Source organism: Bradyrhizobium sp. Y36, from assembly GCF_002531575.1.
Lineage (GTDB): Bacteria > Pseudomonadota > Alphaproteobacteria > Rhizobiales > Xanthobacteraceae > Bradyrhizobium.
In genome coordinates, this window is the sequence record NZ_NWTI01000005.1 from 171,518 (window position 1) to 286,589 (window position 115,072).

Sequence of the window (115,072 nt, forward strand, 5' to 3'; positions counted from 1 at the left end):
GCGCCAGCGACCTGCCCGGCCTCGAGATCGCCGGTGAAGTGGTTGCCGTTGGCAGCAACGCCAAGCGGCACAAGATCGGCGACAAGGTGATGTCACTGGTCGCAGGCGGCGGCTATGCGCAGTACTGCATCGCGCAGGACGCCCAGGCCATGAGCGTGCCGCCGGCGCTGTCGATCAAGGAAGCCGGCGCGCTGCCGGAAACCCTGATGACGGTCTGGCACAACGTGTTCGAGCGCGGCGGCCTCAAGGCCGGCGAGACGCTGCTGATCCATGGCGGCTCCTCGGGCATCGGCACCATGGCGATCCAGCTCGCGAAGGCGTTCGGCGCAAAGGTGTTCGTCACCGTGGGATCGCAGGACAAGGTCGACGCCTGCCTCAAGCTGGGGGCCGACCGCGCCATCAACTACAAGACCGAGGACTTCGTCGCCGTGGTCAAGGAAGCGACCAACAAGGAAGGCGTCAACCTGATCCTCGACATGGTCGCCGGCGAGTATGTCGACCGCAACTATGATGCCGCCGCGGTCGACGGCCGCATCGTGCAGATCGCGACGCTGAACGGCCCCAAGGTCAGCGTCAACATCGCCAAGGTGATGGTCAAGCGCCTCACCCACACCGGCTCGACCCTGCGCCCCCGTACTAATGCGGACAAGGCGGCGATGGTGGCCGCAATCGAGGCGAAAGTGATGCCGCTTTTGCGCGAGGGCCGCGTCAAACCGCTGATGGACAGCACTTTCCCGCTGGAAAAGGCGGCGGACGCGCACCGGCGCATGGAGACGAGCGCACATATTGGCAAAATTGTGTTGGAGGTCTAGGCCGCTGACCCACAGGGCGAGGCGGAAACCCTTTGATTTTCCTCGCTTTCGTGGCATCTATCGCGACGCACCGAACCACTTCCGTTCGGTCTGAAATCGTCTTCACCGAAGAGTTTGCGTCGAACGCGGAGAACTGACCTTGCGTCTGATCAGGTGCCTCGCGCCCATCGCGCTGGGCCTCATGATTCTCGTCGCCGCGTATCCCGCGCGCGCGCTCGACGCCGTCAGCGTCCGCAGTGACGCGCCCGCGATCGACCTCACCGGCGTGCTCGAGCATCAGCGCAGCGATGCCGACCGCATCCAGGTCTCCACCGCGCCCGGCACCGACGGCATCGTTCGCCGCATCGAGGTGCGCGCTCGCGAAGGCGGCCAGAACTGGGTGGTGTTTGCGCTCGCCAACAACACCGACGACCAGCTCGACCGCCTGATCGTCGCCCCGCATTACCGCATCGTCTCCTCGGGGCTGTTGTGGCCCGACCTCGGCCTGTCGCGCATCGCCACCATCACGCCCTCGACCGGCGACCGGCCGGAACGGCAGGAAAGCCCGACCGCCGACGTGTTCCGCGTCACGCTCGACCCCGGCGCCGTCATCACCTTCGTCGCGGAGCTGCGCACCGACAAGCTGCCGCAGCTCTACCTGTGGGAGCCGGAAGCCTACAAGGACAAGGTCAACTCGTTCACGCTGTACCAGGGCATCGTGATCGGCATCTCGGGCCTGCTGGCGCTGGTGCTCACGATCCTGTTCGTCGTGAAGGGCAGCATCATGTTCCCGGCCGCCGCGGCGCTGGCCTGGGCGGTGCTGGTCTATATCGGCGTCGATTTCGGCTTCTGGGGCAAGGTGCTCGACATGTCGAACAACGCCGAGCGCATCTGGCGCGCGGCGGGCGAAGCGATCCTGGCGGCGACGCTGCTGGTGTTCCTGTTCGCCTATCTCAATCTCAGCCGATGGCACGTGCGCTATTCGCACATCACGGTGGGCTGGCTCGCCTTTCTCGGCTCTCTCGTCGCGCTCGCGCTATTCGATCCGGCTGTCGCCTCAGGCATCGCGCGAATCTCGCTGGTGCTGATCGCCTTCGCCGGTTTTGCGCTGATCGTCTATCTCTCCACCCACGGCTTCGACCGCGCGGTGCTGCTGATCCCGACCTGGTTCCTCCTCGTGGTGTGGGTGGTCGCGGCCGGCATGACGGTTGCGGGTTCCGTCACCAATGACATCGTCGGCCCTGCCCTGCTCGGCGGCCTCGTGCTGATCGTGATGCTGATCGGCTTCACTGTCATGCAGCACGCCTTTGCCGGCGGCGGCGCCACCACCGGCGTCGTCTCCGACATCGAACGGCGCGCCCTGGCGCTGGCCGGCTCCGGCGACCTGATCTGGGATTGGGACGTCTCCGCCGACAAGGTCTTCACCAGCCCCGAGACGGAAGCCCTGCTCGGCCTCAAGCGCGGCACGCTCGAAGGGCCCGCAGCATCGTGGCTCGAGGTGCTGCATCCGCTCGACCAGGACCGTTTCCGCGCCGCGCTCGACAGCGTGCTCGATCAGCGCCGCGGACGTTTGGTGCAGGATTTCCGCCTGCGCACGCCGGACGGCCATTTCATGTGGTTCGCGCTGAAGGCGCGCCCGGTGGTCGGATCCGACGGCGAAGTCTCGCGCGTGGTCGGCACGCTCACCGACGTCACCGAGCTGCGCAACGCCGAGGAACGCCTGCTGCACGATTCCGTGCATGACAACCTCACCGGCCTGCCCAACCGCAAGCTGTTCATGGACCGGCTGGGCGCGGTCGCGCATTTCGCCAAGACCATGCCGACGCTGCGGCCGACGCTGATGGTGATCGATCTCGACCGCTTCAAGCAGGTCAACGATTCCGTCGGGATCGCGGTCGGCGATTCCATCCTGCTGACGCTGGCCCGACGCCTCACCCGCATCCTGAAGCCGCAGGACACGCTGGCGCGGCTGGCCGGCGACCAGTTCGGCCTGATCCTGCTCTCGGAGCAGGACCCGGCCCGCATCACCGCCTTCGCCGAGACCATCCGCAAGACCATCCGCGCACCGATCGCCTTCAACGACCGCGAGATTTTTCTGACGGCCTCGATCGGGCTTGCGCTCTCCGATCCGCAGACGCAGCTGACGGACGAGATCATCAAGGACGCCGAGCTTGCGATGTATCACTCCAAGCGCATCGGCGGCGACCGCATCGACGTCTACAAGCCCGCGATGCGGGCGCGGAAGACCGACCGCCTGACGCTGGAGAGCGAGCTGCGCCGCGCCATCGAGCGCCAGGAACTCACCATCCTGTACCAGCCGATCGTGCGGCTGGAGGATCGCTCCGTCGCCGGATTCGAAGCGCTGGTGCGCTGGGATCATCCGAAGCTTGGGCGCATGGCGCCGTCGGAATTCATCTCCATCGCGGAAGAGACCGGCCTGATCGTCGATCTCGGCATGTTCGTGCTCGACCAGACCGCAAAGCAGCTCTCGGTGTGGCAGCGCGCGATGCGCTCGCGCGAGCCGATCTTCGCCTCGGTCAACGTCTCCTCGCGGCAATTGCTGCGCCACGACCTGATCCACGACATCCGCACCGTGCTGTCGCGCTCCTCGGTGGCGCGCGGCACGCTCAAGCTCGAACTGACGGAATCCCTGGTGATGGAGAATCCGGAGCACGCGGCGCAGATGCTGACGCGGATCCGCGAGCTCGGCACCGGACTCTCGCTCGACGATTTCGGCACCGGCCATTCCTCGCTGGCCTATCTGCAGCGCTTCCCGTTCGACACCATCAAGATCGACCAGTCCTTCGTGCGCACCACCAACCGCGGGACGCGGCCGGTGATCCTGAAATCGATCATCGCGCTCGCGCACGACCTCGGCATGGACGTGGTGGCCGAAGGCGCCGAGACGGATTCGGACGCGGTCGAGCTCTACCAGATGGGCTGCGAATACGCGCAAGGCTTCGCCTTCGGCGAGCCGATGGACGCGGACGCGGCGATGCGGCTGCTCACGGAAGTGCGGCTGGAAGCGGCGAGCTAGCCTCTTACCCTCCCCTGGAGGGGGAGGGTCGATTGCGCGCAGCGCGAGCGGGGTGGGGTGATCTCTCCACTCGGGCACTGCATCGGTTGAGAGACTGTCACCCCACCCCGTCTCACATTTCGCTGCGCTCAATGTGAGCCGACCTCCCCCTTCAGGGGAGGGTGGCAGCGTGCCGCTCCGCTACCGCCGCCCGTCCTTCTTCATCTTCGTGAACCGGACGGTCTGGCCATCGGGCATCCGCGTTGCCTTGAAACCCGCCGCGATGCAGGCTTCGCGCTGCGGCATCTGGATGTCCGGGCTACGCGAGGTGTCCCACCACGAGGCACGGTTGGCCGCACGCGGCAGGGCCGCGCCGATGATCTCCTCGATCTGTTCGAAGCTCAGGACGAATTCGGCCTGCTTCTGGCGCAGCAGATAGTCGCGCAACGCGTCGTAGTCGTTCACGTCAGTCCTCTCGTTCGAAACCGGATCAGCTCCCGCAAGCCCCGGCCAAAACCGGGAGCGGTGTAAACCGATCCTTAACTCATTGCGGCAGCGCCGTCCTTCCTTAAACACTACTCAAGATTTCGGGCGCATCCACTAGGGATCGGAGCAAACGATGCTGTCTGGATGGCGCGACATCACGGCCCGCCGGCCGTGGCGGATTTCGGCGAAGCTGCTGATCATCTCGTCCGTGGTGACGGTGATCGGCTTTTCCGCCATTTGCGTCAACGTGATGCTCGACATGCGCCGGGGCGAGGAGGCGCTCGCCCGCCAGACGCTGGAGAACCTCGCGACGACCATCCAGTCCGACGTCAGCCGCAACGTCGAGATCTACGATTTGTCGCTGAAGGCGGTCGCCAGCAACATGCTGCTGCCCGAGCTCGCGACGGTGTCGAAGCCGATCCGCCATCTGATCCTGTTCGACCATGCGACCACCGCCAAGCATTTCGGCGCCATCCAGGTGTTCGATTCCGAGGGCAAGCTGGCCATCGACGCCTCCACGCTCGATCCCCTGCCGGAAAACCGCAGCGAGGAAGATTACTTCAGGGTTCATCGCGACAATCCGGGCACCGGGCTCTTCATCAGCCGCCCGATGCTGTTCCGCGGCGCCTATTCCATCGTGCTGAGCCGGCGCATCAGCGACACCGACGGCGGCTTCCTCGGCGTCGTCGCCGGATCGATCCGCTTCAGCTATTTCCACGAATTGTTCGAGCGGCTCAACCTCGACCCTGAGGACACCATCACCGTGCTGAAGCGGGACCGCACCATCATGATGCGGCGGCCGTTCGATCTCGACATCATCGGCACGAACCTGAACGACCGCCGGGCCTGGAAGCCCGACAATCTGCCGATCGGCGCCGCCTATTCGGGACAGGGCCCGGTCGATCCGACGCCGCGGCTCTATGTCCGGAGCGGCGACAACGGTCCGCTGTTCGTGGTGGCGGGCAAGCCGCTGGCCGCCGTGTTCGCGCTCTGGCGCAAGGAAGCGATCCGCATCGGCGCCGTGGTGCTGGCGCTCGCGCTGTTCGTGCTGGGATCGACGCTCGTGCTTGCGCGCGAGATCGGCCGGCGCGCCGAAGCCGAGCGCAAGCTCGAGGAGATGGCGACGACCGACGCGCTCACCGGCCTGAAGAACCGCCGCAAGTTCGATTCCGTCATCGACGTCGAATGGCGGCGCGCCATGCGCCAGAAGGTGCCGGTCGCGCTGATCATGATCGATGCCGATCACTTCAAGGCCTACAACGACACGTTCGGCCATCAGGCCGGCGACCAGGTGCTGGTCGGGATCGCCATCTGCATTTCCGATTCGGTGAGCCGGGCCGGCGACTGCGCCGCGCGCTATGGCGGCGAGGAATTCGCCGTGCTGCTGCCGAACATTTCGGCCACCGACGCCTTCAAGGTCGCCGAGGCGATCCGCACCAAGGTGCAGGGCTGGTCCGACGACGAGGTGATCTCGACGGTGTCCTGCGGCGTTGCCAGCCTCGTTCCCAGCGCCGGCATGGACTGGACGGTGCTGGTCGCCGCCGCCGACAAGGCGCTCTACGCGGCGAAAGCGGGCGGCCGCAACCAGTCGGTGGTTGCGAGCCTGCCGAAACTGTCGCTGGTGGCGTGAGCTTGGGATGTCATTCCGGGGCGGCTCGAAGAGCCGAACCCGGAATCTCGAGATCCCGGGTCTGGTCCTTCGGACCATCCCGGGATGACATCGAAAGCATTCGCCCTCGATGTCACTGCCCGAGATATTTCTTCATCTCCGCGATCAGCCCCTCGCGCAACTCCGGGCGCTTCAGGCCGTAGGCGATGTTGGCGCGCAGGAAGCCGGGCTTGGAGCCGCAGTCGTGGCGCTCGCCCTCGAACTCGACGCCGTAGAATTTCTGCGACTTGGCGAGGCCGATCATGGCGTCGGTGAGCTGGATCTCGCCGCCGGCGCCGCGCTCCTGGGTCTCCAGGATCTTGAAGATCTCGGGCTGCAGGATGTAGCGGCCGGTGATCGAGAGGTTGGAGGGCGCGGTGCCCTTGGCCGGCTTCTCGACCATGCCGTCGACCTCGAACATCTTGCCGCTGCGCTTGCCGACGCCGCAGATGCCGTATTGATGGGTGAGATGGTCCGGCACCGCCTCGACCGCGACCAGATTGGATTTCTCGCCGAGTGAGGACGCCATCTCGATCATCTGCTTGAGGCAGCCCGGCGTGTTGAGCACGAGCTCGTCGGGCAGCACGACGGCGAACGGCTCGTTGCCGACGATGTCGCGCGCGCACCAGACGGCGTGACCGAGGCCGAGCGGCGCCTGCTGGCGGGTGAAGCTGACGGCGCCGGCCTCGGGCTGGTTCTGCGCCAGGATCTCCTGCTCGGCCTTCTTGCCGCGCTGGCTAAGCGTCGCATCGAGCTCGTACATCCGGTCGAAATGATCTTCGATGACGTTCTTGTTGCGGCCGGTGACGAAGATGAAGTGCTCGATGCCGGCCTCCCTCGCCTCGTCATAGACGTACTGGATCAGCGGCTTGTCGACGATGGTCAGCATTTCCTTCGGCATCGCCTTGGTGGCGGGCAGGACACGGGTGCCGAGGCCGGCGACGGGGAATACGGCTTTGCGAATTTTCATGGCAGCGATCGAATACCTGAGGAGATACGTGAAGGGAGCAATGGCATCTTGCTAGCCTGTTTGCAGCCGCCAACAAAGGCGGATGTGGGGCCTCATCCGCGCAGAGTTAAGAAAAAGGCCGCCACCAAAATTTCACCTTTGTTAAGCTATTGGCAACCGTAACCAGGCCTCCTGATGGCGGATTTTAGGGCCGACGGGTGGGACATGAGGCAATCGGTGGCAACGCAGGCAAGACGGACGGTATTTGCGGCCGGCACGATGGTGATCGCGGCCGCTCTGCTGCTGCCGGTCGGCGCGCACGCCCAGGCGCAGAACGGCCTGTCCAACCTGTTCGGCGGCATCTTCTCGGGTCCGAATGCTGCGCCTCCGCAAGCCCCGCCCGGACCCGGCGGCGGTCAGACCGGAGCATTGCCCTGGAGCGGTGAGGACGGCGCCTCCGGCCACCCCCTGATGACGGCCGCGGCGATCCGCGAGGCCGCCTCCAACTTCAACAATTGCGTCGCCGGGATGTGGCCCGATGCCGCGCGGCGTGGCGTCACGCAGGAGAACTTCCAGCGCTTCACGGCCGGGCTCTCGCCCGACCTGCGCATCATGGACCTGATGGACTCGCAGCCGGAGTTCACGAAATCGATCTGGGACTATCTCGACATCCTCGTAAACGACAACCGCCTCGCCAAGGGGCGCGAGGTGCTCGCCAAATACAAGGCGCAGTTCGACGCCACCGAGAAAGCCACCGGCGTCGACCGCTACATCATCGCCGCGATCTGGGGCATCGAGTCCAATTACTCGACGCAGATGGGCGACCGCAGCGTGCTGCAATCGACCGCGACGCTCGCCTGCATCGGCCGCCGCCAGGCCTATTTCAAGGACGAGTTCCTCTCGGCGCTGGAGATTCTCAACCGCGGCGATCTCAGGCCGGAGCAGATGCGCGGCTCCTGGGCCGGCGCGTTCGGCCCGACCCAGTTCATGCCGACCGCGTTCAAGCGCTTTGCCGTGGACGGCGACGGCGATGGACGGCGCGACGTCGTCGACAACCCCACCGATCTGATCGCCTCCACCGCCAACAACCTGAAGAAGGACGGCTGGCAGGCCGGCCAGACCTGGGGCTTCGAGGTCGTGGTGCCCCAAGGCTTCAACTACATGCTGGCCGACCGCGCCAAGGCGATGACGATCGCGCAATGGGAGAAGCAGGGGCTGAAGCGGGCGACGGGCCAGCCGTTCCCGCACCCGGCGGAGAAGGCCTACCTGCTGGCGCCGGCGGGCGCGCAAGGGCCGGGATTCCTGATGCTGCAGAACTACCGCGTCATCATGAAGTACAACCCGGCCGAGGCCTATGCGCTCGCGATCGGCCATTTCGCCGACCGCCTGCGCGGCGGACAGCCCTTCGTGCAGCCCTGGCCGCGCCAGGAGCGCGAGCTGTCGCGCAGCGAGCGGCTGGAACTGCAGCAGCTCCTGGCCCAGCGCGGCTTCTACAAGGGCACCCCGGACGGCCAGTTCGGCGGCCAGACCCGGGAGGCGCTGCGCAATTTCCAGGCCTCGATCGGGGTGCCCGCCGACGGCTTTGCCTCCTCCGACGTGCTGGACCGGCTGCGGGGGCGGTAAAATCGCCCCGAAAGTAACCCTGAACAGGGATTTTGCCGGCCGACCTTGACGGAGGAGGCTGTTCCCCGGTGTATGGGGTAAGAATCTGCAACGGAATTTGCCTGTTTGGCGCCCGATTTCGTTATTATATTCAGACCACTCCCGATCCCCATTGCGCGTGCCCGAGATCGCATGTCGAAGCCAAAGTCTTTCTTCAAGGCGCTGACCGAGACCGGCCCGTTGATCGCGCTGGGGACGGCGCTTGCGATTCTGGTCTCGGTTGCGGGACCCGCTTCGGCGCAGTTCTTCAACTTCCCCGGCTTCGGTGGTCCGCCGCAACGCTCGGCGCCGCCACAACGGGGCGGCGGAGGCGGCGGCTGGTTCGGCGGCGACTTCTTTGCGCCCTTCCAGCAGCAACAGCAGCAGGCGCCGCGCCAGGATTTTTCGCGCGCACCGGCGCCGGCCAAGCGCGACACCATCCCTGAGAAGAACGTGCTGGTGCTCGGCGATGCCATGGCCGACTGGCTCGCCTATGGCCTGGAAGACGCCTATGCCGAGCAGCCCGACATGGGCGTGATCCGCAAGCACAAGACCGTTTCGGGCCTCATCAAGTACCAGCCGAAGGGTGAGCCCTCGGACTGGGCGGCAGCGGCAAGAGGCATCCTCGAGACCGAGAAGCCCGACGTGATCGTCGTCATGCTCGGCCTCAACGACCGCGTCGCGATCCGCGAGCCCGCCGCTGACAAGACGGACAAGGCGGCCACCGACAAGGACAAGAAGAACGACAAGGGCGCGCGCGCCAAACAGCCATCCAAGCCGGCTGACGCCAAGCCCGGTAACGACACCGCCGCCAAGCCCGACGACAAGCCTGCCGATGCGGACCTGCCGCAAGACGACGCCGACAATGCCGACACGCCTGCGGCCGCCCCCGAAAAGACGGCCCGCAATCCGAACGGCCTCTACGAATTCCGCGACGAGCGCTGGGTCGAGCTCTACGGCAAGAAGATCGAGGAGCTCGCAGGCGTCCTCAAGTCCAAGGGCGTGCCGGTGCTCTGGGTCGGTCTGCCCGCGGTGCGCGGACCGAAGGGCACCGCGGACACGTTGTTCCTGGACTCGCTCTATCGCGAAGGCGCGGCCAAGGCCGGCATCACCTATGTCGATGTCTGGGATGGCTTTGTCGACGAAGCGGGCCGCTTCCTGCAGAAGGGCCCGGACTTCGAGGGCCAGATCCGCCAGCTGCGCAGCTCCGACGGCGTCTATTTCACCAAGCCCGGCGCGCGCAAGCTTGCGCACTATGTCGAGCGCGAGATCACGCGCCTCCTGGCCGGCCGCTCCGGTCCGATCGCGCTGCCGAGCGAACCCGCGACGCCCGACACCAGCGCGGAGCCGGGCAAGCCCGCGCCGCGGCCGTTGGCGGGACCGATCGTGCCGCTGATCGCGGCCTCGATCTCGACCGATCAATTGCTGGGCGGCCCGGGCTCGCGGCCCGCCGCCGTCGATGCGCTCGCTGCGCGGACGATGGTGAAGGGTGAGCCGTTGGCGGCTCCGGCCGGCCGCGCCGACGATTATGCCTGGCCGCGCCGCGAAGTCGGCCGCGAGCAGGCCAAGGGCGATACGCCGATGGCCGCGACGACGCCTGACGGCAACGTCGCGTCTCCCGGTGCATCGGGAGCGGCCGCGGCGATCGCGCCGCCGAAGCTCGCGCCGAAGAAGCCGCCGGCGCAGCCGCAGCAGCCCGCACAGGCCTCGCCGTCATTGCGTGATTTCTTCGGCTTCGGCTCTCCGCAGCCACCGCCGCCGCGTCAATTGGCGCCGGCGCCCGGGCCGCGCAACCCAAATCAAAATCCAGGGGCCCCGCGGCCTCCGGGTAACGTCGGACGCTCGGCGGAAGTGATCCGGTAACCGAGGCCTCGCGTCCCGGACGCGCTTGCAGCGTGCAACGCTGCCGCCCCAGGGCCGGGCCCCAGTTCCTCTCACGGTCTTCAAAAAAGAATGGGCCCCGGCTCGGCAGCGCACCACTGCGTGATGCGCTGCGTCCGGGGCATCCAGAATGCGTGTCTGTCGCTTAGCCCTTAGTAACGCCAACGCGGCGGCGGACGGCGCGCGGGGCGCGACATCAGAAGCGCGAGCGCAAAGCCGACGCCACCGGCGACCAGCAGCGCGCCGAGCGGGTTGTCCTGCACCCTCTTCGACAGCGCCTGGGTGCCATCGCGGAAGGTATCGCCACTGTTGTCATAGGCGTCCTTGGCGTAGCTGGTCGCGGTGTCCGCGGCATCGCGCACCGCATCCTTGGCCTGGCCGTAGAGATTCTGCACCGTGCCTGCGGCTTCGCGCGCCTTGCCTGAGGCCTGCGTCTTGGAATCGCCTGCCATGTCTCCGATCGCGCTTTCCGCTTTACCTGCGTAGTCCTTCGCCGCTCCAACAATCCGGTCCGTGTCCATGATGCTCCTCCTCGGGGGTCAGCCCAAGTAACCGATCAGGAGCGGCACAGTTCCAAGCCATGACGAAAGTGTAGCCCTAGAGAATCAGCCCACCGTCGACGACGAGGGTTTGCCCGATGATGTAGGAGGACAGCGGCGAGGCCAGGAACAGCGCCGCGCCCGCCATGTCGGCCGGCGTGCCCAATCGTCGCAGCGGGATGCGGGCGAGCGCGCCCTCGAGCCGCTTGGGATTGTCGGTCGTCACCTTCGTCATCTTGGTGTCGACGAGCCCCGGCGCGATGCCGTTGACCCGGATGCCGTCCTCGGCCCAGGCCTCGCCCAGCGTCCGGGTCAATCCGACCGCACCGGTCTTCGAGGCGTTGTAGGCAGGATTGCCCATGGTCGAATGATAGGCCGCGGTCGAGGAGACCATGATCAGCGCGCCGCTGGAATCCCGCAACATGGAATGAAACCGCGTGGCGCAGGCCATCAGGCTCATCAGATTGACTTCGACCACCTTGCGGAAGCCAGCCATCTCGAATTCGCCGCGGCGATAGAGCACCGCGCCTTGCGCCAGCACGAGAATGTCGAGCCTGTCGAAGCCCGGCTTGAACGCCTCGATCGCGCCGGGGCTGCTGACGTCGAGCTGCGCATAAGAGAGGCCGGTAAGATCGGAGCCTTCCTCCGCGGAATATTCCGCTGCGCGAGCGCGCGTGCCGCACACCGCGACCTGCGCACCTCTGGTGCGAAACGCCTGCGCGATGCCGTTACCGATCCCGCTCGAACCGCCGACGACCAGCACCTGCTTGCCTGAGAAATCGAGCTCGTTCGCCATCGCGGCCTCCCCTTTTGTCTTGCTTTGTTTGACCTGTCTGCGGATCGATGCCAGCCTTGTCAATCATAACGAGAACAAGCAGCTTCCCGAGGAAACAGCATGTCCGAGTTCAAAGAGCTCAGCCGGTCCGTCAAGGGCCTGACCGTTCTCGTCACCGGCGCAGCGAGCGGCATGGGGCGAGCGACCGCGCGCGTGTTCGCAAACGAGGGCGCGAACGTTGCCGTCACCGATTACGACGAGCAGGGCGCCCATGCGGTTGCGAAGGAGATCGCGGCGAGCGGCGGAGCGGCGAAGGCATGGAAGCTTGATGTTGCCGACGGCGGCGAGATCAAGCGTGTCGTGGCTGACGTTGCCGCGCATTTCGGCGGCCTCGACATCGTCGTCAACAATGCCGGCATCTCCGTGCGTGTCGCGATCGACGACGAGGCTTACGAGGACGCCTGGGCCAGGGGCATTGCCGTGATGCTGACGGCGCATCCGCGCATCATCCGCGCCGCGCTGCCGCATCTGCGCAAGTCGAAGTCCCCGCGCATCGTCAATATCGCCTCGACCGAGGCGCTCGGCGCCACCGCGTTGCACAGCCCCTATTCGGCGGCGAAGGGTGGCGTTGCCAGCCTCACCCGCTCGCTCGCCGTGGAGCTCGGACGCGAGGGCATTACGGTCAACTGCATCTGCCCCGGTCCGATCCGCACGGCGATCACCGACCGCATCTCGGAGGAGCACAAGACGATCTACGCCAAGCGCCGCACCGCACTCGGCCGCTACGGCGACCCCGAAGAGGTCGCACATATGACACTGAGCCTGTGCCTGCCGGCCGCGTCCTTCCTCACCGGCGCAGTCATCCCGGTCGACGGCGGACTGATGGCGCGGAACGCGTGAGAGGCATGCGCTCGAAGCGTTGACAAGCACGAGCGCGGGAGTAGCTTTTTCGCCGACAGAGCGGGACCAACCGCCCGCGACCTGTGGGAGAAACGCCATGACGATCGCCATCCGGCAGCTTCAGAAACATTTTGTCGGCGAGGTCTCCGGCCTCGACTTGCGAAAGCCCCTCACCGAGGCCGAGGCACGCGAGGTCGAGGCCGCCATGGACAAATATGCGGTGCTGGTCTTCCACGACCAGGACATCACCGACGAGCAGCAGATGGCCTTCGCGCTGAACTTCGGTCAGCGCGAGGACGCGCGCGGTGGCAACATCACCAAGGCAGATGAATACCGCCTCACTTCGGGCCTGAACGACGTCTCCAACCTCGGCAAGGACGGCAAGCCGCTGCCGAAGGACAGCCGCGCCAATCTGTTCAACCTCGGCAATTGCCTGTGGCATTCCGACAGCTCGTTCCGCCCGATCCCCGCGAAATTCTCGCTGCTGTCGGCGCGGGTGGTGAACCCGAAGGGCGGCAACACCGAATTCGCCGACATGCGCGCCGCCTATGATGCGCTCGACGAGGAGACCAAGGCGGAGATCGAGGACCTCGTCTGCGAGCACTCGCTGATGTATTCGCGCGGGTCGCTCGGCTTCACCGAATACACCGACGAGGAGAAGGCGATGTTCAAGCCGGTGCTGCAACGGCTGGTGCGGACGCACCCCGTGCATCGCCGCAAGTCGCTGTATCTCTCATCCCACGCCGGCAAGATCGTCGGCATGAGCATGCCCGAAGGCCGGCTGCTGCTGCGCGACCTGAACGAGCACGCGACCCAGCCGGAGTTCGTCTACGTCCACAAATGGAAGCTGCATGACCTCGTGATGTGGGACAATCGCCAGACCATGCACCGCGTCCGCCGCTACGACCAGTCCCAGCCCCGCGACATGCGCAGGGCGACGGTGGCGGGCACGGAGCCGACGGTGCAGCAGCAGGCGGCGGAGTAGGACGACTGGGTGCAGCCCCACTCAGCAAACGGTGTCATCGCCCGGCTTGACCGGGCGATCCAGTATTCCAGAGACGGTTGTGATCGAACCGAGAGGCTGCGGCGTACTGGATGCCCCGGTCAAGCCGGGGCATGACAGCGGTGGGTGGCGTAACACCGGCGCATGTGTCGACCGACAGACGCGCCAGCTACGCGTGGCCGGCCTCGTTGGAGAGCATGCCGGGATCGATGCCGATCTTCTGCAGGGCGCGGTTGTATTTGTCGTCGACGTCGTCGCCGAAGATCAGATCCGCGTCCGCGTCGCAATGCAGCCAGCCGTTGCCCTGGATCTCGGTCTCGAGCTGGCCCGGCGCCCAGCCGGCATAGCCGAGCGCGAGGATGGCGTGCTTGGGGCCGGAGCCGTTGGCGATGGCGCGCAGGATATCGACGGTCGCCGTGAGGCAGACGCCGTCATCGATCCGCAGCGTCGCGTTCTCGATGTAGAAGTCGCTGGAATGCAGCACGAAACCGCGGCCGGTGTCGACCGGGCCGCCGCGCAGCACCTTCATGCTTTCGGCATTCTCCGGCAGCTTGATGTGCTCGCCCTTCTTGATGATGCCGAGCTGCTGCAACAGCTCGGGGAAATCGATACTGCCGGCCGGATGGTTCACGATGATACCCATCGCACCCTCCGCCGAATGGGCACAGAGATAGATCACCGAACGCTCAAAGCGGGAATCGCCCATCACAGGCATGGCGATCAGCAGCCGGCCGTCGAGATAGCCGGCCGAATTGGGGAGCGCGGGGCCCGCTCTGCGGGTGCTTTCGCCCGTTCTCTTTCCTGTGGGAGCCATCGGTGAAGCACTCCGGTTTCAATTCCTATCCTGATGTCGGACCTAGCCGCTGTCAAATCAAGGCTTGCAGAGACTCCCTTGAAGTGCATCCTTCACAAGCAATTCAATGGTTTGCCTGGGCTCGACCCTGTAAAGACGTGCCATGCTGACAAGAGTTCCCCTGCGTGCGGCGATTGGCGTCGCGACAACCCTGCTTGCGTCGTGTCTGGCCATCGCAGCCCACGCCGATGACGCCTCGCCATGGCAGCGCGACGGACATTCCGCCGTGCGGCTGTTGGCGGGATCGCGCAGCGGCGCCGTGCTGCTCGGCGGTATCGCCTTCCAGCTCCAGCAGGGGTGGAAGACCTACTGGCGCATCCCCGGCGACTCCGGCGTTCCGCCGCGGTTCGACTTCTCGAAGTCGGACAATGTCGAGGCGGTGACGGTGATGTGGCCTGCGCCGTTGAAATTCGACGACGGCGCGGGCGGCCATTCGATCGGCTATCACGACCAGATCGTGCTGCCGTTGCGCATCGTTGCCAAGGCGGCCGACAAGCCCGTGACCTTGCGCGCCGAGATCAATTACGCGGTGTGCGAGAAGCTCTGCATTCCGGTCGAGGTCAAGGCCGAGCTCGGCTTCAACAGCGTCGCCTCGACCGAGGATGCGAACCTGCGTGCGGCGCTCGACACCGTGCCCAAGCCCGCCAATATCGGAGATCCCAATCCGCTCACCATCCGCGACGTCAAGCGCGACGGAGCCAAGAGCGTGGTGGTCGACGTGGTCACGCCCGACAGCCGCAACGTCAATCTGTACGTGGAAGGGCCAACGCCCGATTGGGCGCTGCCGATTCCGGAGCCGGTCAAGGACAGCCCGGCCGGCGTGAAGCGCTTCTCGTTCGAGCTCGACGGATTGCCGCCGGGCGCCAAGCCCGATGGCGCAGCGCTGAAATTCACGCTGGTCGGGCCGGAGAAGTCGTACGAGTTCAATACCAACCTGGAATAGGTCGTCGCGGACGGAGTCACCGAGCCGATCAGGATACGGGGCAGGCCTTCGAGGCCTGCTTTTCCTGCAGTTTCTTCGTGCAATATGTGCTGCATCGCTGGCCGCCGACCTTGGCGCAGTAGGCCAGGCACTTCTCGTATGAGCATCCCCACGCGTCCGCCCGCGCAGGTGTCGGGGAAGATAGCTCGATACAGGTGATCGCGGCGAGAGCGGTCAGACACGCCAGACATCGATACATAATCCCTCCTCTTGAAAGCCATGATCAACAAACGTCGACCCGAGAATCGAAGGCTGCCAAGAATTGGAGATACCCACTCGAAAAGTCCGACACCTGGGCAAAATCTCGGCGCGCGCTCGGTCGCGCAAATTCCAACTGAAACCAATATGCGGATATCCTAGCAGCACAGCTCCACCCCGCAAGGAGGCAGATGTGCTGCTGCGCGCCAGCTCTCGCCCTGGCGGCTGAGCGACGATCCAACCGAATCTTAACGAATGGTTGCTAAGCCCCAGGGCTGCTGGGCAAAGCTGCTGGGGCAAGCCTGCCGCAGCATGCGGGATGCCTTGGGGGCTCGTCGTGGCCGTGATGGATGCACAACCCACAACGACCGGACCGGCCGGGCTGATAGCGCGCGTGCGCGCCAAGCTCAGCGGCGGATCGAGCGAGGCATCGCTGACGCGGCGGCTCGCCGGCACCATCTTCATCATCCGCGTGATCAGCGCAGGCATGGCCTATGTCTCGCAGGTGCTGCTGGCGCGCTGGATGGGCACGTCCGACTACGGCATCTATGTCTATGTCTGGACTTGGGTGCTGCTGCTCGGCAGCATGATGGATTTCGGCATCTCGGCCTCCGCGCAGAAGATCATTCCGGAATATCGGGCCAGCGGCGAGCAGGCGCTGCTGCGCGGCTTCCTCTCCGGCAGCCGCTGGCTAACCTTGGCCGTGTCCACGCTGGTCTCGCTCGCTCTTGCCGGCATCGTCAGGCTGCTGTCGCCCTGGATCGATCCAGCCGAGGTGCTGCCGCTCTATATCGGCTGCATGACACTGCCCGCCTTCGTCGTCGCCAACACCCAGGACGGCATCGCGCGCTCGCATGACTGGATGCAACTCGGCCTGATGCCGCAATTCATCATCCGCCAGGCGCTGATCATCGGCATCACGGGCGCCGCCTTCCTGCTCGGCTATCATCTCGGCGCGGTCGCCGCGATGGCCGCGAGCGCGGGCGCGGTGTGGATCGCGATGACGGGGCAGATGGCGGTGCTCAACCGCAAGCTCGCCGATCATATTCCGTCCGGCCCCAAGACGTACGACATCCGCGGCTGGCTCGCGGTCTCACTGCCGATCCTGCTGGTCGAGAGTTTCTACCTGCTGTTGTCCTACACCGACGTGCTGGTGCTGCAGCAGTTCCGCCCCTCCGACGAGGTTGGCGTCTATTTCGCTGTCGTGAAGACGCTGGCGCTGGTCTCGTTCATCCACTACGCGATGTCGGCGACGACTGCGCATCGCTTCGCCGAATACAACGCCAGCGGCGACAAGGCGCGGCTGTCGGCCTATGTCGCGCACGCCATCAGCTGGACGTTCTGGCCGTCGCTGGCGGCGACGATCGTGCTGCTCGCACTCGGCAAGCCGCTGCTCTGGCTGTTCGGGCCGCAATTCACCGTCGGCTACGACATCATGTTCGTCGCCGCGATCGGGCTCGTGGTGCGTGCCGCGATCGGGCCGGTCGAGCGGCTGCTCAACATGCTCGGTCAGCAGAAGATCTGCGCGCTGGCCTATGCACTGGCCTTCGTGATGAACGTCGTGCTCTGCATCGCGCTGGTGCCGCGCTACGGCGGCCACGGCGCCGCAGCCGCGACCTCGATCTCCCTCACCTTCGAGACGGTGCTATTGTTCTGGATCGTGCGGCAACGTCTCGGCCTGCACGTGCTGGCATTTGGCAAATAGGCCCCGCGCCCCTCGATGCTTGCTGCCGTTGGGGGAACGGCTCTGTCAGCGCAGCCACGGGAACGAGGCAAAACGCCTCCGCTTCTTCTGCCCACGGCAAAATTTTTCTTATTCTGCCCAAGTGGTTGCGCGTTAGGGGAACTTTATTCTACGTCGTATTGCCTAACCGACGAGATCAACCTAAGATTCTCCTGACATGTTTGATCCACTCTACGTCGCCTCCGGATTTGGCGTCGGCCTGCTTGTCGGAATGACCGGCGTGGGCGGCGGTTCGCTGATGACGCCGCTCTTGATCCTGCTGTTCGGCGTGCACCCCTCGACCGCGGTCGGAACCGACCTGCTCTATGCCGCCGCCACCAAGACCGGCGGCAGCCTGGTGCATGGCTGGTCGCGCAGCGTGCACTGGCCGGCGGTGCTGCGGCTGGCCTGCGGCAGCATTCCCGCGAGCGCAGTGACTCTGCTGGTGCTGTGGAAGCTCGACCTCAAGAGCGATTCCGAGCGCAGCCTGGTCAATCTGGTGCTGTGCTTCGCGCTGCTGCTGACCGCGACCTCGCTGATCTTCCGCAAGTCGATCATGGAGCGTTACCGCGGCAGGCTGGAGCGTGTCGACGATCGCACCACCGCGATTGCAACCGTGATCACCGGGATCGTGCTCGGCGTACTGGTGTCGATCTCGTCGGTCGGCGCCGGTGCGGTCGGCGTCACCGTGCTGCTGCTGCTCTATCCGCGTCTGCCGATGGTGAGCATCGTCGGCTCCGATATCGCCCACGCGGTGCCATTGACGCTGGGCGCCGGCATCGGGCACTGGGCGCTCGGTGACGTGGACTGGGCGCTGATGGGCGTGCTGCTGATGGGCTCACTCCCCGGCATCATCGTCGGCAGCTATAGCGCGACCCGCGTCCCCGAAACGGTGCTGCGGCTGACGCTTGCCAGCGTGCTGTTCGTGGTCGCCGGCAAGATCATGTTTGCAGAGCTCAATCTGTCGTCGGCGTTCGTGACGGCGCTGGCCTGGACGCATTGAGCGGGAAGCGGATGCCCAGTCTCGTAGGGTGGGCAAAGCGAAGCGTGCCCACGTTCTTTCTCGATCGCCGAGAATGGTGGGCACGGCGCTGACGCGCCTTTGCCCACCCTACGGCAGCGCGGACTTACGCCGCGGTCCAGCCGCCGTCGATCGACAGATTGGTGCCGGTGATCTGCGCAGCGTCATCGCTGCACAGGAACAGAGCCAGCGCTGCGACCTGCTCGGAGGTGACGAACTCCTTGGTCGGCTGCGCATCGAGCAGCACGTCATTGATGACCTGCTCGCGCGTCAGGTTGCGCGCCTTCATCGTGTCGGGGATCTGCTTCTCCACCAGCGGCGTCCAGACATAGCCCGGGCTGATGCAATTGCAGGTGATCTTGTGGGTCGCAACTTCGAGCGCCACGGTCTTGGTGAGGCCGGCGATGCCGTGCTTGGCCGAGACATAGGCCGACTTGAAGGGCGAGGCGACCAGCGAGTGCGCGGACGCCGTGTTGATGATGCGGCCCCAGCCCTTCTTCTTCATGCCGGGCACGGCGGCGCGGATGCCATGGAAGGCCGAGGAGAGGTTGATCGCGATGATCTGGTCCCACTTCTCGATCGGGAACTCCTCGACCGGCGAGACGAACTGAATGCCAGCATTGTTGACGAGGATGTCGACCGAGCCGAACGTCGTCTCGCCGAGCGCGATCATGCCGGCGATCTCCGCGGGCTTGGTCATGTCGGCCGGCGAATAGATCGCCTTCACGCCGAACTCGGACTCGATCTTGGCGCGCTCCTTCTCGATGTCCTCCGGCGAGCCGAAGCCATTGATGACGACGTTGGCACCGGCGCCGGCGAACGCACGCGCATAGGCGAGCCCGATGCCGCTGGTGGACCCGGTCACGACGGCGTTCTTGCCTGACAGACTACCCATTCTATTCGCTCCTTTTTGCCGGGGGCGCGGAGACGTCCCCCGTGAGATCGTAAGTCACCATGGTCTCGCCGGACTGCGGCCGCTCGAGCCAGTCCTTGTGGCGCATCGACAGATGCACGTCGTTGACGCCGGCCTCCCAATGCTCGACCATGGCGACGTGCGAGAAATCGTAATCCTTCGACGAGGATTCGTAGTTCTTGCTGCGGTAGATCAGATGCACCACGGTGACGGTGCTTTCACGCGATACCTTCGCGAGGAATTCGACGGAAGGGTCGTTCTTCAGATAATCGGGCAGTTTGGAAATCAAGTCGCGCACCGCCCTGCGGGCGTTGTGCAGCTGCTTGTTCTTGTCGGTGTTCATCCGCGTGCGGCTGGAGAAGCGAATGTCCTTCTCCCGCTCGGCGGCCTCCAGCAGCGAGGTCGGCAAATCGCCGCGGGCGGAAAACAGGTCGACCTGGAAGATCAGCATGTCGCGATCGACCTCGGCATCGAGCACATAGTCGAGCGGCGTGTTGGAGGCGATGCCGCCGTCCCAATATTGCTCGCCGTCGATCGTCACCGAGGGAAAGCCGGGCGGCAGCGCGCCGGAGGCCATGATGTGCTCGGGGCCGATTTTCTTGCCGAGCTTCTTGAACTCGTAATTGTCGAAATACTTGAAGTTGCCGGAGGTGACGCCGACTGCGCCGACCGACAGGCGGGTCTTCAGGTCGTTGATGCGGTCGAAATCGACCAGACGCTCCAGCGTCTTCTTCAAGGGCGCGGTGTCGTAATAGCTCTCGGCCTGCGGGCTGCCGGGCGGCCAGAGCGGCGCCGGCGGGACGCGCGGGACGAAGAAGCCGGGCACGCCGAAGGTGGCGATCAGCGCGGCACTCGTCGAGTTGAACAGCTCGCGGCTGTGGTCGCTCTTGCCGATCGGTTTCCACGGCACCGGCGCCGACACCATCTCCCAGAATTCCTTGAGCCGCTTGACGCGGGTCTGTCCCTCGTTGCCGGCGATGATGGCGGCGTTGACGGCGCCGATCGAGATGCCGGCGACCCATTCCGGCTCGAAGCCGTGGCCGCACAGCGCCTGATAGGCACCGGCCTGGTAGGAGCCGAGCGCACCGCCGCCCTGCAGGACCAGGACGCGTTGCGCATTCGCGGGGATGCTGGCGGATTCCGGGTTACGATCGGTCATGGGGGAACAATAGCAATGGCGCGCCACCGTGGCGACACTCCGCCGCGGCGTCAATGTATGCCGGGATCAAGTCTGGCTTATCGCTCGGTCGAGGCCAGGATCATGGTCCAGAACACCTTGTATTTGGTGCCGGGAGCATAGCTCGCCGCGATGCCCAATTTTGTGACACCGCTCTTGAGCATGTTGGCGCGGTGCGGGGGCGAGTCGCGCCAGCCGGAAAACGCTTCCGCCAGCGTATGATAGCCGGCCGAGATGTTCTCGACCGCCACGGTCGCCGGATAGCCGCCGGCGGCAAGGCGCTTGGCCAGGGGCGCGCGGACGTCATGGTCCATCTTGTTGGCCGCCGCCATGGCATTGGACTGGGATTCGGCGAGCCGCATCAGATCGGGGTCGACCACGACGGTGCCGAGCATGTTGTTCTGGCGGTATTGCGAGATCATGATCGCGGCCGCCTGCGCATCGAGCTTGGATCCCGGGGCGGCCATGTCGGTATACATCGACGGCTGCTGGACCGGCGCTTCGTTGCCGGCGCAGCCGGCAAGCAGCAAAGTGACGAGAATTGCGGCCGCAGCGCGCATGTTTGGAGGCCCCCGAATGAGGGGCCGTTGTTGCATACCAACAATGGCTGAAAGGTGAATTTTGAAGAAAATCGACGCAAGTCGTTGCGGGGCAGCGCGGAGCGCTGAACCCGGAATCTCGCTCAATAACCTCGGGATTCCGGGTTCGCGCTGACGCGCGCCCCGGAATGACGGGACCTACCCCGCAAATATCCGGTAACGGCGCGGCTGGAGGCCGATCGTGTCGCCGACGCGCAGTTCCTTGTCGCGGGGAGCGTCGATCTCGATGGTCTTGCCGCCTGACAGGGCGATCTCGGCCCGCTGCACGGGACCGAAATTGCGGACGTGCTGCACGGCGCCCTCGAAGGCGCCGCTGCCGGGCGGGCCGACCAGCATGTCATGTCGCCGCACGAACAGCTTTGACGCGCCAGGCGCGGCCCCGCCTGCCGCAAGCGCGAGCGGCCGGTCGCCGAGCCTGACCACGCCCCCCTCGACCTGAACCGGCAATTCGACGGATTCGCCGATGAAGCCGTGAACGAACGCGCTTGCCGGGGTCTCGTAGACGTCGTCGGGCGAGCCGATCTGCTCGATCCGTCCCTTGTCCATGACGACGACGCGGTTGGCGACCTCGAGCGCCTCCTCCTGGTCGTGGGTGACGAAGATCGAGGTGACGTTGATCTCGTGATGCAGCGAGCGCAGCCAGCGGCGCAGCTCTTTCCTCACCTTGGCATCGAGCGCGCCGAACGGTTCGTCGAGCAGCAGGATGCGCGGCTCGATCGCGAGCGCGCGGGCCAGCGCGATGCGCTGGCGCTGGCCGCCGGAGAGCTGGCTCGGATAGCGGTCGGAAAGCCAGTCGAGCTGCACGAGGTCGAGCAGCTCCTTGACGCGCGCGCGGATCGTGGCTTCGTCCTTGCGGACGGCGCGCGGCTGCACGCGCAGGCCGAAGGCCACGTTCTCGAACACGCTCATGTGGCGGAACAGCGCGTAATGCTGGAACACGAAGCCGACATGCCGCTCGCGCGCGCCCTGCGCCAGCGCATCCTCACCGTTGATGAGCACGTCGCCGCCGTCGGGCCAGTCGAGGCCGGCGATGATCCGCAGCAGCGTGGTCTTTCCCGACCCGGAAGGTCCGAGCAGTGCCACGAGCTCGCCACTATCGACCTTGAGGTCGACGCCGTCGAGGGCTTTGAAGCTGCCGAACGTCTTGACGAGATTTTTGACTTCAATGGTCACGTGCGTCTTGTCCCTCGTCCAGATGATGTTCCAGAACGGTCTTGGCGATCAGCGTGATCAACGCCAGCATCGCCAGCAGCGAGGCGATCGCGAAGGCGGCAACGAACTGGTATTCGTTGTAGAGGATCTCGACCAGCAGCGGCATCGTGTTGGTCTCGCCGCGGATGTGGCCGGAGACGACGGAGACCGCGCCGAACTCGCCCATCGCCCGCGCGTTGCAGAGCAGCACGCCGTAGAGCACGCCCCATTTGATGTTGGGCAGCGTGACGCGGAAGAAGGTCTGCAGACCCGAGGCGCCGAGCGAGATCGCGGCCTCCTCCTCCTGCGTGCCCTGCTCCAGCATCAAGGGGATCAGCGCGCGCGCCACGAAGGGGAAGGTCACGAAGGTGGTGGCGAGCGCGATGCCGGGCACCGCGAACAGGATCTGGATGTCGTGGTCGCGCAGCCAGCTGCCGAAATAGCCCTGCGCGCCGAACAGCAGCACGAAGACGAGGCCGGAGATCACCGGGCTGACCGAGAACGGCAGGTCGATCAGCGTGATCAGGAAGGTCTTGCCCGGGAAATCGAATTTCGCGATTGCCCATGCGGCGACGAGACCAAACACGAGATTGAGGCCGACCGAGATCGCCGCAACCAGCAGCGTCAGCCTGATCGCAGCCATCGCCTCGGGCTCCGCGAGCGCGGCGAGATAGGCGGCGATCCCCTTCGAGAACGCGTGGGCGAACACCACGACCAGTGGCAGCACGACGAAGACGGTGAGAAACGCGATCGCGATCGTGATGACGGCAATGCGCACGGCCTTCGGCTCGGTGCGGAGATTGTCCCGCGCGAGGGCATCACGTGCACGGGTCTTCTCGTCGGACGAGGTGACCGGGCCTGAATGGACAATCTGCATCGTCATGGTCCGCCCCTCAGCGCGCCGGGATCCGGCTCTGCGCCCAGCGCTGGAGCCGGTTGACGGCGAAGATGATGACGAAGGAGACGACGAGCATGACCACCGCGATCGCGGTCGCGTCGGCGTAGCGGAACTCGGAGAGGCGGATCACGATCAGAAGCGGAGCGATCTCGGAGACGTTGGGCAGATTGCCGGCGATGAAGATCACCGAGCCGTATTCACCGACCGCACGGGCGAAGGCGAGCGCGAGCCCGGTAAGCAGCGCCGGCGCCAGCGAGGGCAGGATCACGCGAGTAATGGTCTGCCAGCGGCTGGCACCCAAACTGCCCGCGGCCTCCTCGATTTCAGGGTCGAGATCCTGCAACACGGGCTGCACCGTGCGCACCACGAAGGGAATGCCGATGAAGATCATGGCGACGAAGATGCCGACCGGCGTGAACGCCACCTTGACGCCGAGTGCTGCGAGCGGCGCGCCCAGCCAGCCCTTCTCGGCGAACAGCGCGGTGAGCGCGACGCCCGCAACTGCCGTCGGCAGCGCGAAGGGCACGTCGACGATGGCGTCGAACAGCCGGCGGCCGGGAAACCGGTAGCGCACCAGCGCCCAGACGATGACGCTGCCCATGACGAGATTGACACAGGCCGCAGCAAAGGCGAGGCCGAAGGAGACGCGCAGCGCATTCAGGGTGCGGCGACTGGTGAGAATATTCCAGAACTGCTCGGGGCTGAGCTCGAGCGACTTCAGGAACAGCCCCGCGAGCGGAATGAGGATGATGACGGACAGCCAGGACAGCGTCAGTCCCATCGTGAGACCGAAGCCCGGCAATGTCCGGCGTCGTGCTGCGAGTACGCTCACCAGGTCCCCTGCTAAAGCCTCTTAAGACTGCGCCCGGTCAGTTCTTGTAGATCTGATCGAAGACGCCGCCATCTGCAAAATGTTCTTTCTGCGCCTTGGTCCAACCGCCGAAAACGTCGTCGATCGTGAATAGTTCGACCTTGGCGAAGGCGTTTTCATGTCTCTTGGCGATCTCGGGATCGCGCGGGCGGTAGAAATTGCGCGCGGCGATCTCCTGACCTTCCTTCGTGTACCAATATTGCAGATACGCGTCGGCGGCGTTACGGGTCCCCTTTCTGTCGGCCACCTTGTCGACGATCGCGACCGGCGGCTCTGCGAGGATCGACTGCGGCGGCGCCACGATCTCGAACTTGCTCGCGCCGAACTCCTTCAGCGCGAGGAACGCCTCGTTCTCCCAGGCGAGCAGCACGTCGCCGACGCCGCGCTCGACGAAGGTCACGGTCGCGCCGCGTGCACCGGTATCCAGAACCGGCACCTGCTGGTAGAGCTTTCCGATGAAATCCTTGGCCTTCTCCGCCGAGCCGTATTTCTTCTGCGCAAAGCCCCAGGCCGCAAGGTAATTCCAGCGTGCACCGCCTGAGGTCTTCGGGTTCGGCGTGATCACCGCGACGCCCGGCTTGACCAGGTCATCCCAGTCCTTGATCGCCTTGGGATTGCCCTTGCGCACCAGGAAAACGATGGTGGAGGTGTAGGGTGATGAATTCTGCGGCAGCCGCTTCTGCCAGTCCGTCGTGGTGAGACCTTTGCCGGCGATCGCATCGATATCGTAGGCGAGCGCAAGCGTCACCACATCGGCCTGCAACCCATCGATCACGGCGCGCGCCTGCGAACCGCTGCCGCCATGCGACTGCTTGATCTCGACGCTCTTGCCGGTCTCCTTCTGATAGGCATTCGCAAATGCCTTGTTGAACTCGACATAGAGCTCGCGCGTCGGATCGTACGACACGTTCAAGAGGTTGATGTCAGCGGCGAGACCCGAGCTTGCCCAGAGCAATCCTGCAGCGAGCGGAACGATACGGCGCATCATGTCCATCTCCATTCACTTCGCTGACGTCGGTGTCAGCGAAGACATGCAGGCGAAACTCGCGGCGAAACGCGCTCAAGTCAACGAAACCGGATTTTCTTGTTCGCTGGCTCGCAGCGCGGCTGTGCTACGAAGTCTTCATCGCATGGATGCCGCATTCTGTCTTGGCTTGGCCGCGCCAGCGACCGTCGCGCTCATCCTCGCCTTCGGCCGTTCTGCTCGTGCAAGGCATACACCCAACCGACCGGAAACCGGAGGCGACCAAGGGGTGACGCGGCAATTTGGCGCGGACGAAGATGGCCTCGAGTTCCTCTCGCGAGACGTTGGCGAAGGGATTGAACTTCAACCGCGCACCGTCATCCTCGACGACGGCAATGTCGGCACGCGCGTTGCCCTGAAAGCGCTTGCGGCCGTTGAGCCAGGCCGAGAACGGTTTGAGCGCGCGCGCCAGCGGTTCCACCTTGCGGATGCGGCAGCAGGCGTCGGGATCGGAGAACCAGAGCTCACGATCGGGATCTTCGCGCGACAAAGCTTCCTCGGCGGGCTTGATCGAACGAACGTCCTTCAGGCCCAGCGTCGCGATCAGTGTGTCGCGATAGGCGAGCGTCTCCTCGAACAGCCAGCCGGTATCGAGGAAGATCACCGGGATCGCGGGGTCGACGTCCGCCATGACCTTGAGCAGCGTTGCCGATTCCGTGCCGAAGGACGACACCAGCGCCAGCTTCTCGCGCCCGACCGTCTTCAGCGCCGCAGCGATGATCTCAGCGGGCGAGGCATCGCGCAGGCTCCGATCGAGCTCCTTCGCCGAAGGCAGCGCAGAAACGGATACCGGAGCGAGCTGGGACGCAACGACGTTCACGTGCCGACACCCTCGGAATGACGCAGCTGCATGCGCCGGTGCAGGGCCGTGATGCGGCCATCGCCGGTCGGCTGGTAGAACACCGAATAGCGCTTCGCGGTCTGCATGAAGGCTTCCGCGTCGGCCTGCTTCTTGACCTCGAAGGAATCGAAGCCGGCGCGCAGCATGAACACGAACTGGTCGCGCAGCACCTGTCCGGTGGCGCGCAATTCGCCGCGGTAATTGTAACGCTCGCGCAGCAGGCGGGCCTGGCTGTAGGCGCGCCCGTCGCGGAACGTCGGGAACACCAGCGCGACGGCGGCGATCTTGCCGAGATAGGGCGCGATTTCGGCGATGTCGCGATTGTTCGGCCAGATCACGCCGATCTTGACCGAACGCTTGAGCAGCGCATCGGCTTCGCCGATGAAACGCTCGGCCGGCACCAGGATGTCGCCGCCCTCTGGCAGCGGTGTGTCGACGGCCAGCTTGACGAAGCTGTCGTCGGCGATCTTTCCGCCGTTAACGAGTGGCATAGACGCGCTCCTTGAAGGGTTCGACGCCGAGGCGCTTCACCGTGTCCATGAACAATTCTTCGGGCCGCTTGCGCAGCGCCAGATAGGCTTCCACGACGTCCTCGATGACGTCGGCAACCTCGTCGAACTTCACGCCGGGCCCGATCAGGGTGCCGAGCGCAGCGTTCTCGTCGGCCCGGCCGCCGATGGTGATCTGGTAGACCTCCTCGCCGTTCTTCTCGACGCCGAGAATGCCGATATGGCCGACATGGTGATGACCGCAGGCATTGATGCAGCCGGAGATGTTGATGTGCAGCCGGCCGATCAGATTGGCGAGCTCGTGATTGGCGAAGCGCCGCGTCAGCTCCTGCGCGATCGGAATTGAGCGCGCATTCGCCAGCGAGCAATAGTCGAGCCCCGGGCAGGCGATGATGTCGGTGATCAGGTTGACGTTCGGCGTCGCGAGGCCAAGCTTGTCGAGCGCCTTCCACAGCGCCGGCAGGTCGCGCTTGGCGACATGCGGCAGCGCCAGGTTCTGCTCGTGACCGACGCGGATCTCGCCGAAGGAATATTTGTCGGCGAGGTCGGCCAGCGCATCCATCTGCTCGGCGGTGGCATCGCCCGGAGGCGCCCCGATCGGCTTCAGCGAGATCGTGACGATCGAATAGCCCTGCACCTTGTGCGGGGCCACCGAGTTCTTGCGCCATGCCTCGAACTCGGGATCGGCCGCGGCCTGGCGCAGCTCGTCGGGCATGTGCGGCAGCTTCTCGTAGGCCGGATAGGTGAAGCGCGAGCGGATGTCCTCGATCACCTCGTCGTCGATCTGGAGCGAGGAATTGCGGATGTGCTGCCACTCCTCCTCGACCTCGCGCGAGAACTTCTCGATGCCGAGCTCGTGCACCAGGATCTTGATGCGCGCCTTGTAGATGTTGTCGCGGCGGCCATACTGGTTGTAGACGCGCAGGATCGCCTCGATGTAGCTGAGGATATCGCGGCCATGTACGAAGTGCTTGATGGTCTTGGCGATGAACGGCGTGCGGCCGAGCCCGCCGCCGACCAGGACCTCGAAGCCGGTCTCGCCCTTCTCGTTCTTGATCAGGCGCAGGCCGATGTCGTGGATCTTGATCGCGGCGCGGTCGTGATCCGAAGCGGTGATCGCGATCTTGAACTTGCGCGGCAGGAACGAGAATTCCGGATGCAGCGTGGTATGCTGGCGGATCAGCTCCGACCAGATGCGGGGATCCTCGATCTCGCCCGGCGCGACGCCGGCCCATTGGTCCGAGGTGACGTTGCGCATGTTGTTGCCGGAGGTCTGCATCGCATGGATGCCGACCTTGGCGAGATCTTCCAGCGCGTCCGGCAGCTCGGCGAGCTTGATCCAGTTGAACTGGATGTTCTGACGCGTGGTGAAATGGCCGTAGCCGCGATCGTACTTTCGCGCGACATGGGCGAGGGCCCGCAGCTGGTTCGTCGCCAGCGTGCCGTAGGGGATCGCGACCCGGAACATGTAGGCGTGCAGCTGCAGATAGACGCCGTTCTGCAGTCGCAGGATCTTGAACTCGTCCTCGGTGAGCTCGCCGGAAAGGCGCCGCTTCACCTGGTCGCGGAACTCCGAGACGCGCTCGTTGACGAGCGTGCGGTCGATTTCGTCGTAAGCGTACATAGGTAAAGCGCCTTAAGCCTGGGCCGACTGTCCGATGGTGACACCGGTACGGCGGATCTGTTCGCGCAGATTGCCGGGTTCGATCTTGCCGTCCGCGCCGACCTGCACCGGGGCGATATAGGGTCCGATGGCGCCGACGTCATCGGCGACGGACTCCGCAAGCAACGCCTTGGCCTCGTCGGAGTTGCGTACGATCGCGGCCTCCGACAGGTCCGCAGACCAGCTCTTGGTGGCGGTGCGATAGACCACGATGCCGTCCCAGGTCCGGTTGGCGGTCACGATCGAGGGGCCGGCGATCTTGATCTTCTTCTGTTCGAGCGGAGAGGTCATTCGGCTGCATCCAATAGGTCTGAGATGATTTGGTTGGGTGTCTGGCGGCGAAGCGAACCGGCATGCCGGACCACCTCGCCGATGATGAGAATGGCGGGACCGCCATCGACCCGCCGGGCGAGCTCAGGCAGGTCACCGAGCGTTCCGATCGCGCCTTGCGCATCGGGGCGCGTGACGCGGGCGAACACGCCGACCGGCGTCTCCGGCGAACGGCCCGCGGCGAGCAGGCCCGCGCGCACGGCAGGGGCGGCGGACACGCCCATGTAGACGACGATGGTCATCCTCGTGTCGGTCAGCGTCGACCAGTCCACGGCTTCCGCGTCGCGCGCCTTGTGCGCGGTAAGGAAGGTCATGCGGGTTGCTTCGTGACGGTAGGTGAGCGGCACCTCGAAATCGGCGGCGCCGCCGAGCCCTGCGGTGATGCCGGGAACGATCGAATAGGCGACGCCGGCAGCGCGCAGCGCTTCGACCTCTTCACCGCCGCGGCCGAACACGAAGGGATCGCCGCCCTTCAGCCGGACCACGCGCTGGCCGGCTTGCGCGGCCTCGATCATGCGCTGGTTGATGGCGTCCTGGCCGATGCCGGGCTTACCGATGCGGCGGCCGACGGCAACGCGCGTGGTATCGCGGCGAATGCGGTCGAGAATTTCGTTCGAGACCAGTTCGTCGTGGAAGACGACATCGGCGTCCTGCAACGCGCGCAGCGCCTTGATGGTGAGAAGATCAGGATCGCCGGGACCGGCGCCGACCAGCGCGACCGAGCCTTCCGGCTTGGCAGCGCGCGCAAATTCGGAGGGATCGGAAATGGCCTTGAGGGCCGCGTCAGCTTCGCTCGTGCGTCCCGAGAGCACGGCGGCGCCGATCGGACCGTCGATGACACGCTCCCAGAAGCGGCGACGCAACGGAAACTCGGCGATGCGCTCGTTGATGGACTTGCGGAAGCCGCCGATAAATTCGGCGAGCTCGCCGATGCGAGCAGGCAGCAGCGCCTCGATCTTCTCGCGCACGCGCCGCGCCACCACCGGCGACGTGCCACCGGTGCCGACCGCGACCACGACATCGCCGCGATCGACGATCGCCGGGAAGATGAAGCTGGAATGTTCGAGATCGTCCATGACGTTGACGGGAAGGCCGAGCGACTTGGCGCGCGCCGACATGGCAACGCCGACATCACCCGCGCCCGCGCAGACGATGGCGATGACGCCTGCGAGATCAGCGGTCAGCGGATCACCTGTCGCGATCTCGATACGAGCGGCGTCGTCCGAGCCGGGATTGAACTCATGATTGCCGTCGATCGCGTGCACACGGATGCGCGCACCGGCAGCGGCGAGCACGCGCAGCTTGGCGCGCAAAAGCTCGCCCGTGCCGATGAGAACCACCGGACCGGCCTTGAGATCGAGAAATACCGGCAAGAACCGCATGCGATACTCGCTTCCCCCACATCCGGGGTTGACTGGAATTATTTTCTATATATGTGTCGTTTCGAGTGCGCAAAGAGAAAATTTCTTCTTCTCTTGCGCGTCTCGACTATAGAATTTTCGCCTCCAAACGCAAAGTGGCAGAGATGCATCTTCTCAGGGACGATTCCGCAGCTATCGGAATGAGCAGCAAGGCCCCTCTCGCACGCGCGGACTCGCAAGAATTTTCCGCCGATGTTGCGCCGAGCATGGACCATCTCGACCAGCTCGAGGCGCAGAGCATCTACATCTTTCGCGAGGCCTTCGCCCGCCTGAAGAAGATCGCCCTGCTATGGTCGCTCGGCAAGGACTCCAACGTCATGATCTGGCTGGCGCGGAAAGCGTTCTTCGGCCGCATGCCGTTTCCGGCGCTCCATGTCGACACCGGCAAGAAGTTTCCGGAGATGTACCGCTTTCGAGACCACTACGGGAAAGAGTGGGATCTCGATCTGCGCGTCGAGCCCTGCCCGCCCATCGATGCCGTCGACCCGACGCTGCCGCCCGCCGCCCGCTCCGCCGCGCGCAAGACCGAAGGCCTCAAGATGGCGCTCGCCAAATATGGCTTCGACGGCCTGATCGCCGGCATCCGCCGCGACGAGGAGGCGACGCGCGCCAAGGAGCGCGTGTTCTCGCCGCGCGGCCTGGAGGGCAATTGGGACGTGCGCGACCAGCCGCCGGAATTCTGGGACCATTTCAACGCCTCGCCGCCGCAGGGCGCGCATTTGCGTATCCACCCCATCCTGCATTGGACCGAGGCCGACATCTGGGCCTACACCAAGCGCGAGAACATCCCGATCATCCCGCTTTATCTCTCACAGAACGGCAAGCGCTATCGCTCGCTCGGCGATCAGGACATCACCAATCCCGTGAACTCGACGGCGTCGACCATCGACGAGATCCTGATCGAGCTCGAACAGACCAAGGTGCCGGAGCGCGCCGGTCGCGCGCTCGACCACGAGACGGAGGACGCCTTCGAGCGCCTTCGCGTCGCCGGCTATCTCTGACCTTGGGACGCGAGCGCGACATGAACATGATCGTCACCCCCGCTTCGCCGGCCACGCCGAACGGCACCACCCGTCCGCAGGTCCGCATCGTCATCGTCGGCCATGTCGACCACGGCAAGTCGACGCTGGTCGGCCGCCTCCTGCACGAGACCGGCAGCCTGCCCGACGGCAAGCTGGAAATGCTGAAAGCCGTCAGCGCGCGGCGCGGCATGCCGTTCGAATGGTCGTTCCTGCTCGACGCGCTCCAGACCGAGCGCGACCAGGGCATCACCATCGACACCACGCAGATCCGCTTCCGCACCAATTCGCGCGACATCGTGCTGATCGACGCGCCGGGCCACGCGGAATTCCTGCGCAACATGATCACCGGGGCGTCGCAGGCCGATGGCGCGGTGCTGATCATCGACGCGCTCGAAGGCGTACGTGACCAGACCAGGCGGCACGGTTATCTGCTGCATCTGCTCGGCGTGAAGCAGGTTGCCGTCGTCGTCAACAAGATGGACCGGGTCGATTTCTCCGCTGACCGCTTCAAGGCGATCAGCGACGAGATATCTGCCCATCTCAATGGCCTCGGCGTGACGCCCACGGCGATCATTCCGATTTCGGCGCGCGATGGCGATGGCGTCGCCGAGCACACCGATCGGATCGGCTGGTACAAGGGGCCGACCGTGGTCGAGGCGCTCGACGCCCTCGAACCGGCGCGGCCGCTGGAATCTCTGGCGCTGCGTCTGCCGGTGCAGGCGATCTACAAGTTCGACGACCGCCGTATCGTGGCGGGCCGCATCGAATCCGGCAGCCTCATTGCCGGCGACGAGATCGTGATCATGCCGGCCGGCAAGATCGCCAAGATCAAGACGGTCGAGAGCTGGCCGGTGACGCCGGTCGCAGGACGGCATGGTGCCGGACGCTCGGTCGGCATCACGCTCGACCGCGAATTGTTCATCGAGCGCGGCGACATCGTCGCGCATGCCGCCACCGCCCCGCGCGAGACGCGGCGGCTGCGCGCGCGGATCTTCTGGCTGCACGACAAGCCGCTCGCCAAGGGCGACCAGCTGCTGGTTCGCTGCGGGCCGAAGGAAAGCCGCGCGACCGTCGTCGCCATCGAGAAGGCAGTCGATCCCGGCGAGCTCTCGAGCAGCGAGAACAAGGCGATCGGCCGCAATCATGTCGGCGAGATCGACATCTCGCTGTCGAATCCGATTGCGACCGATCCCTACACCGAGAACCCGCGCACCGGCCGTCTCGTGATCGAAGTGTCCGGGCGTATCGCAGGCGGCGGCCTCGTGCTGTCGGTCGATGCCGGCCAGCGCGCCGTGCCCGTCGACATCGTGCCGGTGGAATCGGCGCTGCGTCCCGACGAACGTTCCGCACGCTATCAGCACAACGGCGCCGTGGTCTGGCTCACCGGCCTGCCCGCTTCCGGCAAGTCGACGCTGGCCAAGGCGCTGGAGCGGCGTCTCTTCACCAATGGCGGCTCGCCGATCCTGCTCGACGGCGACACGTTGCGCGCCGGGCTCAACGGCGATCTCGGCTTCTCCGCCGCCGATCGCAGCGAGAACATCCGCCGTCTCGCCGAAGTCGCGACGCATCTCGCCCGCAACGGCCACATCGCGATCGTCGCCGCGGTCTCGCCTGCGCGCGAAGACCGCGCCACCGCGCGTCGCATCGCCGACACCACCTTCCGCGAGATCCATGTCGCGACGCCGGCCGAGGTGTGCGAGGAGCGCGATCCCAAGGGCCACTACAAGAAGGCCCGAGCCGGTGCGCTGGCTTCGTTCACCGGCATCGGCAACGACTACGAAGCGCCACAGGCAGCCGAGCTCGTGATCGACACCTCGACGCGGACGGTCGCCGAGGCGGCGGATGAGATCGAGCAGATGCTGAAAACGTCGGGCGTGCTGTTCGACGACGTCGTGGACCTCGCGGCGAATATTTGAGGCCGCCCGCCCTCCGCTGTCGTCGCCCGGCTTGACCGGGCGACCCAGTATTCCAGAGACGGCGTTGGGATACCGAGAAGCCGCGGCGTACTGGATTCCCCGCTTTCGCGGGGAATGACGGCTGTATGCTGGGACATCCCCTTTCCTTGACATTTTGACAAACCTTTGGGGGTCTTCTCACCGCCCCGGTTTTGGGGCTAATAGGCCTCCGAAAGTCGCCCTCCATGGGCGCATTTTGCTGCTGTCGGGTCAAAAGCAGCCAAAAACAGCCATTTCCAACAAGAAAGACCATCATGAAACGCGTCGACGCCCACGGATTGAAGATCGCCCCTGTCCTGTTTGACTTCATCGCCAAGGAAGCGGCCCCGAAAACGGGGATCGCGCCGGATGCGTTCTGGGCCGGGGTTGCTGCCATCATCAAGGACCTCGGGCCGAAGAACCGCGCGCTGCTGGCGGAGCGCGACACGCTTCAGGCCAAGATCGACGACTGGCACCGTGCCAACAAGGGCAAGGCGTTCGACCTCAACGCCTATACCGCCTTCCTGAAGGAGATCGGCTATCTCATCCCAGAGCCGGCGACGCAGAAGGTCGAGACCGCCAATGTGGACGAGGAAATCGGCAAGATCTGCGGTCCGCAGCTCGTCGTGCCCCTCACCAATGCGCGCTATGCGCTGAACGCTGCGAATGCGCGCTGGGGTTCGCTCTATGACGCCTTCTACGGCACCGATGCGATCCCGCATGATCCGTCCGAGGGCGGCAAGGGCTACAACAAGGCACGCGGCGACAAGGTGATCGCCAAGGCCAAGGCGTTCCTCGACGCCGCCGCGCCACTCGCGACCGGCAGCCACACCGACGTCACCGCCTATAGCGTCGTCGCCGGCCAGCTCGCGGTGAAGCTGAAGAGCGGCAACGCCACCGCGCTGAAGGACGCCGCGCAGTTCGCCGGCTTCCAGGGCGATGCGGCCGCGCCGTCCGCGGTGCTGCTCGTCAACAACGGTCTGCATGTCGAGGTGAAGATCGACCGCAGCAGCGCGATCGGCAAGGACGATCCGGCCGGCGTCGCCGACATGATCATGGAGTCCGCGGTCTCCACCATCCTCGACATGGAGGACTCGGTCGCCGCGGTCGATGCCGAGGACAAGGTGCTGGTCTACCGCAACACGCTCGGCCTGATGAACGGCACGCTGTCGGCCGACTTCGAGAAGGGCGGCAAGACGCTGACGCGCTCGCTCAATGCCGACCGCAGCTATAAGACTCCCGACGGCAAGGGCGAGCTCAGGCTGCACGGCCGCAGCCTGCTGCTGATGCGCAACTGCGGTCACCACATGTTCACCGACGCCGTGCTGGACGAGAAGGGCGAAGAGGTCCCCGAGGGCCTGCTCGACGCCGCCGTCTCCGGCCTGCTCGCGATCCACGACCTCAAGGGCAACTCCAAGGTCAAGAACAGCCGCACCGGATCGGCCTATATCGTCAAGCCGAAGATGCACGGCCCGGATGAGGTGTCGCTGACCTGCGAGATCTTCGACCGCGTCGAGAAAATGCTGGGCCTGGCGGAGAACACGCTCAAGGTCGGCATCATGGACGAGGAGCGGCGCACCACCGTCAACCTCAAGGCCTGCATCCAGCGCGCCTCCAAGCGCATCATGTTCATCAACACCGGCTTCCTCGACCGCACCGGCGACGAGATCCACACCTCGATGGAAGCGGGCCCGATGATCCGCAAGAACGAGATGAAGGCGCAGGCCTGGATCAAGGCCTATGAGGACTGGAACGTCGACATGGGCCTGACCTGCGGCCTGCCCGGCCACGCCCAGATCGGCAAGGGCATGTGGGCCGCGCCCGACAAGATGGCGGACATGCTCCAGCAGAAGCTTGTTCATCCGCAGGCCGGCGCCACCACGGCCTGGGTGCCCTCGCCGACCGCGGCAACGCTGCACGCGCTGCACTACCATCAGGTCAACGTGACCGCGCGCCAGCAGGAGCTGACCAAGGGCGGACCGCGCGCAAAGCTCTCGGACATCCTCACCATTCCGGTGTCGAAGTCGAACTGGGCCCCTGATGACGTCAAGCAGGAGATCGACAACAACTGCCAGGGCATCCTTGGCTACGTCGTGCGCTGGATCGACCAGGGCGTCGGCTGTTCGAAGGTGCCCGACATCCACGACGTCGGCCTGATGGAAGACCGCGCCACCTTGCGCATCTCCAGCCAGCATCTCGCCAACTGGCTGCATCAGGGCGTCATCACCGAAGCGCAGGTGATGGAATCGCTGAAGCGCATGGCGGTCGTGGTCGACAAGCAGAATGCCGGCGATGCCATCTACAAGCCGATGGCGCCCGCCTTCGACGGCGTTGCCTTCAAGGCCGCCTGCGACCTCATCTTCAAGGGCCGCGAGCAGCCGAACGGCTACACCGAATACATCCTCACCGCCCGCCGCCGCGAGGCCAAGGCGCTCGGCTGAGCTGAGGTCACGGCAATATCAAAAGCCCCGGCGCAAGCCGGGGCTTTTCGTTTGGCTCATCCTGACTGAGGTACAGCCTAGAACACGGCGAGATATTTCAACAACGACACGATGCCGATGATGATGACGATCACGCGCGCGATCTGCTTGGCGCGTCCGTCCATCGGCAGCATGTTGATGAGATAGAGGACGAGAATAACGACGAGAAAAGTAACGAGCACGCCCACCAGCATCTGGAGACCCCTTCAGGCAAATTGCGATCCCTGCTCTAACGCCCGTCACCCGCCCTGGTTCCATTCAGGCAACCCATTGCAACTTCTAGTAATTCCGTATTTCTACAGGCAGCCGGGCGGCTTAAAACTTTACCCTTTTGCTCTCAGATGCAGAAACCATGCGGGTCCTGCCCCCCGAATGGCATGCGATTGCCGGCCTGCCGCGCCCAATGTCTCGATGTTGCCGGGCGTCTTCTGACTTTGGACATGGGACTTGGGGGACTTCGATGCTCAACCGCCTGACCGTATCCGTGCTGCTGAAGGCCGTGATCGCGATCACGTCGGCCTGCGTGGTGATCGCACTCTCGCTCACCGCCTACGAGTCCTGGGATCGGTTGAGGACCGCCACCCGCATCTCCCAGATTACGGATGCGTCCGCGGACCTGTTCAAGGCGATGCACAATCTGCGCACCGATCGTTCGACCACCAACCGGCTCCTCAACTCGACCGAGCCGATGGACGCCGAGATCGAGAAATATCTGCGCGCGATCCGCGACGCCGAGATGCCGGCGATGGCGCACGCGCTGGAGCTGCTGCCGGCGATGGACTTTCCGCAATCCGCCACGCTGGTGCCCGAGTTCGCGCGCCTCTACAAATCGGCGAGCGAACAGCAGAAGCAGTTCTGGGAGGACGTCGCCAAACCGAAGGACCAGCGTCGCGCCGGCCTGCCGAAGGCCTATATGGAGACGACGCAGGGCCTGCTCGACACGCTCGACAAGCTTTCGAACGCCCTCGCCGCCACCGTCAACCACCAGGACGCCACGATCGACCAGTTGCTGTCGATCAAGCAGAATGCCTGGCTGCTCCGCAACACCGGCGGTGAAGCCTCGCTGGTCGTTTCGACCGGGCTCAACGCCGGCCGCATCGCGCCGGAGGCCCGCCTCGCCTACACCCAATTCGTCGGCGGGACGGCCGCGACATGGAAGGCGCTGGAATTGTCGACTTCGGGCATGCAGCTGCCGCAGGCGCTGTCGTCGGCCATGGCCGCGGCCAAGACCGCCTATTTCGATCCGCAATATCTGGCCCTGCGCGATCGCCTGGTGGGCGCGCTCGCCAATGGCGAAAAGGCCGAGATGACCGCGAACCAGTGGACCCCCGTGACGGTGGGCCGCCTGTCGAGCGCGGTTACCGTCGCCGAGACGGCACTCGACGCCGCCAAGAACCATACGCTGGAGCAGCGCGGCGCCGCATTGCGCGCGCTGATCGTGCAGCTCGTGCTGCTTGCGCTTGCCGTCGGACTTGCCTCGGGCGCGATCATGCTGGTCAGCCGCCGCGTGATCCGCCCTCTCAACACGATCCGCGACGCCATGCTCAAGGTCGCGGGCGGCGACCTTGCCGTCGACAGCGGCTATCTCGATCGCCAGGATGAGATCGGCGCGCTTGCCGGCGCGCTGGAAACCTTCAAGCAGCAGGCCTCCGACAAGCTCAGGATCGAACAGCAGGAGCGCGAGCGCAATGCCGGCGCGGTCGCGCGCCAGCGCGCCGTCGAAGCCTATGTCGGCGAGTTCGAGGGCGTCGTGCGCAAGACGCTGGGCGAATTGGGCGAGGCCTCCGGCGAGATGCGCAAGACCTCCGGTGAGCTCTCCGCCGTGTCGCGCCAGACCAACGACCGCGTGCAGGTCGCCGGGAAGGCGTCCAACGACGCCTCGATGAGCGTCGACAGCGTGGCCGCAGCCGCCGAGGAGCTCTCGGCCTCGATCAACGACATCAGCCAGCAGGCGGCCCATGCCGCGGGCATCGCGGGCCGCGCCGTCAACCAGGCGCGCGAGACCGACGGCACCGTGCAGGGGCTGGCGAAGTCGGCGGGCCGCATCGGCGAGGTCGTCGGCCTTATCAATACCATCGCGGCACAGACCAACCTGCTCGCGCTCAACGCCACCATCGAGGCCGCGCGCGCCGGCGAAGCCGGCCGCGGCTTTGCCGTGGTCGCCTCCGAGGTGAAATCGCTGGCAAGCCAGACGGCGAAGGCGACCGAGGAGATCTCCGAGCAGATCGCCGACATCCAGAAGGTCGCCGGCGATGCCATCAACGCAATCCAGACCATCGGCGGCATCATCGGCGAAGTGAACGAGGTGGCCACCGCAATTGCCGCCGCCGTGCAGGAGCAGGGCGCGGCGACCCAGGAGATCACCCGCAGCACCCAATATGCGGCTCAGGGCACCAAGAACGTGTCGGACAATATTACCGGCGTCAAAGCCGACGCGGATGCCGCCGCAGCAGCAGCCGAGAATGTGAGGCAGGCTTCCGAAATGCTGGAAACCCAGAGCCGCCAACTCGGCCACGAGGTCAGCGACTTCCTCGGCAAGATCCGCGCAGCGTAAGGAGGCAGGTTAGGTCGGAAGCCGCCTCTCCACCTCCGGTGTCATCCCCGCGAACGCGGGGATCCATAACCACAGGGAGTGGTGCGAGGCGAACTGGTAACTCCGAGCCTTCGCCAAACATCTCCCTGTGGCCATGGATCCCGGATCTGCGCGCGCTTGCGGCGCGCTTGTCCGGGACGACAGCAGCGATTGAGGCATCGGCGTTGACTCTGCCACGACTGCGCAATCCCCCGTAATTTTACGGCGGGAACACTGCCTAAGTCTTTACTCTTTTCGGGCCAAATGCGTCTCACGCGCGCGCCACAGGCGGGCGTGTCTGCTGCGTGCATCCCCTGGTCTTTCGAAGTTCGTGGGCTGCCGTTCAGGGCCACGAACTCGAACTGCGTAATCTTGGGGTCTCCGATGCTCAACCGCCTGACCGTATCCACGCTGCTGAAGGCGGTGATCCTCTCCACCGCACTCGTCGTCGTCATCGGCTTCTCGATCAACGCATGGAGTTCATGGGGCAGGCTTCAGCAGGCCAACCGGATCGTCGCGGTTTTAGCCGCCTCCACTGAAGTGTTCAAGGCAATGGCCAACATCCGGGCCGACCGCTCGACCAGCAATCGCCAGCTCACCTCCGACGTCGCGATGGACAAGGACATCGAGAAGTACATCCGCGAGATTCGCGGCGCCTTGATGCCGGCGCTGGCCAATACGCTCGAGATCCTGCCCACGACCGATATCGCCCAGCGCGAGGCGTTCATCGCTGAACTTGGCACGCTGAACAAGACGCTGCTGGCCGCACAGGCCGAGTTCTGGACCGAGGTCGTCAAGCCCAGGGCCGATCGCCGCGCAGGCCTCGCCAAGGAATATGTCGCGACCGAAGACGCGCTGATGGCGCAGCTCGAAAAGCTCTCGGGCGGGCTCGCCGCCAGCGTCAACCACCAGGACGCGACCATCGACCAGCTCCTGACCATCAAGCAGATGGCCTGGCTGCTTCGCAACACCGCCGGTGAGTCCTCGCAGATCGTCGGCAACGCCATCAACGCCGGCAAGATCGCGCCCGAGGTGCAGCTCGCCTATACCAAATTCGTCGGCGGCACCGACGCCGCCTGGACCTCGATCGAACTGGCCGCCTCCGGCATGCAATTGCCGCCGGCACTGGCGGCGGCGATGACCGAGACCAAGTCGACCTATTTCGATCCGCAATACGCCGCCACGCGCGACGGCGTCATCACGACGGTCGCCAAGGGCGAGAAGCCTTCGATGACCGCCAACCAGTGGAGCCCCTACTCGGTGCCCCGCATGATGACCGCGGTGAGGCTGGCCGACGCCGCCCTGCAGGCCGCCAAGGACCACTCCGCCGCGCAGCGGGCGGCCGCCGTGCAATCGTTGATCGTCAATACCGCTTTGCTCATCGCCGCGATCGTCCTGACCGGCGCCGCCATGCTGGCGGTCAGCCGCCGCGTGATCACGCCGCTGCACCGGATTCGCGACGCCATGCTCAAGGTTGCCGGCGGCGACCTTGCCGTCGACAGCGGTTATCTCAACCGTCACGACGAGATCGGCTCGCTCGCCGGCGCGCTCGAAACCTTCAAGCAGCAGGCCATCGACAAGCTCAAGATCGAAGAGCAGGAGCGCCAGCGCAATGCCGGCGCGGCCGCGCGCCAGCGCGCGATGGAAGCCTATGTCGGCGAGTTCGAAGGCGTGGTGCGCAAGTCGCTCGGCGAGCTGAGCGAGGCCTCCGGCGAAATGCGCAAGACCTCGGGCGATCTGTCCGCCGTGTCGCGCCAGACCAATGAACGTGTCGAGATCGCCGGCAGGGCGTCGCACGAGGCTTCGACGAGCGTCGACAGCGTCGCGGCTGCCGCCGAGGAGCTCTCGGCCTCGATCAACGACATCAGCCAGCAGGCTGCCCACGCCGCAGGCATCGCCAGCCGCGCCGTCAATCAGGCGCGCGAGACCGACGGCACCGTGCAGGGGCTTGCGCAGTCGGCGGGACGCATCGGCGAAGTCGTCGGGCTGATCAACACCATCGCGGCACAGACCAACCTGTTGGCCTTGAACGCCACGATCGAGGCCGCACGCGCCGGCGAGGCCGGACGCGGCTTTGCCGTCGTCGCCTCCGAGGTGAAGTCATTGGCGAGCCAGACCGCCAAGGCGACCGAGGAGATCTCCGAGCAGATCGCCGACATCCAGAAAGTCGCCGGCGATGCCATCAACGCCATCCAGGCGATCGGCGGCATCATCGGCGAGGTCAACGAGGTCGCCACCGCGATTGCCGCCGCCGTGCAGGAACAGGGCGCGGCGACCCAGGAGATCACCCGCAGCACGCAATATGCGGCCCAGGGTACCAAGAACGTCTCGGACAACATCACCGGCGTAAAGGCCGACGCCGACACCGCCGCAGGTGCTGCGGAGAACGTCAAGCAGGCGTCCGAGACGCTGGAAACCCAGAGCCGCCAGCTCGGCCATCAGGTCAGCGACTTCCTGGGCAAGATCCGCGCGGCGTAAGGCTGCGGTTAGGTGCCAAATCGCGCCGCAATCTCCCATGTCATCCCCGCGAACGCGGGGATCCATAACCACAGGGAGTGGTTTGGCGCGAGCCGGTCACTTCGAGTCTTCGCCAAATACCAGCCTGTGGTGATGGGTCCCGGATCTACGCGCGCTTTGGCGCGCTTGTCCGGGACGGCGAGATTGAGGCAAGAGCATCTCCTCACACGAGATGCCGTCTTGGCTTCCCCGGGACGACAGCGGATGAGGGACGAAAGCTCTCCGCCCTACTCCTTCGCCACCACCGGCACCTGGCGGAATTTGGCGCGCACCGAGTCCGGCAGCGGCGAGAAATTCATCGCGACACCGCGGCGGTCGTTGGCATTGCGGTTGGCGACGACGAGGCCGTCGGCGCTGGCGACGATGTCACCCCTGCGCAGGGTGGGATCGTCCTCGACCTTGACCTGAGCAAGCCCGACCGGATCCTTGCCGTTGCAGGTGCACCCCGCGACAATCTCATTACGATAGCGATACGCGTTGGGCAATTCGGAATAGGATTTTCCCTTGTCCGAGGTGGCGTCGTCGATGTTGCCGCCATAGACCAGCGAGGTCTCCGAGGTCGGGCAGAAGCTCTTGCAGGATTGCGCCTTGCTTTCCGCATCATTGCCTTGCGCCGGGAAGTAGCGGCCATCGCAGCCGCGCACGCAATAGGCGGTGCCGCCGCCATAGGAGGCCCGCTGGCGCGGCGCGTCGTATCGCGGCATGTCGTCATTGGGGAACGGCACCCGGATCTCCGGCGGCGGCCGCATCCGGAAACCGCCGAACAGCGCCGAGAAGAAATCCTCCGCATGCGCCGACGGTGCCAGCGCCAGACCGGAGACGGTCACGCCGAGCATTGCCGCCGTACCCAATGCCAGTTTACCGATCGAGCGTTTCCTCATGTGACCTCACAGAACTCTAGTTCACGGCCGACGGCGCCGAGATATTCAGCGCCTGCCGGCCCGAGGGCAGCGTCGTCACGACCGGACGCTTGCGCGCGGGGTCGCCGCCCTTGGCCATCAGCGGCGCATTCTTCGGCAGCACCACGACCTTGGCACCGACATTGACGCGGCCGAACAGGTCGGTGACGTCCTCATTGGTCATGCGGATGCATCCCGAAGAGACGAACTTTCCGATCGTGGAGGGATCATTGGTGCCGTGGATGCGGTATTCGCTGGAGCCGAGATACATCGCACGTGCGCCGAGCGGGTTGCCCGGGCCGCCGGCGACGAAGCGCGGCAGATAGGGCTGGCGCGCGATCATTTCTGCCGGCGGATGCCAGTCCGGCCATTCCGCCTTGCGGCTGACGCTCTGCACGCCGGACCAGGTGAAGCCTTCGCGACCGACGCCGACGCCGTAGCGAATGGCGCGGCCGTTGCCGAGCACGTAATAGAGATAGGTGTTGTTGGTGTCGATCACGATGGTGCCGGCCGGCTCGCTGCGATCGAAGCCGACGATCTGCTTGCGCAGACGATCGGGCAGCTGCGCGTCCTCATCGGCCGCCTGCGGCGCTTCGTTGACCGTGCCTTGCGAATACGACTGGTCCTGCGAATACGACTGGACCTGCGGATAGCCCTGCGGCTGCATCGGCGCGTAGCCGAAGGTCTGCGCGCTGGCACCGCCGAACGGCACTGCGAGCAGAGCGGTCGCAAAAGCGAATGCGGTGACGGCGCGCGGCGAGAAGCTGCGACGGACTGCAGAGAACTTTGTCATGTGCTGCCCCGTGAGATGCGTGCATCAGGGTGATGCGCTGCCCAGTGAACGCCGCAAGGGCGACCCAAGTTCCGGCGCAGCGCGCGGCAACCTGGTCACAGTCAAGCGAGCAGTTGTTCACGAAGCCGCGATGGAACCGACAGGCGGCTCGCGCATTATATCCGTGGTCAACGGGCGCGGCGCGAGGCTTCCGTGCGGGAGAGAAATTGTGCGCGTCCTTCCCAGTGATCGTCCGATGCCCGGCCGCAACGACGGCGACCCGCTTCCCGACAGCCATGCCGAGCTGCCGCCGGTGATCCGCCGGACTGAATTCGTCGCCTTCGCCCTGGCCGGCCTCTTGCTGATCGCCATCGCCACCGTGCTCTATGTCGGCAAGGCGTTCTTCCTGCCGGTGGTGATGGCTTTCGTCACCGGCACCATGCTGGCGCCCGCCGCGAGCTTCTTCGAGCGGCGGAAGGTCCCTCGCAGCCTCGCCGCCAGCCTGATCGTGATCGCGGTGACCGCGGTGGTCGCCTTCGTCGTCGCGCTGATCGCCGCGCCGGTGATGGAATGGAGCACGCGCCTGCCGGAACTCGGCGCGCAATTGAAGGACAAGCTGCACGTCTTGGACCGGCCGCTTTCGCTGTGGCGGGAGCTGCAATCCATGCTCGGCGGTTCGGAAGGGTTGCCGAACTTCCAGATGCCCAAGGTCGAGTGGGTGCAGCCGACCTTGGAATTCCTGTCACCGACCTTTACCGAATTCCTGCTGTTCTTCGTCACCCTCATCCTGTTCATCGCCAGCTGGCGTGACCTGCGGCGCGCCATGATCATGACCTTCAGCGATCATGATGCGCGGCTTCGCACGCTCCGGATTCTCAACGAGATCGAGGTGCATCTCGGCAACTATCTCCTGACTGTGACGCTCATCAATATCGGCGTTGGTGTCGGCACCGGTCTGATCTGCGCGCTCACCGGCATGCCCAATCCGGCCGGGCTCGGCGCCCTCGCAGCGACGCTCAACTTCATTCCGATCATCGGGCCCGTCGCGATGTTCGTGGTGCTCGTCGTGGTCGGCCTGGTGGCCTTTCCGACCATCAGCGGCGGCCTGATGGCGGCACTCGCTTTCGGCGGCCTCACCTTTCTGGAAGGACACTTCATCACCCCGACCATCATCGGCAGGCGGCTGGCGTTGAATGCACTCGCGGTCCTGCTCGCGCTGGCGTTCTGGACCTGGATGTGGGGCCCGATGGGCGCGTTTCTGTCGTCGCCGCTCCTGATCGTGGCTCTCATTCTCAAGGAGCATTTGCTGCCGGCGGATTCGCCGCAGCTTCCGCAGGGCTGACCGGTTTCCGCAAACGGAACTTCCCCGGTGACGAAACGTTTTCCGGTTATCTCAGCCGTCCACAGTTCGGAGCTCCCGATGTCCACGACCAGTGCCGAAGCCGGGATGAAGGACTGGACTGACAAAGCCACCAGAGAACGCCTCGAGAAGGATGTAGCAGCCGTGAAAAGCGATATCGCCGCCCTCACCGACCAGATCACCGACGCGATCAACACTTTTGCCAACTCGACCAGCAAGCAGGCCCGCCGCGGCTACCGCCAGGCGCGCGAGAACATGGATACCGCGATCGACGACGTGTCGGAGCGGGGCAGCGCGATGATGGATGCGGCCCAAGAGGCTTACGGATCGATCGAGGAGACGCTCGAAGACGCGATCACGCAGCGGCCGCTCGCGACCGTCGGCCTCGCGCTCGGGATCGGATTCCTGATCGGTGCCGCCTGGCGCCGTTAGGACGCGCGAATTGAGATTGACGCGGCGGCGCTGCTGCGCCGCCGATGCCGGCTGGTCACGATACGGCTTGTGGGGATCTGAGGAGCAAGGCCATGTTTCAGCGCATCATCGACGGGATCAGTGCATCCACCGGCACGACTGTGCGCCTGACCTCCCTGGCAGCGGGCGCGGCGTTCGCCCTGTTTATCACCACGAGCTTCCTTTGCGCGGCGGCATTCATCTCCGTGCTCAACACGTACGGTCCGGTACAGGCCTGCCTCGCCGGCGCCGCTGTGTTCTTTCTCCTGACCCTGACCGCAGCGGTGAGCTACTGGGCCTACAAGCGGGAGTTGCGCAAGCAAGCCCAGATCGCGGCCGAGCGTGCGGCGAAGTCGGCGGCCCCGAGCATGCTCGCGGACCCCATGCTGCTCGCCACCGGGCTCCAGATCGTTCGCGCCATCGGGGTCAAGCGGCTGTTGCCGATCCTGGCGATCGGCGGCGTCGCCCTCGGCATCATGGCGAGCCGCGCCGGCGTGCCCGAGGACGCATCAGCCGAACCGGCCGAGTGAGGACGGGGGCGCGTCAAGAAAATTGCGTGGCATGACGGCAGCGGGCGCTGGATGGTAATCATTGGCCGCTTCTGCGCAATTTTGAGCATCCGGCCGCCACTCACGCAAACGCTACTCGGATGGGCAGGCGGTTGCCGCTAAAAGCGTCGCCCCTGATTCCAAAAGTCATTTTCGTAATGAAACCATCCGTCCAGGCGAATCTTGCCGCATTCCACCATGACGCCCGGCTCTATTTGACGCTCGGCATCGCCAATTGGTCGGTTTTCGTCGACCACATCCCCAACAACATCGTCAACCTGCTGACCTTGCGCAATTTCGGCTTCAGCGGCGCCGCCGACCTGTTCGTGTTCGTGGTGGGGTATGGCGTCGCGATCATCCATGGCCGGATTGCGCTGGAGCGCGGCTATCTCGTCGCCGCCACGCGCATCTTCCGTCGCGTCTGGCGGCTCTATGCCGCCTATGTCGTGCTGTTCGTGATCTATATCGACACCATCGCCTACGTCGCCTCGCAGTCGATGGCGCCGGAAATCATCCACGAGTACAATATTTCCGGGATTCTCGAGCATCCGCTGCGCATCCTGGTCCGCGGTCTCGTGCTCCAGGAGGAGCCGCTGAACCTCGATCTTCTGCAATTGATGATCCCGCTGATGGCCTTCTTCCCATTCGCGCTGTGGGGGCTGTTGCGGCGGCCGAACGTGACGCTGGCGGCATCGGTTGCGCTCTATCTTGCCGCGCGCTGGTTCGACTGGAATTTCCGGGTCTATCCGGACCAGGAATGGACCTTCAATCCGCTGTGCTGGCAGATGCTGATGGTGCTCGGCGGCTGGTTCGCCGTGACAGGCGCATCGGGACGCGTGCTGCGCGAGATGAACTGGCTGCGCATACTCGCCGGGAGCTATCTCATCTTCGCGATGGCCGTCACCTTGTTGCGCCATTCGCCCGCATTGTCCGCCTACCTGCCGGATTTTCTGCTCGGCAGCATCGCGCCGACCGACAAGGAAAACCTCGCCCCCTATCGCGTGGTCCACTTCCTCGCGCTCGCTCTGCTGGCGACCCATCTCATCCCGGCCGATCACCCCGGCCTGCGGCTGAAGCCGCTTCAGGCCGTCATCAAATGCGGCGAGGAATGGCTCGCCGTGTTCTGCGTCGGCGTGTTCCTGTCCTTCGCCGGCCATCTCATCCTGATCACCAGCGCCAATCTGGTCGCGATGCAGATCGTGGTGAGCCTCGTCGGCTTCGCCGCAATGACTGCGGTGGCCTACTATATCGCCTGGTCGAAATGGCAGGACCTGCCGGCGGCCTTGCGGCAGCAGGCCTAGCGGACGATCGAATTCCCTAGGCCGGCCGCCGAGGCTACGCTATCCCGGAGCGGAAGCGGGTTGCGCGAGGAGACCGGGCGTGGTGACGGCGAAGGGCGGGGGTGACGGGGCCGAGAGTGCCCCCCGGCGCGGCCGGCCGCGATCGGTCGAGACCAGCAACGCCATTCTCGAAAGCGCCTATGTGCTGATGGCCGCCACGGGCCTTGCCGCCACCACCATCGACGCGGTCGCCCGCCATTCCGGCGTCTCCAAGATGACGATCTACAAATGGTGGCCGTCGCGCGAGGCGCTGTTGATCGACGCCTTTCTGCAGCATGCCGCGCAGATGTTGCCGCTGCCCCCGGAGAGCTCCGGCAGCCCCGCGGCGCGCGCTCGCCGTCACGCCACAGCCTACGCCGATGCGCTGCAGGGCGAGTTCGGCAAGGTCCAGCTCGCCGTTATCTCCGAATGCATTTCCAAAACCGGCTCTGCCGAGCTGTTCTATGCCCGCTATCTGCAATTCCGTCGCGACGCGCTGGTGAAGATGATTGCGGCGGGCCAGGTCGACGGCAGCATCCTGGCCGAAGGGCCGGCCGAGGATCTCTACGACGCGATCTACGGCGGCCTGTTCTATCGCTACGTCTTCGGCATCGCCCCGATCACGCCCGGCTACGCCCGGAATCTGGTCGACCTGGTGTTGCGGCCGAAGGGATAGCTATCGCGCAGGCCGCACCGGAGCCGAGATCTTGTCCGTGCGATCGCGTTCGGTCATGTCGACCACCGTCTCCATCGGCGCAGTCAGTTCATAGACGTAGGAGACGTCGGTGAAATAACGCTTGGCGGTGCCCCCTAACGCCTCAGGCGCGACACGGTCGAGCAGGATCAGGCCGAAATCGGAATCGGGACGTCGGGTCGCCTCGCTGGTGTTGAACTCCTCCCAGCGGAACTGGAAGACCTCGTCGGGCTCCTCGCCCGTCACCGTCCAGCTGGCGGTGATGTGCGGATGCTTTCCGACCAGCGACAGGCCCTCGTCGGAATGCGAGGCGAGTTCGAAGAACAAGAGCGAGAGGCTCTGCGCCGCGCGTGCGCTGACCGCGATATCGGGCCCGGTGACGGCGATGCGGTCGGCATGCGGGATGGCACGCGCCTCGAACAGGCCTTTCAGCTTGACACCCTGCCACTGGCTCTCGCTGAGCAGCGAGACCACGTTGGACATGGCGTGGATGCGCCCGATCAGCAGCTCGCGGGCGACGTCGATGTCCGAGCCGTGGCGCAAGGTGCGCGTCACAATGGACTGGATCACCGCCAGGATGTTCTTGACCCGATGGTTGAGCTCGTCGATGACCGCGGTGAGCCGGCGCTCGAAGCCGATCCTGACCTGAATCTCCCGGCTGAGCCGCAGATTGTTGTAGGCGACATAGCCGAACAGGCCGCACACCATCGCGGTGATCGCAAAGCCGATCGCCGCCACGATGATCGCGGTCTGCTCCGCACGGCGCACCGAGTTGGTCTTGGCGTAGTAGCCGAGCTGCCAATCTCGCGCACCGAAGCTCACCGTGCGCGTCGCCGACGGCGCCGGCCCGTCGGCCGCCACCCTGCGCGTCGAGACCACGCCCTGGTCGTTGGCGATCAGTTCGCCGCCTTCCTTGCGTGGATCCCTGAGCGCGACCGAGAACAACGACATGTCGTCATTGGTCAGCATCAGCGAAGCGAGCTCGTAGGAAAACGTCACGAACCCGGCCGGCTCGGTTGCCCCCTCGGGAATGACGGGCGCGGCCACGATGACACCGATGGGCCCGTTCCCGCGCAACAGCGGAATCGGGTCTGAGGCGACCGATCTCTTCTCGACCCGGGCCCGCGTCAGCATGGCGCTGCGAACCGGGTCCTGGTCGTAACTCCGGCCCGGCAGCGCCTTGGTCTCGTCGCTGCGCGGCTCGAGATCCAACAGCACGTCGATCGGCTCGGTGATCTCCGCCGGATTGATCGGCTTGTCGTCAAAGCTGCGGATCTTCGGGTTCGGGAAGCCGGCACCCCCGATGGCAGCCTGCGCCGCGGTCAGCTCGTTCGGCTTCAGCCGGGCGATCCAGCCGGCTACCACGAAATCCGTCTTGAATGCGTAGATGGCCGAGCGCAGCGGCTCCAGCATGTTCGGCTTGATCACGGATGGCGCCCGGAACAGGCCTGATGCGACACGGGCGAGCAGTTCGCGCTCGGTGAGCCGATCCTGGACCAGGCTGGCGTGAACGTCGATCGCGCGGGCGAGCGCGATCCGGTCCAGCGCCAGCTCCTGGTCGTGAACGCGATAGGCCGCGAGCCCGGAGAGCAAGGCCCCGAGCAGAGCGATGAAACCGATGATGAAACCCAGCCGGACCACGCGACTACTCAGGCGAAGGCAGGAGGTCGGCAATAAACAGGGAGCATATGAACGCCGCTCGAACGGCCATGTGCCGAAACAGGGTGGACCCCAGTGGCAGAGATAATGGAGGAGGAGGCATCAGTACGCAACTTGGGTCGCCTGAAAAGCTTAATCCGCCCGGCCGATGGTCTGGCCGGGACGATTTGCCCGGGCACCGGAGGTATTCAATCGCCGTGTCCGAAATTTGTTCCGTAATCGCGGCTGGACCCCAAGGTTAACGGCGAAAAACGCGTGCGCCAGTTCGTCGCGCCGTCAACCCGCCCGTTTCAAGCCGCCTTTGGCCTCGATGAAGCCCACAATGCGGTCGAGCCCTTCGCTCTTCTTCAGGTTGGTCATGACAAAGGGACGCTCGCCGCGCATGCGCCGGGCGTCCGTGTCCATCTTCTCCAGGGAGGCGCCGACATGGGGAGCGAGGTCGATCTTGTTGATGACCAGAAGATCGGATCGGGTGATGCCGGGGCCGCCCTTGGACGGGATCTTGTCGCCGGCGGCCACGTCGATCACATAGATGGTGAGGTCGGCCAGCTCCGGGGAAAAAGTGGCAGCGAGATTGTCGCCGCCGGACTCGATCAGCACGAGGTCGAGCCCGGGAAACTTGGCGCGCATGTCCGCGACCGCGGCGAGGTTCATCGAAGCGTCCTCGCGGATGGCGGTGTGCGGACAGCCGCCGGTCTCGACGCCGGCAATGCGGTCCGGCGTCAGCGAGCCCGACCGCACCAGGAATTCCGCATCCCATTTGGTGTAGATGTCATTGGTGATCGCGGCGATGTCATAGCGGTCGCGCATGGTCTTGCAGAGCAGGTCCATCAGCGCGGTCTTGCCCGATCCGACCGGGCCGCCGACGCCGACACGCAAGGGGCCGTGGGATTTCGACATGTAATTCGCTCTCTCTCGATGGGTGAAAGGCTGCTTCGCTCTCACGAGCGGAACAGCCTCGTATATTGCGTCTCGTGCCGCAGGCTGGCGAGATCGGCGCGGAAGGTCGCGCTGCCGAGATCGTCCAATGTCGCATTCAGCGCACGATTCGCGGTGGAAGCCACGGCGGCTTCCAGCCTCACCAGCACGCGCTGGCTATCGGTCTGGCCGAGCGGAATGAGGCGGCTTGCCGCGGAAATCCAGTTCGAGACCAGCGCATGCAGGAAGGCGTGCAGCGTCGGCGCCAGCGGCACGCCGTGCATAGCCGCGACCACACCGACCGCGACGGGATAGACCAGTGGCCCGCGGCATGCCGAAACCATGACATCCAATCCGTCGGCGTCCCACGCGGCGCGGGCGATGTCGATGAAGGCGCGGCCCTGCGAGCTCGTTTCCAGCTGCCGCTCACGCGACGGCACGAACGCGGCAGCGAGCTCGGCGATCTCGTTCAGAGCGGTCTTCTCGTCTGCTTCCGCGGCGCGATAGGCGTGGACCAGGAACGTCGCATCGCAGAAGCCGGAGCCGTCGCCGAGCATCGCGTCGAGCCAGTCGGCCAGGGTTGCCGTATCGACGATGTCGCCCGCCTCGACCGCCCATTCGATGCCGCTGGAATAAGAGAAGCCGCCGACCGGGAATGCCGGCGACAGCCAGGTCATCAGCCGGTACAGCGCCGCAGCCTCGCCCTTGTCGAGACCGCCGGCGGCGACCAGCTCATTTGTGGTCATGAGCATGCGCGTGGCCGTGGTGGTGGTCGGGATGGTCGCAATGCTCGTCGTGGTGATGATCGTGGCCATGGTCATGCGCGGCATGGTCATGGTGGTGATGATCGTGGTCGTGGTGACCATGATCATGGTGATCGTGGCCATGGTGATCGTGATCATGATGATGCGCATGGTCGTGATGGGCATGGTCGTCGTGACCATGCGCATGGGCGGCATCGGCATAGGCACCGCCCTCGGGATCGAACGGCGCCTCGATCTCGATCACGCGCGCGCCGAGGCCCTTCACCATGGCCTCGATGACGTGGTCGCGGCGAATGCGCAACGCCTTGGCCATGATCTGGGTCGGCAGATGGCGGTTGCCGAGATGCCAACCGACGCGGATCAGGTGGTGAGGATCGCGGCCGCGGATTTCGAGCAGCGGCTCGGGCGCCGCGACCACCTCGACCAGCCGACCGTCCTCCAGCACCAGCGCATCGCCGCCGCGCAGCGCGACGGCATTCTCCAGGTCGAGCAGGAATTCGAGCCCCCGCGTTCCCGTCATCGCCATGCGGCGGCGGTGCCGATCGTCAAAATCGAGCACGACCGTATCCGCCGGCGTTTCCGTGAAACGGTGCTGTCCCTTAACCTGCGTCGCCCGGATCATGCTTCTACCCCGTTACCGTGTCTCGACCTTCTCGGGCGTGATCACCTCGATCTTCGGCGGCGCCGTGAAGCACTTCACGGCGACGCGGCCGAACGTCTTCATATGCTCCATGGCACGGTGCGGCACCAGCGCCTCGGCGTTCTCCCACTGCTCGACGAACACCATCTTGGCGGGGTCCGTCACGCTCTCATGCAGGTCATAGGCGATATTGCCGGGCTCCTTGCGCGTCTCCTTGATGCAGGCGGTGGCGGCTGCGATGAATTCGGCGCGCGTTTCGGGCTTGATGGTCAGGGTGGCAACGACATAGATCACGAGAAATCCTCCCGGCTTTTCTTCTCTGGCTTCAATACCGGGCGGGACATTAGACTACGCGGGACCGAACGCAAAACCGCAAAAAGCCGTCCCCGACGCCCGCCGGGGACATGCGTCGAGGCGCTATTTCAGTACATGAAATATCGCTGCGCCATGGGCAGCACCTCCGCCGGGGCGCAGGTCAGCAGCTCACCGTCCGCGCGCACCTCGTAGGTCTCCGGATCGACCTCGATATTGGGCGTCGCGTCGTTGTGGATCATGCTCTTCTTCGAGATCTTGCCGCGGGTGTTCTGGACCGCATAGAGCTTCTTCTCGATGCCGAGTTTTCGCGCAAGACCGCCGGTGATGGCCGCCTTCGAGGTGAACACCACGGAGGACGCCGTGCGCGCCTTGCCGAAGGCGCCGAACATCGGCTGGTAATGCACCGGCTGCGGCGTCGGGATCGAGGCGTTGGGATCGCCCATGGGTGCGGCGACGATCGTGCCGCCCTTGACGATGCAGTCCGGCTTGACGCCGAAGAAGGCCGGCGACCACAGCACGAGATCGGCCATCTTGCCCTTCTCCACCGAGCCGATCAGCTTCGACACGCCATGCGCGATCGCGGGATTGATGGTGTATTTAGCGATGTAGCGCTTCACGCGAAAGTTGTCGTTGTCCTTGCCCTTGTCCTGCGGCAACGACCCGCGCTGCTTCTTCATCTTGTCGGCGGTCTGCCAGGTCCGGATGATGACTTCGCCGAGCCGGCCCATCGCCTGCGAGTCCGAGGACATCATCGAGAGCGCGCCGAGATCGTGCAGGATGTCCTCGGCCGCGATGGTCTCTTTCCGGATGCGGCTTTCGGCGAAGGCCAGGTCTTCCGCGATCGAGGGGTCGAGGTGGTGGCACACCATCAGCATGTCCAGATGCTCGTCGATGGTGTTGCGCGTGAAAGGCCGCGTCGGATTGGTCGAGGACGGCAACACGTTCTTCAGGCCTGCGACCTTGATGATATCGGGGGCGTGACCGCCGCCGGCGCCCTCGGTGTGGAAGGCATGGATGGTGCGGCCCTTGAAGGCCTTGATGGTGTCCTCGACGAAGCCGGACTCGTTCAGCGTATCGGTGTGGATCATCACCTGGATGTCGTGGGCATCGGCCACCGACAGGCAGTTGTCGATCGCCGCCGGCGTGGTGCCCCAATCCTCGTGCAGCTTCAGCGCGCAGGCGCCGCCCTTGATCATCTCGACCAGGGCTGCGGGCCGCGAGGCGTTGCCCTTGCCGGAAATGCCGAGATTGACGGGGAAGGCGTCGAACGACTGGATCATCCGCCCCATGTGCCACGGCCCCGGCGTGCAGGTGGTGGCGAAGGTGCCGTGCGAAGGGCCGGTGCCGCCGCCCAGCATCGAAGTAACGCCGCTCATCAGCGCGTGCTCGATCTGCTGCGGGCAGATGAAATGGATGTGGCTGTCGAAACCGCCGGCGGTGAGGATCTTGCCCTCGCCCGCGATCACGTCGGTGCCGGGGCCGATGATGATGGTGACGCCCGGCTGGATGTCGGGATTGCCGGCTTTGCCGATCGCCGAAATCATGCCGTCCTTGATGGCGACGTCGGCTTTCACGATGCCCCAATGGTCGACGATCAGCGCATTGGTGATGACGGTGTCGGCCGCGCCCTGCTTGTTCGTCACCTGCGACTGCCCCATGCCGTCGCGAATCACCTTGCCGCCGCCGAACTTCACTTCTTCGCCGTAGACGGTGAAATCCTTCTCGACCTCGATGATGAGGTCGGTGTCGGCCAGCCGCACCCTGTCGCCGGTGGTGGGGCCGAACATGTCGGCATAGACGGAACGCTTTATTTTGACGGACATCACAAGCCCCGTTTGCGTTTGAATGTTTTGATGATGCTCACAGCGAGCGCTTCGCTCGTTCCACCACGTCGTCGAACATTTCGTCGAGGTAGGCATTACCGCCGCGGCAGCCCGTGACGACCTGCACCGCCCAATCGGTGTACTCGATCAGATCCGCACGCTGCTCAGCGGTCGGGTTGGAACGAATACGAGCCCCGATATTGCTGATCTTGTCGGCAATTTTGATTAGCTTGGCGTCGGCCGACTTCTCTGGCGCATCGACAACCTGTCGCCTCCGCCGCTCGGCCTTTGGTAAGCTCATGTCATCTGTGCATTCGATGACGAGCGAAGCCACACGATCAGAGAACCTTGCTGAGAGCTCTTCAATAGTCGTCTCAGTGTCTTCGAGCGTATCGTGCAGCCAGCCGGCTGCAACGAGCTCGGCATCCGCACCGTTCGTTGCGATAGCAAGGAAGTTGGCGACTTCGGCAAGATGATTTGCGTAGGGCTCGCTGTCTCGCCCCTTACGCATCATATGCTTATGCTGGCGAGCGGCCACTTCGGCAGCTTCAGAAATGAACCGGACGGGCGGCCGCATGCCTCACAGCTTCCCCATCACGTCGCCGCGAAAACCGTAGATGGTCTTCTTGCCGGCGAGTGCGACGAGCTGGATGTCGCGGGTCTGGCCGGGCTCGAAGCGGACGGCGGTACCGGCGGCGATGTCGAGGCGCATGCCGCGGGACTTCTTGCGGTCGAACTTCAGCGCGGGGTTGGCCTCGAAGAAATGGTAGTGCGAGCCGACCTGGATCGGACGGTCGCCGGTGTTGGCCACCGTCAGCGTCACGGTCTTGCGGCCGGCATTGAGCTCGATCTCGCCGTCCTGGATGAAGAGTTCGCCGGGAATCATGTCTCGCTCCTACCTGATCGGCTCGTGCACGGTGACGAGCTTGGTGCCGTCCGGAAACGTCGCCTCGACCTGGATGTCATGGATCATCTCGGGGATACCCGGCATCACCTGGTCGCGGGTCAGGACCTGCGCGCCGGATTGCATCAGCTCGGCAACGGTACGGCCGTCGCGCGCGCCTTCGAGGATGAAATCGGAGATGATCGCGATCGCCTCGGGATGGTTGAGCTTGACGCCGCGGTCCAGCCTGCGGCGCGCCACGATCGCCGCCATCGAGATCAGAAGCTTGTCCTTTTCGCGGGGTGACAGGTTCATGAAGCATCTCTTCCGTTCAACACGTCAATTCAGCCAGTCAGTTCAGCCGTTGTCCGTTCAACCGTTGTCAGTTCAACCAAAGCCGCGGCAGGGCCGCGCCGGTGCGCGCCAGCACGGCTATCATGTCGGCGCGCAAACGCGCCGCATCTTGGGCACAGAACCGCGCCATTGCAAAGCCATTCCATGCCGAGATTCCGACCTCACCGGCGAAGGACTCCGAAGCTTCACGGATCCGCTCGACCAGCGCCTCGTCACCCGGGGCGATCAGGGCCGTGCCGATCGCAGCGCCCGCCTTGGCCACGGCCGACCGCGCGAGCTTGGCGCCGATATTGCCGTCGAGCCTGACCGTCTCGGCGAACACCAGCTTGCCGCCGCGGCGCATCCGCCAGCGGTCCACGAACTCGCCCTGCTCCATCCGCTCGCCCATGGCCGTGCGGCCAAACACGACGATCTCGCAAAGCAGGAGCGAGGCCGCCTCATCGAGCTCGATGTCGAAGCGGCGATGGACCCGGGCGCGATCGAACAGGATCGTTTCCTGCGGCAGCCAGCCGAGATGCGCGCCCGCATCGACCTTCAAGGAAATGCTGAGTTGCGCCGCCGCCCCGGGCGCCCGATAAACCTTTTCGGCGGCGGCGGTCGTCAGCGTCAGGCGCGCGCCCTGGCCTGCCGTGATGTCGACATCGAATCTGTCGCCACCGGCGACCCCACCGGCCGTATTGACGAACACGCCGGACAGCCCCTTGCCTTCCGGCGAGGGAAAGCGCACGCGCAAGGAGCCGGATTCATGCAAAGTGCCGCGCCGCGTCACCCCGTCACGTGCGTGCACGTCGAAGCGTACCGCGCCACGGGCACGGTTTGCCTCGAACACTCCTGACGTGACTGAAACGTCGCTGCGCATCCGCGCCCCCAGCCGATCGCGGCAATGGCCTACAGCGCCATCTGGCGACTGATCTCGGCCGGATCGAGATTGGCGCGGTCGCAGGTGAACTTCACCGCGCCGCGATCCATCACCGCGAAACTGTCGCCGAGTTCGCAGGCAAAGTCGAGATATTGTTCGACCAGCACGATGGCGATGTTGCCGAGGTTGCGCAGATAGGAGATGGCGCGGCCGATGTCCTTGATGATCGAGGGCTGGATACCCTCGGTCGGCTCATCGAGCAGCAGCAGCTTCGGCCGCATCACCAGCGCGCGGCCGATCGCGAGCTGCTGCTGCTGGCCGCCGGAGAGATCGCCGCCGCGCCGGCCGAGCATGGATTGCAGCACCGGAAACAGCGAGAACACGTCGTCCGGAATGTGCCTGTCCTCGCGCTTCAGCGGACCGAAGCCGGTCTTGAGATTCTCCTCGACCGTCAGCAGCGGAAAGATCTCGCGCCCCTGCGGCACGAAGCCGATGCCCTTACGCGCCCGCTCATAGGGCTTCAGGCCGGTGATGTCGCTGCCGTCGAGCACGATCGCGCCCGAGGAGATCGGATATTGCCCGACCATGGCGCGCAAGAGCGAGGTCTTGCCGACGCCGTTGCGGCCGAGCACGCACGTCACCTTGCCGGGCTCTGCGGCGATGGAGACACCGCGCAGCGCCTGCGCCGCGCCGTAGAACAGGTTGATGTCCTTGACCTCAAGCATGGCTCAGCGTCCCAGATAGACTTCGATGACCCGCTCGTTGGACGAGACCTGGTCGATGGTTCCTTCCGCGAGCACCGTGCCTTCGTGCAGGCAGGTGACCTTGACGCCGAGCTCGCGCACGAACGTCATGTCGTGCTCGACCACCATGACGGTGTGGGTCTTGTTGATCTCCTTCAGCAGCTCGGCCGTCAGATGCGTCTCGACGTCGGTCATGCCGGCGACGGGCTCGTCGACCAGCAGCAGTTTCGGGTCCTGCGCCAGCAGCATGCCGATCTCGAGCCATTGCTTCTGGCCGTGGCTGAGGCTGCCGGCAAGGCGGTTGCGGGCCTCGGTGAGGCGGATCGTCTCCAGCACCTTGTCGATGCGCTCGGACTCGGCCTTGCTGCCGCGCCAGAACAGCGTGCCGCGAACCGAATGGTCGACATTGAGCGCGAGCAGCAGATTGTCCTGCACGGTCTGGCTTTCGAACACGGTCGGCTTCTGGAACTTGCGGCCGATGCCGAGCTCGGCAATGCGGGTCTCGTCGAGCCGCGTCAGATCGGTGACGCCGTCGAACAGCACCGTGCCCTCGTCGGGCTTGGTCTTGCCGGTGATGATGTCCATCATCGTGGTCTTGCCGGCGCCGTTCGGGCCGATGATAGCGCGCATCTCGCCGGGTTCGAGCGTCAGCGACAGATTGTTGATGGCGTGAAAGCCGTCGAACGAGACGTGCACGCCGTCGAGATAGAGCATCGCGGAGGTCGCGCGGTTGTCCATGACGTTCATGTCCGCTACTCCGCCATCTTGGGTTCGGTGACGCCGTCCTCGGCCGCGGCACTCGCCATGGCCGCGGCGCGCTTCTCCTTCGAGGAGTCCCACCAGGCATTGAAGGTGCCGACGATGCCCTTGGGCAGCAGCAGCGTCACCAGGATGAACAATGCGCCGAGCATGAACAGCCAGTACGGCGCCAGCACGCCCGAGGTGAAGAACGTCTTGGCGTAATTGACGACGACGGCGCCGAGCGCAGCACCGACCAGCGTGCCGCGGCCGCCGACCGCGACCCAGATCACCGCCTCGATCGAATTGCCCGGCGCGAACTCGGAGGGGTTGATGATGCCGACCTGCGGCACGTAGAGCGCGCCGGCGACGCCGGCCATGCAGGCCGAGAGCGTGAACACGAACAGCTTGTAGGATTCGACGCGGTAGCCGAGGAAGCGGCTGCGCGATTCCGCATCGCGGATCGCGATCAGCACCTTGCCGAGCTTGGAAGACACGACCGAGCGACAGATCAGGAAGGCGATGATCAGCGCCAGGCAGCTCAGCGCAAACAGTGCCGCGCGGGTGCCTTCGGCCTGGACGTTGAAGCCCAGAATGTCCTTGAAGTCGGTCAAGCCGTTGTTGCCGCCGAAGCCGAAATCGTTGCGGAAGAATGCGAGCAGCAGCGCATATGTCATCGCCTGCGTGATGATCGACAGGTACACGCCGGTGACGCGGGAGCGGAAGGCGAGCCAGCCGAAGCAGAAGGCGAGCAGGCCGGGCACGACCAGCACCATCAGCGCGGCAAACCAGAACATGTCGAAACCGTACCAGTACCAGGGCAGCTTCGAATAGTTCAGGAACACCATGAAGTCCGGCAGAACGGGATTGCCGTAGACACCGCGGGTGCCGATCTGCCGCATCAGGTACATGCCCATGGCGTAGCCGCCGAGCGCGAAGAAGGCGCCGTGACCGAGCGAGAGAATGCCGCAATAGCCCCAGATCAGGTCGATCGCGAGCGCCAGGATGGCGTAGCAGACATACTTGCCCCAGAGCGCGACCAGATAGGTCGGCACCTGCAGGAACGAGCCCGCGGGCAGCAGCAGGTTGGAGAGCGGGATGAGGATGCCGCAGGCCGCGACGACGGCAAGGAAGATCGTCGCGCTGCGGTCCAGCGATCGCGTCAGCATGTGAGGGGTCATGCTTCCACCGCACGGCCCTTGAGCGCGAACAATCCGCGCGGGCGTTTTTGAATGAACAGGATGATGAGAACGAGAATCGCGATCTTGCCGAGCACGGCGCCCGCAACCGGCTCCAGGAACTTGTTGGCGATGCCGAGCGTGAAGGCGCCGACCAGCGTGCCCCAGAGATTGCCTACGCCGCCGAACACCACGACCATGAAACTGTCGATGATGTAGCTCTGGCCGAGATTGGGGCTGACATTGTCGATCTGCGACAGCGCCACTCCGGCGATGCCGGCAATGCCCGAGCCGAGGCCGAAGGTCAGTGCGTCGACGCGCGAAGTGGCGATGCCCATCGACGCCGCCATGCGGCGGTTCTGCGTCACCGCGCGCATCTCGAGACCGAGCGCGGTGTAGCGCAGCATCGCGAGCAGGATCGCGAACACCGCGAGCGTGAAGACGAGAATCCAGAGCCGGTTATAGGTGATGGTGATCTGGCCGAGCTCGAACGCGCCGCTCATCCAGGAGGGATTGCCGACTTCGCGGTTGGTCGGGCCGAACATGGTGCGCACCGCCTGCTGCAGCACCAGCGACAGACCCCAGGTCGCCAGCAGCGTCTCCAGCGGACGGCCGTAGAGGAAGCGGATGATGCTGCGCTCGATCAGGACGCCGATGGCGCCGGCGACGAGGAAGGCGAGCGGCACGGCGATCAGCAGCGAATAGTCGAACAGGGCGGGATAGCGCGTGCGGATCACCTCCTGCACCACGAAGGTGGTGTAGGCCCCGATCATCACCATCTCGCCGTGGGCCATGTTGATGACGCCCATCACGCCGAAGGTGATGGCGAGCCCGATCGCGGCGAGCAGCAGCACCGAGCCGAGCGAGAGGCCGTACCAGGCATTCTGCACGCCGGACCAGACGGCGAGCGAGGACTGGATCGAGCTGATGGCACTGGCCGCCGCCTTGGTCACCGAGGCCGGCTGATCGCCCATGCCGGTGAGCAGCGCCAGCGCTTCCTGGTCGCCGCGCGCCTTGAGGGTCGCGACCGCCTCGAGCTTCTCGACCTCGGTGGCGTCGGACTTGAACAGCAGGATGGCGGCGCGGGCGTCGCCGAGCGCAGCCTTGACGGACCTGTTGGTCTCCTTGGCGAGCGCAGCATCGACGGCCTCGAGCGCGGTCTCTTCATGCGACTTGAACACGGACTGCGCGGCTTGCAGGCGCGTTCCGACATCCGGCGATTGCAGCGTCAGGCTGCCGATTGCGGCATCGACGCTGCGGCGCAGGCGGTTGTTGAGGCGGACCGCGCTCGCGCTGTCGGGGACGCTGGCGACCGCCTCGCCGGTCGCGGCATCGATCGACTTGCCGTCGGTGCCGGTGACGTAGACCTTCTTGCTGTCGGGGTCGGCCATGAGGCGGCCGTCCTGAAGTGCGCTGATGATGGGAAAGGCCAGCTTGTTGCCGCTGCTCGCGACCACACCGATCGCCTCTTCCGTGTCGGAGAAATCGTCATTGGCGAATTTGGCGACCCCGTCCTCGAACGGACCGGCGAAGGCCGGCAGCGCGAACGCGATCAGCAGTAAAGTGAGCGCAAGCGCACAGAGGCGCGCAGACAAATGGACTGGCACTGTGAAAGACCCCGGCAGAAATGGCTGGAGAAGGCGGCGGGATCGCCGCCTTCTCCGATCGCGCAATGGAGCGTCAGATCCGGATCAGGAGCCGGAACCGAGGCACTTGTTGGTCTTGGTGTTGAAGTTGCCACACTTCTTGCCGACCCAGTCGCCGATCAGGTCCTTGGAGCCGTCGAGCTCCTTCGACCAGGCATCGCCCGCGACGAGGCCGGGGGTCTTCCAGACCACGTCGAACTGGCCGTTGCCCTTGATCTCGCCGATGAACACCGGCTTGGTGATGTGGTGGTTCGGCAGCATCTTCGACACGCCACCGGTCAGGTTCGGCGCCTCGATGCCGGGAAGCGCGTCGATCACCTTGTCCGCATCGGTCGACTTCACCTTCTCGACCGCCTTCACCCACATGTTGAAGCCGATCACGTGCGCTTCCATCGGGTCGTTGGTCACACGCTTCGGATTCTTGGTGTAGGCCTGCCAGTCCTTGATGAACTTCTCGTTCGATCCGTCCTTGGTCTTGATCGACTCGAAGTAGTTCCAGGCGGCGAGATGACCGACCAGCGGCTTGGTGTCGATACCGGCGAGCTCTTCTTCGCCGACCGAGAACGCCACCACCGGGATGTCCTTCGCCTTGATGCCCTGGTTGCCGAGCTCCTTGTAGAAGGGAACGTTGGCGTCGCCGTTGATGGTCGAGACCACCGCGGTCTTCTTGCCGGCCGAGCCGAACTTCTTGATGTCGGCCACGATCGTCTGCCAGTCGGAGTGACCGAACGGCGTGTAGTTGATCATGATGTCTTCCTGGGCGACACCCTTGGACTTCAGATAGGCTTCCAGGATCTTGTTGGTGGTGCGCGGATAGACGTAGTCGGTGCCGGCGAGCACCCAGCGCTTCACCTTCTCTTCCTTCATCAGATAGTCGACGGCGGGGATCGCCTGCTGGTTCGGCGCAGCACCCGTGTAGAACACGTTACGCTCGCTTTCCTCACCCTCGTACTGCACGGGGTAGAACAGGATGCTGTTCAGCTCCTTGAACACCGGCAGCACGGACTTGCGCGACACCGAGGTCCAGCAGCCGAACACGACCGAGACCTTGTCCTTGGTGATCAGTTCGCGCGCCTTCTCGGCGAACAGCGGCCAGTTCGAGGCGGGATCAACGACGACGGCTTCGAGCTTCTTGCCGTTCACGCCGCCCTTCTTGTTCTGCTCGTCGATCAGGAAGAGGATGGTGTCCTTCAGCGTGGTTTCGCTGATGGCCATGGTGCCGGAGAGGGAGTGCAGCACGCCGACCTTGATGGTGTCATCGGCGGCCTTCGCGCCGGTCAATGAAGCCAGACCGAGCATCAATCCGGCGGTCGCGGCGAGCACGCCGCGGCGGCTAAATGATGCCGCTATATCGTGAGTAGATTTGCTAAGCATGAGTGTCTCATCTCCCTGACGCAGACGTTAAAACGCTGCGAAACGGCCCCACGGCCGCCTGCGATTAACGGATTCGCAAGAACCATGCCATGGACTGAGCACCCACCAACTAATTGGTTTTGTTGGAAAAATCGTCCGAAAACAAAGTCTCGCAATATTCGCGCAGCCTAAATCCCAGGCAATTCAAATGTATGCCAAAGGGGCAGGCGGTCTATTTTTTGAGCAAATTGCCTGTTCTGGCTAAATTTCCGGCATAACTATTTCTGCACCGCAATCGCCATTTAGGGCCGAGCTGCCTTGAAAGCGCCCCCGCAATGTTCCATATGAGCAGCCGAGACCTCTTGCGAATCAAGGGGTCGTTGCGAGCCGCGTGTTCTTAAGCCCCTACGGGCCTCTGGCTTGCCCCACATCTCCCAAGCCATCCGACACCCCAAACACGCAGGTGTCTTCTCGACACCCTTTTGCGCGCGCCGCGCCAAATGCGCCGGGCGCTCGCTTTTGACATGGAAAGAACCCCTCTTTTGACTTCGTTTCAGGACTTCGGCCTCGCCGAACCCATCGCCCGCGCTCTTCAGGAAGAGAATTACGTCACCCCCACCCCGATCCAGGCCCAGACCATTCCGCTGGCATTGACAGGCCGCGACGTCGTCGGCATCGCCCAGACCGGAACCGGCAAGACCGCGTCCTTCGCGCTGCCGATCCTTCACCGCCTGCTCGAGAACCGCATCAAGCCGCAGCCGAAGACGGCCCGCGTCCTGGTGCTGTCGCCGACCCGCGAGCTGTCGGGGCAGATCCTCGACAGCTTCAACGCCTATGGCCGCCACATCCGCCTGTCTTCGACCTTGGCCATCGGCGGCGTGCCGATGGGCCGCCAGGTCCGCGCCCTGATGCAGGGCGTCGATGTACTGGTCGCCACCCCCGGCCGCTTGCTTGATCTCGTGCAGAGCAACGGACTGAAGCTCTCGAGCGTCGAGTTCCTCGTGCTCGACGAGGCCGACCGCATGCTCGACATGGGCTTCATCAACGACATCCGGAAGATCGTCGCCAAGCTGCCGATCAAGCGCCAGACGTTGTTCTTCTCGGCCACCATGCCGAAGGATATCGCCGAGCTGGCCAACGCGATGTTGCGTGACCCCGCCCGCGTCGCGGTGACCCCGGTTTCCTCGACGGCCGAGCGCATCAATCAACGCATCGTCCAGGTCGATTTCTCCGCCAAGCCCGCCTTCCTGACCAAGCTTCTGAAAGACGAGCCGGTCAACCGCGCCCTGGTCTTCACCCGCACCAAGCACGGCGCGGACAAGGTGGTGAAATCGCTCGAGAAGGCCGGCATCCCCGCCAGCGCGATCCACGGCAACAAGTCGCAGAACCATCGCGAACGGACGCTGGCCCAGTTCCGCTCGGGCGAGATCCGCACCCTGGTCGCCACCGACATCGCCGCCCGCGGCATCGACGTCGACGGCATCAGCCACGTCATCAATTTCGACCTGCCCAACGTCCCCGAGACCTATGTGCACCGGATCGGCCGTACCGCCCGCGCCGGCGCCGACGGCACCGCGATCTCGCTGGTCGCCGGTGGCGAGGAGCTCAGCTATCTCCGCGACATCGAGCGGCTGATCCGCGTGGCCCTGCCGCGTGAGGATCATCGCACCGACGCCGGCCGCCGCGATGCCGGCCCTCCCCCGCCGCAGCAGCGGCAGGGCCGGCCGGGCGGCCGCCCGGGCCAGCGCCCGCAGGGCGCCCGGCACGGCGACGGACGGCGTGGCGACGACAAGCATGGCGACGGACGGCACCATGGCGCCGGCAGGCGCGCCGACGGACGGCCCGCTGACGGAAGGCCTGTCGATGGAAGGCATGCCGATGGAAGGCCTGGCGAAGGACGCCGTATCGAGGGCAGACCTGTTGATGGCAGGCCCGGGGATGGCCACAAGGCCTCCAAGGGGTCTCGCCGTCACCGCGGTCCCGGTGGTAAGATGCACTCCTCACCCGCCGATCGGTCGGAACAGCGTCCCGCGCATAGCGCCGGCAAGCCTGATGGAATACAAGGCGTTGCCTTTTTGCGTCGCGAGAGTCGCCCCAACGGCCGACCGAACCGCAACCCTCATTCGAACTAGCAGTCCACGACTGGAGACCCCCATATGGCTAAGGAAGAGCTGATCCAGTTCGAAGGACTGGTCACCGAAATCCTCCCCGACGCCCGCTACCGCGTGCAGCTCGACGCCGGACACGAGATCGTCGCCTATACCGCCGGCAAGATGAAGAAGAACCGCATCAAGACGCTCGCGGGCGACCGCGTGACGGTGGAGATGTCGCCCTATGACCTCGAGAAGGGCCGGCTGATTTTCCGTCACAAGGACGAACGTCCCAGCGGCGTGGGCGGACCGCCGCGTCCCGGTCAGCGCGGCGGCCAGTTCCGTCGCCGCTAACCCATCGCCGGCGCGCAGGCCTCCGTTGGAATTCCGATCTGTATGCGGATCCGCCGTGGACGTCACGGCGGATCAAAAATTCGTGCGCGCCCCGATTGTTTTGAGGCCGCAATTCCGATAAAAGGAAATTATCGATTTTCGGCCGGACGACATTAGCATCCACCGGTACAGCCGGTTCAGACACGCTGACGACCCTTCCAAAAATTCGATCCAACCGGCCCGCGCGAGCGGGCTCTGACATAGTGTTATCTGAGAAGGGACTACCCCCGTGAGCATGGGAACCGTGAAGTGGTTTAACGCGACCAAAGGCTTCGGCTTCATTCAGCCCGACGACGGCGGCCAGGACGTGTTCGTCCACATCAGCGCCGTGGAGCGTGCTGGCCTCGGCACGCTGCGTGAAGGTCAGAAGATCTCCTACGAGGTCGTGGCCGACCGCCGCTCCGGCAAGTCGGCAGCGGACAACCTCCGCGCCGCAGGCTGAACCCGTCGGGCCCCTGGCCCGATCGGCTCGCGAGAAAACAAGAAGGCCGTGCGCAACGCACGGCCTTTTTTCATGTCCCGCGCAAGGCTGTCAGCACGAGGACGGCACGCCGTTGTAGGGAACGCAGGCGACCTGACGCGGCCGCGTGTAGGACAGATCGCTCAACTGGATGCTCGACTTCAACACGTAGCCCACGGTCGGCTTGTAGGTGTAGCTGGCCTCGCTGAGGATCAGGTAGGTCGACGGAACGAGCAGGGTCGAGGGAATCTCGCTGGTCACCTTGTCGCCGGCCTTGCGCCCCGAGGTCGCCAGCGTGGCCTGCGTGGCGCCGCTCGCAATGGTGCCGGCCTTGCTCCACTTCACCGTGGCGATGCTGTCGGCATCGATATAGATCTCGGTGATCGCGCCTTTCACGAGAGACGCGTCGTACGGCATGATGATCGAGATACTTGCCGTAAACGAATTCTGCATGTCGGCATCGGCAAGCGTCGTCGACTGCGACGTCAGGTCGGACAGCGTCCGCGCAATCAGCGTGACCTTGCGATCGATCGCAATGGCCGACGAGAATTCGACCGTGCCGAAGAACATCACCAGCATCAGCGGGACGATGACCGCGAATTCGGTCGCCGCGAGCGCGCGCTTGTCGGCGAGGAAGTCGCGCACCGCGTCGCGGGCATTCCTCGGGAAATTCGCAATGGCCTGCATTGGCGTGCCCGGATTTATCCGCATCAGAAGGGTTCGTTCTTGAAGGCCGCGGTCGCCACCAGCAGCCGCTTGCTGCTGCAGCCGATGTTGTAGCCGAGGCCGGTGACGAAGAGCGGCCACTGATAGAACATCCGCACCACGACGACCTGGCTGGCGCTGCCGGGATTGTATTGCACGCCGGCGGGGTTGAAGCTGCAGGCATCGCCGTAATTGGGAAGGCTCAGCGCCGTGAAGGAGGTGGTGCTCACCACGTCGACGTAAAGCTTGCTGCAATCGAACAGCGCCGGGATCTGGGTGCAGACATAGGCCTTGAACGTCGTCTGGTCGCACGCCGAGACCACGTTGGGCGTCGTCTGGCAGGCCGCCACCGAGCCGCCTTGCGCCTGCGCCTGGCCGGTCAGAATGGCGCGCGCGGAAGTCTGCGTGACGGTTTCGAGCACCTGGCCGGCGAAGAACACCATTGCCGTCTCGATGATGGCGAACAGCAGCCCGAAGAAGATCGGAGCGACCAGCGCGAATTCGACCGCCGCGGAGCCGCGGCGGCTGCCACGAAACCGGCATAGCGCTTTGCGGAGCGTGAACCTGGTCGGTGGAGGCGATGGCATCGCGTCAAATTCCTGAGGCAGCGGCGATTATCTGCGATCAATAGCTAAAACTGATTGTTTAAGTGTTGCAGGCGATTCACGCTCCCCTAACGGCGCCGTTAAGGATGCGTTAACCGCACACGGCAGCGGGAGAAGACGACGCGCAGAGAGACGCCGCCCTGACGCGGAAGCGCCAGGGCGTGTTCAGACGCAGTCGATCCGGTCAGTTGGTCTTGGCGCCCGCGCCGGCGTTGCCGCTGGCACTGTTGCTCAGCGAACCGGCCTGGCTCATCGTGTTGTTGAAGTAGGCGTCGCTGTCGCCGAGCGTCACCCGACGCTGGCAAAGCGGCACGCAGCTGTAGGACTCGCGCTCGACCCCGCGATAGACCGTAACGAGCCGGTCGCTTGGACCTTCGACCTGGATCTGGCGGTCGACCAGGATCTCGCCGGCCCGGTCCAGCGCGATGAAATTGGTGGCCCCGTAGCCCTTGCCGGTCACGACGATCATGCCGCCGGGCTGGAGCGTGACGTCGGCGATCAGGGGATTGCCGACCACGATGGTCGCCACCTTGCCGGGCAGTCGCACCAGCTTGGCCTGGTCGACGCTGACGGCGATGGTATCGACTACGGGTTCGGCCAGGCCGGCCGCCGGCGATGCAAGCACAGCGGCGGCAACCAGAAGACAGACGCGCGCCTGACGGCGCAGCAGCTCTTTACGCATACTCTTACCCCCGGGACGTCACAAACCGGCAGAAGCGAACAGATGACAGCGGAGCCGGTGCCCGACCCGGCTAACCTGCCTTTAATTCATGAACGTTCCGCAAATTCGCCGGCGATTGTTTGAAGGGACTGGACATTTGCGTCCCCGAATTTCCGCCCTATTGGCGGAACGGATAGGCCAACTGGCCGCCGAACTCCCTCGGCATCGTGGCTTCGTCCTTGCCGTAATCCTGCGGCAGTTGCCCTTCCGGCATGCGGAAGGTGCCGAACAGCACGTCCCAGATCGGGAACGTACCGGCGAAATTGGTATCGCCGCCCTCCTGGAGCGAGGTGTGGTGCCAGCGGTGAAACACCGGCGTCGCCAGCAGGTATTTAAACGGCCCGAAAGTCCAGTTCAGGTTGGCGTGCACGAAGGCTGAATGGAAGGTGGTGAACGGGCCGAGCCAGATCATGACGTTCGGGGAAATGCCGGCCATCAGCAGCACGACGTCGACGCTGATCGTACCGAGCACGAGATTGACGGGATGGAAACGGGCCGCCGAAATCCAACCGATCTCCACCGACGAATGATGGACGGCGTGATACTTCCAGAAGCCACCGCCGTGAAACAGCCGGTGCACCCAATAGAGCATGAAATCCGACAGCACCAGGAACAGCGTGCCCTGCACCCACAGCGGCAGCTCCGACAGCGGACCGTGGCCGTTGTCGTAGAAGGCGATGAGCCCGTCGGCGTCATGGATGTTGAACACGACGCCCGCGCCGACGATCAGAAGTCCGATCCGCATCGTGCGGGCGAACACCGGTACGAAGAACCAATAGCAGATGTCGGTGATGATCTCCCGCTTGCGCCACCACGGCGCACCGGGATTGCAGGCCCAGAAATGCTCGAGCACGGTGAAGACTGCCGCGAGCGCGAAGGTGACGGGGATCACCTTGATGATGGTCTCGCCAATCATCAGGGCGACTAGCATGGGCAGGCTCGACATCGTCGCCTCTCTCCGCGGATTCCGTGCCCTTACGCGTACTCCGCTAGATTTAAGGGAGGATGAAGCCGCTGCCGCGCCGGCGGTGCATCTGGAACCGGAATGATTTGCAGCCGCGGTCTTAAGGCGAAATTCACTCTGCACCAAAGCATCGCGCCAGAGCCGGGTTTGCTCGATCGAATTAACCCCGCCGAAAGAGCTCGGCTCTCATGGTCATCGGGTCAAAGACGGCGCCGAACGAGGCGATCCCACCCAGATGGAGTTTTGTTCATGAAGAACTTGATTGCACGTTTCGCGAAGGATGAATCCGGCGCCACCGCCATCGAATACGGTCTGATCGCCGCCGGCATCGCGCTGGCCATCATCACCGTCGTCAACAATCTCGGCACCACGCTGAACACCAAGTTCACCTCGATCAGCTCTTCGCTGAAGTAAGCGGGTCCACGGACGACGGCAAAAGCCCCGGACCTCCGGGGCCTTTGTTTTTCTGAAGACGGCGAGTTCCAGTGGCGTTGCGCAAGTACAGTACCGATGCCGCAGTCGCGGCAAACGAGGCAGGGGCGCAGGCCGCATCGCCGGTCTATTGGGTCTGCCTTGCCTTGCTGCTTGCAACGGTCGCGCTCGCCGCGCGCATTGCCAGCCTCTGGTGAACACGCGCTCCGCCGGCTTCGGCCTGGCCCTTCGGCCCGTTGTCGGTTTGTTTAGCACTGCGGGCTAGCATCCGGCGACGCCAGTTCCCGCGGCAAACCCAGGCCTCAAGACGCAGCCCATGATCCTCGACCTTGCGCGCCTTCTGCTCTTCCCGGCCCTGATGGCGTTCGCCGCCGCGAGCGATCTCTTCACCATGACGATCTCGAACCGGGTGTCGCTGGCGCTGGTCGCAGGCTTCTTCGCACTTGCCCTCGCCGGTGGAATGGCACCTTACGAGGTGCTTGCCCACGTCGGTGCCGGGGCGCTTCTCCTGGTCGTGGCCTTTGCCTGCTTTGCGATGGGCTGGGTCGGCGGCGGCGATGCCAAGGTTGCTGCCTCGGTCGCGCTCTGGTTCGGCTTCGCGCAACTGATGAACTTCCTGCTCTACGCTTCGCTGTTCGGCGGCGCGCTGACGCTGCTCCTGCTCCAGTTCCGACAATGGCCGCTGCCCTACGGGCTGGCTGGTCAGGCCTGGCTCGCGCGGCTGCACGCCAAGGAGAGCGGCATCCCCTACGGCATCGCGCTCGCGATGAGCGCGCTGATGGTCTACCCGGAGACCGAATGGGTGAAGGCGATCGACCTCGCCCACCTCGCGCTGCGCTGAACGCACGGGTAACCCTGCGTTAAGGCGATTTAGATACGCCTCATTAACCATGCTTTGACGAATAGCTGGTCAACTGCCGATTACGGCGGCGGCAGCGTCGCGGCGTCTTGTGGAAAGTGAAGCGTATGAATAGGGCACGCATTGTCGTCCTGACGGTCGCCATCTGCGCCGGCGGCGTCGCCGCGTACCTGGCGAGCGGCTCGGACAATTCGGCGCCCCCCCCAGTGGCTCCGGTCGCGCAGCTTCCCACCGTCGACGTTCTCGTGGCCAAGAACGACATCGGGCTCGGCCAGACCGTGAAGCCGGAAGACGTGCAATGGCAGACCTGGCCGGCTGCGACCGCCAGCGCCACCTTCATCCGCCGCAACGAGCGTCCCGAGGGCGCGACCCAGGTCACCGGTTCGATCGCGCGCGCCCCCTTCATTCAGGGTGAGCCGATCCGCGACCAGAAGCTGGTCAAGCCCGAAGGCTCCGGCTTCATGGCGGCGATCCTGCCGACCGGCATGCGGGCGATCTCGACCGAGATCTCGCCGGAGACCGGTGCGGGCGGCTTCATCCTGCCCAACGATCGCGTCGACGTCCTGCTCACACGCCGGCTGAAGAATCCGGACCAGGCCAACGGCGCCCCCGACATCGTCACCTCCGAGATCATCCTGTCCAATATCCGAGTCCTGGCCATCGACCAGGCGCCGAAGGAGAAGGACGGCCAGAACGCGGTGGTCGGCAAGACTGTCACCCTCGAGCTCAATCCCGCGCAGACCGCAACGCTTTCCGCGGCCCGCCAGAGCGGCACGCTGTCGCTGGCGCTGCGCAGCATCGTCGACATCAAGATGAGCGAAATCACGCTCGATGAGTCCGCACAGAAGCGGGACGGCATTTCGATCATTCGCTACGGCATTCCAAGTCAGACGGCGAAAGCACGATGAAGACAGTCGATATGAAGAACAGGGTGAATTTGACGACGCTGCGAACCTCGATGGTTCGCGCCCTGTCGTTTTCGGCCGCTCTCGCGCTGGCGCTCAACCCGGTGCTGACCCCCGTGGTCGCCGCCGATTACCGCCCCGTGGCGCCGGCCGCGGCGGACGGCCAGATGAACGCGCGCTTCCTCTCGCTCGGCGTCGGCAAATCCATCGTGATCGACCTGCCGCGCGACATCAAGGATGTGCTCGTCGCCGATCCCAAGATCGCCAATGCCGTGGTCCGCTCGGCCCAGCGCGCCTACATCATCGGCGCCACGGTCGGCCAGACCAACATCGTGTTCTTCGATTCCGCCGGTCAGCAGATTGCGGCCTATGACATCGCGGTCAAGCGCGACCTCAACGGCGTGCGGGCCGCGCTGAAGCAGGTCCTGCCCAATTCGGACATCCAGATCGACGGACTGGGCGAAGGCGTCGTCCTGACCGGCACCGCGGCGAACCCGCTGGAGGCGCAGCAGGCCAACGATCTCGCGGCGCGCCTCGCCGGCGGGTCCGACAAGGTGCTGAATTCGATCATTGTGCGCGGCCGCGACCAGGTCATGCTCAAGGTGACGGTGGCGGAAGTCCAGCGCAGCATCGTCAAGCAGCTCGGCATCGACCTCACCGCCAACCTCAACTACGGCACATCGGTGGTGAGCTTCACCAATTCCAATCCGTTCACGGCGCTCGGCAAGAACCTCGTCGACGGCAACAACCTGACGACGAAGTTCGGGGGCGCGCCGACAGTGCAGGCCACCCTGCGCGCGATGGAAACCGCGGGGGTGATCCGCACGCTGGCCGAACCGAACCTGACCGCGATCTCCGGCGAATCGGCGACGTTCATTGCCGGCGGTGAATTCCCGGTCCCGGCGGGCTATGCGTGCGACCCCACCACGCATGTCTGTACCACCCAGATCAGCTTCAAGAAGTTCGGCATCTCGCTCAACTTCACACCCGTGGTGCTGAGCGAAGGCAAGATCAGTCTGCGCGTGATGACCGAAGTCTCCGAGCTGTCGAACGAGAACGCGATTACGCTGTCGCAGGCCGTGACCTCGACGTCGGTGAACTCGCTGACCGTGCCTTCGATCAGGACCCGCCGCGCGGAGACCTCGCTGGAAATTCCCTCCGGCGGCGCCATGGCGATGGCCGGCCTGATCCAGCAGCAGACCAAGCAGGCCGTCAGCGGACTGCCGGGACTGATGCAGCTTCCGATTCTCGGCACGCTGTTCCGCAGCCGCGACTTCGTCAACAACGCGACCGAGCTGGTCGTGATCGTGACGCCTTACGTCGTTCGCGCGGTGGCACCGAAGGACCTGTCGCGACCGGATGCCGGGTTCGCCCCGCCACCGGATCCGCAAGCCCAGCTGATCGGCAACATCAACCGCCTCTACGGCGTGCCCGGCCGGACCGAACCGGCCAAGAACTACCGCGGCACCTACGGCTTCATCACCGACTGAGGCGGAACGGGGACTTCACGATGATCACAAGACCACCCCAGCTTCGGAAAGGCGCCGCCCGCCTCGGTGGCGCGCTCGTCGGCGTGACGCTCGCGCTCGGCGGCTGCCAGCACAACGAGGTCGTCACCGCCTCCATTCCGGACGACTACAAGCAGCGCCATCCGATCGCGATCGAGGAGCAGAACCGCTCGATCGTCGTCTTCGTCGGCCATGCGCGCGGCGGATTGACCGCCGCCCAGCGCGCGGACGTGATGGGCGTCGCGTCGGCATGGTTGCACGAAGGCACGGGCGCCATCCGCATCGACGTACCGTCCGGCACGCCCAATGCGCGCCCGGTCGCGGATACGATGCGTGAAATCCAGGCGATGCTGGCGGGCGCAGGCGTTCCGCCGCGCGGCGTCAACGTTCGCCCCTACCAGCCCGACGACAAGCGCTTCCTGCCGCCGATCCGGCTCACTTATTCCAAAATCGCCGCGGTCGCGGGGCCCTGCGGCCTGTGGCCGGAGGACATCGGTCCTTCGATGAAGAACAAGAGCTGGTTCGAGAACAAGGACTATTACAATTACGGCTGCGCCTATCAGCGCAATCTCGCCGCCATGGTCGACAATCCGTCGGACCTCGAGCAGCCGCGGCCCGAGACACCTTCCTACACGATACGGCGCACGGCAGCCTTCGAGAAGTATCGCAAGGGAACATCGACGGCAGTCACCTATCCTGAGGCCGACAAGGCCAAACTCAGCGACACCGGCAAATGATCAGCTACGCCCGCCAGACACACGACGAGCAGCCGGATGCAGCTCCTCCGCCGGTCGAGGAGCATATTGCGCCCGCGCCGCGCGTCTCGGTCCAGGCCTTCTGCGAGACCGTGGAGACCGCGGCCGCGGTCCAGTCGGCCGGCGAGGATCGCCGCCTCGGCAAGGCCCATCTGAAGATTCAGATGGGCGGCATGGCGGCTGCGATCGAAGCCTACCGCTCGGCGCCCACGCCGAACGTGATCGTGCTCGAAAGCGACGGCCGCAACGATCTCCTGAGCGGGCTCGACCAGCTCGCCACCGTCTGCGATGCTGGCACCCGCGTGGTCGTGATCGGCCGCATCAACGACGTCATGCTCTACCGCGAGCTGGTGCGCCGCGGCGTCAGCGACTACGTGCTCTCGCCGGTCGGCGCGATCGACGTCGTGCGCTCGATCTGCAACCTGTTCTCGGCACCGGAAGCCAAGGCGGTCGGCCGGATCATCGCCGTGGTCGGCGCCAAGGGCGGCGTCGGGGCCTCCACCATCTCCCACAATGTCGCCTGGGCGATCGCCCGCGACCTCGCGATGGATGCCGTCGTCGCCGATCTCGACCTCGCCTTCGGCACCGCCGGGCTCGACTACAACCAGGATCCGCCGCAGGGCATCGCCGACGCCGTGTTCTCGCCCGATCGCGTCGATACCGCCTTCATCGACCGCCTGCTGTCGAAATGCACCGACCATCTCAGCCTGCTGGCGGCGCCGGCGACCCTCGACCGCGTCTATGACTTCGGTACCGACGCCTTCGACGCCGTGTTCGATACGCTGCGCTCCACCATGCCCTGCATCGTGCTCGACATTCCGCATCAATGGTCGGGCTGGACCAAGCGCGCCCTGATCGGAGCGGACGACATCCTGATCGTGGCCGCCCCTGATCTTGCCAATCTGCGTAATGCCAAGAACATGTTCGACCTGCTGAAGGCCGCGCGCCCCAACGACCGGCCGCCGCTCTACTGCCTGAACCAGGTCGGCGTGCCGAAGCGGCCCGAAATCGCCGCCGCGGAGTTCGCCAAGGCGATCGAGAGCCAGCCGATCGTCTCGATCCCGTTCGAGCCCCAGATCTTCGGTTCGGCCGCCAACAACGGCCAGATGATCGCGGAGATCTCCGCCAACCACAAGTCGATCGAGATGTTCCTTCAGATCGCCCAGCGCCTGACCGGCCGCAGCGAGACCAAGAAACAAAAGTCGTCCCTGCTTTCACCCCTGATTGACAAGTTGCGGGGAAAATAAGCCGCCGCATGGAGTTGTTAAGTGTTCGGTAAGCGTAGCGGAACAGACACCGACCTTCGGGCGCCCAAGCCCGGCGCCGTGTCGCCCGAGCCTGCCCAGGCTCCGGCGCCGACGGTGTCGCGCGCCCCGCCGCCGCCGGCTGTCGCCTCGCCGCCGCTTGCCCCTGTCAAGGCTCCGCCGCCCCCGCCGATGGAGAGCCGGCGTTCGGACAATTATTATGAGGTCAAGGCCACCATCTTCGGCGCGCTGATCGAGGCGATCGATCTCGCCCAGCTCGCCAAGCTGGACTCGGAATCCGCGCGCGAGGAAATCCGCGACATCGTCAACGAGATCATCGCGATCAAGAACATCGTGATGTCGATCGCCGAGCAGGAAGAGCTGCTCGACGACATCTGCAACGACGTTCTGGGTTACGGTCCGCTCGAGCCGCTACTGTCCCGCGACGACATCGCCGACATCATGGTCAACGGCGCCAACACCGTCTACATCGAGGTCGCGGGCAAGATCCAGCGCACCGGTATCCGCTTCCGCGACAACCAGCAGCTCCTCAACATCTGCCAACGCATCGTCAGCCAGGTCGGCCGGCGCGTCGACGAATCCTCTCCGATCTGCGACGCGCGCCTCGCCGACGGCTCCCGCGTCAACGCCATCGTGCCGCCGCTGTCCATCGACGGCCCGACGCTCACCATCCGCAAGTTCAAGAAGGACAAGCTGACGCTCGATCAGCTCGTCAAGTTCGGCGCGATTTCCCCGGAAGGCGCCGAGATCCTCCAGATCATCGGCCGCGTCCGCTGCAACGTGTTGATCTCCGGCGGTACCGGCTCGGGCAAGACCACGCTGCTCAACTGTCTGACCAATTACATCGAGCACGACGAGCGCATCATCACCTGTGAGGACGCAGCCGAGCTCCAGCTCCAGCAGCCCCATGTGGTGCGGCTGGAAACCCGTCCGCCCAACATCGAGGGCGAGGGTCAGGTCACCATGCGCGAACTGGTGCGCAACTGCCTGCGTATGCGCCCCGAACGCATCATCGTCGGCGAAGTCCGCGGACCCGAGGCGTTCGACCTGCTCCAGGCCATGAACACCGGCCATGACGGCTCGATGGGCACCCTGCATGCCAACAACCCGCGCGAGGCCCTGTCGCGCTGCGAATCCATGATCACGATGGGAGGCTTCTCGCTTCCCTCACGGACCATCCGCGAGATGATCTGCGCCTCGATCGACGTCATCGTCCAGGCGGCGCGCCTGCGTGACGGCTCGCGCCGCATCACCCACATCACCGAGGTGATGGGCATGGAAGGCGACACCATCATCACGCAGGACATCTTCCTCTACGACATGGTCGGAGAGGACGCCAACGGCAAGATCATCGGCCGTCACCGCTCGACCGGCATCGGCCGGCCGAAATTCTGGGAACGCGCCCGCTATTACGGCGACGAAAAACGCCTTGCCGCTGCGCTGGACGCGGCGGAAGTCGCGCCGAAGACGTGAGCAGATCGCCATGAAGATGCAGGTCCTCGCCCTCGCGTTCCTCGCCACCGCAGCGGTCGGCGGCATCGCCTGGGTCTTCCTCTATCCGCTGCTGTCGGGGGAGCGAAAGGCCGAAAGCCGACGCGCCTCGATCTCGCGCGCCGAGGCGCCCACGACGCGTCAAGCCGAGAAGACCCAGCGCTCGCGCCGCGAGCAGGTCGAGACCACGCTGAAGGATCTGGAGGCGCGACGCCTGCAGGAAAAGAGCGTGCCGCTCACCGTGCGCCTGTCGCAGGCGGGCCTCGACTGGGCGCCGCAGAAATTCTGGATCGTCTCGGCCGTCGTCGCCGCCGCGTTCTTCGCGGTCGCCCTGTTCGCCGGCGGCGGGCTGATTGGCGCTGTCGGCCTCGCCTTTGCCGGCGGCTTCGGCCTTCCGCGCTGGGCGCTGAGCTTCCTGAAGAAGCGGCGCGAGACCAAGTTCCTGGCGGCGCTGCCGGACGCGGTCGACGTGATCGTCCGCGGCATCAAGGCGGGCCTTCCACTGTTCGAGTCGATCAAGGTCGTCGCGGCGGATTCGCCCGAACCGCTGCGCAGCGAATTCCTGGCGATCATCGAGACGCAGGCGATCGGCATGCCGCTCGGCGAGGCCTGCTCGCGGCTCTATGACCGCATGCCGCTGCCGGAGGCCAATTTCTTCGGCATCGTGGTCTCGATCCAGCAGAAGTCGGGCGGCAACCTCTCCGAAGCGCTCGGCAACCTCTCCAAGGTGCTGCGCGACCGCAAGAAGATGAGAGAGAAGATCCAGGCGATGTCGATGGAAGCCAAGGCCTCGGCCGGCATCATCGGCTCGTTGCCGCCGATCGTGATGTTCCTCGTCTATCTCACGACACCGCAATATATCTCGCTGCTTTGGACTCACCCCACCGGCCAGCTGATGCTGGTCGGCTGCGTCGTCTGGATGTCGATCGGCATCATGGTGATGAAGAAGATGATCAATTTCGATTTCTGACGGTGCCGTATGGTCGAATTTCTCGTTGCGAAGCTACATGACGTCCGCTTCATGACCATGATGCTGGCGGCCATTGCCGCCAGCGCCACCGTCTATACGCTGGTGATGCCGCTGTTCGCCGGCGAGGGGCTCTCAAAGCGAATGAAGGCGGTGGCGAGCGAGCGCGAGCGCATCCGGCAGCGCGAGCGAGAGCGCCTGCACAAGAGCGAAAAGGTCACGCTGCGCCAGACGCCGAAGCAGATCGTCTCCAAGGTCGTCGAGGACTTCAACCTCACCAAATGGCTCGCGCAGGAAGCCGCGCGCGACAAGCTCATCATGGCGGGTTACCGCGGTCAGGCGCCCTACATCACCTTCCTGTTTGCCCGCATGGTCGCTCCGATCGTGCTGTTCGTCGGCTCGATCGTTTATGTGTTCCTGATCGCGCATATGGAGCAGTCGATGCCGATCAAGATCGGTATCTGCATCGGCGCGGCCTATCTCGGCCTCCAGGCGCCGATGCTGTTCCTGCGGAACGCGATCTCCAAGCGCCAACTCTCGATCAAGCGCGCCTTTCCCGACGCGCTCGACCTGCTGCTGATCTGCATCGAGTCAGGCATGTCGGTCGAGATGGCGTTCCGGAAGGTCGCCACCGAAATCGTGGGCCAGTCGATCGCGCTGTCGGAGGAGTTCACGCTCACCACCGCCGAATTGTCCTATCTGCAGGATCGCAAGGTCGCCTACGAGAATCTGGCCCGGCGTACCGGGCTCGAAGGCGTCAAGTCGGTGTGTCTGGCGCTTCAGCAGGCGGAACGCTACGGCACCCCGCTCGGTCATTCCTTGCGCGTCATGGCGCAGGAGAACCGCGACATGCGCATGACGGAAGCCGAGAAGAAGGCCGCCGCCCTGCCGCCGAAGCTGACGGTGCCGATGATCCTGTTCTTTCTGCCCGTGCTGTTCGTCGTCATTCTCGGGCCGACCGGCATCAAGATCACCGAGATGCAGTAACGGGAACGCAAGGCGTGAGCCGCGCTGAAATCCGCGCGCGGCCTGCAAGAATGCAAGATGAGGTTTGATCAGTCGTGCTGGCTGAGCGCGGCGACAGGCGTCCGCTTCGGCGGGCCGCGCTGACTGTCGTTGCGGTTCAGCATGTCCTTGAGGTAGGCGACATTGGCCGCAGCCTGATCCGGCGGCAGATCTGCCTTGACGATGGTCTCGGCTTCCGCGAAGCGGCCCTGGAGACCGACGACCAGGCCGAGATTCTGCCGCACCCGGCCGCTCGCACGCGGTGAGGCATAGGCCTGCCGCAGCGCTTCTTCGGCCTTCGGCAGGTCTCTCGAGAGCATGTAGGACAGGCCGAGATTGGAGAGCACGCCAGGATCACCCGGGGCGATCTTGAGGGCGGTCGTGTAATAGGAACGCGCCTCCTCGTGACGGCCCATCTGGTCCAGCGCAGTGCCCTGCACCGAGAGCAGGCGCCAGTCCGGATTGTCGGGCGAATGCGCCTTCGACAGGACGTCGTAGGCCTGCTGGAAATTGCCGTTGTCGGCGAGGGCGCGGCCGTACTGGGCGAGCAGCGCCTTGTTGCCGGGATTGGCTATGGTCGCCTGCTCGAGCACGGCGACGGCCTGGGCCCGCTGGCCGTTGGCGCGCAGCGCCTGACCATAGGCGAGTGCGGTGTCGGCATCCTTGGGATTGGCGCGGTAGCGCTCGCCATAGACCTCGACGGCGCGCACCGGATCGGTTGGCGCGCGATCGGCCGCAGGCGCCTCCGCGCGGGGGCCTCCGACCGAACCCGTGACGTCGGAGAGTTTCGACATCGCCGTGCAGCCGCCGAGGCCCATGGCCACCGCCGCGACCATCGACGTGGACGCAAGAAGCCGGGCAAGACTGAACCGTTGACGCATGACGCTTTGACTCTCGAGCCGATTGATCGAGCCGAACGCGCCAGCAATAGACTGTTAACCCTAACGGCCGGTTAACGCCCCTGCCCGGCAGGTCCCGCAGCAATTGCTGCCTTTGTCGCGCCCGCCGTCGAGGGTCGACGCCGTCGCCTGGCGGGGCCGGCAGCTGGCGCAGGACGTCATCACGGTCGCCCAACCGCCTGCCACGGAATTCATCCAGCGGCCTGCACGCGCCGCGCGCGAGATCGCGCGGCGCAATAGTGCCGCAACCGCAGTGCCAGTAAAGCACCTGTGGCCATGCTCTCGTGAACGGCAGTTCTCAGCGGGCGATACGGGATCGATGCGACGATGATTTCGTCTCGCCGGGATCAATACTCGATGGCGAGCCGCTTGCGGATTTCGTCGATACGCCTGTCGAGCGCATCGAACCGCGCGTGGACGGAGCGGTCGTGGAGATAGAACACGTAGCCGCCGGCAAGGAACGCGAATATCCAATGGTGATGCTCGACATAGCCGAAGATCACCTCGATGGCCTGGCCGATGAATGTGGCCACGCTCCACACAAATTCCATTGCATGTCCTCCCGGCGCGCTTTGTCGTCGGCCGCCCGATTTCTCATCCCTGGCGGCCGTTGCCGGAACCTAGCATGGGCGCCTTGCTGCGAGTAGCGGCTCGCCGAACGGTGACAGCAAAGCCGATTGCAGCCGCGGCGAAACTCTGCGAAGTCTCGTCCGTTCGCATGACCCGTTTGATCCGACGATCCGGACCCGCCAATGTCCTCTGTCTTCGAGACCTCATCCACTGCCACCCCGATCCTCTTCGCCACCAAATCGAGCTGGGATCACGTCGCCGAGCAGCTGCCGCCGCAGCAGCGGCAGTTCGCCACCGCATGTGCCTTCACCGCCAAGCCGGGCGCATATCTGGCGCTGCCTGCGCCCGACGGCGCGGTGGCCCAGGTGCTGTTCGGCCTCGAGGACGAGGGTGCGAGGTCGCGTGATCTGTTCCGGCCCGGCGCCCTGCCCGGGCTTCTGCCGCCGGGCACTTATCGCTTTGCCAATGCATCACACGATGCGCGGCTGGCGGCGCTCGCCTTCGCACTGGGTTGCTACCGCTTCGCGCGCTACCGCAAGGCGGACAGGCCCGACGTCCGGCTGGTGCCGCCTGACGGCGTCGATGCCGCCGAGATCGATCGGATCGCCAAGGCCGCGATGCTGGCGCGCGACCTCATCAACACCCCATCCAACGACATGGGCCCGGAGGAACTCGCCGCCGCCGCGCAAGCGCTGGCCGCCGAATTCGGAGCAAGCTTTGCCTGCACCATCGGCGATGAGCTGGAGAAGCATTTTCCGCTGATCCACGCCGTCGGCATGGCTTCCAGTCGCGCGCCGCGGCTGATCGACATCGGCTGGGGCAATCCTGATCATCCCAAGGTGACGCTGGTCGGCAAGGGCGTCTGCTTCGACACCGGCGGGCTCGACCTGAAACCGTCGAGCGGCATGCTGATCATGAAGAAGGACATGGGCGGCGCCGCCAATGTGCTGGCACTGGCGCGCATGGTGATGGATGCGAGGCTGAAGGTGCGGCTGCGCGTGCTGATCCCGGCGGTGGAGAACGCGGTCGCCGGCAATGCCTTCCGTCCGCTCGATATCTTCACATCGCGCAAGGGCGTCACGGTGGAGATCGGCAATACGGATGCCGAAGGCCGCCTGGTGCTCGCCGACGCGTTGGCACTGGCCGACGAGGAGAAGCCCGACCTGCTGATCGATCTGGGCACCCTCACCGGTGCTGCACGCGTCGCGCTGGGACCGGATTTACCGCCCTTTTACACCAATGATGAGACCCTTGCCGCAGACCTCGCGCGTTGCGCGGTGAAGGAGAACGATCCGTTGTGGCGCATGCCGCTGTGGCCGCCTTACGATGCGTGGCTGGATTCCAAGACCGCCACCATCACCAACGCGCCGTCAGGCGGCTTTGCCGGCTCGATCACCTGCGCACTGTTCCTGCAACGCTTCGTCGAGCATGCCGGCAGCTGGCTTCATGTCGATATCTACGGCTGGACGCCATCGGCCAAGCCTGCACGTCCCGAGGGCGGCGAGTGCCAGGCCGCGCGCGCCATCTACACCTTGCTGAGCGAGCGCTATGCATGATCCGCGCATAACCCCGGCCCGAGGCGACCTCGCCGCGAAATATCTCGAAGGCGAGGTACAGGCGGATCGCTTCGTCACCGGCGAGGAATTCGAGGTGGTCGAGCCGGTCGCACCGGTACGCGAGCAGCCGTCCTCGAACGCAATGCTGATGACGGAAGCGCTACGCGGCGAGCGCGTCACGGTCTACGACCGCAACGGCGAGGGTTGGGCATGGGGCCAGCTCAATGGCGACGGCTATGTCGGCTGGCTGCCGGAAGCAGCGCTCGTGAGGCCGTCGGCTGCGCCAACTCACGTGGTCAGCGCGCTCAGGACCTTTGCCTTCCCCGGCCCCTCGATCAAGCTGCCGCCGGCCGAGACGCTCGTGATGGGATCCAAGCTCGCGATGGCGCGCGAAGACGGCAGCTTCGCCATAACGCGCGACGGCAAATATCTGACGAAGGCACATCTCGCCCCGCTCGATCATCGCGAACCGGACTTCGTCGCGGTCGCCGAGCGCTTCGTCGGCACGCCCTATCTCTGGGGCGGCAAGAGCAGTCTTGGCATCGATTGCTCCGGCCTGGTCCAGGTCTCGCTGACGGCAGCGGGGATCGGCTGCCCGCGCGACAGCGACATGCAGCTGGCCGGGCTCGGCCGCGCACTGGAGCCGCGTGAACGGGGCAGCTTGCAGCGCGGCGACCTGATCTTCTGGAAGGGCCATGTCGCCGTCGTGCGCGACGCCAGCACTATGGTTCACGCCAACGCGCATCACATGGCGACGGCGATTGAGCCGATCGAGCTGGCAATTGCACGGATCAGGCAGGCTGGCAGCGAGGTTGTCGCGATCAAGCGGCTGTGACGGGGCTTACGTCGCCACCGCCCCGTTGCCCGCCGTCTCCAGCCGGAACGCCGCCGCAAACAGCGCGCGCGTGTAGTCCGTCTTCGGATTCTTGAACAGCTCGGCGGCCTGCCCCTCTTCGACCACCTTGCCGCCTCGCATCACGATCAGGTGGCTGGCGAGCGAGGCGACGACGCGCAGATCGTGCGAGATGAACATGTAGGTGAGATCGCGCTTGCGCTGGAGCTCGCGGAGCAGATCGACCATCTGCGCCTGGAACAGCATGTCGAGCGCGCTGGTCGGCTCGTCCAGCACGACGAAATCCGGCTCCAGCACCACCGCACGTGCGATCGAGATGCGCTGGCGCTGGCCGCCGGAGAATTCGTGGGGATAGCGGTAGCGCGTGTCGGGCTTCAGCCCGACGTCTTCCAGCGCCTTGACGACGCGCGCCTCGCGCTCCTCGCGCGACAGCTTCGGCTGATGCACGGAGAGACCTTCGGCGATGATGTCGGCGACCGACATGCGCGGCGAGAGCGAGCCGAACGGATCCTGGAAAACGATCTGCATGTCGCGCCGGAAGGGGCGCATCTCCTTGAAGCGCAGGCCCTGGATGTCTTTCCCCAGGAACACAATGCGGCCATTCGAGGAGATCAGGCGCAGCAATGCGAGACCCAGCGTGGTTTTGCCCGAGCCGGACTCGCCGACCACGCCGAGCGTCTCGCCCTTGCGCACGGCGACGCTGACGCCGTCGACCGCCTTGATGTGGCCGACCGTCTTGCGCATCAGGCCGCGCTTGATCGGAAACCAGACCTTCAGATCGTCCGCCGACATCACCACCGGCGCATCCGGCTGCGGCGGCGCCGGATCTGGTTTCGGCTCCGCTGCGAGCAGGTCGCGCGTATAGGGATGCTTCGGGGTCTTGAAGACCTGCTCGACCGGCCCCTGCTCCACGATCACGCCGCCCTTCATGACGCAGACGGTGTCGGCAATGCGGCGCACGATGCCGAGATCGTGGGTGATGAAGAGCAGGCTCATGCCGAGCCGCGAGCGGATCTCGGCGAGCAGCGCCAGGATCTGCGCCTGCACGGTGACGTCGAGCGCCGTGGTCGGCTCGTCCGCGATCAACAGGTCCGGCTCGTTGGCGAGCGCCATCGCGATCATCACGCGCTGGCGCTGGCCGCCGGACAGCTGATGCGGATAGCTGTTCAGCCGCGTTTCGGGCTCGGGAATGCCGACCTGCGTCAGCAGCTCCAGCGTCCGCTTGCGCGCCTGCGCATTGCTGGTCGGATTGTGCAGCTGGATGATCTCGCCGATCTGCGCTTCGATCGTGTGCAGCGGATTGAGCGAGGTCATCGGCTCCTGGAAGATGATGGAGATATCGCTGCCTCTGATCTCCCGCATCTGCTGCTCGGAGCGGTCGATCAGCTCCTGTCCCTTGAAGCGGATGCTCCCCGAGGGATGCGACGCATTCGGATAGGGCAGCAGCTTCAATATCGAGAGCGCGCTGACGGACTTGCCGGAGCCGGATTCGCCGACCAGCGCCAGGCATTCGCCGCGCTTGATCTGGAACGAGACCTTGTCGACCGCGAGCGTGGTGGCGCCGCCCTGGTGGAAGGCCACCGAGAGATCGCGCACGCTGAGCAGGGGCTGGTTGATCGCGTCCATGACCTTACCTGAACGTCTTGCGCGGATCGAAGGCGTCGCGCACCGCTTCGCCGATGAAGATCAGGAGCGACAGCATGATCGCGACCGAGAAAAAGCCGGAGAAGCCGAGCCAGGGGGCCTGCACGTTGGACTTGCCCTGCGACAGGAGCTCACCGAGCGACGGCGAGCCGGGCGGCAGTCCGAAACCGAGGAAGTCGAGGGCCGTCAGCGTCATCACCGAGCTCGACACGATGAAGGGCAAGAACGTCATGGTCGCGACCATCGCGTTCGGCAGCAAATGCCGGAACATGATGACGGCGTTCGACACGCCGAGCGCCCGCGCCGCCTGGATGTATTCGAAATTGCGTCCACGCAGAAATTCCGCGCGCACGAGTCCGACCAATGATACCCAGGAAAACAGCAGCAGGATGCCGAGAAGAACGAAGAAACCCGGCACGAGCACCGACGACAGGATCAGCAGCAGGTAAAGCGCAGGGATCGCGGTCCATATCTCGATGAAGCGCTGGAATAACAGATCGGTCCAGCCGCCGAAATAGCCCTGCACTGCGCCCGCCGCGATGCCGACGACGGAGGAGACGATGGTCAAGCAGAGGCCGAACAGCACCGAGATGCGGAAGCCGTAGATCAGCCGCGCGACGACGTCGCGGCCCTGATCGTCCGTTCCCAGCCAGTTATATTCGAGATCGCGGCAGCTCTTCAGCCCCTTCTTCTCCACCACCGGCTGGCACTGCTTCTCGGTCAGCATCCAGGTCGGCGGCGACGGCGCCGGCGTCGGCAGGTCGAGATTGTGAGTGTCGTAGGAGTAGCGGATCAGCGGCCAGACGATGCTGCCGCCCTTGTCCCTGATCAGCTTCTGCAAATAGGGATCGCGGTAGTCGGCCGCGGTTTCGAAGTCGCCTCCGAATGTCGTCTCCGAATAAGTAGCAATGGAAGGCCAGTAGAGGTGACCGTCATACTTGATCAGGAACGGCCGATCATTGGCGATCAGCTCGGCGAACAGCGACACCACGAACAGGATCATGAAGATCCAGAACGACCAATAGCCGCGCCGGTTGGCCTTGAAGTTCTGCCAGCGCCGCCTGTTGAGCGGCGAAGGCACGAAGGGCTTGCGGGTGATCGGAACGACCTCGCCCAGCGGCGACTGGGTCGTGGTCTCGATCGGGGTCGGCGCGGCGATCGTCATCAGACCTCCCGCGCCTCGAAATCGATCCGTGGATCGATCCACATATAGGTCAGGTCCGAGATCAGATTGATCACGAGGCCGACGAGCGAAAAGATGTAGAGCGTGCCGAACACGACCGGGTAGTCACGGTTGAGCACGCTCTCGAAGCTGAGCAATCCCAGCCCGTCCAGTGAGAAGATGGTTTCGATCAGAAGCGAGCCGGAAAAGAAGGCGTGGATGAAGGTGCTGGGAAAGCCCGCGATCACGATCAACATCGCGTTGCGGAAGACGTGGCCATAGAGCACCTGATTCTCGCTGCAGCCCTTTGCGCGAGCCGTCATCACGTATTGCTTGCGGATCTCGTCCAGGAACGAGTTTTTGGTCAGGAACGCCATGGTGGTGAAGGCACCCAGCCCCATGGCGATGAGCGGCAGCGTCAGGTGCCAGAAGTAATCGATGATCTTCCAGTACCAGGGAAATTGCGACCAGCCGTCCGACGTCAGCCCGCGCAGCGGGAACCAGTTGAAGAAGGAGCCGCCCGCAAACAGGATGATCAGGAGGATCGCGAACAGGAAGCCTGGAATCGCGTAGCCCAGCACGAGGACGGTCGACGTCCAGGTGTCGAAGCGCGAGCCGTCCTTCACCGCCTTGCGGATACCGAGCGGGATCGAGATCAGATAGGTGATCAGCGTCAGCCACAAGCCGAGCGAGATCGAGACCGGCAGCTTCTCCTTGATCAGCTGGATCACGCTGACGTCGCGGAAATAGCTCTTGCCGAAGTCGAAGCGGGCGAAATTCCACACCATCAGTGCGAAGCGTTCAGGTGCCGGCTTGTCGAAACCGAACTGCACCTCCAGCTTCTTGATGAAATCGGGGTCCAGCCCCTGCGCACCGCGGTATTTCGAGTTGATGGCGTCGGCACCGGCCCCCAGCTGCCCCGGCGCACGCTGAGCAAAATCGCCGCCGCCCGAAATACGCGAGGTGCCGCCGGTATCGGCGCCCGAGAGCTGCGCGATGACGCGTTCGACCGGGCCACCCGGCGCGAACTGGACGACGACGAAGGAAACGAAGAGGATTCCGAGCAGCGTCGGAATCATCAGGAGGATGCGGCGGGCGATATAGGCGCTCATGACTATTTCGCCTGCTCGAGCTTGGCCGCCTTGGCGCGGTCGGACCACCAGATTTCGGGGGCCCCGACGCCATTGGCATAGCGCGGGAGCTTCTGCGGACGGCCGAACTGATCCCAATAGGCCAGCCGGTGCGTCTTGCTATACCATTGCGGCACCCAATAGCGGCCGGCGCGGAACAAGCGATCGAAGGCGCGGCAGGCCGAGGTCAACTCCTCGCGGCTGTCGGCGGCCATGATCTTCTCGATCATGGCATCGATCGCCGGGCTTGCGACGCCGGCCAAATTGTACGAGCCCTTGGTGGCCGCGACCTGCGACGAGAAGAACGCGCGCATGGCATCGCCTGGAGTTGCCGACATGCTGAAGCGCTGGATCGTCATGTCGAAGTCGAAATCCTCCACGCGCGCGCGATATTGCACGGCATCGACGAGACGGAGGCTTGCCTCGATGCCGAGCGTGCCCAGGTTCTTGATATACGGCGCGTGATGCGGCTGAAGCGAAGGTTCCTCCGCCAGGAATTCGATCTTGAACACCTCTCCGCTCGGCAGCATTCGCTTGCCATCCTTGATCGGAAAGCCGGCGTCGTTGAGCAATTGCTGCGACTTGCGCAGGAGAGCGCGGTCCTGCCCGGAGCCGTCGGAAGCGGGGGGCGTGAAGGACGTAGCGAACACTTCGTCGGGAATCTGACCGCGGAAGGGCTCGAGCAACTTCAGCTCTTCCGGTGACGGAGGTCCGCTGCTCGCCATAAGATCGGAATTCTGGAACGGCGACACCGTACGGGCATAAGCGCCGTACATGATGGTCTTGTTGGTCCACTCGAAGTCGAAGGCATTGATCAAGGCCTCGCGGACGCGCGGATCCCTGAACTTTTCACGCCGCGTGTTGATGAACCAGCCCTGCGCGCCGGACGGCGTATCGTCGGGCACGACTTCAAGCTTGACGCGGCCATCTTTCACGGCCGCGAAGTCATAGCGCGTCGCCCAAATGCGGGAGGTGAACTCTTCCCGATAGAGATAGTTCTTGCCGGTGAACCCCTCGAAAGCCACGTCGCGGTCGCGATAGAACTCATAGCGCACGACGTCGAAATTATAGGTACCGCGGCAGGGCGGCAGATCGGCGGCCCACCAGTCCTTCACCCGCTCATACTCGATGTAGCGATTGACTTCGAACTTGCCGACCTTGTAGGGACCTGAGCCGAGCGGGACCTCAAGAGACGATTCATCGAAGGGCCGGGTCGCATAATACGCCTTGGAGAAGATCGGCAAGCTCGCGGCATAGAGCGGTACATCGCGCGCCCGCCCCTTGGCGAAGGTGACAACAAGCGTCGCATCGTCGAGAGCTTCGGCACTGACCATGTCGCGCAGCTGCACGATGATCAGCGGATGTCCCTTGGTCTTCAGCGCCGTCAGCGAAAACGCCGCATCGTGCGCGGTGAGCTTCGTGCCGTCGTGAAATTTCGCCTCCGGCCGCATCGTGAAGCGATAGACCAGCTTGTCCGGCGATATCCTCACCGATCTGGCGGCAAGCCCGTACATCGCATCGGGCTCGTCGTTCGCGCGCACCATCAGCGGCGCGAAGGTCATGTCCATGCCTTGCGCGCCGTCGCCCTTCAGGATGAAGGCGTTGAGCGAGTTGAAAGTCTGGTAGGACTGGTTATAGGCGCGCACCGAGGGGATCAGCGAGAACGTGCCGCCCTTCGGCGCGTCGAGATTGACGTAGTCGAAATGGTGGAAGTCGGCGGGATATTTGAGATCGCCGAATGCCGAGATGCCGTGCGCCTCTCCGCCGGCTTCTGATGCCTGCGCGCCACGCAACAGCGACGCCCCAAAGGCGCCGCCGACACCCAGGGCCAGCACATGGCGGCGTGACATCTGCGTCATGCGGGGACTATCCTTCACGACTTCTTTGCGATCCGCGCCGCCTTGTCTGCGTCGTACCACCAGATGAACGGAAAGCCGGACTGACCGTATTTGGGCAATTCGGCCGGCCGACCGAAGCGATCCCAACGCGCGGTGCGCACCTTGTTGTAGGTCCACTGCGGCACGACGTAGTGATTCCACAGCAGCACACGGTCCAGCGCCTTGGTGGCCGCGACGAGATCATCGCGATCGGTCGCGTAGATCAATCGCTCGATCAGCTTGTCGACGGCCGGATTCTTGATGCCGGCAATGTTGCGCGAGCCGGCGATGTCGGCTGTCTTGGACGACCAGAACTCGCGCTGCTCGTTGCCCGGCGACTGCGACTCGCCCCACGAGTTGGTGACGATGTCGAAATCCCACTCGCGCGTCCTGTTTTCGTACTGGGTCGGGTCGACCGACCGCACGCTGACGGCAATGCCGAGCCGCTCCAGAGACGGCTTGTAGAACAGCGTGATCCGCTCGAAGCTCGGATCCGAATTGAGCAATTCGAGGGAGAACTGGGTGCCGGTCTTGACGTCGATCAGCTTGCGATCGCGCACCTCGTAGCCGGCCTCCTTGAACAGGCGCAGCGCCTCGCGCAGATTGTCGCGCACGGCTTCCGGACTGCCGCCGACCGGATTGCTGTAGGCGGTGGTGAAGACTTCGGGCGGGACCTGGGCACGGACGGTTTCGAGGATCTCGAGCTCCTTGCCTTGCGGCAAGCCGGTCGCCATGAGCTCGTCGATACCGTCGAAATAGCTGCTGATGCGCTTGTACTGGCCGAAGAAGATCTGCTTGTTCATCTCCTCGAAGTCGAACGCATAGTTGAGCGCACGCCGCACGCGGGGATCACTGAACTTGGCACGGCGCAGGTTCGGCACGAAGGCCTGCATCACGCCCGAGCTGCGATTGGCGAATTCCTCGAGGATCACGCGCTTTTCGCTCACGGCCGGGAAATCGTAGGCCGTCGCCCAGCTCTTCGCGCTGTTCTCGGTACGCCAATCGACCTGGTCGGCCTTGAAAGCCTCGATCGCCACGGTGGCGTCGCGGAAATATTCGTAGCGCAGCTCATCGAAATTGTTGCGGCCCACATTGGCAGGCAGGTCGCGGCCCCAATAGTCCTTGACGCGCTCCAACGCGATGGAGCGCCCTGCAACGAAGTCCTTGATCTTGTAGGGACCCGAGCCGAGCGGCACTTCGAGCGTGGTGGTGGAGACATCGCGCTTGCGGCCCTGCGCGTCCGTTCCTTCCCACCAGTGCTTCGGCAGCACGATGAGCTGCCCGACGATCTGCGGCAGTTCGCGATTGCCCGGCGCGTCGAACACGAACTTCACCTCGCGCTCACTGAGCTTCTCGGCCTTCACCACATGGCTGTAATAGGCCGAGTACATCGGGTGGTGCTTCTTGAAGGAATCGAGCGAGAAGATCACGTCATCGGCGGTGACCGGCTTGCCGTCGTGCCATTTGGCTTGCGGCCGCAAGCGGTATGTGACGAAGGAGAAATCGTCCGGATGGCTGACGGCCTCGGCCAGCGCGCCGTATTCGGTCGAGACCTCGTCGAGCGCGGCCGCCGTGAGGGATTCGTAGATGAAGGCGACGGCACCGGCGACCTGCCCCTTCACACCTGAGACCACGATGTTGAAATTGTCGAAGGTGCCGACGGCAATCTGGCGGGCGACGCCGCCTTTGGGCGCGTCCGGATTGACGTAGTCGAAGCGCTTGAAGTCGGCGGGATATTTGACCTTGCCGAACAACGATAGCGCATGGCGCCAAGGCAGCTCATTCGAAGACTGCGCCTGCGCTGCACCGACGACGGGGAGCCCCGCTGCGGAACCGAGGACGGGAAGCGCTGCAGCAGCAGTGCCGGTGAGCAGGAGATCGCGTCGGGTAATGGCCAAATCAACATCCCTGTCTTGAAGGAGGCTACTCCTTTAAGTTCCCAATATAGGCGAGGTTTCGACCGAATATGTTGCTTTTTCCTCATCTTGGAAGGTCGGATGGCCTGCCGGATGCGGCCAAACGCCCCGATAACGTCATCGCGAGGCCCGGATAAGGAAACGGCCAGGCTTCTCAACCTGGCCGCATATTCCAAGACAGGTTCTGAAGCCTTACTTCGACGCGGTCGGCAGCGGCTGCGGATGCTCCGACAGCGAATTCAGATAGGCAATGACGTCGGCGCGCTCGGAATCCTTGGGGATACCGGCGAAGCCCATCGCGGTGCCCGGGATGAAGCCCTTCGGATTGGCGATGAACTTGTTGAGGTCGTCGAAAGTCCAGGTGCCGCCCTTGCCCTTCATGGCAGCGGAGAAGTTGAAGCCGTTGCGGCCCTCACCCCGCTTCTCGCCGACGACCCCATAGAGGTTCGGACCGACGCGATTCGGGCCACCCTTCTCGAAGGTATGGCAGGCGCCGCACTTCTTGGCGGCGGCAGCGCCCTTCTCGACGGAGGCGGTCTGGAGCAGCTTTTCGATCGGCTCGGAGGCTGCCGCGGCAGCGCCGCCTTCCTTGCCGTGACCGGCATCTTCTTTCACGGCGATCTCGAAGCCCGGCTTTTCCGGCATCTTGGGCGAGAACAGCGCGCTCGCGGTGAAGCTCGTCACCAGCAGGATGAGACAGGTGCCGAGCACGGCACCGAGAATTTTATTGAGTTCGAAAGAGTCCATTTCCGGCCAGGCCCCACACCGCAAGAAGGATCGAGCGGCCGGGCGGCCGCCAGGACGAGCCTCGGGAGAATCAAACGTTCCTTATTGTTTCCCCGAGTTTTGCCATTGAGATATCGGTTTGCCCGGGGTCTGGCAACCCGTATAAGCGACCCCGCTTGCGGCTCGTCCCCACTCCATTTCTCGGCGCGGAAAACGCCCCGTTTTCAGGCTCTTGACCCCAGACCTTTGGACCCAATGATCGACCCCCGCATCCTGGTGCTGATCCCGGCCCGAATGGCCGCCACCCGCCTGCCCGGCAAGCCGCTCGCCGATATCGCGGGCCTGCCGATGATCGTCCACGTGATGCGCCGCGCCGAGGCCGCCGCCATCGGCCGGGTCGCGGTCGCGACCGATACCGCCGAGATCGCCTCCGTCGTCACCGCCCATGGCGGCGAGGCGGTGATGACGGGCCCCACACACCCCTCTGGCTCCGACCGCATCCACGAGGCCATGCAGAAGCTCGATCCGGACGGCAAGGCCGAGATCGTGGTCAATCTGCAGGGGGATTTCCCGACGATCACGATCGACAACATCCGCGAGGTGCTGCCGCCGCTGCAGGACCCGGCCGTGGACATCGCGACACTGGCCTCGCAGATCCACACCGAGGAGGAGGACCTCGCCCCGAGCGTCGTGAAGGCGATCGGAACCTCGCTCGGCGGCAAGCGCATGCGTGCACTTTATTTCACCCGCGCCACGGCGCCGACCGGCGACGGACCGCGCTACCACCATATCGGCCTCTACGCCTATCGCCGCGCCGCGCTGGAGCGCTACGTTTCGCTGCCGCCCTCGCCGCTGGAATTGCAGGAGAAGCTCGAACAGCTCCGGGCGCTCGAGGCGGGAATGCGCATCGACTTCACCATCGTCGACACCGTCCCCCGCGGGGTCGACACGCCGGCGGACTTGGAAACCGCCCGCAGCATCCTTTCCAAATCCTGAGCCGCTGTTACAAGGCCCGTCATGAGCAAGATGAAGATCGCATTCCAGGGCGAGCCCGGAGCCAATTCCCACATCGCCATCGTCGAGGCCTACCCCGACGCCGAGCCGATGCCCTGCGCCACCTTCGAGGACGCGCTGTCGGCGATCTCGTCGGGCGAAGCCGATCTCGGCATGATCCCGATCGAGAATTCGGTCGCCGGCCGCGTCGCCGACATTCATCATCTCCTGCCGGCCTCCGGCCTCTTCATCATCGGCGAATGGTTCCTGCCCGTGCGCCATCAATTGATGGCGGTGAAGGGGACCAAGCTCGAGGACATCAAGAGCGTCGAGAGCCATGTCCATGCGCTCGGCCAGTGCCGGCGCATCATCCGCAAGCTCGGCATCAAGGGTATCGTGCATGCCGACACCGCCGGCAGCGCCCGCGACATCTCGGAACGCAACGACAAGACGGTGGCCGCGATCGCCTCCCGCCTCGCTGCCAAGATCTACGGCCTCGACATCCTCGCCGAGGACATCGAGGACGAGTCCCACAACACCACGCGCTTCGTGGTGCTGGCGCGCGAGCCGAAATGGGCGGCGCAAGGCTCCGGCCCGCTGGTCACCACATTTGTCTTCCGCGTGCGCAACTTGCCGGCCGCGCTCTACAAGGCACTCGGCGGCTTCGCCACCAACGGCGTCAACATGACCAAGCTCGAGAGCTACATGGTCGACGGCAATTTCTTCGCCACGCAGTTTTATGCCGACGTCGACGGCCACCCCGAGGACAAGGGCCTTGCGTTTGCGATCGAGGAGCTGAAATTCTTCTCGCGCGAATTCCGCATCGTCGGCGTCTATCCGGGTCATCCGTTCCGCGCGACGTTCAGCGAAGCGCAGCAGGATTGACGTCGTTCCGGGGCGCGCGAAGCGTGAACCCGGAACCTCGAGATTCCGGGTCCGATGCTTCGCATCGCCCCGGGATGACATCACTCCTTTAGGCCGACCGTTTCACCAGCCCGAACGCCTCCGCCAGCAGCGCGTACGACCTCTTCCGCGCGTCGTGATCGTACACCGCCGTGATCACCATCAGCTCGTCCGGCCGGCTCGCCTCGATCAGCGGCTGCAGTTTCTTCTGCACCGTTGCGGGGTTGCCGACGAACAGGCGCGAACGGTTGCGCAGGATCGAGGCGCGCTCGGCGTCGGAGTAAGGGTAGGCCAGCGCCTCCTCGGCGCTCGGCAGCGGCAGATATTGTCCACGGTCGCGGCGCAGACGGTTGAGGTCGAACGAAGCGGCGAGCCTTTCAGCCTCTGCATCGGTATCCGCGGCGATGACGGCAACCGCGAGGATCGCATGTGCGCTGGCGCGCCACGCCGAGGGCTGGAAGCGATTGCGGTAATGCACCATCGCATCGACCGCATCGTGGGAGGCGAAGTGATGGGCGAATGCGAAGCCCATGCCGACCTGGGCTGCGAGCTCCGAGGAATAATCGCTGGAGCCGAGCAGCCAGATCGGCGGCAGGGCGGTGTCGTCAGGCATGGCGACGACGTTGTTGTAGGGGTGGCCTGCGGGGAATTCGCGGGTCTCCCACAGAATCAGTTCGTGCAGTCGCTCCAAGAAATCGTCGCCCTCGCGGCGGTCGAGCCGGCTGCGCAGCGCGTAAGCCGTCGCGCCGTCGGTGCCGGGGGCGCGGCCGAGACCGAGATCGATCCGGCCGGGAAACAGCGCCTCCAGCATCTTGAAGCGCTCGGCGACGACCAGCGGGGCGTGGTTGGGCAGCATCACCCCGCCGGAGCCGACGCGGATATGCTTCGTGACGGCCGCGATCTGGCCGATCATGACGTCGGGCGCGGGGCTCGCGACCGAGGCGAGGTTGTGGTGCTCGGCGAGCCAGTAGCGGACATAGCCGAGACCGTCGACATGGCGCGCCAGATCGATGCTGTTGCGCAGCGCGGCGGCGGGCTTGGTGCCCGATGTGACGACCGAGAGGTCGAGAACGGAGAGCGGGATCATGGCGGCGTAACCTAATGGAGAGCCGTGCCGCGACAATGGGCCCGCTGCGCAGATCTGACGTGTGCGGGCCACGAGCCGACGCCGTCGGCCGAAGCGGGTCGGTGGGCCAATTAACGTCTATGTAACGAACGATTCATTTTGCCCAACAGGGAAATACATCTCCACCAGATACCAAACGCCAACCAGGCAATTGATTTTTAATACGATTTACACCATGCCCAACATCCCACTCCAATTCCGAGATTACCAATAATTCCGCATCTCTTGGCATAAGTGGGCCACTTCCCATCCTCGATGGGCTGTCGATTATGAAGGCTTTGGCTTATCTTCAGCCCCAAGCAAGACCTGACCGCCGGCCGACGAAACTGGCAACAAATCTGGAGTGAGTGGTGCCATGACCGATCTGACGATCCCTGCCCGCGCCGACGGGCAAGACGGGCACCTGAAGCGGCCGGCGATCTCCTTCGAGTTCTTCCCGCCCAAGACGGAAGACATGGAGCGCAATCTCTGGGAGACCATCAACCGGCTCGCCCCGCTCGACCCGAAATTCGTCTCGGTGACCTACGGCGCTGGCGGCTCGACCCGCGAACGCACCCATTCGACCATCGCCCGCATCCTGAAAGAGACCACGCTGCTGCCGGCCGCGCATCTGACCTGCGTCGGCGCTTCGCGCGGCGAGATCGACGAGATCGTCGACCGCTATCACGAGGTCGGGGTCCGCCACATCGTAGGCCTGCGCGGCGACCCGGCCGGCGGCATCGGCACGCCCTATTCCAGCCATCCCGACGGCTACCAGAGCTCGGCCGAGCTCGTCGCCGGGATCAAGAAGCGGCACGCCGATATCGAAGTCTCCGTCTCGGCCTATCCCGAGAAGCACCCCGAGGCGCGCGACTTCGACGACGACATCGACACGCTTCAGGCCAAGGTGGACGCCGGCGCGACCCGCGCGATCACCCAGGTGTTCTTCGACAACGACCTTTACTTCCGCTATCTCGACCGCGTCCGCGCCCGCGGCATCGACATCCCGATCGTGCCGGGCATCATGCCGATGCATAATTTCAAGCAGGCGAGAGCCTTCGTCACCCGCGCCGGCACCACCGTGCCGGACTGGTTCGCCGCGAAATTCGAGGGCCTCGACGAGGACGCCGAGACCCGCAAGCTGGTGGCCGCGACCGTCGCCGCCGGCCAGGTGCAGAAGCTCGCCAAGCACGGCGTCGACACCTTCCATTTCTACACCATGAACCGCGCCGATCTCGTGTTCGCGATCAGCCATTTGCTCGGCATCCGCGCCAAGAGCGCCCAGAAAGCTGCGTAACAGACCATGACCGTCCCCGTTTCCGCCAAGCGAACTGCCCTGCTGAACGCCGCGCGCGAGCGCATTCTCGTGCTCGACGGCGCCATGGGCACGATGATCCAGAACCTGCAGTTCGACGAGGCTGCCTTCCGCGGCGAGCGCTTCAAGGATTTCCACCGCGACCTGCGCGGCAACAACGACCTTCTGATCCTGACCCAGCCGCAGGCGATCGAGGACATCCACGCGGCGTATTTGCGTGCCGGTGCCGATATCGTCGCGACCAACACCTTCTCCACCACGTCGATCGCGCAGGCCGACTACGACCTCACCGACATCGTCTACGAGATGGCGCGCGAAGGCGCGCGGCTCGCCGGCAATGCCGCGCGCCGCGTCGAGGCCGAGGACGGCAAGCCGCGCTTCGTCGCCGGCGCCATCGGTCCGACCAACCGCACCGCCTCGATCTCGCCCGACGTCTCCAATCCCGGCTACCGAGCGGTCACGTTCGACGACCTGCGCAAGTCCTATGGCGAGCAGATCCGTGGCATGCTCGACGGCGGCGTCGATCTCCTGCTGGTCGAGACCATCTTCGACACGCTGAACGCCAAGGCGGCGCTCTACGCCATCGCCGAGATTACCGAGGAGCGCGGCATCGACATGCCCGTGATGGTGTCGGGCACCATCACCGACAAGTCCGGCCGCCTGCTCTCCGGCCAGATGCCCGAAGCGTTCTGGAATTCGGTGCGGCACGCCAGGCCCGTGACGATCGGCTTCAACTGCGCGCTCGGCGCCGAAGATCTGCGCGCCCACATCGCCGACATCGGCCGCGTCGCCGACACCCTCGTTTGTGCCTATCCGAACGCCGGTCTGCCCAACGAATTCGGCCAGTATGACGAAACGCCCGAGTACATGGCCCGCCTCGTCGGCGAGTTCGCGCGTGACGGCCTCGTCAACATCGTCGGCGGCTGCTGCGGCACCACGCCGGAACATATCGCCGCCATTGCAGCGGCCGTTGCCCCGCACAAACCGCGCATCGTGCCGGAGATCGAACCGCGCCTGAAGCTGTCCGGCCTCGAGCCGTTCATTCTGACCGACGCCATTCCGTTCGTGAATGTCGGCGAGCGCACCAACGTCACGGGCTCGGCCCGCTTCCGCAAGCTGATCACCGCCGGCGACTACACCGCCGCGCTCCAGGTCGCCCGCGACCAGGTCGAGAACGGTGCGCAGATCATCGACGTCAACATGGACGAGGGTCTTCTGGATTCGGAAGCGGCGATGGTGACGTTCCTCAATCTCGTCGCCGCCGAGCCCGACATCGCCCGCGTCCCCGTGATGGTGGACTCCTCGAAATTCTCGGTGATCGAGGCCGGCCTGAAATGCGTGCAGGGCAAGCCGGTCGTCAACTCGATCTCGATGAAGGAAGGCGAGGAGAAGTTCATCCACGAGGCCAAGATCGCGCGGCGCCACGGCGCTGCCGTCGTGGTGATGGCGTTCGACGAGGTCGGCCAGGCCGACACGTTCGCGCGCAAGACCGAGATCTGCAAGCGCGCCTACGACATCCTGGTGAACAAGGTCGGCTTCCCGCCCGAGGACATCATCTTCGATCCCAACGTCTTCGCGATCGCGACCGGCATCGAGGAGCACAACAATTACGGCGTCGACTTCATCGAGGCGACGCGCTGGATCCGCCAGAACCTGCCGGGCGCGCATATCTCGGGCGGCGTCTCGAATCTCTCGTTCTCGTTCCGCGGCAACGAGCCGGTGCGCGAGGCGATGCACTCGGTGTTCCTGTATCACGCCATCAAGGCCGGCATGGACATGGGCATCGTCAATGCCGGGCAGATGATCGTATATGACGACATCGATCCCGAATTGCGGCAGGTCTGCGAGGACGTCATCCTCAATCGCGATCCAGGCGCGTCCGAGCGCCTGCTGGCGCTCGCGGAGAAGTTCCGCGGCAACAAGACCCAGACCAAGGAAGCCGATCTCGCCTGGCGCGAATGGCCGGTGGAGAAGCGACTCTCGCATTCGCTGGTGCACGGGATCACCGAGTTCATCGAGCAGGACACCGAAGAGGCCCGCAAGAACTCGTCGCGTCCGCTCGACGTGATCGAGGGCCCGCTGATGGCCGGCATGAACGTCGTCGGCGACCTCTTCGGCGACGGCAAGATGTTCCTGCCGCAGGTGGTGAAGTCGGCCCGCGTGATGAAGCAGGCGGTGGCCTGGCTGATGCCCTTCATGGAAGAGGAGAAGGCGCGCAACCTCGCCAACGGCATCGGCACGGAAGGATCCTCCTCCGCGGGCAAGATCGTGCTCGCGACCGTGAAGGGCGACGTCCACGACATCGGCAAGAACATCGTCGGCATCGTGCTCCAGTGCAACAATTTCGAGGTCATCGACCTCGGCGTCATGGTGCCGGCGGCCAAGATCGTCGAGACCGTGAAGGCGGAGAAGGCCGACATCGTCGGTCTCTCCGGCCTGATCACGCCCTCGCTCGACGAGATGGCGTTCTTCGCCGGCGAGTTGCAGCGCGAAGGCCTCAAGCTGCCGCTGCTGATCGGCGGCGCCACCACGAGCCGCGTGCACACGGCGGTGAAGATCGACCCGAGCTACCGCGCCGGCCCCGTGGTCCATGTCAACGACGCCAGCCGCGCCGTAGGCGTCGCCTCCTCGCTGCTCTCGCCCGAGCGGCGCGAGGCCTATGCCGCCGAGGTCCGGGCTGAATATGCCAAGATCTCGGACGCGCATCTGCGCGCGCAGGCCGACAAGAAGCGCCTGAAGCTGGAAGCTGCCCGCGCCAACCGCGTGCCGGTCGACTTTGCCAAGAACAGGCCGGTGAAGCCGACCTTCCTCGGCACCCGCAGCTTCGACGATTACGATCTCGCCGAGCTCGTGCCCTATATCGACTGGACGCCGTTCTTCCAGACCTGGGAGCTCGCCGGCCGCTTCCCCGCCATCCTCGACGATGCCAAGGTCGGCGAGGTCGCGCGCTCGCTCTATGACGATGCGCGCAAGATGCTCGACACCATCGTCAAGGAGAAATGGTTCCGGGCCCGCGCGACGATCGGCTTCTGGCCGGCGAACGCCGAAGGCGACGACATCGCGCTCTATGCCGACGAGAGCCGCACGAAGAAGATCGCGACGCTGCACACGCTGCGCCAGCAGCTCGAGAAGCGCGAGGGCCGCTTCAACGCAGCGCTCGCCGACTTCGTCGCGCCCGCGGGTGTGCCCGACTATGTCGGCGGCTTCGTCGTCACCGCGGGGATCGGCGAGGATGCCGTCGCCGACCGCTTCAAGATGGCGAATGACGATTACTCCTCGATCCTGTGCAAGGCGCTGGCCGACCGCCTCGCGGAGGCCTTTGCCGAGCGCATGCACGCCCGCGTACGCCGCGAGTTCTGGGCCTACGCGCCCAATGAGGCCCTCTCCAACGACGAGATGATCCTGGAGAAGTATCAGGGCATCCGTCCCGCGCCGGGCTATCCCGCCCAGCCCGACCACACCGAGAAGGCGACGCTGTTCGAGCTGCTCGATGCGGAGGCAACCTGTGGCGTCAAGCTGACCGAGAGCTTTGCGATGTGGCCGGGCTCCTCCGTGTCAGGGCTCTATTTCGCTGCGCCTGAGAGCTACTATTTTGGCGTCGGCAAGATCGAGCGCGACCAGGTCGAGGACTACGCCGCGCGCAAGGGCATGAGCGTCGCGGAAGCCGAGCGCTGGCTCGCGCCGGTGCTGAACTACATTCCGTCGCAACAAGGCAAAGCCTTTGCGGCAACGCCGGCGAACGATGAGACCCCGGCGGACCTCGCCTCGCATCCGCCGGGCTGCACCTGCGCGGTGCATCTCGTCTGGCAGAAGAAGCGGGCGGGCGCGGGCTAAGCGCGCTCCAAAGCAAAAGTTGCGAAAACAACCCCATGCACAGTAGCCATGGGGTTGAAAGGGTTGAGCAATTTTTTCGTGGCGTCGGGCGGCGTTTGCGGCGTCGGGCAAAACAGGGGTATTGTTGCATCATCGGCTGCTGTGGCCACTGAAGCAGCGCCGGCAGCGGATTGCTATTTCACTCTTCCTACGCGCACGGTGCCCATCCTCCCCTGGAGGGGGAGGATCGGTCCGCATGCAGCGAAGCGGAATGCGGACCGAGGTGGGGTGACGGTCTCTCCACATCCAACGCTGCCCGTGCGGAGAGATCACCCCACCCCGCTCGCGCTGCGCGCGATCGACCCTCCCCCTCCAGGGGAGGGTAAGAAACCTCACCCCTTCGGCGGGGCCAGCGGCTGCACGATCTCCTGGAACGGTGGCAACGCCTCGCAGCGCTCGGCATGCGCCGCCAGCGCCGGATAGCGTGACGCGTCGAACAAAAGCGGATGCGCCTCGCGGGTGAAGCGGACGACGCAGGCGACCGCGACATCGGCGTGGCCGATGCGATCACCCAGCCAGTACGGCGTCGTGACCCCGGCGCGCTCGGCCTCCAGCACCTTCAGCACGTCCGCGATCTGCGCCTGACAGCGCTCGACCCACAGCGCGAGCTGCTCCTTCCGCAGCACGCGCTCGTAGAGCAGGCTCACGGCCTTGTCGCCGAGGCCTGAGGCGAGCGCGCAGATGCGCAAATGCCTGCGCCGCTCGGTGCCATTGCGCGGCAGCATCGCCTTGTCCGCGCCGACGCGCTCGTCGAGATAGTCCAGGATGATCATGCTCTCGATCAGCGCCTCGCCGTCGTCAAGCACCAGCGTCGGCACGCGCCGCAGCGGGTTATAGGGCGCGATCTTGTCGGCATCGCCGAAGGTCGACCACGGTCTGTGCTCGAAGGCGAGCCCGTAAAGCCGCAGCGCAATCGCGACGCGGCGGACGAAGGGGGAATCATATTGGCCGATCAGGAACATGGTTCTCGCTCTTCTCGGTGGTTGGACCAGGTAGGGCCGGTCAGTCTCCACGACCAGATTGATGCAACGCAAGAATTATCTTGGAAATGGAGCATTGCACCGACTGCAACGTCCTCCGCGACCGGCGCCGCGCTACACGTTCAAAGGCCGTCCTGGATCGAGCGCTTGATCGCGGCGATGGCGGTCTCGTTGCGCTTGTACAGCGTCCACTGCTTGATCCGCTTGGCGCGCACCAGCTTGGCCGCCGTCAGCACCCGCATGTGCTCGCTCACCGTGGGCGCGCTGACCCCGAGCTTCTCGGCGATCAGCAATCCGCAGACACCGTCCTCGACCAGGTCGCCATCGGCCTGCTCGCGAAAATGCCGCCGCGGATCCCGCAGCCATTCCAGGATCTGCAGGCGACGTTCATTGGCGAGCGCGCGCAAGGCAACGGCAAATTTCATTTAGTCATTTTGCTAATTACCTAATTGATGTCAACTATCCCCTGCGCTAGTCTGGACGGCATCATGACAGCGACAATGGACATCACGCGGGAGCGGATTGCGACGACCGAGGCGGTCATCCGGCCGCATGTCAGGCGCACACCCCTGCTTCAGGCCGATCTCGCCGATTTCGGCCTGCCCGCCGCGCGCGTCACGTTCAAGCTCGAGATGCTGCAGCATTCCGGATCGTTCAAGGCGCGCGGCGCCTTCGCCAATCTGTTGCTGCGGCAGGTGCCGGAGGCTGGCATCGTCGCCGCATCCGGCGGCAATCACGGCGCGGCCGTCGCCTATGCGGCGCAGCAGCTTGGCATTCCCGCCACGATCTTCGTGCCTGACATCACCTCGCCGGCCAAGGCGGAGCGGATCAGAGGCTATGGCGCAAAGCTCGTGATCGCGGGCAGCCGCTACGCCGATGCGCTCGCCGCGAGCGAGGCGCATGTCGCGCAGACCGGCGCGCTCGCCGTCCACGCCTATGATCAGGCCGAAACCCTGCTCGGCCAGGGCAGCGTCGGCCTGGAGCTGGAGCAGGATGCTCCCGGCATCGACACGCTGCTCGTGGCTGTCGGCGGCGGCGGGCTGATCGGCGGAATTGCGGCGTGGTACGCCGGCAGGACGCGCATCGTGGCGGTCGAGCCGGAGCAATCGCCGACCCTGCACGCCGCGTTCGAAGCGGGCGCTCCGGTCGATGCGGCGGCCGGCGGGCTCGCCGCCGACAGTCTTGCGCCGCGGCGCGTCGGCGAATTGATGTTCCCGATTGTACGCGCTCATGTCGAGCAGGTCGTCCTCGTCAGCGACGATGCGATCCGGCAGGCCCAGGCCGCGCTGTGGTCGCGCTTGCGCCTCGTGGCCGAGCCCGGCGGCGCGGCCGCCTTTGCCGCGCTGCTCTCCGGCCGCTATCGTCCCTCGCCTGCCGAGCGCGTCGCGGTTCTGCTCTGCGGCGCCAACACCACGGCGGTGAATTTCGATAACTGAGCGGGCATGGCATGACGGCACCACGCGGACTGATGCTGATATCGATCCTGTTGCCGATGATGGGTGCCGTCCGGGCACAGGACCGCCCGATCGGCTTCCTGACGCCGTCGAAAAACATCGTCTGCCAGGTCTTCACCGACAATGGTCAGTGCGTGCTCCGCTGCGACGTCATGAACATGGAGAGCCGTCCGCGCCGGCCCGCCGACTGCGACCTCGACTACGGCCACGCCTTCGAGATGAGCGCGAAGGGCACCGCGACGCGCATCTGCGCCGGCGACACCGTGATGGACGCCTCGCTGCCGGTGCTGGCCTATGGCGAGATCTGGCAGCGGGCGGGATTTACCTGCAGGTCGGAGCAGATAGGGCTGACGTGCTTCAACGCGATGCAGCGGGGGTTTTCGCTGGCGCGGGCGAGGCAGGAGGTGTTTTGAAGAGGATCGTGCCACACACTCATACTGCCCCTTTATTCAAGGACTCGACGTGAAATGCAGCGTGAACAACACGGTGCAATCTAGGAGCACCTTCGACATAGAATCTTACCGCATAGGTTCCCGCCGGAAATGTCTCTGCCGGTATGATGTGTTCGTAAGATAACTTCTCGTCAGCAACATTTACATTCTCTCTATAATAATACGTGAGCGGGACTATCATCCGCGCGCCGCTGGCGATTGTTGTCCCGTCCTTCTTAAGGACGGAAGTGATCTCCCGCACCATTTGGTTGAGCATGCCCGGTCCTTCCGGCCGCCAGTCTGGAAGTAGCTTAAGCGCAGTACCGAGAGCGCCATCATTTTCTGGGCCAACGACCAGGAACGCGATATCAAGCCTTCTTGGCAAGTTCGTACTGTTTTCGACGACCGTCCGCACCTTCACTCTGTTTCCGCCGATCGCATCAACGCTTACTTCGATGTGCAGAAACGCTCGCCTCAGGTCCCAAAATCTCCAAAGAAGCGTCCCCAGTCCGGCGAATCCACCGACGAGACCAAGAACCTTTACGATGTGATCAAAATCCATGGATCTTCACCGGGATTGCTATTCGGTCTGGCCAATCCGCCGTCCAGAAGCATGCTCCGGGCGCGCGTTCACAGCCCAGTTCCTATTGTAAATTGTATCTATCGACCAAACAACCAAGACATGGAACCATTGATCCATTCGTATCGATCAATCAGCTCGGCAAGCGCAGAGCGCCACTAATGCCCGCGCGCTTCCTCAAGCATGGAATCGCGACGGAGATACCTTTTGCACTGCGATCGATCCGGCACCGCGAGTGCGGTGACTCATCTGCCGCAGCTCTAGCGCAGGCGGAAGCAATCCAGACTTTTCTCGTGGAGACGGCCTTGATTGCTTCGTCGCAAGGGCTCCTCGCAACGACGTTGGGGAAGCAGTCGCGCGCTATTCGATAACAGGCACATGCCTCGCGGCGTCGCGCGGCGCGGTGCCGTCGAGGCGGGGATCGTCCGCGATCTCGATCTGGCGGCGGAAGGGGCGGAAGCCGGAGCGCTGGTAGAAGGCGACGGCGGAGGGATGGTCTAGCGTGCAGGTGTGGACCCAGACGCGGCTGACGTCGCGTGACCAGGCGCGCTCCAGCGCGCGGTTCATCAGGAAGCGGGCGGCGCCGGTGCCGATCAGGCGACCCGTGACGCCGAAATAGACCAGCTCGCACTGGCCGGGCTCGTGGAAGTCCAGCTCCAGCAGGCCTTCGTCGCGGCCGTCCGCGGACAGAGCATAGACGTCGGTGTCGGGGGCGTGGATGATCGCGGCGAGCTCCGTGTCGCTCATGCGGGCGCGCGAGAACCACAGCCATTCCTCACCGACGCGGCGGAAGAGATCGCGGTACCAATCGAGTGCGGGGGCGTCGACCTTGCGCAGGGTCCAGTTGCCGGGGGGATCGTCACGACGCGGAGGCCGCGCGGTCATCTCCAGATGGGTGACGACGGCGGCGATCTTGCCGGCGGGGACGTCGGAATAGCCGTCGGGGAGGATCATGGATGGTTGCTTCCTTCGTTATAGGCAAGCGGGCGAGCCGTGCCGATTTGAAGAACGACGGGGGCTCAGTACTCCGTCATTGCGAGCGCAGCGAAGCAATCCAGGATCTTTCCGCGGAGGGACCCTGGATTGCTTCGTCGCAAGAGCTCCTCGCAATGACGGTGGAGAGGCAATGACGGTTGAGAGAGTGTGTGTAGCCCGGATGGAGCGCAGCGCAATCCGGGATTCTTGCCAGAGCCGGCAGGGGTCCCGGATTTCGCTGCGCTCCATCCGGGCTACGAGGCTCGCCCTGCCGCTACCCCTCCCCCTCGTCGCTCGCCAGCACACCCTTCACGGCGCGCGCCCAGCCGGCGAGCTTCCGCTCGCGCGTGGCCTGGCTCATGTTGGGCTTGAAGCGGTGCTCGAGCCGCCAGTTGTCGGCAAACTTTGTGGGCTCGGGATAGACGCCGGCGTTGAGGCCGGCGAGATAGGCGGCGCCGAGCGCCGTGGTCTCCTGGATCACGGGACGGTCGACGGGAGCGTCGAGGAGATCGGCGAGGCGCTGCATGGTCCAGTCGGAGGCGGTCATGCCGCCGTCGACGCGGAGCACGACACTGGCCGTCTCCGAGCTCGGCCAATCCGCGCGCATGGCGGCCCAGAGGTCGAAGGTCTGGTAGCAGACGCTTTCCAGCGCGGCGTGCGCAAGCTCGGCGGGGCCGGTGTTGCGGGTGAGGCCGAACAGCGCGCCGCGCACGCGCGGATTCCAGTAGGGCGCGCCCATGCCGACGAAGGCGGGAACGAGATAGACGCTCTGCATGGAGTCCGACTGATCGGCCAGCGGCCCGGTCTCGGCGGCGTGCTTGATGATGCCGAGACCATCGCGCAGCCATTGCACCGCTGAGCCCGCGACGAAGATCGAGCCTTCGAGCGCATAGGTGCGCTTGCCGTCGAGCTGATAGGCGACGGTGGTGAGCAGCTTGTTCCTGGACACCACGGGCGTGGTGCCGGTGTTGAGCAGGGCGAAGCAGCCGGTGCCGTAAGTGGATTTCATCATGCCCGGACGGAAGCAGGCCTGGCCGATGGTGGCGGCCTGCTGGTCGCCGGCGATGCCTGAGATGGCGATGGCGCCGCCGAACAGATCCGGCGTGCTCTCGCCGAAGCGGGCGGAGGAATCCTTCACCTCGGGCAGCATCGAGCGCGGCACGCCGATGATCTCCAGGAGCTCGTCGTCCCACTGGCCGGTGTGGATGTTGAACAGCAGCGTGCGCGAGGCGTTGGTGGCGTCGGTGGCATGCACCTTGCCGCCGGTGAGGCGCCAGAGCAGGTAGCAGTCGACGGTACCGAACATCAATTCGCCACGCGCGGCGCGGGCGCGGGCGCCGGGGACGTGGTCGAGAATCCATGCGACCTTGGTGCCGGAGAAATAGGGATCGATGATCAGGCCGGTCTTCTGCGAGATCACGCCCTCGCGGCCGTCGGCCTTCAGTTTCGCGCAGATGTCGGCGGTGCGGCGGTCCTGCCAGACGATGGCGCGGTGCACGGCCTGCCCGGTGGCGCGATCCCACACCACGGTGGTCTCGCGCTGGTTGGTGATGCCGATCGCGGCGATGTCCTTGGCCTTGATGCCGGCCTGCTCGATCGCCTCGCGGCAGACCATCACGGTCGAGGTCCAGATGTCCTCCGGCTCGTGCTCGACCCAGCCCGAGGCCGGAAAATGCTGCGGAAACTCCGCTTGAGCCTTCGCCGCAATGGAAATATCGCCGCGAAACACGATCGCGCGCGAGGAGGTGGTGCCCTGGTCGATGGCGAGGACGAAAGACATGGAAGCTTACCCTGGCGTTTGGCTTGGCGTTCCCTTGGAGGGAGTCATTGTGTCGCGCCAAAGGGAGCGGATTAGGGCGGCAAGGTCAAGGTTGGTCTCGCTTACCCTCCCCTGGAGGGGTCCGGGACGAGCGTAGCTCGCCCGTGGGTCGGCTCACATGAAGCGAAGCGACATGTGAGACGGGGTGGGGTGAAGGTCTCTCCACATCGAACAGTGCCCGTGGGGAGAGATCACCCCACCCCGCCCGCGCTGCGCGCGATCGACCCTCCCCCTCCAGGGGAGGGTAAGAAAGGGCGCTTCTGAATCTACGTTGGCATCCTTCGCTTGCGGTGGTGCTGGAGGTGCATGGCTTCTGCCTCCCGCGATCCGTACAGCTCGACATAGATCCGTTCGAGCACAGCGGTCAGGTCAGTCGCGATCTCCGAATTCCAGAATCGGATAACGCGGTAGCCTTCGTTCTCTAGCCAGCTCTGCCGCGCGCGATCGTGTTCGGCCACACCGTCTTCGTTATGATGTCCACCATCTAACTCTATGATGAGGCGTTTGGCGGGACAAAAGAAGTCGACGACGTAGGGTCCGATTGGGCTTGCCGGCGGAAGTGCGAGCCGTCCATCGACAAGTCTTTGAGAGCGCGCCACAGCATCCGTTCATGCGGTGTCGTGTTAGCCCGGAGTTTCTTCGCGGCGGCGCGTCGGATTGATGTTGAGACCATTTGTGCGGCTTCATCCCACCCCGCTCGCGCTTCGCGCGAACGACCCTCCCCCTCCAGGGGAGGGTAAGGGAAGCGCTGACGTCGACGCAACTAAAGGATGTCGAACTACACCGCCGCCGTCGTCACGCCGCCGTCGATGACGATGGTCTGGCCGGTCATGAAGCTCGACGCATCCGAGGCGAGATAGGCCACCGCGCCGGCGATCTCGTCGGGCTCGCCGATGCGGCGCAGCGGCGTGGTGGCGGTGCGGCGCTTCAGCATGGCTTCGTCTTCCCACAGCGCGCGGGCGAAATCGGTCTTGACAAGGCCCGGCGCGATGCAGTTGACGCGGACGCCCCTCGGACCCCATTCGCCGGCCAGCGAGCGGCACAGCGCGAAATCGGCGGCCTTCGAGATGCCGTAGGCGCCGATCACGGTCGAGCCGCGCAGGCCGCCGATCGAGGAGATGATGACGACGGAGCCGCCTCCGCGCTCGGCCATCTGCGGGATCGCCAGCGCGGAGAGCCAGATGTTGCTCTTGACGTTCGAGCCCATGATCTTGTCGAAGGCCTCGTCCGTGATGTCGAGCAGCGGGCCGTAATAGGGATTCACCGCGGCGTTGCAGACGAGGATGTCGATCTTGCCGTAATGCCTGGTCGCGCCCGCGATCAGCGCCTCGACCTCGGCCTTGCGCGCGATGTTGCAGGGGATGACGATGGCGTCACCACCGGCCGCGACGATGCCGTCGGCGACTTCCTTGCAGGCGTCGGCCTTGCGCGAGGACACGACGACCTTGGCGCCGAGCTTGGCGAGCAATTCGGCGGAGGAGCGGCCGATGCCGCGGCTGGAGCCGGTGACGACCGCGACCTTGCCGGTGAGATCGAACGGGGTGTTTTTCATGATTGTTGAGCTCCCTTGCGTCCGCTTGCTCGGTGTCATCGCCCGACTTGATCGGGCGATCCAGTACTCCGCGGCTGAGCTTGCGTGAACGAACTGCCGCCGCGGAGTACTGGATGCCCCGGTCAAGCCGGGGCATGACGGTCTTTGTGGAGTCAGGTCAAACCTAGATCAACCCGCCCGCATCCGCGACGCGGCGCTGATGGTAGTCGGTGTCGCCGAACGAGTTCTCGATCATGGTGAGGCGCTTGAAGTAGTGGCCGATCTTCGCCTCCATGGTCATGCCGATGCCGCCGTGGAGCTGGATCGCCTGCTGTCCCACGAACTTCAGCGACTTGCCGATCTGCACCTTGGCCGCGGCGATGGCGTTCGAGCGCTCCTTGGCGTTCTCGAAATCGTTCGCCATGGTCGCGAACATCGACATCGAGCGGGCCTGCTCGGCCGCGACGAACATGTCGGAGGCGCGGTGCTGCAGCGACTGGAACGAGCCGATCGCGACGCCGAACTGCTTTCGGGTCTTGATATACTCGACGGTGGTCTTGAGGGATTCATCCATCAAGCCAACCGCTTCGGCGCACAGCGCGACACGGGCTTCGTCAACCACGCGCTCAATCAGCGCGAGCGAGTCCTCGGGATTGCCGATCACGGCATCGCTGCCGACTTCGACGCCGGTGAAGGTGATGTCGGCGGCGTGCAGGCCGTCCTGGGTCGGATAGGATTTCTTCGTGACGCCCTTGGCATTCGCCGGAACCAGGAACACGCCGATGCCGCTACTGTCGCGGCGGTCGCCCTTGGTGCGCGCGGTGACGACCAGCGTGTCGGCGTTCTCGCCATTGAGCACGACGAACTTCTCGCCGTCGATGACCCAGCCGTCGCCCTTCTTCTTCGCCGTCGTCGAGACGTCGAAGAGATCGTAGCGCGAGTTCTTCTCGAGCTGGGCGAACGCCAGCGTCTTGCTGCCGTCGATGATGCCGGGGATATAAGCCGCCTTCTGCGCATCGCTGCCGGCGTGGCGCAGGAAGCCGCCGCCGATCACGACCGTCGCCAGATACGGCTCCAGCACCAGCGCCTTGCCGAGCGCTTCCATCACGATCATGGTCTCGACGCCGCCGCCGCCGAAGCCGCCATCGGCTTCGCTGAAGGGCAGGCCCAGCAGGCCCTGTTCGGCGAGCTTGAGCCAGACGGCTTTGCTCCAGCCGCCCTTCTCCTTCATGTACTTCTTGCGCTGCTCGAAATCGTAGGAATCGGTCAGCAGGCCGTCGATGCTTTCCTTGAGAAGCCGCTGCTCCTCGTTCAGATCAAAATCCATGTTTCTCTCCAAATCGGCGGGAATTGCCCTGCCGTCGCCTCATCCTCAGACGTCATCCCCGCCTTGTGCGCAATTGCGCACTGGAGCGGGGATCCAGTAAACGCAGCAACCTGTCGTACTCGCGACTGCCGCGGCGTACTGGGTCCCCCGCCTTCGCGGGGGACGACACCGTTATTGCCTCGTGCAGTCCATCAAAGCCCCAGCACCGCCTTGGCGATGATGTTGCGCTGGATCTCGTTGGAGCCGCCGTAGATCGAGACCTTGCGGTTGTTGAAGTAGCTCGGCGCGATCTGGGCGGTCCAGTCCATGGCTTCGTTCGAGCCGTCGTCGCCATGCACGTCGTAAGGCGCGGCGAACGGGCCGATCACTTCCATGAGCAGTTCGGTGGTGGTCTGCTGGATCTCGGAGCCCTTGATCTTCAGCACCGAGGAGGCCGGATTGGGCTTGCCCTTGCCGTGCTTGCCCTCGTCGGCGACGACGCGCAGCTGCGTCAGCTCGAGCGCCTTCAGCTCGATCTCGCAGGCCGCCAGCTTCTCGCGGAACGCGGCATCCTGGATGATCGGCTTGCCGCCGGCTTCGACCTTGCCGGCGAGATCGCGGATGCGGCGCAGCCGCTCCTTGGAGACGCCGACCCGGGCGATGCCGGTGCGCTCGTTGCCGAGCAGGAACTTTGCGTAATCCCAGCCCTTGTTCTCCTCGCCGATCAGGTTCTCGATGGGCACCTCGACGTCGTCGAAGAAGACCTCGTTGACCTCATGGCCGCCGTCGATGGTCTGGATCGGGCGCACGGTGACGCCCTTCGACTTCATCGAGAACACGATGAAGGAGATGCCCATCTGCTTCTTGGCGTTGTTGTCGGTGCGGCAGAGGCAGAAGATCATGTCGGCGTGCTGGGCCAGCGTGGTCCAGGTCTTCTGGCCGTTGATGATCCACTTGTCGCCACGGCGCTCGGCCTTGGTCTTCAGCGAGGCGAGGTCCGAACCCGAGCCCGGCTCGGAGAAGCCCTGGCACCACCAGTCGTCGACATTGGCGATGCGCGGCAGGTACTTCTTCTTCTGCTCCTCGTTGCCGAAGGTGTAGATGACCGGACCGACCATGCTGACGCCGAAGGCGAGCGGCTGCGGCGCCGGATAGGACTGCAGCTCCTCGTTGAAGATGTAGTGCTGCACGGAGGTCCACCCGGTGCCGCCATACTGCTTGGGCCAATGGCTGACGCCCCAGCCCTTCTTGTTGAGGATGCGCCACCAATTCACCATCTCGTCCTTCGAGAGGTGGCGGCCTTCGACCATCTTGCGCCGCGTATCCGGCGGCACGTTGTCCCGGAAGAACTGCCGCACTTCCTCGCGAAACGCCTGCTCTTCTTTCGTGAATGCGAGATCCATCGGATCCTCCTGTGAACAGTTTTGTCCTTACCAAATCCGCCGTCATTCCGGGATGCGCCGTAAGGCGCAGGCCCGGAATCCATATCCCCGATTGGTGGTTATGGATTCCGGGCTCGCCGCTTTGCGGCGCCCCGGAATGACAGAAACATTTTACTGCAGCACCTCAAACAGGCCGGCTGCGCCCATGCCGCCGCCGACGCACATGGTGACGACCGCGTATTTCGCCTTGCGGCGACGGCCTTCGATCAGGGCGTGGCCGGTGAGGCGCGCGCCCGACATGCCGTAGGGATGGCCGACCGCGATCGCGCCGCCGTCGACATTGATCTTCTCGGGGTCGATGCCGAGCTTGTCGCGGCAATAGAGCACCTGCACCGCGAAGGCTTCGTTGAGCTCCCACAGGCCGATGTCGTCGACGGTGAGGCCGTGGCGCTTGAGCAGGCGCGGCACGGCGAAGACCGGGCCGATGCCCATTTCGTCCGGCTCGCAGCCGGCCGAGACGAAGCCGCGGAAGATGCCGAGCGGCGCAAGACCGCGCTTGGCGGCTTCCTTGTCGCTCATGATCACCGACGCGCTGGCGCCGTCGGACAGCTGGCTGGCATTGCCGGCGGTGATCGAGAAGCCCTCGCCGCGCACCGGCTTGAGGCCGGCAAGACCTTCGATCGTGGTCTCGGGACGCGGACCCTCGTCCTGCGACAGCGTGACGTCCTTCATCGACACCGCGCCGGTCGCCTTGTCGGTGACCGCCATCTGCGTCGTGATCGGCGCGATCTCGTCCTTGAACTTGCCGCCCTGCTGGGCCGCCGCGGTGCGGCGCTGGCTCTCGAGAGAATACTCATCCTGCTTCTCGCGCGAGATGCCGTAGCGCTTGGCCACGACCTCGGCGGTGTCGATCATGGGCATGTAGACCTCGCCCTTGATCTTGAGCAGCGCCGGATCCTGGGCGTGGAAGCCGTTCATCTTGTCGTTCTGCACCAGCGAGATCGACTCGCCGCCGCCGCCGACCGCGATCTCGACGCCGTCGAAGATCACCGAGCGGGCGGCAAGCGCGATCGCCTGCAGGCCCGAGGCGCACTGCCGATCGATGGTGGTGCCGGCGACGGTGACGGGCAGGCCGGCGCGGAGCAGCGCCTTGCGCGCGATGTTGCCGCCGGTCGCGCCCTGCTGCAGGGCTGCGCCCATCACGACGTCCTCGATCTCCTTCGGATCGACCTTGGCGCGCGCGACGGCTTCGCCGATGGCGTGGCCGAGCAGCGTTGCGCCCTCGGTGGCGTTGAGCGCGCCGCGATAGGCCTTGCCGATCGGGGTGCGGGCGGTGGAAACGATGACGGCGTCGGTCAAGAACGACCTCCTGATACGGGTTGGATGGATTGTGACGGTTTCTGCTGCTGGCGCAATTCGTGGCGCGACAATTTTCCGACCGGCGTGCGCGGCAAATCGTCGACGAATTCGACCTCTACAGGCAATTCGTGCTTGCCGACCTTGCCGGCGAGCTGCGCGCGCAGCTCGTCGAGCGAGAACGGCTTTGCGTCCGGCTTCAGCTTGATGAAGGCCTTGGCGGCCTCGCCCCGATACTGGTCGGGAATGCCGAGCACGATCACCTCGTGCACGCCCGGAATGGTGTAGATCGCCTGCTCGATCATCTGCGGGTAGACGTTGAAGCCGCCGGAGATGATCATGTCCTTCTTGCGATCGACCAGGAAGAAATAGCCGTCGGTGTCGACATAGCCGATGTCGCCGGTGAGGAAGCGGCCGTCGACGAAGGCATCCGTGGATCCCTCCGGCTTGTTCCAATAGCCCCTGGTGACGTTCGGGCCCTTGATGCGGATCTCGCCGACCTCGCCGGGCCGCAGCACGCGCCTCGGGTCGTCGAGCGCAACGACGTCGAGCTCGATGCCGGGCAGCATCAGGCCGATCGAGCCCGGCTTGTCGGGGCCGGTGGGCGGATGACCGGTACCGGGTGAGCAGGTCTCGGTCATGCCCCAGCCGCTGCGCAGCTTCTTGCCGACCTTGCGCTCGAAGAAATTGGCGATCTCCACCGGCAGCGGCGCGCCGCCGGAGCCGATCGTCGCGAGCGAGGAGAAATCCCGCTTTTCGAGATCGGGGAGCGCCGCGATCGCGATCCACATCGTCGGCACGCCCGGGAAATAGGTGGCGCGCTTGACCTCGATGTCGCGCATCACGGCTTCGACATCGAAGCGCTGATGGATCGAGATCAGATTGCCGCGGCTGAGCGAGGACAGCAGCACCACGGTGAGCGCATAGATGTGGAACAGCGGCAGCACGCAGATCACGCGCTCGATCACGTCGCCACGTGCCGCGCGTGTCGGCTTGCCCCAGACGTCATAGATGGACACGGCCGAGGTGAGGTTGCCGTGCGTGAGCATGGCGCCCTTGGGCAGGCCGGTGGTGCCGCCGGTGTATTGCAGCAGCGCGACGTCATCGGCCGTCACGGACGGCCACTGCGCGGGCACTGCGGCGCCTTCGACAAACGTTTTGAAGGTGACGATGCGGGGATCATCGGGGATCGCCGCCTGCGGCGTGCCGACCTTGCCCCAATCATCGTCCTCGCAGACGACGAGGCGGTCGATCAGGCCCTTCTGCAGAAATTTCAGCGCGGTTGGCAGCAGCGCGGCCAGATTGGAGGTGACGAGCAGGCGCGAGCCGGAGTCGGAGACCTTGTGGGTCAGCGCGATCTCGCCGTCGAGCGGCGACAGATGCGCAACGCGGGCGCCGGCCTTCAGCGCACCGAAGAAGTTGACGGGATGATCGGGTGAATTGCCGAGGAACAGCGCGATCGACGTACCCTTGCCGCAACCGGCACGGAGGAACGCAGCGGCGGCGCGATCGGCCTGAGCTGCAAGCTCCGTGTAGGTGATCGGCCGGTCGCGAAACTCCAGCGCGATCCGCGGGCCGTAATTCGCCGCGGCGTTCGACAGCAAATCGGGAATCGGGCCCTGGACGATGGCGTCGTCCCAACGCACGCCCTCGGGGTAAAACTGCTCGCCGGGATGGGTCATTGCTTCCTTAACCACACGGACGTCATTCCGGGGCGGCTCGAAGAGCCGAACCCGGAATCTCGAGATTCCGGGTTCGCCCTGCGGGCGCCCCGGAATGACTGAGAGTTGGAGCCCAAAGCTCGCTCACGCCGCCTTCGACGCCGCGGCCAGCGAGGCAAAGGTCTTGCCTTCGGCCGCGAGCTTCTTCAGCAGCGGTGCGGGCTCGAGGCTCGGATCGTTGGTCTCCTTGGCATAGAAGGCCAGACGATCGGCGATGTGCTTGAGGCCGACGCTGTCGGCCCAGAACATCGGGCCGCCGCGGTAGATCGGCCAGCCATAGCCATAGAGCCAGACCACGTCGATGTCGGAGGGACGCGCCGCGATGCCCTCTTCGAGGATCTTCGCACCCTCGTTGATCATCGGGTACATCATGCGCTCGAGGATCTCCTCGTCGCTGACGACGCGCTTCTTGCGGCCGAGGCGCAGCAGCGTCTCGTCGATCAGCTTCTCGACCTCGGGGTCCGGCATCGGCGAGCGGGAACCGGCTTCGTACTTGTAGTAGCCCTTGCCGGTCTTCTGGCCGAAGCGACCGGCTTCGCACAGCGCGTCCGCGATCTCCGACTTGATGCCGCGGTCCTTGCGCGAGCGCCAGCCGATGTCGAGGCCGGCGAGGTCGCCCATCGCGAACGGTCCCATCGGCATGCCGAACTTGGTCACGACGGCATCGACCTGCTGCGGCAGGGCGCCCTCGAACAAGAGCTTCTCGGATTGCTTGCCGCGCTGGGCCAGCATGCGGTTGCCCACGAAGCCGTCGCAGACGCCGACCACGGCCGGCACCTTCGCAATCTTGCGCGCAATGTTCACCGCGGTGACCAGCGCATCCGGCGCGGTCTTGTCGGCGCGCACGATCTCGCACAGCTTCATGACGTTGGCCGGCGAGAAGAAGTGCATGCCGAGCACGTCCTGCGGCCGCTTGGTCGACTTCGCGATCTCGTCGATGTTCAGATACGAGGTGTTGGAAGCGAGCACCGCGCCTTGCTTGACGTACTGGTCGAGCTTGCCGAACACCTCCTTCTTCACCGCCATGGTCTCGAACACGGCTTCGATGACGAGGTCGGCATCGCCGACATTCTCGATGCCGACGACGCCGTTGATCAGCGCCATGCGCTTGGCGGGCGCGTCAGCCGGGATGCCGCCGCGCGCCGCGGTCGCTTCCCAGTTCTTCTGCATGATGCCCATGCCGCGCTTGAGCTGCTCCTCGCCCGTCTCGATCAGGGTGACGGGGATGCCGGCATTGGCGAACGACATTGCGATGCCGCCGCCCATGGTGCCGGCGCCGAGGATGGCGACGCGATTCACGGGACGCGGCTTGGTGCCTTCAGGGACGCCCGCAATCTTGGCGGCTTCGCGCTCGGCGAAGAAGGCGTAACGCTGCGCCTTGGACTGGTCGCTGGCGACGAGCTTGAGAAAACCCTCGCGCTCCTTCTTCAGACCTTCCTCGAAAGGTAGGTCAATGGCGTAGCCGACGGCGTCTGCGGCGGCGAACGGCGCTTCCAGGCCGCGCGACTTCTTGGTCATGGCCGCGACCGCATTGGTGAAGATCGAGCGGTCGGCCTTGGCGGCCGCGATCTTGGAATCGTCGTCGCGCAGGCGCCGCAGCGGGCGCTTCTCGGCCAGCAGCTTGCGCACGAAGGCTTCGCCGCCCGCCGCCGGACCCTCGACGATCTCCTCGATCAGCCCGCTCTTCAGCGCTTCCGCAGCGCCGATGGGATCGCCACCGACGATCATCTTGACGGCAAGCTCGGGACCGACCGCGCGCGGCAGGCGCTGGGTGCCGCCGGCACCCGGCAGCAGGCCGAGCTTCACCTCGGGCAGGCCGAGCTTGGCCTCCTTCACTGCAACGCGGAAATGACAGGCAAGCGCGACCTCGAGGCCGCCGCCGAGCGCGGTGCCATGGATCGCGGCAACCACGGGCTTGGGCGAATTCTCGATCTCGGACAGCACGTCGTTGAGCGCCGGGGCCTTCGGCGGCTTGCCGAATTCCGTGATGTCGGCGCCCGCGATGAAGGTGCGGCCGGCACAGGTCAGCACGATGCCCTTGATGGCGGGATCGGCGACAGCGGCCTTGACGCATTCCAGAATACCACCGCGCACTGCGGCACTCAGCGCGTTGACCGGAGGGCTGTTGACCGTGACGATACCGACCTCGTCATGACGCTCAAGCTTGACCACTTCGCTCACGGTGTTCCCTCCTTGGTGGGGATTAACTTTTGTTCGATTTCGCGGTGCGGAATTTAATTCCGCATCTTGACGGCAGGGTTATTTTGAAGCACGTGGCTTGTCAACGACTCCGCGCAAGAAGCAGATCAGGGATGAAGCGTACAGGAAAGAAGACTGCGACCGATCGGAATTTCGTCGTCGCGCTTTCCCGCGGACTGGACGTATTGCGAGCCTTCCACCCCAATGACGGCCTGCTCGGCAATCAGGAGATTGCGTCGCGCACCAATCTGCCGAAGCCGACGGTTTCGCGGCTGACTTACACGTTGACCAAGCTCGGTTATCTCGCGCCGGTTCCCCGCTTCGAGAAGTACCAGCTCACACCCGCCGCGATGTCGCTCGGCTACGCGGCGCTCGCCAATCTCGGTGTTCGGCATTTGTCCGAACCGTTTCGCGAGGACGTGATGCGCGCGACCGGCGGCGCCGTCGCCGTCGGCGGCCGCGATCGTCACAGCATGATCTATTTCGGACAGAGCCGCGGCAGCGAAACGGTCGGCGTTCAACTTGACGTCGGCTCGCGCGTGCCGATTGCAACCAGCGCGATGGGCCGCGCCTATTTCTGGGCACTCGACGACGCCGACCGCGCGGAGCTGTCGCGCCTGTTGCGCGAACATTACGGCAGCCGCTGGCCGAAGATGCGCGACGGGCTGGAACGCTCCGGCGAGACCGTCGCGAAGTACGGTTTTGCGATTTCGGTCGGCGACTGGCACGACGATATCGGCGCCGCCGGCGTCGCGCTCAAGCTCAACGACGGAACCGGACCTTACGCGTTCAACTGCGGCGCGCCCGCATTCCGCTTCACGGAAGAGCGTTTGATCAACGACATTGGACCCCGTCTGCTAGCGATGGTAAGGAACATCGAAGCGGCGCTCGGGGGTCTGATGCCGCATTCCAAAAAAGACGTCAGCAAAAAGCTGAAATCAGGAGGGAAAGTTGCTCGTTTGGCCGAGGGGATCAGATAGGCTTTGTCAACGTCGGGAGCGGTTCGTATCGCCCCTTCGCTCACTGAACGACGTGAGCGAGACGAGATGACGCAGGCACAGCTCGCGCAGGGGACATCGCCCCTGCTCGCCGTTCGCGACGTCAGCGTCGTGTTCGGCGGCATCGTCGCGCTCAACGGCGTGTCCTTCGACATGCAGAAGGGCCAGATCCTCGGATTGATCGGCCCCAACGGTGCCGGCAAGACCACGCTCTTCAACTGCCTGTCCCGGCTCTACCAGCCGTCATCCGGCGACATCCTGATGGAGGGCGCGAGCATCCTGACGCGGCCGCCGCACCGGATCGCCGAGATCGGCATCGGCCGCACCTTTCAGAACGTCGCGCTGTTTCCGAACCTCTCGGTGATGGACAACGTTCGCGTCGGAACCCACGCCCGGACCTCCAGCGACATCATCAGCGACTCGCTGCGCCTTGCCTGGATTCGCCGCAGCGAGACCGACGTGAACAAGAAGGTGCACGACATCCTCGCCTATCTCGATCTCGAGGACGTCGCCCACACCGTCGTGTCCGGCCTGCCCTTCGGCACGCAGAAGCGCGTCGAGCTGGCACGCGCGCTCGCGGCCGACCCGAAGATCCTGCTGCTCGACGAGCCCGCCGGCGGCCTCAATCACGAGGAAGTCTACGTGCTCGGCGACCTCATCCGCAAGATCCGCGACGAGCGCCACATGACCGTGCTGCTGGTCGAGCATCACATGGGACTCGTGATGTCGATCGCCGACCACGTCGTCGCGCTGAATTTCGGCAAGAAGCTCGCAGAAGGCACGCCCGCCCAGGTGCAGGCCGACCCCGACGTCATCAAGGCCTATCTCGGGAGCAAGGACCAATGACGACGCTGCTCAACGTCAAGGACCTGCGCGCCTATTACGGCCAGGTGCAGGCGCTGCACGGCCTGTCCTTCTCGCTCAACGAGGGCTCGCTGACGACGCTGCTGGGTGCCAACGGCGCCGGCAAGACCACGACGCTGCGCGCGATCTGCAACATGGTGCGCTCCACCGGCGGGATCGAGTTCGATGGCAAGCCGCTGAACAACCGCTCGACCGAGAGCATCGTGCGGTTCGGCATCGCCCATGTGCCGCAGGGGCGCGGCACCTTCACCAACATGACTGTGGAAGAGAATCTCCAGCTGGGGGCCATCACCCGCAAGGACAGTGCCGGCATCGTCTCCGACATCGAGCGCATGTATGCGCATTTCCCGGTATTGAAGCAGCGCCACACCCAGCAGGCCGGCACGCTCTCCGGCGGCGAGCAGCAGATGCTCGCGGTCGCCCGCGCGCTGATGCTGCGGCCGCGGCTGATGCTGCTGGACGAGCCCTCCTTCGGCCTCGCGCCGCTGGTGGTGCGCGACCTGTTCGGCATCCTCGGCAAGATCAACCGCGAGGACAAGGTGTCGATCCTGGTGGTCGAGCAGAACGCGCAGCTCGCACTCGAGCTCGCCGACCAGGCCTACGTGATCGAGACCGGCCGCATCGTGATGTCAGGCAACGCCAAGGACATCGCGAACAACGAAGAAATCCGCAAATCCTATCTGGGTTACTGAGGGAGCCGGGACAATGGAGCTGTTCACCAATCAGGTCCTGGCCGGCATCGCCACGGGCGCGATCTATGCCTGCATGGCGCTCGCCGTGGTCATGATCTACCAGGCCATCGACCATCTGAACTTCGCGCAAGGCGAGATGGCGATGTTCTCGACCTTCATCTCCTGGCAATTGATGCAGTGGGGCGTGTCCTATTGGGCCGCCTTCGTGATCACGCTGGCATTCTCCTTCGTCGCCGGCATCGCGATCGAGCGCATCCTGTTCAAGCCGCTCGCCAAGGCGCCGGTTTTGACCAACGTCGCCGGCTTCATCGCGCTGTTCGCGATCATCAACTCCTCGGCCGGCCTGATCTGGGACTTCACCATCAAGCAGTACCCGACGCCGTTCGGGTCCGCGCCGTTCCTGGGCAGCCAGCTGATCTCGACCCACCAGGCCGGCATGATCGGCGTCACCGTGCTGCTGCTGCTCGGCCTCTATTTCTTCTTCCAGTACACCCGCATCGGTCTTGCGATGCGGGCCGCGGCCTCGGTGCCTGAATCGGCCCGCCTCGTCGGCATCAACACCAGCTGGATGATCGCGCTCGGCTGGGGCATGGCGACGGCGATCGGCTCGATCGCCGGCATGCTGATCGCACCGGTCGTGTTCCTGGAGCCCAACATGATGGGCGGCGTGCTGATCTACGGCTTCGCCGCGGCGGTGCTCGGCGGGCTCTCCAGCCCGTTCGGCGCCGTGGTCGGCGGCTTCCTGGTCGGTGTCTTCGAGAACCTCGCCGGCACCTATATCCCTGGCGTCGGCAACGAGCTGAAACTCCCGATCGCGCTCGCGCTGATCATCTCCGTCCTGGTCGTCAAACCCG

104 protein-coding genes and 1 pseudogene (2 of these 105 cut by a window edge) are annotated in these 115,072 nt (G+C 64.9%); 45 read left to right on the forward strand and 60 right to left on the reverse strand.

Going from position 1 to position 115,072, the window contains the following annotated elements:
- Both CO669_RS11540 and CO669_RS11545 read left to right on the forward strand, forming a co-directional pair.
- A protein-coding gene (locus CO669_RS11540) for an NAD(P)H-quinone oxidoreductase (RefSeq protein WP_097659927.1) crosses the window boundary here: on the forward strand, positions 1-812 show its 3' portion. The gene continues 187 nt to the left of window position 1, outside the view; only the last 812 of its 999 coding nucleotides appear in the window; the start codon falls outside the window, past its left edge; its stop codon occupies positions 810-812.
- 139 nt (positions 813-951) lie between these two features.
- Positions 952-3,828: an EAL domain-containing protein gene (locus CO669_RS11545; protein WP_174718814.1), complete on the forward strand. Its 2,877-nt coding sequence runs from the start codon at positions 952-954 to the stop codon at positions 3,826-3,828.
- 180 nt (positions 3,829-4,008) lie between these two features.
- Here the strand turns inward: CO669_RS11545 and CO669_RS11550 are convergent, their stop codons facing one another.
- On the reverse strand, positions 4,009-4,272 hold the full coding sequence (locus tag CO669_RS11550; RefSeq protein WP_198963961.1) for a DUF7662 domain-containing protein: 264 nt from the start codon (positions 4,270-4,272) through the stop codon (positions 4,009-4,011).
- Between the two features lie 154 nt (positions 4,273-4,426).
- On the opposite strand from CO669_RS11550, the gene CO669_RS11555 reads away from it, so the two are divergent.
- Positions 4,427-5,923 (forward strand): sensor domain-containing diguanylate cyclase, encoded by a 1,497-nt coding sequence (locus CO669_RS11555; RefSeq protein WP_097659928.1) that lies wholly within the window; start codon positions 4,427-4,429, stop codon positions 5,921-5,923.
- A 112-nt stretch (positions 5,924-6,035) separates the two neighbouring features.
- Here CO669_RS11555 and galU read toward each other — a convergent pair whose 3' ends face one another.
- Entirely contained in the window at positions 6,036-6,911 is an 876-nt protein-coding gene (gene galU / locus CO669_RS11560) for a UTP--glucose-1-phosphate uridylyltransferase GalU (RefSeq protein ID WP_097659929.1), read from the reverse strand.
- Positions 6,912-7,115: 204 nt separating this feature from the next.
- Between galU and CO669_RS11565 the strand changes: the two genes are divergently transcribed.
- Both CO669_RS11565 and CO669_RS11570 read left to right on the forward strand, forming a co-directional pair.
- The gene (locus CO669_RS11565) at positions 7,116-8,513 is read left to right on the forward strand and encodes a lytic murein transglycosylase (RefSeq protein WP_198963962.1); all 1,398 of its coding nucleotides are present in this window, start codon (positions 7,116-7,118) and stop codon (positions 8,511-8,513) included.
- A 171-nt stretch (positions 8,514-8,684) separates the two neighbouring features.
- Positions 8,685-10,394 (forward strand): SGNH/GDSL hydrolase family protein, encoded by a 1,710-nt coding sequence (locus tag CO669_RS11570; protein ID WP_097659930.1) that lies wholly within the window; start codon positions 8,685-8,687, stop codon positions 10,392-10,394.
- A gap of 170 nt (positions 10,395-10,564) precedes the next feature.
- On the opposite strand, the gene CO669_RS11575 is transcribed toward CO669_RS11570, so the two are convergent.
- Together CO669_RS11575 and CO669_RS11580 are read right to left on the reverse strand one after the other, a co-directional pair.
- The gene (locus CO669_RS11575; protein WP_097659931.1) at positions 10,565-10,933 is read right to left on the reverse strand and encodes a CsbD family protein; all 369 of its coding nucleotides are present in this window, start codon (positions 10,931-10,933) and stop codon (positions 10,565-10,567) included.
- A gap of 76 nt (positions 10,934-11,009) precedes the next feature.
- Positions 11,010-11,747 carry an SDR family NAD(P)-dependent oxidoreductase gene (locus CO669_RS11580; protein WP_097659932.1) on the reverse strand — a complete coding sequence of 246 codons (738 nt, stop codon included), beginning with the start codon at positions 11,745-11,747 and terminating at the stop codon, positions 11,010-11,012.
- Positions 11,748-11,846: 99 nt separating this feature from the next.
- Between CO669_RS11580 and CO669_RS11585 the strand changes: the two genes are divergently transcribed.
- Positions 11,847-12,626, forward strand: a complete 780-nt coding sequence (locus CO669_RS11585) for an SDR family NAD(P)-dependent oxidoreductase (RefSeq protein WP_097659933.1) — start codon at positions 11,847-11,849, stop codon at positions 12,624-12,626.
- Positions 12,627-12,723: 97 nt separating this feature from the next.
- Entirely contained in the window at positions 12,724-13,611 is an 888-nt protein-coding gene (locus tag CO669_RS11590) for a TauD/TfdA dioxygenase family protein (RefSeq protein ID WP_097659934.1), read from the forward strand.
- A gap of 187 nt (positions 13,612-13,798) precedes the next feature.
- Here the strand turns inward: CO669_RS11590 and CO669_RS11595 are convergent, their stop codons facing one another.
- On the reverse strand, positions 13,799-14,443 hold the full coding sequence (locus tag CO669_RS11595) for a YqgE/AlgH family protein (RefSeq protein ID WP_097659935.1): 645 nt from the start codon (positions 14,441-14,443) through the stop codon (positions 13,799-13,801).
- A 142-nt stretch (positions 14,444-14,585) separates the two neighbouring features.
- Between CO669_RS11595 and CO669_RS11600 the strand changes: the two genes are divergently transcribed.
- From CO669_RS11600 to CO669_RS11615, 3 genes are all read left to right on the forward strand, one after another.
- Positions 14,586-15,425, forward strand: a complete 840-nt coding sequence (locus CO669_RS11600) for a protein-disulfide reductase DsbD domain-containing protein (RefSeq protein ID WP_097659936.1) — start codon at positions 14,586-14,588, stop codon at positions 15,423-15,425.
- A 574-nt stretch (positions 15,426-15,999) separates the two neighbouring features.
- Entirely contained in the window at positions 16,000-17,367 is a 1,368-nt protein-coding gene (locus CO669_RS11610) for a flippase (RefSeq protein ID WP_143278657.1), read from the forward strand.
- Positions 17,368-17,563: 196 nt separating this feature from the next.
- Positions 17,564-18,388 (forward strand): sulfite exporter TauE/SafE family protein, encoded by an 825-nt coding sequence (locus CO669_RS11615; protein WP_097659939.1) that lies wholly within the window; start codon positions 17,564-17,566, stop codon positions 18,386-18,388.
- Positions 18,389-18,512: 124 nt separating this feature from the next.
- Here CO669_RS11615 and CO669_RS11620 read toward each other — a convergent pair whose 3' ends face one another.
- The 12 genes from CO669_RS11620 to cysG form a co-directional block, all read right to left on the reverse strand.
- Positions 18,513-19,301 carry a 3-hydroxybutyrate dehydrogenase gene (locus CO669_RS11620; protein WP_097659940.1) on the reverse strand — a complete coding sequence of 263 codons (789 nt, stop codon included), beginning with the start codon at positions 19,299-19,301 and terminating at the stop codon, positions 18,513-18,515.
- Between the two features lies 1 nt (position 19,302).
- Positions 19,303-20,478: a DUF3734 domain-containing protein gene (locus tag CO669_RS11625; protein ID WP_097659941.1), complete on the reverse strand. Its 1,176-nt coding sequence runs from the start codon at positions 20,476-20,478 to the stop codon at positions 19,303-19,305.
- A 77-nt stretch (positions 20,479-20,555) separates the two neighbouring features.
- Positions 20,556-21,056 (reverse strand): CAP domain-containing protein, encoded by a 501-nt coding sequence (locus tag CO669_RS11630; protein ID WP_097659942.1) that lies wholly within the window; start codon positions 21,054-21,056, stop codon positions 20,556-20,558.
- A 177-nt stretch (positions 21,057-21,233) separates the two neighbouring features.
- Positions 21,234-22,268 (reverse strand): sulfate/molybdate ABC transporter ATP-binding protein, encoded by a 1,035-nt coding sequence (locus CO669_RS11635; protein WP_097659943.1) that lies wholly within the window; start codon positions 22,266-22,268, stop codon positions 21,234-21,236.
- Positions 22,258-23,169 carry a sulfate ABC transporter permease subunit CysW gene (gene cysW, locus CO669_RS11640; protein ID WP_097659944.1) on the reverse strand — a complete coding sequence of 304 codons (912 nt, stop codon included), beginning with the start codon at positions 23,167-23,169 and terminating at the stop codon, positions 22,258-22,260. Before cysW ends, CO669_RS11635 begins: the two co-directional genes overlap by 11 nt.
- A 10-nt stretch (positions 23,170-23,179) precedes the next feature.
- A complete protein-coding gene (gene cysT / locus CO669_RS11645) occupies positions 23,180-24,016 on the reverse strand; it encodes a sulfate ABC transporter permease subunit CysT (protein ID WP_198963963.1) in 837 nt (278 codons plus the stop codon).
- Between the two features lie 37 nt (positions 24,017-24,053).
- A complete protein-coding gene (locus CO669_RS11650; RefSeq protein WP_097659946.1) occupies positions 24,054-25,055 on the reverse strand; it encodes a sulfate ABC transporter substrate-binding protein in 1,002 nt (333 codons plus the stop codon).
- A 112-nt stretch (positions 25,056-25,167) separates the two neighbouring features.
- Positions 25,168-25,899, reverse strand: a complete 732-nt coding sequence (locus tag CO669_RS11655; protein ID WP_097659947.1) for a phosphoadenylyl-sulfate reductase — start codon at positions 25,897-25,899, stop codon at positions 25,168-25,170.
- On the reverse strand, positions 25,896-26,411 hold the full coding sequence (locus tag CO669_RS11660; protein ID WP_097659948.1) for a DUF934 domain-containing protein: 516 nt from the start codon (positions 26,409-26,411) through the stop codon (positions 25,896-25,898). The genes CO669_RS11655 and CO669_RS11660 overlap by 4 nt, the downstream gene beginning before the upstream one ends.
- Positions 26,398-28,053 (reverse strand): nitrite/sulfite reductase, encoded by a 1,656-nt coding sequence (locus CO669_RS11665; protein ID WP_097659949.1) that lies wholly within the window; start codon positions 28,051-28,053, stop codon positions 26,398-26,400. Before CO669_RS11665 ends, CO669_RS11660 begins: the two co-directional genes overlap by 14 nt.
- Positions 28,054-28,065: 12 nt before the next feature.
- On the reverse strand, positions 28,066-28,383 hold the full coding sequence (locus CO669_RS11670; protein ID WP_063200824.1) for a DUF2849 domain-containing protein: 318 nt from the start codon (positions 28,381-28,383) through the stop codon (positions 28,066-28,068).
- Positions 28,380-29,804, reverse strand: coding sequence for a siroheme synthase CysG (cysG, locus tag CO669_RS11675; RefSeq protein WP_097659950.1), 1,425 nt, complete (start codon positions 29,802-29,804; stop codon positions 28,380-28,382). Before cysG ends, CO669_RS11670 begins: the two co-directional genes overlap by 4 nt.
- A 245-nt stretch (positions 29,805-30,049) precedes the next feature.
- Here cysG and cysD point away from each other — a divergent pair, with 245 nt between their 5' ends.
- The 3 genes from cysD (at position 30,050) to CO669_RS11695 (ending at position 35,240) form a co-directional block, all read left to right on the forward strand.
- Positions 30,050-30,844: a sulfate adenylyltransferase subunit CysD gene (cysD, locus tag CO669_RS11680; RefSeq protein ID WP_080134972.1), complete on the forward strand. Its 795-nt coding sequence runs from the start codon at positions 30,050-30,052 to the stop codon at positions 30,842-30,844.
- 20 nt (positions 30,845-30,864) lie between these two features.
- Positions 30,865-32,781 (forward strand): adenylyl-sulfate kinase, encoded by a 1,917-nt coding sequence (gene cysC / locus CO669_RS11685; protein ID WP_097660092.1) that lies wholly within the window; start codon positions 30,865-30,867, stop codon positions 32,779-32,781.
- 293 nt (positions 32,782-33,074) lie between these two features.
- The gene (locus tag CO669_RS11695) at positions 33,075-35,240 is read left to right on the forward strand and encodes a malate synthase G (RefSeq protein ID WP_097659951.1); all 2,166 of its coding nucleotides are present in this window, start codon (positions 33,075-33,077) and stop codon (positions 35,238-35,240) included.
- 77 nt (positions 35,241-35,317) lie between these two features.
- Here CO669_RS11695 and CO669_RS11700 read toward each other — a convergent pair whose 3' ends face one another.
- Positions 35,318-35,473 carry a Thivi_2564 family membrane protein gene (locus tag CO669_RS11700; protein WP_008546817.1) on the reverse strand — a complete coding sequence of 52 codons (156 nt, stop codon included), beginning with the start codon at positions 35,471-35,473 and terminating at the stop codon, positions 35,318-35,320.
- 266 nt (positions 35,474-35,739) lie between these two features.
- On the opposite strand from CO669_RS11700, the gene CO669_RS11705 reads away from it, so the two are divergent.
- Positions 35,740-37,833: a methyl-accepting chemotaxis protein gene (locus CO669_RS11705; protein WP_097659952.1), complete on the forward strand. Its 2,094-nt coding sequence runs from the start codon at positions 35,740-35,742 to the stop codon at positions 37,831-37,833.
- 402 nt (positions 37,834-38,235) lie between these two features.
- Positions 38,236-40,329: a methyl-accepting chemotaxis protein gene (locus CO669_RS11710; protein ID WP_097659953.1), complete on the forward strand. Its 2,094-nt coding sequence runs from the start codon at positions 38,236-38,238 to the stop codon at positions 40,327-40,329.
- 266 nt (positions 40,330-40,595) lie between these two features.
- On the opposite strand, the gene CO669_RS11715 is transcribed toward CO669_RS11710, so the two are convergent.
- A complete protein-coding gene (locus tag CO669_RS11715) occupies positions 40,596-41,249 on the reverse strand; it encodes a DUF2865 domain-containing protein (RefSeq protein WP_097659954.1) in 654 nt (217 codons plus the stop codon).
- Between the two features lie 16 nt (positions 41,250-41,265).
- Positions 41,266-42,060, reverse strand: coding sequence for a L,D-transpeptidase (locus tag CO669_RS11720; RefSeq protein WP_097659955.1), 795 nt, complete (start codon positions 42,058-42,060; stop codon positions 41,266-41,268).
- Between the two features lie 208 nt (positions 42,061-42,268).
- Between CO669_RS11720 and CO669_RS11725 the strand changes: the two genes are divergently transcribed.
- The 5 genes from CO669_RS11725 (at position 42,269) to CO669_RS11745 (ending at position 46,392) form a co-directional block, all read left to right on the forward strand.
- The gene (locus CO669_RS11725; RefSeq protein ID WP_198963965.1) at positions 42,269-43,381 is read left to right on the forward strand and encodes an AI-2E family transporter; all 1,113 of its coding nucleotides are present in this window, start codon (positions 42,269-42,271) and stop codon (positions 43,379-43,381) included.
- A gap of 78 nt (positions 43,382-43,459) precedes the next feature.
- Positions 43,460-43,831, forward strand: a complete 372-nt coding sequence (locus CO669_RS11730) for an ElaB/YgaM/YqjD family protein (protein WP_097659957.1) — start codon at positions 43,460-43,462, stop codon at positions 43,829-43,831.
- A gap of 92 nt (positions 43,832-43,923) precedes the next feature.
- Positions 43,924-44,379 (forward strand): hypothetical protein, encoded by a 456-nt coding sequence (locus tag CO669_RS11735; protein WP_097659958.1) that lies wholly within the window; start codon positions 43,924-43,926, stop codon positions 44,377-44,379.
- A 176-nt stretch (positions 44,380-44,555) separates the two neighbouring features.
- Complete coding sequence (locus CO669_RS11740) at positions 44,556-45,698, forward strand: OpgC domain-containing protein (RefSeq protein ID WP_097659959.1); 1,143 nt, start codon at positions 44,556-44,558, stop codon at positions 45,696-45,698.
- Between the two features lie 79 nt (positions 45,699-45,777).
- On the forward strand, positions 45,778-46,392 hold the full coding sequence (locus tag CO669_RS11745) for a TetR/AcrR family transcriptional regulator (protein WP_097659960.1): 615 nt from the start codon (positions 45,778-45,780) through the stop codon (positions 46,390-46,392).
- On the opposite strand, the gene CO669_RS11750 is transcribed toward CO669_RS11745, so the two are convergent.
- From CO669_RS11750 to urtA, 15 genes are all read right to left on the reverse strand, one after another.
- Entirely contained in the window at positions 46,393-48,051 is a 1,659-nt protein-coding gene (locus CO669_RS11750; RefSeq protein WP_097659961.1) for a CHASE domain-containing protein, read from the reverse strand.
- A gap of 294 nt (positions 48,052-48,345) precedes the next feature.
- The gene (gene ureG / locus CO669_RS11755) at positions 48,346-48,969 is read right to left on the reverse strand and encodes an urease accessory protein UreG (RefSeq protein WP_097659962.1); all 624 of its coding nucleotides are present in this window, start codon (positions 48,967-48,969) and stop codon (positions 48,346-48,348) included.
- A gap of 41 nt (positions 48,970-49,010) precedes the next feature.
- Entirely contained in the window at positions 49,011-49,739 is a 729-nt protein-coding gene (locus CO669_RS11760) for an urease accessory protein UreF (protein ID WP_097659963.1), read from the reverse strand.
- Positions 49,720-50,373: an urease accessory protein UreE gene (locus CO669_RS11765; protein WP_097659964.1), complete on the reverse strand. Its 654-nt coding sequence runs from the start codon at positions 50,371-50,373 to the stop codon at positions 49,720-49,722. Before CO669_RS11765 ends, CO669_RS11760 begins: the two co-directional genes overlap by 20 nt.
- A 12-nt stretch (positions 50,374-50,385) precedes the next feature.
- The gene (locus CO669_RS11770; RefSeq protein WP_007599815.1) at positions 50,386-50,685 is read right to left on the reverse strand and encodes a putative quinol monooxygenase; all 300 of its coding nucleotides are present in this window, start codon (positions 50,683-50,685) and stop codon (positions 50,386-50,388) included.
- Between the two features lie 128 nt (positions 50,686-50,813).
- Entirely contained in the window at positions 50,814-52,529 is a 1,716-nt protein-coding gene (ureC, locus tag CO669_RS11775; protein WP_097659965.1) for an urease subunit alpha, read from the reverse strand.
- A gap of 37 nt (positions 52,530-52,566) precedes the next feature.
- A complete protein-coding gene (locus CO669_RS11780) occupies positions 52,567-53,106 on the reverse strand; it encodes an HD domain-containing protein (RefSeq protein ID WP_097659966.1) in 540 nt (179 codons plus the stop codon).
- 3 nt (positions 53,107-53,109) lie between these two features.
- Positions 53,110-53,415: an urease subunit beta gene (locus tag CO669_RS11785; protein WP_097659967.1), complete on the reverse strand. Its 306-nt coding sequence runs from the start codon at positions 53,413-53,415 to the stop codon at positions 53,110-53,112.
- Between the two features lie 9 nt (positions 53,416-53,424).
- Positions 53,425-53,727: an urease subunit gamma gene (locus CO669_RS11790; RefSeq protein WP_007605424.1), complete on the reverse strand. Its 303-nt coding sequence runs from the start codon at positions 53,725-53,727 to the stop codon at positions 53,425-53,427.
- A gap of 67 nt (positions 53,728-53,794) precedes the next feature.
- Positions 53,795-54,625: an urease accessory protein UreD gene (locus CO669_RS11795; RefSeq protein ID WP_097659968.1), complete on the reverse strand. Its 831-nt coding sequence runs from the start codon at positions 54,623-54,625 to the stop codon at positions 53,795-53,797.
- Positions 54,626-54,654: 29 nt separating this feature from the next.
- Positions 54,655-55,350, reverse strand: a complete 696-nt coding sequence (gene urtE, locus CO669_RS11800; RefSeq protein WP_097659969.1) for an urea ABC transporter ATP-binding subunit UrtE — start codon at positions 55,348-55,350, stop codon at positions 54,655-54,657.
- A gap of 3 nt (positions 55,351-55,353) precedes the next feature.
- Complete coding sequence (gene urtD, locus CO669_RS11805; protein WP_097659970.1) at positions 55,354-56,115, reverse strand: urea ABC transporter ATP-binding protein UrtD; 762 nt, start codon at positions 56,113-56,115, stop codon at positions 55,354-55,356.
- Positions 56,116-56,120: 5 nt separating this feature from the next.
- The gene (gene urtC / locus CO669_RS11810; protein WP_097659971.1) at positions 56,121-57,287 is read right to left on the reverse strand and encodes an urea ABC transporter permease subunit UrtC; all 1,167 of its coding nucleotides are present in this window, start codon (positions 57,285-57,287) and stop codon (positions 56,121-56,123) included.
- Positions 57,284-58,891: an urea ABC transporter permease subunit UrtB gene (gene urtB / locus CO669_RS11815; protein ID WP_097659972.1), complete on the reverse strand. Its 1,608-nt coding sequence runs from the start codon at positions 58,889-58,891 to the stop codon at positions 57,284-57,286. Before urtB ends, urtC begins: the two co-directional genes overlap by 4 nt.
- Positions 58,892-58,975: 84 nt before the next feature.
- On the reverse strand, positions 58,976-60,304 hold the full coding sequence (gene urtA, locus CO669_RS11820; RefSeq protein ID WP_097659973.1) for an urea ABC transporter substrate-binding protein: 1,329 nt from the start codon (positions 60,302-60,304) through the stop codon (positions 58,976-58,978).
- A gap of 479 nt (positions 60,305-60,783) precedes the next feature.
- On the opposite strand from urtA, the gene CO669_RS11825 reads away from it, so the two are divergent.
- The 3 genes from CO669_RS11825 to CO669_RS11835 all read left to right on the forward strand — a co-directional run bounded on the left by CO669_RS11825 (position 60,784) and on the right by CO669_RS11835 (position 63,208).
- Positions 60,784-62,415 (forward strand): DEAD/DEAH box helicase, encoded by a 1,632-nt coding sequence (locus CO669_RS11825; RefSeq protein ID WP_097659974.1) that lies wholly within the window; start codon positions 60,784-60,786, stop codon positions 62,413-62,415.
- A 24-nt stretch (positions 62,416-62,439) separates the two neighbouring features.
- Positions 62,440-62,727, forward strand: a complete 288-nt coding sequence (gene infA / locus CO669_RS11830; protein WP_008131890.1) for a translation initiation factor IF-1 — start codon at positions 62,440-62,442, stop codon at positions 62,725-62,727.
- Positions 62,728-62,995: 268 nt separating this feature from the next.
- On the forward strand, positions 62,996-63,208 hold the full coding sequence (locus tag CO669_RS11835; RefSeq protein WP_097659975.1) for a cold-shock protein: 213 nt from the start codon (positions 62,996-62,998) through the stop codon (positions 63,206-63,208).
- A gap of 90 nt (positions 63,209-63,298) precedes the next feature.
- Here CO669_RS11835 and CO669_RS11840 read toward each other — a convergent pair whose 3' ends face one another.
- The 4 genes from CO669_RS11840 to CO669_RS11855 form a co-directional block, all read right to left on the reverse strand.
- Entirely contained in the window at positions 63,299-63,913 is a 615-nt protein-coding gene (locus CO669_RS11840) for a TadE/TadG family type IV pilus assembly protein (RefSeq protein ID WP_097659976.1), read from the reverse strand.
- Between the two features lie 23 nt (positions 63,914-63,936).
- Complete coding sequence (locus CO669_RS11845) at positions 63,937-64,518, reverse strand: TadE/TadG family type IV pilus assembly protein (RefSeq protein ID WP_097659977.1); 582 nt, start codon at positions 64,516-64,518, stop codon at positions 63,937-63,939.
- A gap of 202 nt (positions 64,519-64,720) precedes the next feature.
- Entirely contained in the window at positions 64,721-65,218 is a 498-nt protein-coding gene (locus CO669_RS11850; protein ID WP_097659978.1) for a pilus assembly protein N-terminal domain-containing protein, read from the reverse strand.
- A gap of 157 nt (positions 65,219-65,375) precedes the next feature.
- Positions 65,376-66,203, reverse strand: a complete 828-nt coding sequence (locus CO669_RS11855; RefSeq protein WP_097659979.1) for a sterol desaturase family protein — start codon at positions 66,201-66,203, stop codon at positions 65,376-65,378.
- Between the two features lie 267 nt (positions 66,204-66,470).
- Between CO669_RS11855 and CO669_RS11860 the strand changes: the two genes are divergently transcribed.
- The 10 genes from CO669_RS11860 to CO669_RS11900 all read left to right on the forward strand — a co-directional run bounded on the left by CO669_RS11860 (position 66,471) and on the right by CO669_RS11900 (position 75,390).
- Positions 66,471-66,635: a Flp family type IVb pilin gene (locus tag CO669_RS11860; RefSeq protein ID WP_097660093.1), complete on the forward strand. Its 165-nt coding sequence runs from the start codon at positions 66,471-66,473 to the stop codon at positions 66,633-66,635.
- Positions 66,636-66,712: 77 nt separating this feature from the next.
- Positions 66,713-66,850: a hypothetical protein gene (locus CO669_RS35945; RefSeq protein ID WP_174718668.1), complete on the forward strand. Its 138-nt coding sequence runs from the start codon at positions 66,713-66,715 to the stop codon at positions 66,848-66,850.
- 119 nt (positions 66,851-66,969) lie between these two features.
- On the forward strand, positions 66,970-67,494 hold the full coding sequence (locus CO669_RS11865; RefSeq protein WP_097659980.1) for an A24 family peptidase: 525 nt from the start codon (positions 66,970-66,972) through the stop codon (positions 67,492-67,494).
- Positions 67,495-67,619: 125 nt separating this feature from the next.
- Complete coding sequence (cpaB, locus tag CO669_RS11870) at positions 67,620-68,420, forward strand: Flp pilus assembly protein CpaB (RefSeq protein WP_198963966.1); 801 nt, start codon at positions 67,620-67,622, stop codon at positions 68,418-68,420.
- Between the two features lie 11 nt (positions 68,421-68,431).
- A complete protein-coding gene (locus tag CO669_RS11875; RefSeq protein ID WP_198963975.1) occupies positions 68,432-69,907 on the forward strand; it encodes a type II and III secretion system protein family protein in 1,476 nt (491 codons plus the stop codon).
- Between the two features lie 20 nt (positions 69,908-69,927).
- A complete protein-coding gene (locus CO669_RS11880) occupies positions 69,928-70,662 on the forward strand; it encodes a CpaD family pilus assembly protein (protein ID WP_097659983.1) in 735 nt (244 codons plus the stop codon).
- Positions 70,659-71,927: a CpaE/TadZ family protein gene (locus CO669_RS11885; RefSeq protein WP_097659984.1), complete on the forward strand. Its 1,269-nt coding sequence runs from the start codon at positions 70,659-70,661 to the stop codon at positions 71,925-71,927. The genes CO669_RS11880 and CO669_RS11885 overlap by 4 nt, the downstream gene beginning before the upstream one ends.
- Before the next feature lie 21 nt (positions 71,928-71,948).
- Positions 71,949-73,418: a TadA family conjugal transfer-associated ATPase gene (locus tag CO669_RS11890; protein WP_097659985.1), complete on the forward strand. Its 1,470-nt coding sequence runs from the start codon at positions 71,949-71,951 to the stop codon at positions 73,416-73,418.
- 10 nt (positions 73,419-73,428) lie between these two features.
- Positions 73,429-74,406, forward strand: a complete 978-nt coding sequence (locus tag CO669_RS11895) for a type II secretion system F family protein (protein WP_097659986.1) — start codon at positions 73,429-73,431, stop codon at positions 74,404-74,406.
- Between the two features lie 9 nt (positions 74,407-74,415).
- Positions 74,416-75,390: a type II secretion system F family protein gene (locus tag CO669_RS11900; protein WP_097659987.1), complete on the forward strand. Its 975-nt coding sequence runs from the start codon at positions 74,416-74,418 to the stop codon at positions 75,388-75,390.
- Between the two features lie 68 nt (positions 75,391-75,458).
- On the opposite strand, the gene CO669_RS11905 is transcribed toward CO669_RS11900, so the two are convergent.
- A complete protein-coding gene (locus CO669_RS11905; RefSeq protein ID WP_097659988.1) occupies positions 75,459-76,289 on the reverse strand; it encodes a tetratricopeptide repeat protein in 831 nt (276 codons plus the stop codon).
- 365 nt (positions 76,290-76,654) lie between these two features.
- A complete protein-coding gene (locus CO669_RS11910; RefSeq protein WP_097659989.1) occupies positions 76,655-76,858 on the reverse strand; it encodes a hypothetical protein in 204 nt (67 codons plus the stop codon).
- A gap of 201 nt (positions 76,859-77,059) precedes the next feature.
- Here CO669_RS11910 and CO669_RS11915 point away from each other — a divergent pair, with 201 nt between their 5' ends.
- Together CO669_RS11915 and CO669_RS11920 are read left to right on the forward strand one after the other, a co-directional pair.
- Positions 77,060-78,433 (forward strand): leucyl aminopeptidase family protein, encoded by a 1,374-nt coding sequence (locus tag CO669_RS11915; protein WP_097659990.1) that lies wholly within the window; start codon positions 77,060-77,062, stop codon positions 78,431-78,433.
- Positions 78,426-79,268, forward strand: coding sequence for a C40 family peptidase (locus CO669_RS11920; protein WP_097659991.1), 843 nt, complete (start codon positions 78,426-78,428; stop codon positions 79,266-79,268). The genes CO669_RS11915 and CO669_RS11920 overlap by 8 nt, the downstream gene beginning before the upstream one ends.
- 6 nt (positions 79,269-79,274) lie before the next feature.
- Here CO669_RS11920 and CO669_RS11925 read toward each other — a convergent pair whose 3' ends face one another.
- The 6 genes from CO669_RS11925 to CO669_RS11950 all read right to left on the reverse strand — a co-directional run bounded on the left by CO669_RS11925 (position 79,275) and on the right by CO669_RS11950 (position 87,762).
- Positions 79,275-80,912 carry an ABC transporter ATP-binding protein gene (locus CO669_RS11925; RefSeq protein ID WP_097659992.1) on the reverse strand — a complete coding sequence of 546 codons (1,638 nt, stop codon included), beginning with the start codon at positions 80,910-80,912 and terminating at the stop codon, positions 79,275-79,277.
- A gap of 4 nt (positions 80,913-80,916) precedes the next feature.
- Positions 80,917-82,095, reverse strand: coding sequence for an ABC transporter permease (locus tag CO669_RS11930; RefSeq protein ID WP_097659993.1), 1,179 nt, complete (start codon positions 82,093-82,095; stop codon positions 80,917-80,919).
- Positions 82,095-83,204, reverse strand: coding sequence for a microcin C ABC transporter permease YejB (locus tag CO669_RS11935; RefSeq protein ID WP_097659994.1), 1,110 nt, complete (start codon positions 83,202-83,204; stop codon positions 82,095-82,097). The genes CO669_RS11930 and CO669_RS11935 overlap by 1 nt, the downstream gene beginning before the upstream one ends.
- Positions 83,205-83,206: 2 nt before the next feature.
- Positions 83,207-85,081 carry an extracellular solute-binding protein gene (locus tag CO669_RS11940; RefSeq protein ID WP_097659995.1) on the reverse strand — a complete coding sequence of 625 codons (1,875 nt, stop codon included), beginning with the start codon at positions 85,079-85,081 and terminating at the stop codon, positions 83,207-83,209.
- A gap of 14 nt (positions 85,082-85,095) precedes the next feature.
- Positions 85,096-86,997 carry an extracellular solute-binding protein gene (locus CO669_RS11945; protein ID WP_097659996.1) on the reverse strand — a complete coding sequence of 634 codons (1,902 nt, stop codon included), beginning with the start codon at positions 86,995-86,997 and terminating at the stop codon, positions 85,096-85,098.
- 210 nt (positions 86,998-87,207) lie between these two features.
- Entirely contained in the window at positions 87,208-87,762 is a 555-nt protein-coding gene (locus CO669_RS11950; protein WP_097659997.1) for a c-type cytochrome, read from the reverse strand.
- Between the two features lie 234 nt (positions 87,763-87,996).
- Here CO669_RS11950 and CO669_RS11955 point away from each other — a divergent pair, with 234 nt between their 5' ends.
- Together CO669_RS11955 and CO669_RS11960 are read left to right on the forward strand one after the other, a co-directional pair.
- The gene (locus tag CO669_RS11955) at positions 87,997-88,737 is read left to right on the forward strand and encodes a 3-deoxy-manno-octulosonate cytidylyltransferase (protein WP_097659998.1); all 741 of its coding nucleotides are present in this window, start codon (positions 87,997-87,999) and stop codon (positions 88,735-88,737) included.
- A 21-nt stretch (positions 88,738-88,758) separates the two neighbouring features.
- Positions 88,759-89,619, forward strand: coding sequence for a prephenate dehydratase (locus CO669_RS11960; RefSeq protein WP_097659999.1), 861 nt, complete (start codon positions 88,759-88,761; stop codon positions 89,617-89,619).
- An 88-nt stretch (positions 89,620-89,707) separates the two neighbouring features.
- On the opposite strand, the gene CO669_RS11965 is transcribed toward CO669_RS11960, so the two are convergent.
- Entirely contained in the window at positions 89,708-90,724 is a 1,017-nt protein-coding gene (locus CO669_RS11965; protein ID WP_097660000.1) for an LLM class flavin-dependent oxidoreductase, read from the reverse strand.
- 394 nt (positions 90,725-91,118) lie between these two features.
- On the opposite strand from CO669_RS11965, the gene metF reads away from it, so the two are divergent.
- Positions 91,119-92,039, forward strand: a complete 921-nt coding sequence (gene metF / locus CO669_RS11970) for a methylenetetrahydrofolate reductase [NAD(P)H] (protein WP_198963967.1) — start codon at positions 91,119-91,121, stop codon at positions 92,037-92,039.
- Between the two features lie 6 nt (positions 92,040-92,045).
- Complete coding sequence (gene metH / locus CO669_RS11975; RefSeq protein ID WP_097660002.1) at positions 92,046-95,891, forward strand: methionine synthase; 3,846 nt, start codon at positions 92,046-92,048, stop codon at positions 95,889-95,891.
- 371 nt (positions 95,892-96,262) lie between these two features.
- On the opposite strand, the gene CO669_RS11985 is transcribed toward metH, so the two are convergent.
- A complete protein-coding gene (locus CO669_RS11985) occupies positions 96,263-96,892 on the reverse strand; it encodes a glutathione S-transferase family protein (RefSeq protein ID WP_097660003.1) in 630 nt (209 codons plus the stop codon).
- Positions 96,893-97,032: 140 nt separating this feature from the next.
- Positions 97,033-97,335 carry an ArsR/SmtB family transcription factor gene (locus tag CO669_RS11990; RefSeq protein ID WP_097660004.1) on the reverse strand — a complete coding sequence of 101 codons (303 nt, stop codon included), beginning with the start codon at positions 97,333-97,335 and terminating at the stop codon, positions 97,033-97,035.
- A gap of 27 nt (positions 97,336-97,362) precedes the next feature.
- Between CO669_RS11990 and CO669_RS11995 the strand changes: the two genes are divergently transcribed.
- Both CO669_RS11995 and CO669_RS12000 read left to right on the forward strand, forming a co-directional pair.
- Entirely contained in the window at positions 97,363-98,346 is a 984-nt protein-coding gene (locus tag CO669_RS11995) for a threonine/serine dehydratase (RefSeq protein ID WP_097660005.1), read from the forward strand.
- A gap of 11 nt (positions 98,347-98,357) precedes the next feature.
- Positions 98,358-98,777, forward strand: coding sequence for a DUF6636 domain-containing protein (locus CO669_RS12000; protein ID WP_097660006.1), 420 nt, complete (start codon positions 98,358-98,360; stop codon positions 98,775-98,777).
- Between the two features lie 19 nt (positions 98,778-98,796).
- Here the strand turns inward: CO669_RS12000 and CO669_RS12005 are convergent, their stop codons facing one another.
- From CO669_RS12005 to CO669_RS12055, 10 genes and pseudogenes are all read right to left on the reverse strand, one after another.
- Positions 98,797-99,357 carry a hypothetical protein gene (locus tag CO669_RS12005; RefSeq protein ID WP_097660007.1) on the reverse strand — a complete coding sequence of 187 codons (561 nt, stop codon included), beginning with the start codon at positions 99,355-99,357 and terminating at the stop codon, positions 98,797-98,799.
- 378 nt (positions 99,358-99,735) lie between these two features.
- A complete protein-coding gene (locus tag CO669_RS12010; protein WP_097660008.1) occupies positions 99,736-100,329 on the reverse strand; it encodes a GNAT family N-acetyltransferase in 594 nt (197 codons plus the stop codon).
- Between the two features lie 295 nt (positions 100,330-100,624).
- Positions 100,625-102,130: a glycerol kinase GlpK gene (gene glpK, locus CO669_RS12015; RefSeq protein ID WP_097660009.1), complete on the reverse strand. Its 1,506-nt coding sequence runs from the start codon at positions 102,128-102,130 to the stop codon at positions 100,625-100,627.
- Between the two features lie 305 nt (positions 102,131-102,435).
- Positions 102,436-102,842: pseudogene (locus CO669_RS12025) on the reverse strand (endonuclease domain-containing protein).
- Positions 102,843-102,947: 105 nt separating this feature from the next.
- Positions 102,948-103,721: an SDR family NAD(P)-dependent oxidoreductase gene (locus tag CO669_RS12030; RefSeq protein WP_245444284.1), complete on the reverse strand. Its 774-nt coding sequence runs from the start codon at positions 103,719-103,721 to the stop codon at positions 102,948-102,950.
- A gap of 163 nt (positions 103,722-103,884) precedes the next feature.
- Positions 103,885-105,027 (reverse strand): pimeloyl-CoA dehydrogenase small subunit, encoded by a 1,143-nt coding sequence (gene pimD / locus CO669_RS12035; protein ID WP_097660011.1) that lies wholly within the window; start codon positions 105,025-105,027, stop codon positions 103,885-103,887.
- Between the two features lie 191 nt (positions 105,028-105,218).
- The gene (pimC, locus tag CO669_RS12040; RefSeq protein WP_097660012.1) at positions 105,219-106,409 is read right to left on the reverse strand and encodes a pimeloyl-CoA dehydrogenase large subunit; all 1,191 of its coding nucleotides are present in this window, start codon (positions 106,407-106,409) and stop codon (positions 105,219-105,221) included.
- A gap of 150 nt (positions 106,410-106,559) precedes the next feature.
- Positions 106,560-107,747, reverse strand: coding sequence for an acetyl-CoA C-acyltransferase (locus CO669_RS12045; RefSeq protein ID WP_097660013.1), 1,188 nt, complete (start codon positions 107,745-107,747; stop codon positions 106,560-106,562).
- Positions 107,744-109,426 (reverse strand): dicarboxylate--CoA ligase PimA, encoded by a 1,683-nt coding sequence (gene pimA / locus CO669_RS12050; RefSeq protein ID WP_097660014.1) that lies wholly within the window; start codon positions 109,424-109,426, stop codon positions 107,744-107,746. The genes CO669_RS12045 and pimA overlap by 4 nt, the downstream gene beginning before the upstream one ends.
- Before the next feature lie 123 nt (positions 109,427-109,549).
- Positions 109,550-111,646 (reverse strand): 3-hydroxyacyl-CoA dehydrogenase NAD-binding domain-containing protein, encoded by a 2,097-nt coding sequence (locus tag CO669_RS12055; RefSeq protein WP_097660015.1) that lies wholly within the window; start codon positions 111,644-111,646, stop codon positions 109,550-109,552.
- 131 nt (positions 111,647-111,777) lie between these two features.
- On the opposite strand from CO669_RS12055, the gene CO669_RS12060 reads away from it, so the two are divergent.
- The 4 genes from CO669_RS12060 to CO669_RS12075 form a co-directional block, all read left to right on the forward strand.
- A complete protein-coding gene (locus CO669_RS12060) occupies positions 111,778-112,644 on the forward strand; it encodes an IclR family transcriptional regulator (protein ID WP_198963976.1) in 867 nt (288 codons plus the stop codon).
- 66 nt (positions 112,645-112,710) lie between these two features.
- Positions 112,711-113,508 carry an ABC transporter ATP-binding protein gene (locus CO669_RS12065; protein ID WP_097660016.1) on the forward strand — a complete coding sequence of 266 codons (798 nt, stop codon included), beginning with the start codon at positions 112,711-112,713 and terminating at the stop codon, positions 113,506-113,508.
- Positions 113,505-114,218 carry an ABC transporter ATP-binding protein gene (locus CO669_RS12070; protein ID WP_097660017.1) on the forward strand — a complete coding sequence of 238 codons (714 nt, stop codon included), beginning with the start codon at positions 113,505-113,507 and terminating at the stop codon, positions 114,216-114,218. Before CO669_RS12065 ends, CO669_RS12070 begins: the two co-directional genes overlap by 4 nt.
- 13 nt (positions 114,219-114,231) lie before the next feature.
- Positions 114,232-115,072, forward strand: the 5' portion of a protein-coding gene (locus CO669_RS12075) for a branched-chain amino acid ABC transporter permease (protein WP_097660018.1). It continues 38 nt past the right edge of the window; 841 of the gene's 879 nt are visible here — the first part of the coding sequence; its start codon is at positions 114,232-114,234; its stop codon lies off the right edge, out of view.

Coding starts and splice junctions, on each gene's coding strand:
- CO669_RS12060 (WP_198963976.1), top strand. CDS start 111,778: ATGAAGCGTACAGGAAAGAAGACTGCGACCGATCGGAATTTCGTCGTC.
- CO669_RS11625 (WP_097659941.1), bottom strand. CDS start 20,478: ATGACCGATCGTAACCCGGAATCCGCCAGCATCCCCGCGAATGCGCAA.
- CO669_RS11845 (WP_097659977.1), bottom strand. CDS start 64,518: ATGCCATCGCCTCCACCGACCAGGTTCACGCTCCGCAAAGCGCTATGC.
- CO669_RS11900 (WP_097659987.1), top strand. CDS start 74,416: ATGGTCGAATTTCTCGTTGCGAAGCTACATGACGTCCGCTTCATGACC.
- CO669_RS11795 (WP_097659968.1), bottom strand. CDS start 54,625: ATGCGCAGCGACGTTTCAGTCACGTCAGGAGTGTTCGAGGCAAACCGT.
- CO669_RS11950 (WP_097659997.1), bottom strand. CDS start 87,762: ATGGACTCTTTCGAACTCAATAAAATTCTCGGTGCCGTGCTCGGCACC.
- CO669_RS11920 (WP_097659991.1), top strand. CDS start 78,426: ATGCATGATCCGCGCATAACCCCGGCCCGAGGCGACCTCGCCGCGAAA.
- urtD (WP_097659970.1), bottom strand. CDS start 56,115: ATGAACGTCATGGACAACCGCGCGACCTCCGCGATGCTCTATCTCGAC.
- CO669_RS12000 (WP_097660006.1), top strand. CDS start 98,358: ATGACGGCACCACGCGGACTGATGCTGATATCGATCCTGTTGCCGATG.
- CO669_RS11880 (WP_097659983.1), top strand. CDS start 69,928: ATGATCACAAGACCACCCCAGCTTCGGAAAGGCGCCGCCCGCCTCGGT.
- ureC (WP_097659965.1), bottom strand. CDS start 52,529: ATGTCCGTCAAAATAAAGCGTTCCGTCTATGCCGACATGTTCGGCCCC.
- CO669_RS11855 (WP_097659979.1), bottom strand. CDS start 66,203: ATGTCGAGCCTGCCCATGCTAGTCGCCCTGATGATTGGCGAGACCATC.
- CO669_RS11710 (WP_097659953.1), top strand. CDS start 38,236: ATGCTCAACCGCCTGACCGTATCCACGCTGCTGAAGGCGGTGATCCTC.
- CO669_RS11670 (WP_063200824.1), bottom strand. CDS start 28,383: ATGACCTCTCCGCTCGAACAGAAGAAGATCAAGATCGCCGGCCCCTCG.
- CO669_RS11580 (WP_097659932.1), bottom strand. CDS start 11,747: ATGGCGAACGAGCTCGATTTCTCAGGCAAGCAGGTGCTGGTCGTCGGC.
- CO669_RS11565 (WP_198963962.1), top strand. CDS start 7,116: ATGAGGCAATCGGTGGCAACGCAGGCAAGACGGACGGTATTTGCGGCC.
- CO669_RS12030 (WP_245444284.1), bottom strand. CDS start 103,721: ATGAAAAACACCCCGTTCGATCTCACCGGCAAGGTCGCGGTCGTCACC.
- CO669_RS11760 (WP_097659963.1), bottom strand. CDS start 49,739: ATGCTCATGACCACAAATGAGCTGGTCGCCGCCGGCGGTCTCGACAAG.
- CO669_RS11650 (WP_097659946.1), bottom strand. CDS start 25,055: ATGGAGATGGACATGATGCGCCGTATCGTTCCGCTCGCTGCAGGATTG.
- CO669_RS11695 (WP_097659951.1), top strand. CDS start 33,075: ATGAAACGCGTCGACGCCCACGGATTGAAGATCGCCCCTGTCCTGTTT.
- CO669_RS11875 (WP_198963975.1), top strand. CDS start 68,432: ATGAAGAACAGGGTGAATTTGACGACGCTGCGAACCTCGATGGTTCGC.
- CO669_RS12065 (WP_097660016.1), top strand. CDS start 112,711: ATGACGCAGGCACAGCTCGCGCAGGGGACATCGCCCCTGCTCGCCGTT.
- CO669_RS12005 (WP_097660007.1), bottom strand. CDS start 99,357: ATGGATTTTGATCACATCGTAAAGGTTCTTGGTCTCGTCGGTGGATTC.
- CO669_RS11575 (WP_097659931.1), bottom strand. CDS start 10,933: ATGGACACGGACCGGATTGTTGGAGCGGCGAAGGACTACGCAGGTAAA.
- glpK (WP_097660009.1), bottom strand. CDS start 102,130: ATGTCTTTCGTCCTCGCCATCGACCAGGGCACCACCTCCTCGCGCGCG.
- CO669_RS11600 (WP_097659936.1), top strand. CDS start 14,586: ATGCTGACAAGAGTTCCCCTGCGTGCGGCGATTGGCGTCGCGACAACC.
- CO669_RS11700 (WP_008546817.1), bottom strand. CDS start 35,473: ATGCTGGTGGGCGTGCTCGTTACTTTTCTCGTCGTTATTCTCGTCCTC.
- CO669_RS11790 (WP_007605424.1), bottom strand. CDS start 53,727: ATGAACCTGTCACCCCGCGAAAAGGACAAGCTTCTGATCTCGATGGCG.
- cpaB (WP_198963966.1), top strand. CDS start 67,620: ATGAATAGGGCACGCATTGTCGTCCTGACGGTCGCCATCTGCGCCGGC.
- metF (WP_198963967.1), top strand. CDS start 91,119: ATGACCGATCTGACGATCCCTGCCCGCGCCGACGGGCAAGACGGGCAC.
- CO669_RS11940 (WP_097659995.1), bottom strand. CDS start 85,081: ATGACGCAGATGTCACGCCGCCATGTGCTGGCCCTGGGTGTCGGCGGC.
- CO669_RS12010 (WP_097660008.1), bottom strand. CDS start 100,329: ATGATCCTCCCCGACGGCTATTCCGACGTCCCCGCCGGCAAGATCGCC.
- CO669_RS11785 (WP_097659967.1), bottom strand. CDS start 53,415: ATGATTCCCGGCGAACTCTTCATCCAGGACGGCGAGATCGAGCTCAAT.
- infA (WP_008131890.1), top strand. CDS start 62,440: ATGGCTAAGGAAGAGCTGATCCAGTTCGAAGGACTGGTCACCGAAATC.
- CO669_RS11730 (WP_097659957.1), top strand. CDS start 43,460: ATGTCCACGACCAGTGCCGAAGCCGGGATGAAGGACTGGACTGACAAA.
- CO669_RS11840 (WP_097659976.1), bottom strand. CDS start 63,913: ATGCAGGCCATTGCGAATTTCCCGAGGAATGCCCGCGACGCGGTGCGC.
- CO669_RS11985 (WP_097660003.1), bottom strand. CDS start 96,892: ATGTTCCTGATCGGCCAATATGATTCCCCCTTCGTCCGCCGCGTCGCG.
- cysW (WP_097659944.1), bottom strand. CDS start 23,169: ATGACGATGCAGATTGTCCATTCAGGCCCGGTCACCTCGTCCGACGAG.
- cysC (WP_097660092.1), top strand. CDS start 30,865: ATGAACATGATCGTCACCCCCGCTTCGCCGGCCACGCCGAACGGCACC.
- CO669_RS11930 (WP_097659993.1), bottom strand. CDS start 82,095: ATGACGATCGCCGCGCCGACCCCGATCGAGACCACGACCCAGTCGCCG.
- CO669_RS11740 (WP_097659959.1), top strand. CDS start 44,556: ATGAAACCATCCGTCCAGGCGAATCTTGCCGCATTCCACCATGACGCC.
- ureG (WP_097659962.1), bottom strand. CDS start 48,969: ATGTCGAAATCCCACGGCCCCTTGCGTGTCGGCGTCGGCGGCCCGGTC.
- cysD (WP_080134972.1), top strand. CDS start 30,050: ATGGACCATCTCGACCAGCTCGAGGCGCAGAGCATCTACATCTTTCGC.
- pimD (WP_097660011.1), bottom strand. CDS start 105,027: ATGGATTTTGATCTGAACGAGGAGCAGCGGCTTCTCAAGGAAAGCATC.
- urtA (WP_097659973.1), bottom strand. CDS start 60,304: ATGCTTAGCAAATCTACTCACGATATAGCGGCATCATTTAGCCGCCGC.
- CO669_RS11825 (WP_097659974.1), top strand. CDS start 60,784: ATGCGCCGGGCGCTCGCTTTTGACATGGAAAGAACCCCTCTTTTGACT.
- CO669_RS11990 (WP_097660004.1), bottom strand. CDS start 97,335: ATGAAATTTGCCGTTGCCTTGCGCGCGCTCGCCAATGAACGTCGCCTG.
- CO669_RS11735 (WP_097659958.1), top strand. CDS start 43,924: ATGTTTCAGCGCATCATCGACGGGATCAGTGCATCCACCGGCACGACT.
- galU (WP_097659929.1), bottom strand. CDS start 6,911: ATGAAAATTCGCAAAGCCGTATTCCCCGTCGCCGGCCTCGGCACCCGT.
- CO669_RS11910 (WP_097659989.1), bottom strand. CDS start 76,858: ATGGAATTTGTGTGGAGCGTGGCCACATTCATCGGCCAGGCCATCGAG.
- CO669_RS11905 (WP_097659988.1), bottom strand. CDS start 76,289: ATGCGTCAACGGTTCAGTCTTGCCCGGCTTCTTGCGTCCACGTCGATG.
- CO669_RS11615 (WP_097659939.1), top strand. CDS start 17,564: ATGTTTGATCCACTCTACGTCGCCTCCGGATTTGGCGTCGGCCTGCTT.
- CO669_RS11630 (WP_097659942.1), bottom strand. CDS start 21,056: ATGCGCGCTGCGGCCGCAATTCTCGTCACTTTGCTGCTTGCCGGCTGC.
- CO669_RS11590 (WP_097659934.1), top strand. CDS start 12,724: ATGACGATCGCCATCCGGCAGCTTCAGAAACATTTTGTCGGCGAGGTC.
- CO669_RS11995 (WP_097660005.1), top strand. CDS start 97,363: ATGTCAACTATCCCCTGCGCTAGTCTGGACGGCATCATGACAGCGACA.
- urtE (WP_097659969.1), bottom strand. CDS start 55,350: ATGCTTGAGGTCAAGGACATCAACCTGTTCTACGGCGCGGCGCAGGCG.
- CO669_RS11885 (WP_097659984.1), top strand. CDS start 70,659: ATGATCAGCTACGCCCGCCAGACACACGACGAGCAGCCGGATGCAGCT.
- CO669_RS11850 (WP_097659978.1), bottom strand. CDS start 65,218: ATGCGTAAAGAGCTGCTGCGCCGTCAGGCGCGCGTCTGTCTTCTGGTT.
- pimC (WP_097660012.1), bottom strand. CDS start 106,409: ATGGATCTCGCATTCACGAAAGAAGAGCAGGCGTTTCGCGAGGAAGTG.
- CO669_RS11620 (WP_097659940.1), bottom strand. CDS start 19,301: ATGGGTAGTCTGTCAGGCAAGAACGCCGTCGTGACCGGGTCCACCAGC.
- CO669_RS11665 (WP_097659949.1), bottom strand. CDS start 28,053: ATGTACGCTTACGACGAAATCGACCGCACGCTCGTCAACGAGCGCGTC.
- CO669_RS11595 (WP_097659935.1), bottom strand. CDS start 14,443: ATGGCTCCCACAGGAAAGAGAACGGGCGAAAGCACCCGCAGAGCGGGC.
- CO669_RS11925 (WP_097659992.1), bottom strand. CDS start 80,912: ATGGACGCGATCAACCAGCCCCTGCTCAGCGTGCGCGATCTCTCGGTG.
- CO669_RS11660 (WP_097659948.1), bottom strand. CDS start 26,411: ATGCCACTCGTTAACGGCGGAAAGATCGCCGACGACAGCTTCGTCAAG.
- CO669_RS11935 (WP_097659994.1), bottom strand. CDS start 83,204: ATGAGCGCCTATATCGCCCGCCGCATCCTCCTGATGATTCCGACGCTG.
- CO669_RS11765 (WP_097659964.1), bottom strand. CDS start 50,373: ATGATCCGGGCGACGCAGGTTAAGGGACAGCACCGTTTCACGGAAACG.
- CO669_RS11715 (WP_097659954.1), bottom strand. CDS start 41,249: ATGAGGAAACGCTCGATCGGTAAACTGGCATTGGGTACGGCGGCAATG.
- CO669_RS11895 (WP_097659986.1), top strand. CDS start 73,429: ATGAAGATGCAGGTCCTCGCCCTCGCGTTCCTCGCCACCGCAGCGGTC.
- CO669_RS11585 (WP_097659933.1), top strand. CDS start 11,847: ATGTCCGAGTTCAAAGAGCTCAGCCGGTCCGTCAAGGGCCTGACCGTT.
- CO669_RS11555 (WP_097659928.1), top strand. CDS start 4,427: ATGCTGTCTGGATGGCGCGACATCACGGCCCGCCGGCCGTGGCGGATT.
- CO669_RS11780 (WP_097659966.1), bottom strand. CDS start 53,106: ATGCGGCCGCCCGTCCGGTTCATTTCTGAAGCTGCCGAAGTGGCCGCT.
- CO669_RS11960 (WP_097659999.1), top strand. CDS start 88,759: ATGAGCAAGATGAAGATCGCATTCCAGGGCGAGCCCGGAGCCAATTCC.
- metH (WP_097660002.1), top strand. CDS start 92,046: ATGACCGTCCCCGTTTCCGCCAAGCGAACTGCCCTGCTGAACGCCGCG.
- pimA (WP_097660014.1), bottom strand. CDS start 109,426: ATGACCCATCCCGGCGAGCAGTTTTACCCCGAGGGCGTGCGTTGGGAC.
- CO669_RS11915 (WP_097659990.1), top strand. CDS start 77,060: ATGTCCTCTGTCTTCGAGACCTCATCCACTGCCACCCCGATCCTCTTC.
- CO669_RS11965 (WP_097660000.1), bottom strand. CDS start 90,724: ATGATCCCGCTCTCCGTTCTCGACCTCTCGGTCGTCACATCGGGCACC.
- CO669_RS11955 (WP_097659998.1), top strand. CDS start 87,997: ATGATCGACCCCCGCATCCTGGTGCTGATCCCGGCCCGAATGGCCGCC.
- cysG (WP_097659950.1), bottom strand. CDS start 29,804: ATGCGGTTCTTGCCGGTATTTCTCGATCTCAAGGCCGGTCCGGTGGTT.
- CO669_RS11720 (WP_097659955.1), bottom strand. CDS start 42,060: ATGACAAAGTTCTCTGCAGTCCGTCGCAGCTTCTCGCCGCGCGCCGTC.
- CO669_RS12070 (WP_097660017.1), top strand. CDS start 113,505: ATGACGACGCTGCTCAACGTCAAGGACCTGCGCGCCTATTACGGCCAG.
- CO669_RS11865 (WP_097659980.1), top strand. CDS start 66,970: ATGATCCTCGACCTTGCGCGCCTTCTGCTCTTCCCGGCCCTGATGGCG.
- CO669_RS11860 (WP_097660093.1), top strand. CDS start 66,471: ATGAAGAACTTGATTGCACGTTTCGCGAAGGATGAATCCGGCGCCACC.
- urtC (WP_097659971.1), bottom strand. CDS start 57,287: ATGACCCCTCACATGCTGACGCGATCGCTGGACCGCAGCGCGACGATC.
- CO669_RS11705 (WP_097659952.1), top strand. CDS start 35,740: ATGCTCAACCGCCTGACCGTATCCGTGCTGCTGAAGGCCGTGATCGCG.
- CO669_RS11570 (WP_097659930.1), top strand. CDS start 8,685: ATGTCGAAGCCAAAGTCTTTCTTCAAGGCGCTGACCGAGACCGGCCCG.